Source organism: Flavobacterium sp. AED (genome assembly GCF_000812945.1).
Taxonomy (GTDB): Bacteria; Bacteroidota; Bacteroidia; order Flavobacteriales; family Flavobacteriaceae; genus Flavobacterium.
Genome location: NZ_JSYM01000004.1, coordinates 1 through 115,343, shown reverse-complemented (window position 1 = coordinate 115,343; position 115,343 = coordinate 1). Strand labels below are relative to the sequence as shown.

Genomic DNA, 115,343 nt, shown 5'->3' with positions numbered 1-115,343 from the left:
CTTTTCCTTCTGAGTAGCGCAACAAACGCTCGTCTGTAGGTAAAGCTGGCGCTGTTGTTTTTCCTAGATTTAAACTAACCCGATTGTAAAATTTTTGATAATCGGCGGTATGGGATTGTTTTAATTTATCGAATGATTTTATAAATGCTTTGTTCAAATTGGCTAATGCAATCGCTTTATCGTTTAGTCCTTCGGCAGTAGGATTCTTGTCAAAGCCATTAAAGCTCGTTGCAATTGATACATAAATTAAAGCTTCGGTACCGTTTTTTAATCCCAAACTCGTATCAGAACTTACAATTGTTCCATCCGTATTTTTAATTTTTATCAGAGTTGTAAATCGTGTTCCTCTGTCTTTTTCCAAAAGAAAAGATGGCACCACTTGATAACCTGGGTTTTCGTGAATAGGCGCAAAGCCATTCATTGTAAGTACATTATTTTTAGTTTCTGTTTTGAATTTCAATAAACTATTAGAATTGATATCAAAATTTAACGCTCCTTTTTGACTACTGGTCAATTTGATTACCATGATTTGGTCTGGAGCAGTAACAAAATATTCTCGTGTGAATTTTACGCCATTAATTTCATAACTAACTTTGGAAACGGCATTGGAAATATCCAATTCTCTATAATAATTCGAAGCTTTTCCAGAGTGATGATTATTAATTTCCATAGTGCCCAGCGGTGCATACGATTCGGAATTTTTACCTTGAATTTTTTTATTCAATTCGTCGGCAAGTTTGTAATTTTCGTTTTTTAATGCTTCCCGAATTGCGGGTATGTTTTTATACGCTTCAGGGTTCATGTTGGCATTTACAGGTTCTCCCGACCAAAGTGTGATGTCATTCAAATAAATTTTATCCAAATTTACCCCCCCAAAAACCGTTGCTCCCATTTTTCCATTTCCTAAAACCAGACTTTCTTCAAAAAAATCAGCTGGTTGGTTGTACCACAGAATATGATTGGATTGAGCTACAACTTTTCCACTGAAAAAGGAACAGATGAAAACTAGAAATAGTTTTTTTAAGAAGCTTAATTTCATATGTAGATAATTATTTGATTCAAACTTAAAAATTAATTGGTTGTTATTTAATAAGTCGGTTTATAAATAAAGTTTTTAAAAGTAACCTGACCTTCCCCAACAGCAGAAAGCCCTAATCGAAGACTCATAAAACCACTCAATACATTATGATTGAATGAGGATACTTCCGCAGAATTTTCAATTTTCATCCACTCTTTTCCATTAATGCTATAAAACATATTTACGAGTTGTTCTTTCTTTTCCAAGCGAAGAAATAGATGTGTTTTGTTGATCCCTTTTTGAGTAGGGAATTGCCATGATCTAAGTATAGCCAATACATTCTCTTTATCGGCAGCTATTCCTGTATAAAGTTTACTGTCATAAAAGAGAATTAACCCAGCCGTAGCATCACCTTCTATTTCGACTTCAATTTCAGCGGAATAAGAATGATCAGAAGGGGTACATAATAGAGGAGAACTTTCACCAATACCGTTTCCTTTGGCTTTAATTTGGATTCCATCTTTAGTGAGTTTAAATCTTTTGGCATCATATTCATTAAAGAATTGCCATTGTGGTTTAAGCTCTGTACCTGAAAAAGTATCGGAAAGTGAGAAATTATTTTTTATAGATTGACCTGCCGGTTTTTTAGTTGGCTCTTCCGTTTTTATTGCTTCAGGGCTTTTATACCAACCATCACTAGTCCATTCTATAGGTTGCAGAAGCGTCTGACGTCCCATGTTATAATAGCCATTTTCATAACCGTGAAAAACCATCCACCATTTTCCATTAACGTCGTCAATCAGTGTTGCATGACCTTTAGACCACCATTTTTCGAAACTGTCTTTTGTTCTGATAATCGGGTTATACGGTGAATTTTCCCAAGGTCCCAAAGGCGATTTGGATCTTGCTGATATCACCATATGACTTGTGGCTGGACCTGCAGTTCCACCTTCGGCAACAGTAAGATAATAATAATTCCCTCGCTTTAAAACTTTGGGACCCTCCATGCAAAAACACTCAATAGACCATTCCGTTGGTATTTTCCATCCATCATAAACATGTTTACCAGCACCAGCTACTGAAAGACCATCTTTGGCTAGCGGGACATAATTCCCATTACTGAAATAAAGGAATCGGTTCCCATTTTCATCGAGAAAATGTCCCGGATCAATATTACCGATTTTTAAGTCTATAGGATCACTCCAAGGGCCATTTATAGCATCTGCCCATACCACATAATTAGTTTCATTTGCCGGAAAGTAGATATAAAATTTGTTGTTGTATTTTACCAAATCAGGAGCCCATACTGAACCTACGCTTTTTTTGAGAGCGTGTGTAACAGGCTTCCAGTTCACTAAATCTTTGGAAGTCCAAATTAGTAATCCAGGATAATAATTGAATGAAGAATGTACAATATAGTAATCTTCTCCATCTCTAATTATTGACGGATCAGGATAATCTCCAGCAAATATGGGGTTTTGATAAAACTCATTACTAACTTTGATGCTTTGGCGCTGTGCATTAATTCCAATTGACATGGAAAATATAAATAATAGAATCGTTTTTTTCATAATTGATAATTCACAATTTCATTGTAAGATTATAATCTTAAATTACTTGCTAACTTTATATTTTTCATTCGCTGTAATCATTTCCCAATCATCTGTTCGGAAAGGCGATGCAGGAAATTTTTCTTTATTGAAAAGGTTTATCGCTGTATCATCATCTGCCCAACCGTAATGAATCGCAATTGGATTTGGTACCATTTCATTAGAAACTATTACTTTATTATCCTTGATAATCGCTTTTGAGGCATAGAAAATTTTATCAGCACCTGCTATTTCAAATCCTTTTAAATTTTCACTATTATCAAAAGTTGTCAATCCGCTACCGATATTATCAAAGGTTAGAATTATTTGGTTTCCTTTTATTTCTAAGGATTTGTAAGTTGGTCCGCTATAAATCATTTTTTTACCATAAACATTGTTCAGAGCAATCGCAGCCAATCGTTTTCCAACATCTTGTTTGTTTGTGGGATGAATGTCTTTGGCATTACCAACATCTGTTGTTACCGCCATTCCGGTGTTTGGCAATTGTAAGGTTTGCGATTGTGCTTCGCGCAGTTCTGCCCATTTACTACCGTTTTTACTATTGCCATTAAACTCATTGAAGGTGGATAATTGTACAAAATAAAAAGGGAAATCGCCTTGCTTCCATTTGGTTCTCCAATCAGTTATCATCAATGGAAATGCTTTTTTATATTGTTTGGCTCTCCACACATTGGCTTCACCCTGATACCATAAAACGCCTTGAAAAGCATACGGGATTAATGGATTGACCATCGCATTGTATAACAACGAAGGGTAACTATTGGGAGACAAAGCGGTTTTTACAACAATCACTTTATACTTCCATTTCCCTTCCAAAGGAATTATTTTGCTGCCCAGAGTCAGTTTCAAATCAGATGATTCTCCGTATATTCCACCGCCACCGCTGTTATCGACTACTCTTACAGCAATAAGATTTTTGCCTTCTTTCAATATATTTTCCGGGATTGTATAGACTCTTTTGGCATCCCAAAGGGTATTTCTTCCCACTTCAATTCCGTTTACATAAGTGATATCTTCATCATCAATTTTGGATAAACTTAAAGTCGTTCCGTTTTTAATATCTTCAGCCGAAAGGGTTATTGTTTTTCGCATCCAAACTACACCGTCCAAATCACCCAATGGCTGGTTTTCCCATAATCCAGGGACGTTAAGTTCTGCCCAACTGGCATCATTAAATGTTAATTCTTTAAAAGTGGTTTCGTTGGCGGTATTAACTTCGGTTCCTTGAATTTTTTCGACTCTCTCTCTCATTGTTTTTGCATACAATTTTGAAATAGAATCCATATTCAGCATTGGCACATCGGCAATCATATCTTTAAACTCAGCATTTTTTTCGAATGCTTGGCGGCTCGTCCAAGTTTCTACGCAAGTTCCGCCCCAAGAGGTGTTTATGATTCCGATTGGGATTTTTAATTCGGCATATAATTTTTTGGCAAAAAAGTAACCTACAGCCGTAAAATCACTCACCGTTTCTTTGCTACAAATGGCCCATTTTCCTGCTTTTAAATCTTCTTTTGGTGAACCGCTCAAATCTTGTGCTACACCAAAATGACGAATCATCGGATAATCAGAATCGGCCATTTCCTTTTCGGAATTCATCGTTTTATACATTTGAAATTCCATATTCGATTGTCCGCTGCAAATCCAAACTTCACCAACCAAAACATCTTTTATGATGATTTTGTTTTTTCCTGTAATGGTTAATTCAAAAGGACCTCCTGCTTTTTCAGAATCCAATCGAACCATCCATTTCCCGGTTGCATCGGCTTTGATGGTTTTGGTTTGTTTATTGAAATGGACTGCGATTTTTTCATTGGCATCAGCCCAACCCCAAACCGGAATTTCTTTGTTGCGTTGTAAAACCATTCCGTCAGAAAACAACAAAGGCATTCGAACATTGGCATTTGCCATTATGCTAGCAATCAGAAAAAGAAATACGATACTTTTTTTCATTTTTTATATTTTAAAAATTACGCTTAATTCTATAACAAACAGCATTATCAACTTACATCTCTTTCAAACAGGTAATAAAATAACAACCGCAGCTATGAAAAGGGTTGTCATATAAGTTTTGCTTTTTGCATTCTAACTTAAATGACCTTATTTTCTTAAGTGGTTAAATTTAATACTATTTGTTTTAGAATATAGCCATTAATTTACTTCAATCCATCAAGCAATCCAGTTAAAGCCTGAGTGTCAAATACGGTATTGTTGGTTCGGTCAAAGATAGCCGAGGCATTAACACCTGTATTTCCAGCATCCCAATAAAAAGGTAAAATCCCGTTTGCTTTGGCTTGTTTTACAACATATTTTAAAAAATAGGCTCTTGATGCCAAGTGCAAAGTCAATGCGTCACCTGTCAAATCACGTCGAATGGCGGCAAACTCTCCTAAGACAACAGGAATTCCTTTGTCTACAAATTGCGTTTTCATCGACAAGAAAAGTTTATCTAAATCGGCTTCTTCTCCCCAAGTTGCGTTTCTTTCGGTGTCAGTTGTGGAGTGATAATTCGCCCCCCAATAATAAAACATTTTGCCCCAAGATGCATCCTTGTCCATCAGACAAAATTGATAAGGGGTATAATAATGCACTTCAACCATCATGCGATTCGCTATTTTATCGGTTGGCAAAGTCACCATTAGTTTATTTGTTTTTTCAATATCCGTTGCTGGCCCTTGAACGACCAATGTACGATACGCATTTTTACCTCCTGTAGCACGAACCGCATCAATAAACGTTTGATGATACGATGTTAAGACCGCCATTTGAGTTGCGTTGTCCACATTTGGTTCATTGGCACTGGCAAAAAGTAAATGCTCATCAAAACCACGTAATTGAGTTGCAATTTGTTCCCAAAAGGCCTTTTGTTTGGCATTATTGGCTTCTTTTTGGGCTTCTGTACAATTATTTTCAAGCCATCCGCCATCCCAATGAATATTGACAATTACATACATGTCATTATCAACGCAGTATTGAACGACTTCTTTAACTCTATTTAGCCATTCTGTTTTTATTTGAGCAGTGCTGGTATTGGCCAAATTTTGATTCCAAGAACAAGGAATTCGAATCGCATTAAAACCATTTGCCTTAACCAAATCAATCAATGCTTTTGTAACCTTTGGATTTCCCCAAGCGGTTTCTCCGCCAGTTGCCTCAAGTGTATTTCCTATGTTCCAACCTAATTTTATTTTGGCAGCAAGCTGATCGGCAGTACTACTCATTCCAGACACATCGGCTGCAATAGGATTTGTGTTGTAGCTTGGATAAAGTTCGGTAGCGACAACAGGTGCAGCTCCAAGTTGCGTCAAATTAATTTGAACTGAGGGAGCTTGGCTTGATTTTATAGTTATAACTGCTGAGCGTACAGCGCTACTTGTATTTTCTGAGGCTGATATATTAACCAAAGTTGTACCTGAATTTCCCGAGACTTGGCTCAACGTTATCCAACTTGTATCTGAGCTACTAATGGTCCAAGCATCAACATTGCTTGTAATAGTCACACCAATACTATTTACTATGCTTTGAAACTCTATTTTGTTGGTGTCTACAGTAAGGGATTTAGCTAATACCACTTTAGCTGGAGTGTCTTTACTACAAGCACAAATTGCTAATAAGAATAAACTTAAAATAAAAGGGAATACGTGGTGACTTACTGTTTTTTTCATTTTAATAGATTTTCGAGTTTCAAATAAAGAAGAAATAATTAGTGTTAGAGTGATTCTTATTTGATAGTTACGACAACATCTTCTTTAATATCACGAGAAGAACTTCCTAATTTTAAAATGTAATTTCCTGGTTCCACAGTCCATTTTTTAGTGGCAACATTATAGTATGCCAATTCTTTTACTGGAACCTGAATTGTTATGGCTTGAGAATTTCCAGCTGCAACCAATACTTTTTGGAAGCCTTTTAATTCTTGGGCAGCACGCGTAATTTTCGAATCCGATTTAGAAGTATACAATTGTACTACTTCTTTACCATCCACTTTTCCGGTATTTTTAACGGTTAATGAAACTGTAATCGTTTCATTCACACTGTATACTTTTTTGTCTGTTTTAGCATTGTCGAAAGCAAAAGTGGTGTAAGACAATCCGTAGCCAAAAGGATAAAGAGGCTCTGTTTTTTTAGTGTCAAACCAACGGTATCCTACCAGAATTCCTTCGGCATAGTTAACCGTTTTGTCGCCAGGAAAACTGTTTGTCGCATGTGCTGGTGAATCCATAATGTTTTTAGGCATTGTCCAAGGCAATTTTCCAGAAGGATTTACTGTTCCTAACAATACATCTGCCAAGGCGTTTCCACCTTCGGAACCATTGAACCAACTCCAAACCAAAGCCGATGTTTTGTTTTTTATTTCTTCGATGTCAAAAGGAGCTCCGGCAATCAAAACCACAATGGTTTTGGGATTAACGGCAACTATTTTTTTAATCAATTCTTCTTGCCCGAAAGGGAGATTCAAGTTTCTACGATCCGAAGCTTCGGTTTCGTAATCACGGTTGGAACCTGCAAAAACAATAGCTACATCTGAATTTTTAGCAGCTTCAATAGCTTCCTCTAATTTAGCCGGATCCAATTGGTCAATAGTTACTGGACCATTCATGGTAATATCTCCTAAATTCCCTTTATTTTTTACTTCATAACGCTCTAAATATCCTTCGGCATAATTGATTTTGATGGAGCTTGGCAATCTATTTTTTAAACCTTCTAAAGGCGTAATCTCTCTTTTTGTTTTAACTCCTGCACCAAATCCGCCCAAAGCATTTTTCTTGGTTGCATTGTTTCCAATTACAGCGATAGATTTTACGCCATTCAATTTTAATGGCAAGGCATTATTTTCGTTTTTTAATAAAACTACAGCTTCTGATGCGATTTTGTAGGCGTCTTGATAATGTGCTTCGGTTGCAATGCTGCCTTTTGAACGGTCTTTAGCTCCCATAGCTTTTACTTGAAATAAGGCCCCTAGTATTCGTTTTACATGAATGTTGATTTCGGCTTCTGAAATTTCGCCAGCCTTAGTTGCTGCGATTAGTTTATCGGCCAAGAAAAAATCGTTGAAAGCTTTTGGAGTTCCCATTTCAATATCCAATCCGTTTTTCAACGTTTTTACGGTAGTATGAACGGCAGCCCAATCAGAAACAACAATTCCTTTAAATCCCCATTCGTCGCGCAAAATGGTATTGAGCATATAATTATTTTCACATAAATATTCGCCTCTAAACTTGTTATAAGCTCCCATGACACTGTAAGCGTGAGCCTCTTTTATAGACGCTTCGAATGCTGGTAGATAAATTTCACGAAGGGTGCGTTCGTCAATCTGTACATCAACAAAATCACGATTGGTTTCTTGGTTATTGGCAGCAAAGTGTTTTACGCAAGCCATAACGTCATTGTCTTGTAAACCAACAATTAATGGTACTGCAATTTTTTTGTTCAAAAACGGATCTTCGGACATATATTCATATGTTCTGCCTCCAAGTGGTGTTCTGACGATATTAATCGCAGGGGACAGTAACATATCTTTGTCTCTGGCGCGCAATTCCTGACCTAAACTATTCCCAAATGTATAAGCTAAATCAGTATTCCAAGTTGCTGCCAGACCTCCACCAGAAGGATAGTATGTAGCAAAATCGTTGTTCCAACCTGCTGCTGACCAGTTATCACGAGAAATTTCTTCCCGAACTCCTAATGGACCATCGGCCATTTTTAATTCTGGAATGCCCAAGCGTTTTACACCACCAGTTGAAAACATACTGTTACCATGTAGCATACCTATTTTTTCCTCAAGGGTCATTTTTGAAATCAACTTGTCAATTTCGGCATCGTATTTAGTGCTTAAAGATTTTGCTGGAAGCGTTTTTGTTTGTTTTTTATTTTTAACCGTTTGAGAATTCGCATTGAATCCAGCCAAAAGCATTACTGAGCATGTGATGGATAATGTGATTATTTTATATTTCATGTGTAGCTAATTTTATTTTTAAATTATTTTTTAGGCTATTGTTGTCTAAATTGTTTTTAAATCTGGAGGGTTACGCCCAAATTAAAAAGATTTCATTTTTTAGAATTTTACTTCATTGTTTTTACAAAATTCAGCAACAGTACATCGTTTTCATTAATCTTGAAATCTTTGCTATATATTCCTTTTCCATCAATTGTTACTGTTTCTGTTGCAATCGGCGAACCATTATTTTTTTCTTTAAGGATATCGACTTGTTGTTTAGTCAATTGATTTGGTTTATTTATCCCCAGATAATCCGTGTAAACGTCATTCACTTTATATCCTACTTTGCTTATCTCCAAATTATATTTTCCTTTTTGGAGCCCAGTAACTTCAATTTTTATAGTTCCTTTTGGTTTTGACGGTAAGTCTTTAATGTAGTATTGCTGATTGTTTATGGAAGTATCAGGAAGCGTGTGAGTAAAATCCCAAAAAAGCAACTGTACATCTCCTTTTGCATTTTTGGTTGCCCAAGACGATGTGTCCGTATTTTGAAGTTCTGTTTCCCCTAATTTGTTTAGCAGATAATAAGAGAAATAGGCTGGTTTCTTAATCCCTTGCGTATTCAATAATCCGAATCCACCATGAAAAGGCGTAAATCGAGGACCCGCTTCTTCGAAAATATCGGTAAAAACCCAATAAGACATGGAGTTCGCAGCGTTTCCTACTTGTTTCAATTTTTGAAGAATATACGCAGCAGAATGGTAGCTGTCATGGATTGGGTCAGCAGGAGTATAGGACGAACTCCATTCGGTGTAATGCAATTCCAGATTAGGTTTAGCTGAACTTGAAATTTGCTTACGGGAATTAATTATATCTCCGCTTATACTCGATTCCTCTTTATTCAACACGGTTCCTGCGGTTCCGAATTCATCTAAAAATCCTTGCTTTACTCCGTAAGTATGTGTTGAAATAAAATCCAACGGCACATTGTTTTTACTGCAAAATTCGATGGTTTCAGGAACCCAAGCGGCTCCAGCTGTGGCAGGACCTCCCACTTTGTAAGCTGGATTTACACTTTTGATGGCTCTTGCGGTATACTCATACAATTTGAAATATTCGGCCTGAGTGCCTGTCCAAAAACCCGGTGATAAATTGGGTTCGTTCCAAACCTCAAAATACCAAGTTTTCACTTCATCGGCTCCATACCGTTCTGTAAAATGTTGTGTCAAGTTGCGAATTAAGTCTTCCCATTTTTTATAATCTTTTGGTGGTGTTACATTTCCTTTCCACCAAAAAATGGTTTGATTTCCACTCGCCAATGCAGAAGGCATAAAGCCTAATTCAACGAAAGGCTTCATCTTGATGCTCAAAAGAAAATCGTACAAAGCGTCAATGTACTGGTAATTATATTCCGGATTTCCTTTATTGTCTTCTCGGTAAACGGCCATGTCATCTGTTAATAAACCATGCATTCGAATGTATTTAAAATCACATTCTTTTTTCACCATAGCCAATTGTTGTTGCCAATCGGCACGCAATCCTTCATTCGCTCTTCCTGCTCCAATGCACTCTTTGAACATGGTGTTCAATTCTCCCACTGATTTATTATAATTGATTTTTATGGTTCGGTAAACTGTTGATTTTGTGGCATTTGTATCTTGTCCAAATATCGAAATATGGGTTAAGAGGAATAAAAAAATAAGGGTAAATACATTTTTTTTCATTTGGAAATGTTTCTTTGTTTTAAAAAACTGGACTAAAGTCCAGCCCTACAAAATTGTCCGAGCCTACGGCTCTAACACACAATGTAGGAGTTCACTGCAGACGGGACATATTGTAGCAACGGATTTTAATCCGTTGCTGTTATCATAATTTATAATTTTTTGAATCGGATGGCTGTTCCTCCAGCACCACCTAAATGCAATTTCAATACATCCGAAGCTTTTACCGTTTTTTTAGAAATAGCTACTGCAGATGGATTGTGTGTTTCATCAGTACCTTCCGCATCAGCATAAATCTGTGCTTCGTAAGTGGCTTTAGCATCTAAAAAAGTCAAAGGAATAGCTAAATGTCTGGCTTTCTCATTGGTGATACTTCCTAAAAACCAATCGGCACTGTTTCTGTCTTTACGAGCGGTGGTGATGTATTGTCCAATTTCTCCATTCAAGACTTTAGTAGTTTCCCAATCTGTAGGGACGTCTTTTAAGAATTGTAAAGCTGGTTTACCTTCGTAATTTTCAGGAAGGTCTGCCATCATTTGAATTGGAGCATAAATAGTTACATACAATGCCAATTGTTGTGCCGTTGTACCGTGAACTCTTTTGCCCGGATACCCTTGTTTTACCTCTACATCAAAAATTCCTGGTGTATAATCCATAGGTCCGGAAAGTAATCTGGTAAAAGGAATAATAGTTAAGTGATTTGGTGGATTTCCTTCGCTCCAAGCATTGTATTCCTGTCCTCTCGCAGCTTCTCTTGAAACCATATTTGGATACGTGCGACGTTCTCCAGTATCTTTTATAGACTCATGATACAGTACAGCCAAATCATATTGGGCGGCTTTTTCCAAAACATATCGGAAATAATTTACTCCAAATTGCCCAAAATGCCATTGTTTCATATTCAATTTAGAACCTACATGACCAATCTTAACCGAATGCATTCCTAGTTTTTTGTATAAAGCAAAAGCGTCGTCGATTTCTTTTAAGTAATTAATCAAATTCGAACCAGTCTCGTGGTAGCCAATAAGCGCTACATCATTTTTCTTTCCATACTCCACTACTTTTTCCAGGTCGAAGTTATCGGCACTTTTTGTAAAACTAAACATGTGCATTTTATTTTCATACCAAGCAGGAGTCCAACCTTTGTTCCAACCTTCGATTAGTAGATGATGGAATCCTTCTTTGGCTGTAAAATCAATGTATTCTTCAGCATGTTTGGTAGTTGCTCCTTGCTTTTCACTTTCCCAAAAGGTGTATTTTCCAATGTGCATTCCCCACCAAATCCCAAAATATTTGTAGGGTTTAAAGTAACTGGTATTGGCTAGTTTATTTGGTTCGTTCAAATTCAAAATCAGATAAGAAGTAATCAAATCCGTAGGTTTCTCAGCAATTTGTAACGTTCTCCAAGAAGAGGTAAAAGTATCTTTCACCCGTACTTTTACACCATCAGCCCAAGGCACGAGATCCGATTTAAGTTGTGTTCCAGTAGTATTTACCAAAGTCATACTTGCAAAATTTACTAAATTTGCTTCGTGGAAACTCAATGCCAGTCCGCTTTTACTTTCAATAGTCAGCGGTGTAAGAACAGTATCAAGGGTACTTACGGGAGCATCTTTAAAAAGATATTCGTCACGGTTTTCTCTATTAGCTGGGATCCACCATGCTTTTCCATCTTGTTTCAGGTTGAAAGTCGTTTTCTCATCCATGATAAAAATACTGTCTTTTGTACCTTGTTTTGGATATACATAACGAAAGGCAATTCCATCATCGAAAGCACGGAACTGAATTTCCAGTTTGCGTTTTTGTTTGCTTTTTTGTTGCAATTGAACCACTAACTGATTGTAATGGTTTCTAATGTTTTTCTTTTCTCCCCAAACCTGTTCCCAAGTTTCATCGAAGGTTGATTTTTCTACTTTAGTGATTTCGAAATTAGAACTAAAATTTTCATTATTTTTTAATAAAAAACCCAGATCAGAAGGTGTGATAACTTCTGTTTTTCCATGAGATACCGCATATTTTGGAGCGCTATTTACTAGTTCAAATTTGATTTTATTTTGCCCTCCCGGAGAAGTCAATTCGTAGGATTTTGCCTTTTTGCCTTGAGCGTTACCTATAACTACTGAAAGTAATAGAACGGGGAGTATCAGTCTTTTTATCATCGTATTATTTCTTAATTGTCTTTTTTATAAATCAGGGAATTAAGGAACTGTTAACTCCCCGATTTAAAACTAACTCAACTTATTTATTTTACCCACTCGGTTTTGAAAGTGGTTTTTCCAGTTAATGGATTTGATGTCGTTTCGAAATTGTTTCCTTTTTTAGAAACTGTAATCGTTTGTACGGCATCAGTTTCTGGTAAGAATACTTTAGCAGTTGCAGTATTGGTAGCATCTGTAGCGTATACTTTTAAAGTTAATTTGCTCCAATCCATATCCTTTGTAGATTGAGCCAATCCAATGTGAGGAATCGCAGAACCATCTCTAACCAAAACTACGATTGGAATCGCACCCGCTTTGATTTTATGCCATCCGCCTTGATAGACTTGTTTGGTTTGGTAATCAATCCAAGTTCCTTCCGGAAGATAGACATCTCTTTCAGTAACTTCTTCGAATAAAGGAGCCACTAACATACTGGATCCAAATAAGTATTCATTATCAACCAACCAAGCACCCGGGTCATTTGGATATTCAAGAAATAAAGCACGCATCATCGGCAATCCTTTTTGAGAACTTTCTTTGGCTTGCGCATAGATATAAGGCATTAATTCGTAACGCATATTATCGGCGTTTCTGAATCCTTCCAAAAAGTCTTTGCTGTACAACCAAGGTTCGCGCGGAGGCTCACCGTGGCTTCTTACGTGAGATGTAAACATTCCGAACGGCGCCCATCTGCGGTATAAATTCTCAGGTGATTTGGTTGCAAATCCTCCCACATCATGACTCCAAAAACTGAATCCGCTTAATCCTAATGAAAGTCCGCCTCTTAATTCGGCTGACATTGCACCATTACTTGTTTCAGCATCGCCACCCCAGTGTAATGGATACCGTTGACTACCTGCCCATGTACTTCTGGCCCAGATTAAAGTATATCCTTTTTCTTTTTGAGTAATTTCGGCAACGGCTTTATTATAACGCAATGGGTATAAATTGTGCTCGTAGAAACCCGTACGACCTGAATGGTAAATTCCGTCTGGCGGAGCAGCTTCTCCAAAATCAACTTTGAATACAGAAACTCCTTGGTCAAACAAATGTTTTAATTTGGCCTGATACCAAGTCACAGTTGCAGGGTTCGAAAAATCCAACACTGCATCTTCATAAGGCAAGTTTCCTTTACGGTCTCTTACTGCTAGATTTTTGTCCATGATTTCATTGAACAAGGTATTTTTTGGTGAAAAATAAGGCAATTGCCATAAACACACATGGAAACCATCGTCTTTCATGTCCGACATCATTTTCACGGCATCTGGGAAACGGTCTTTAGAAAACTCATAATTGTTTCTCCAGTCTACATCAAACCAACCCGTGTCAAAGTGAATTACATCAGTTGGGATTTTATAAGCGCGTAAATCTTTAGCTACTTGACGTCCTTCTTTTTCAGAGAAATACGTGATGCGGCTCATCCAAAAACCAAATGACCAAAGTGGTGGCATCGCAGCTTTTCCGGTTAAATTAGTGTATTCATCCAGTATTTCTTTTGGTTCACCAATGAAGAAAAACAAATCGGCCTCATCGTCACCAATATACATTTCATTGGCACTGCCAAAATATTTTCCAAAATCAACAGTGATAGGAGTAGAGTGGTGCATGAAAACTCCATACCCACGGCTACTCATATAAAACGGAACCGGTTTGTACATTGTTTCGTTTTGAATACCATTGGCATCATCAGCCCATAAAACCACTTTTTGACCGCGTTTGTTAAATTGGGTAAATGATTCTCCGCAACCAAATATCTTTTCGTCTGGCTCTAAGCTAAATGCAGCTCCCATACTTCTGGAATAATCGCTGTTTCTACGCACAAACGAAAACGGAAGTGTTGGTGTATAGGTGTTTTTAAAATCAGAATCATGAAGAGTTCCTGTTAACAATTTTCCTTTTTCATCGTAAATTTTTACGTGCCAAGGTTTGGTTTGAATTTCAACCGACCCATGTTTACTGGTAAATTTATAACCGCCTTCAATTTTAGAATATTTCCATAATTCCGGGTGATTTGGAGCCACCCCATCAACTAGCATTAGAGACTCTTTTTCAGGACGAAATTGTGGTCCTGAAGTAGTTTTTATTCTCAACGTACGGTCTGAAACAAACTGAATTTGGAAAGGCAATTCAGGTGAAGCTGCATACTCGGTAGCAGGGAATTCATTGGCTACAACCGGACTAGGCTTCATCATCATATTGTTGAATGCCTGACGTGTTTGGTAATTGTATCTTAAATATTTTACTGTTCCTTTTCCTGTTTGAGGGTCAAAGTTAGTAAGCTCATCAGCAAAATAAAACGTGTTCAGGTAATTCTGAAAATCTTTGCTGATATCCATTGGTGCGTTAAGCACATCTGCATTTTGAATTTGTGCTGACGCTTTTGGCGAAATTAGCAAACTAAAACCCATGAATAGAGACAAGGAAGCTATCTGTATTTTTTTCATTGTGTTCTTTTTTAATATTATTTAATTGTGTTTTATTCTGCTGAAATTGTAATTGTAGCTGCTTTCAAACCATTTGCGGTAGCTGTTAATTCTAGTTTTTCGGCTTTATTTCCAGACTGAATCACCACTAAACATTTTCCGTTTAGTGCAGTATGTTTTGTTCCTTTATACGATTCATGACTTACTGGATCTCCACTGCAAACTCCTACTATTTTTCCGTTTCCTTTTAATGAGAAATGGATTTCGTTATTTGCATTTGGCGAAAGCACACCATTTGCATCGGTAATATCCACGGTTACGAAAGACAAATCATTTCCATCAGCGTTAATAGTTGCTCTGTCTGCTGAAAGTTTGAAAGTGGCAGGAGCTTCAGCCGTTTTGATTTCGGTTTCTAAAACTGTTTTTCCATTTTTACGAGAAACTGCTTTTAGTGTTCCTGCTTGAAAAGGAATTCTCCACATTACATGTAAATCGTCTCCTTTTTTGCTGCGGACACCAACTGATTTTCCGTTAAGGAACAATTCAACCTCATCGGCATTATTATAGTAAGCCCAAACATCAACAGTTTGTCCAGCTTTCCAGTTCCAATGTGGGAAAAGGTGTAAAACCGTTTTGTTAGTCCATTCGCTTTGATACATATAATAAACATCTTTGGGGAAACCCGCCAAATCTACTATTCCAAAATACGAACTAATCGATGGCCATTCATAAGGAGTTGGTTCGCCAATATAATCGAACCCTGTCCAGATGTACATTCCTGCAAGGAAATCGTATTTTTTTATCACTTTCCAAGTGGCTTCGTGGGTCGAACCCCAAGGCGCTCTTACTTGGTCAAATGCAGATACGGTATTGTTTGGATTTCCCGTTGTGAAAGGCAAATCCCAACGAACAGGCCATACTTTGACTGTATCGGAAGGAAATTCATAATACCCTCTGGTTTCCAATGCCGAAGTAGTTTCGGTGGCTATGAAAGGAACATTAGGGAAGTTTTTTTGATGGTATTCAAAAGTTTGATGAGCATAATTATAGCCTATAATATCCAAAGCCCCCGAAGTTGCGAGTGAATTGAAATAAGTTTTAGACTTTTCAAATTGCAAAGTTACCGCATCAATATTCATATTAACGGCAGGATTCATTGCGGCAGTCACTAATCGTGTGGTGTCTAATTTTTTTACGATTGCGGATAATTCTTTGGCAATTACTACACCTTCATCGCTCCATTGTTCTGGAATTTCGTTACCAATACTCCACATAAATATGCTGGGATGGTTGCGATCTCTAAGGATTTGATCCTGCAAATCTTTAGCGTGCCATTGATCCCAATTAAGACTATAGTCATATTTGGTTTTGGCTTTTTTCCACATATCAAATGCTTCGTCCATCACAATAAAACCCATTTTATCGCAAAGATCCAAAAGCTCTGGAGCAGGCGGATTGTGTGAAGTTCGGATGCCGTTTACACCCATGTTTTTCAAAATTTCCAATTGGCGTTCGATGGCTCTGGTGTTGATTGCCGATCCCAATGGCCCCAAATCATGATGCAAACAAACTCCTTTTATTTTGACTTGTTTTCCATTTAAAATAAATCCTTTATCAACATCGAATTTAAAACTTCTAATTCCAAAGTTGGTTTTGTATTGGTCAATAATCGTATTGTCTATGCTAATGATTGTAACCGCAGTGTACAGTTCTGGTTTTTCAATAGACCATAAAATTGGGTTGTTTATAAGAATATCTTGGTTTAGAACTTGATTTGTATTTGCAGCAATGCTTATATTTTGGGTAACCGAAATTACTTTAGTGTCGTTTTTAAAAATTGTAGTTATAATGGATGCGCTTTTTGAAGCCGTGTATTGATTTTTAATTGTGGTTTCCAAATGTACCGAAGCATTTTTGGCAGTTACTTTTGGAGTAGTAATATAAGTTCCCCATTGTTCAATATGTAATTTATCGGTTGTTTGTAACCATACGTTTCTAAATATTCCTGATCCGGAATACCAACGCGAATTGGGTTGTTTTGAATTGTCAACTTTGACAATAATTTCATTGTTTTTATCTCCGTAGTTCAAATAAGGAGAAAGGTCGTATTGAAAACCAATATACCCATTTGGGCGTTTGCCAAGATAATGTCCGTTAATCCAGACTTCGCTGTTTCTATAAACACCGTCAAAAATTATAGAAGTTGTTTTATTCTTATTTGCAGTGGCAACTTTAAATGTTTTTTTGTACCAGCCTAATCCACCATTAAGAGCGCCTCCACCATAACCTGCAGGACTTTTTTCATCAAACTTTCCTTCAATGCTCCAATCGTGCGGTAGGTTTAATGTTCTCCAAGTTGTAGTATTATTGATAGTATCCTTATCTTTTATACTATCGTTCAAATGAAAACTCCAACCCGAATTGAAAGCCACTTTTCTGGAATTGGAAATCTTATCCTTTTCTTTTCCAGTATATGACATCATTAGAATTGTAATTCCCAATAGTGTCAACGTTTGTATAAAATTGCTTAAGTTTTTCATTTTTCTTAAAATTATAATAGTGGTTAAAGTGGTATAAATGTATCGATAAGTGTTTAAATCACACCACCCATCGATGCATTATATTATAACTTTTTGTGTATCGTACTGTTTAAAAATATTTAAATGTTTGATGTATGCGAATAAAGTATTGAGGTCAGAAACTATTAGAAAACTGATTCTCAATACTTTTTTCTGTTTTATAACTAAACCAATTTAGTTTAATTACTAGTTTTTGGTATTAAATTCATAACCACTTGTACACCATCATTACGAATTGCGGCATACCTTAAAGAACTTGCCGTAAGCTCTATTAGTCTAACATTAGAAAATGAAAATCCTGATAGAGTTTCGTTATAATAAGCATTAAGATGTAGAATTTCTATTCCTCCATTTAATATGATTCTATCATTTGTAGAACCATTTGTAAGACTAAAATTGTACGTTCCGGATTGAGTGGTTTTTACAGTACTTCCTGTAGTCAATGAAGTTTGTTTGACTTTTACATTATAACCTCCGTTCAAGTCGAAAGTAACTTCTCCCCAATCTTTATTTTCTATACCTGACCAAGAAACGTCATTGATGCTGCCTGGATACCAAGCCCAATCTCCTTCTACGGTCTTGTTTATATATCCACCACCAACAAATGCAAATGGACTTTCAGTTACCATGTTAAATACCCATGTTTTTCCGGCTACACCGTTAGTTAGCATTGCCCATCTGGGATCACTAAATAAAGTTTGGTCATTTTTTAAAATGGTTACCGTTTTTGTAGCTGTTACTGAACCGCCTTTTGTATAAGCTGAAAAGTTAATGGTATAAGTACCGGCAAATGGCATGGCAATAGTTAATTCATTTAGGTTTGAATGTCCTAATTCATTCCCTTTTGAATCAACATAACTCCAATAGGGTATAATGTCTGGAGTTAGGTTTTTTAATTCGATGGTATTTCCATTTGCTACAGCCGTATAATTAAGGTCTGAGGACTTAAGAGTCATGGCAGGAAGGCTATTACGGTCTTCTACCGGTTCGCAAGAAAATAACGAACCGACTGCAATTATAGCTATTAATGTTAAAAATATATTTTTCATAATCATTATTTTTAAGGTTATTACCAACCTGGATTTTGTTTTATTGCTCCGTTTGAAAGTACGATTTGTGACTGAGGTAATGCAAATAAACCGAGTGTCTCTGTTCTAAATGTTACATTAAATTGAGAATCACTATTTACATTGTCAATGGCAGCTTTAGCTGCAGCTGGACTTTGTCTGATTAAATCAAAGTAGCGTTGCCCTTCTAATGCAAGTTCTAATTGACGCTCCTTCATGATATTTGGTAAAGTTGCTGCAACACGGTGAGTAGCATTTTGGAAAGCACGATCACGAACGTTATCAAGGCAAGTTTTTGCAAAACCAGCATTTGTACCAAGATTAAGTTCAGCAGCCATTAGCAATACATCTGAAAATCGTATTACTGCATAATCTTCGACATTGTCAATTTGGAAATTTCCACCGTTAGCAGTTACGTCTGCAACTCCAGCTTCATTGGTAACCGGACAATATTTTTTCCAAGCGTATCCTGTATATTGACGTTGGTCTCTTTTATTTGGTGCCGGATCAAAATTCAATCCTTCTCCTGCAAAATTGATGATTGTAGCATCTCTACGAGTATCTCCAACTTCGTATGCATTATAAAGACTAGGAGTTACAGTAAGTCCGCCCCAACCATAAGCATATCGTCCTATGTTTCCACCACGTGGTGCAATTAATACTGATAAACGGTTTCCTTCGTGAAGATTCCAGTCTCCTTTACCACTTCCGTTATAGCGAATAGCCCATACCATCTCTGTATTACCTTCACCTGCATAATTTGCGAGTGAGGCAGCAAGCCATAGACGAGAATAATCTGCTATCAAAGCATGGCCACTATTGTTTACAACATCATTGATGCTAGTTATCGCTTCTGCTTTAGTAATTATGCCAGCCAAATCAGTTTTGTCATAATAATCCGTGTAGAATAAAAATGCTTTAGCGATGTATGCTTCTGCAGCCCATTTAGTAATGCGCCCGTAATTTGGGTTTCCTACTTGAGAATAATTTTCGGCACCTAAATTAGCAGCGGCAAATTTTAAATCATTGGCAATTAAAGCATAAGTAACTTCAGGAGCTACTCTAGGGGAATTAAATTCACTTGTGCTAATAGTATGATCAAGTGGAACAATATCTCCAAAAATTCTTGCTAATTCAAAATGGAAATGAGCTCTTAAAAAACGAGCTTCTGCCTCATATTTTGTTTTAAGTGCAGTGTCAGTACCCCAATTTACTTTATCCAAGTTTTCTAATAAAATATTGGCTCTGTATATTCCTTTGTAACACGTTTGCCAAACAACATTATTCATTTCTGGATCAGAGCTGTTTTTAAAACGATCCCAGTCTAAAACACCTATTCCGTCAGCAGTTCCAAAACCTCCAAAGCAATCATCTGAAGCTTCTTCAGTAATCATTTGGAATCCAGCCCAGCCACCTTCTTGTTGCAATACATCATATATTGAAACGAGTCCTTCAAGAGCATCTTTCGGAGTTCTGTAAAAATTTTCTGAAACTTTTTCAGTTACAGGTGTAGTGTCTAAAAAATCATTCGAGCAAGAACTTAATATTAATAGGGTTGATGCGGTAAATAGTTTAATATAATTTTTCATTTTTTTGATAATTAGAAGTTAACATTAAGTCCTATCATGTAGGTTCTTGGCTGTGGGTAGTACCCTACATCAATCCCTTTTGCCCATGATTGGTTTGTGTTTCCAAACCCAATTTCTGGATCCATTCCTTGATACTTGGTAAAAGTGAATAGATTGTTTGCGGCAACATATAATCTAAATTTTGAAAAGAAATTTAACTTGTCCGTTAGTTTCGTTAAATCGCAACCTAATGTAGCAGACTTAATTCTAAAGAAGCTCGCGTCTTGAACATATAAATCTGACATTTTGGTGTAATTTCCGTTTGCATCTGAACCATATGTAACTCTTGGAATAGAATTAGAACTTCCTTCTGTTGTCCAGCGATTCAAGATAGTGGTCGTGAAATTAGAGTAAGGACGTTCGATACTGCGAACTCCAATAACATTTTGGTTTCCTGAAACGCCATAGGTATAAATAGATAAATCAAAAGCTTTGTAAGATAGCTCCATGTTTAATCCATAAGTGAAATCAGGATTAGGATCCCCAATTTTAGTTTTATCAGTAGCATCAATCTTTCCGTCACCATTTAAGTCCACAAAACGAACATCTCCAGCTTGAGCGTTAGGTTGAACTCCCGCTGCAACTTCGGTTGCGTTTTGAAAAATACCATTTGTTTTTAGTCCGTAAAAATAACCGATTGGTTGTCCTACTTGTACGCGATTCATTTCATCTAAACCTTGAAAAAGAAGGTTAGAATCACCGTGGATTATGCCTTCAGAATTGGCAACACGAAGCACTTCGTTTTTATTATGAGATATATTTGCGTTTATAGAAAATGACCAGTCTTTTCCAAAATTAGTTCTATATCCTAATCCTAATTCAATTCCTTTGTTATTAACATCTCCACCATTAGTATAGGGAGGTGTAGCTCCAGCAATTTCAGGAATAGATGCTTGTACTAACCAGTCCTTGGTCGTTTTGTTATAATAATCGAATGTCAAAGTAAGGTTTGAAAATAATGTAGCATCAAAACCAAAGTCAGTTTGCTCAGATGTTTCCCATTTTAAATCTGGATTTGAAAGTGCATCCGGACTTGAACCTGTGTAAAGTGTTTCATTAGCACCTGTCCCAAAATGATAGTTTTTGTCATACGAGTTTATGGTAGACATGTATGCAAATCGTTTTGAAAACTGATCATTACCGTTTTGTCCCCAACTGGCTCTTATTTTAAGGTTTTTTATGATACTTTCTTTTGGAAAGAAATTTTCACGATCTACATTCCATCCGGCTGATACCGCAGGGAAATAGGCGTATTTATTATTAGACCCAAATTCAGAAGAACCGTCTCTTCTTATTGTTGCAGTGAATAAGTATTTATTGTCATAATCGTATAATAATCTACCAAAATATGATTGAAGTCTATAATCATATCTTTCTCCATTTACGGTGTTTGATGTTTTATCAGTTGCATTGCTTAAATAGGCATGGGTGAAATCATTGAAAGTTAGATTTTTACCTGTAGCGCCCATACTTTCTGAAGTATTTGACTTAGCAGAAGTTCCTAACAATACATCAAAATGATGGATGTCATTGATAGAAGCTTTATATTGTAAGGTGTTTTCCCATAACCATCCTAAACTTTTATTAGAACTTTGTGTAACACTTGAGATAAGATTATTATCAAAAAGTGTTTCATTATACACGGGTTTAAAAGAACGATAAGAACTGTCCGACATATCCACTCCAAAGCTAGTTTTGAATGTGAAATTTTTCATGAATTTTGCTTCCGCAAAAACATTTCCTACATAACGATTTATTTTATCTTCTTTGAAATTGTTATGATATAAAGAAGCTACCGGATTGAAAACATCAGCAGCAATAATTGAAGTGGCAAAACTTCCATCAGCATTATAAGCAGCGTCTAATGGAGATGCGTTTAAAAAACTTCTTATGCTATTATTGTATATACCTTGGTCAGAAACACCATTACCTTTAATATTAGCGAAAGAGAAATTTTCTCCAATTTTTAAATGATTTTCTATAACATCAGATGTAGTGTTAACATTGAATGTTATACGGTCATACTGTGATTGACTGTTTTGACTTCCTATAAGACCTTCTTGTCCATAATAAGATAATCCTGTAGCGATAGTAGATTTTTTATCACCACCCGTAATCATTAAGGAGTGATTTTGTTTTGTAGCTCCATTATTGAATAAATCGTTTTGCCAATCGTGATTAGGAAGTGCCGCTATTTGCGATGCAGTATACAAAGGTGTAAAACCAGAATTTACTCTTGCTTCATTCATGATAACAGCATATTCATTGGAGTTTAGCATGTCTAATTTTTTGGCAATCTGCTGGTATCCAGTATAGCTGTTGAAAGACACGCTCATTTTACCATCTTTACCTTTTTTAGTAGTCACTAATATAACTCCGTTGGCAGCTCTGGCTCCATAAATTGATGCTGCTGAGGCATCTTTAAGAATGTCGACTCTTTCAATAGAGGAAGGATCTAAGTACCCAATACCATTATCCACGACAACTCCATCTACAACATAAAGTGGAGCACTGTTTCCTGCGGTTCCCACACCACGTATGTTTACTACCATACCTGCTCCCGGTTGTCCAGAAGTCGAAGTGATGGATACTCCAGAACTTTGTCCTTGTAAGGCATTAACGACATCAAGACTGGCAACTTGTTGAATGTCTTTTCCAGTTACCAAAGAAGTAGCTGCTGTAGATACTTTTTTCTTCTGAGAGCCATATCCTATTACAACAACTTCTTTAAGATCTGCTGATTCCACTTGCATGGCAACGTTCACTACGGTTTGGTTTTTTACCGATATTCGTTGTGTTTTAAAACCCATAAAGCTGATTTTTAACACAGCATCGGATTCTGTATTAATTTGATATTTACCGTCAAAGTCAGTTGTGGTGCCTTTATTAGTTCCTTCTACTACAACACTTGCTCCGGGAATGCCCATGCCGTCGTTACTAGATGTTATCTTTCCGCTTACGGTAAGAGATCGCTGTTGTGCAAAACCTGATTGCAGCATAAATACACTGAATAGTAGCGACATACAAAAGGGAAGCATTGTCGATGTACAATATTTTCTTTTCATAATAATTAAGAATTGATTAATTTGGTTAGTTAATGGTAATTTTAATAGACTAATATGCGTTGGCAATAATTTGTTCAAATAATTCTTGTTTTCCACTTATTTGTTGAGGTTCTCCATTTGCACGTGCTATTTCGCTAAGTGCTTCCAAAGAGAGTTCTCCTTTTTCATACTTGGCTCCATTGCCACTGTCAAATGATCCGTAACGCTGTTCGCGTAGTTTTTTATAATTCGTATTTTGTAAAATATGATCTGCGTAGATAAGACCTCGGGCAAAAACATCCATTCCAGCAATGTGTGCAATGAACTTATCTTCTAAATCGGTAGAGTTTCTTCGTACTTTTGCATCAAAGTTTATTCCTCCACCTTTAATTCCACCACCTTCTAAGATGACTAACATGGCTTGGGTAATTTCATAAACATTGACAGGAAATTGATCGGTATCCCAACCATTTTGATAATCACCACGATTCGCATCAATACTTCCTAACATTCCGGCATCTACCGCAACTTGTAACTCATGTTCGAAAGTATGGCCTGCAAGAGTAGCATGATTTACTTCCAAGTTCAATTTGAAATCATCTTGAAGTCCGTATTTATTAAGGAACCCTAAAGTAGTCGCTGCATCAAAATCATATTGATGTTTCATAGGCTCCATAGGTTTTGGTTCAATAAGGAAAGTCCCTTTGAAACCTTGCTTGCGTGCATAATCTCTGCAAATAGTCAAGAATTGTCCCATGTGGTCTAATTCTCTTTTCATGTCGGTATTCAAAAGACTCATGTATCCTTCTCGACCTCCCCAAAAAACATAATTCTCACCACCTAAAGCAATAGTAGCATCAATTGCAATTTTGGCTTGAGCCGCAGCATGAGCAACCACATCAAAATTAGGATTAGTAGAAGCGCCATTCATATAACGAGGATTACTGAATAGGTTTGAAGTTCCCCACAACAGTTTAATTCCTGTTTCTTGTTGCTTAATTTTAGCATAAGCTACCAATTCTTGTACTCGGCTTTCAAACTCTGCCAAAGTTGGTGCTTCATCTACGATGTCCAAATCATGAAAACAGTAATATGGCAATCCTAGTTTGCTCATGAATTCAAAAGCTGCGTCCATTTTGTCTTTGGCTCTTAGAATTGCATTTTCATTTTTATCCCAAGAAAGTGTTTCTGTATTTGCACCAAAAGGATCTCCTCCCTTGTTGCATAGGGTATGCCAGTACGCCATAGAGAAACGCAAATGTTCTTTTAATGTCTTTCCTGCAACCACACGGTTTTCATCATACCATTTGAAAGCAAGAGGATTATCACTTTCTCTACCTTCAAATTTTATGGTATCGATGTTTTTGAAATAAGATTGTTTAGTTGTATTCATTATAGTTCTAGTTTAATATGATTTTTCCATTCTTGATATAGGTCTTGATATTGTGAAGTCAGCGAATGATTGGGTTCAATTCTTTCGATGCATTTCAACCCTTTAAAAGCTTCATCAAGGGAAGCATAAAATCCAAAACCATAGGCTGCGCCACGTGCTGCACCTTCGGCTCCGGAAGTGTTGTAGAGTTCTAAAGTGGTTTGTGTTGTATTGGTAAAAATTTCTCTGAAAACAGGGCTTAAAAACAAGTTTGCATTTCCAGCTCTCACAACATCTCCAGATGCTCCTACGGATTTCATGACATCAAAACCGTAATTCATGGCAAACACAATTCCCTCACAAGCTGATCTAATGAGGTGCCCGGATTGATGGATGTTAAAGTTTAAATTCTGAATCCCTGAATTGGCATTCTTATTATTAAAAATACGTTCAACACCATTCCCGAAAGGGTAAAAGCGAAGGCCTTTGCTTCCTACTTCAACTTTTGCGGCTTCAGCATTAAGGGTATCGTAAGCAATTAGATTTGCTCTGTCAACGGACATGATTTTTCGTAACCATTGGTATAAAATACCCGAACCATTAATGCAAAGCATCACCCCGTTATTTTTTTGAGATTCGGTGTTATTTACATGCAGGAACGTATTGATGCGATTTTCTTTGTCATATATATCCTTGTCGCTTACAGCATAAATTACGGCTGAAGTTCCAGCTGTAGTAGCTATTTCTCCCGGTTTTAATACATTTAGTGATAATGCATTGTTAGGTTGATCACCGGCACGATACGTTATTTTAGTGTTTTCATCAAGACCTAATTCTAAAGCTATATCTGGATGAACTGTTGCTTGGTATCCAAAATTGGGTACAATTTCAGGAATCATTTTCTCTGGAAGCCCCATTTCTTGAAGTATTTCAGTAGCTAAACCTCCTTTTGAAAAATTCCATAAAGCGGCTTCTGATAATCCAGAAGTGCTGATTTGTGGAATCCCTGAAAGTTTTGCGGCTATAAAATCGCCTGGAAGCATCATGTAGGTCGCTTTTTCAAAGACTTCTGGTTCATTGGTTTGAACCCATTTTAATTTAGAAGCTGTAAAATTTCCTGGACTTCCTAAAATTTGTTCTTGGCAGCATTCCTGTCCCATACGGTTGTAGGTCTCGTTCCCTATAGTTGCAGCTCTGCTGTCACACCAAATAATCGAAGGACGTACAGGATTCAATTTTTCATCGGTTAAGACTAATCCATGCATTTGATAAGCTATGCCAATTCCTGCTATTTGTTTTAAATCAATATGCTGTTTTGTTCCTAAAATTTGTATGCCATTCTTAACATTTTGCCACCAAGAATTAGGATCTTGCTCCGCCCAGCCAAATTTAGGCGCAATAATATCCATCTCAAATTCCGGAACAGTTACTGAACCAACAGTAATTCCTTTTTCGGGATCAAATACCGATAATTTTATCGAAGAGCTTCCTAAATCTATTCCTAAAAAATACATATTACTTGTTTTTAAGGGGTTGTATTTGTTGTTTACGTTTGCTTTTTTTAAAACTTCTAGTCAAATTAACTATATGCTTATGGTAAATTTGACTACAAGTGTAAAACATTTTTTTTATATTAACAATATTTTATGTTTAAAAATTTGTAATTGATAATTAATTGAGGGTATTATTATACATTTGCATCAAATAAGGGCAGTGTTATCTGATAAAAATTATTTTTTTTAAATTTTAGCTGCAAATGAATTTTTTAAAAATAATGTGTCAATAATTCCGTTATTTTTTTAAATATTTACAAAAAAGCATTCAGATCTTAAAACACAGAAAGAAAATAAATCTCATTTTTTAATTTTTTTCTATATTTCATTCAAATTTCTAGACTATGGTTGAAAAAAATACCGATACCGATTCCTTAAAAATTGTAGAGCAATCAGCCATGAATGCAATAACGATTGACTGTGTAATATTTGGTTTTGACAACGGAATTTTAGAAGTTCTTTTGGTGCAACATGCTGAAGGTATCAGTAAAGGAAAATGGGGGCTTCCGGGAGGTTGGATAAAAAAGAAAGAAAGTATAGATAATGCTGCCCATCGATTGTTGGGGGAACTTACAGGATTAGATAATATATTCTTAGAGCAATTGAAAGCTTTTGGAGATCCGGATCGTTTCCCGTTAAGAAGGGTTATTACAATTGGTTATTATGCTTTGATTAAAAGAGCAGATTATAATGTAAAGGCTGGTTTTACTGCTTCTGATGCGAAATGGTATAAAATTAATGAAATACCGGATTTGATTTATGACCACAATGAAATTTTAGATTACAGCTTAAAACAATTACGCAATAGAGTGCGTCAGGCTCCCATAGGTTTTAATCTTTTACCTGAAAAATTTACATTATTGGAACTTATGCATCTTTATGAGGAGGTTTTGGGAGTAGAGATGGATAAATCTAATTTTCGTAGAAAAATTCTGCACATGAAGTTACTGCTTGCTTTGGATGAAAAGCAACAAGATGTTTCCCATAGAGCAGCAAAGTTGTATAAATTTGATGCCAAAATTTATGAAAAATTAACTCAAAAAGGGTTCAATTTCGAGTTTTGATATCGCTTATAAAATCAATAAATGACATTCCCATCTTCTAAAAACAATACCAAAACTAATAGTATTCAAGATATCGATGGAATCACGATTGATTGCGTAATATTTGGATTTAACAAAGAAAGTCTTGAAGTTCTTTTAGTACAACATGCCGAAGGAGAAAGCATAGGAAAATGGGGGCTTCTTGGGGGGTGGTTACGAAAAGAGGAAAGTGCCGATGACGCTGCTCAACGAATATTGTATGAACTAACTAGTCTTGACAACATCTATTTAGAGCAATTGAAAGCTTTTGGAGATCCAAATCGAGTACCCGAAAGAAGAGTTGTAACCATTGCCTACTACACATTGGTAAACCGAGAAGATTATAATATAAAAGCCAGTCTTACCTTAAAGGAAGCTAAATGGTATAAAATTAACGACATACCAAATTTAATTTTTGACCACAACGAAATTTTAGACTTTAGTTTGATGCAATTACGCAATAGAGTACGTCAAGCACCAATAGGTTTTAACTTATTGCCCGAAAAATTCACTTTATTGCAACTCATGCATCTTTACGAGGAAATATTAGGAATCACATTAGACAAATCCAATTTTCGCAGAAAGATTCTACAGATGAAATTACTAGTCCCATTGGATGAAAAGCAACAAGATGTTTCTCATCGAGCTGCACAGTTGTATAAATTCGACTCTGAAATTTATGAAAAATTAACTCAAAAAGGGTTCAATTTCGAGTTTTGATCTAATTTATTTCTTAAAATCCAATCTGTTTTACTTATTAACAAATCCGAAAATTAACTTTTGTTACTTACTCGCATAAAAGCATATTGAGTAATTTTGTAAAATGTATGCTTTAGTCGACTGTAACAATTTCTACGCTTCTTGCGAAAGGGTTTTTCAACCTCAATTCGCAGGAAAACCGATTGCAATATTGTCAAATAATGATGGTTGTGTAATTTCCAGAAGCAGTGAAGCTAAAGCAGCTGGAATTCCAATGGGTGCGCCGGCATTTAAAATCAAGGAGCTGGTAAAAGAGAAAGGGGTAACGTTATTTTCTTCGAATTATGCCCTTTATGGTGATTTGAGTAATCGGGTGATGTCAATTTTAGGCCAATTTACGCCTAATGTCGAAATTTACAGCATTGATGAAGCTTTTCTTAATTTTGATGGTTTACAGGTTTTAGATTACCATGATTATGGCATTCAAATGAAAACCCGCATACAAAAATGGGTGGGAATTCCCGTTTGCATAGGTTTTGCACCAACCAAAGCATTATCAAAAGTAGCCAATAAAATTGCCAAAAAATTTCAAGACAGAACGCATGGTGTTTATGTAATCGATAGTGATGAGAAACGCATCAAAGCTTTGAAATGGACTAAAATTGAAGATGTTTGGGGTATTGGTTATCGAATGAATAAAAAGATGAAAGCTCGAAATATTACCACCGCTTTAGACTTTATAGCACCACAACACGAAGCTTGGATTAAGAAAGAAATGGGAGTTGTTGGTCTTCGGTTAAAATATGAATTAGAAGGAAAATCAGTTTTAGAATTAGAACCTCTTGTTGATCAAAAGAAAAGTATCGCGATTACCAGAAGTTTTCCAAAACAAATCTCTGATTTTGATTTATTGCGGGAACGCATTGCCACTTTTGCATCGGTTTGTGCTGAGAAATTACGGAAACAAAATTCTTGTTGTCATACGATTATAGTACTGCTAGTCATCGATAAACATACGGTACAAACTTCCAAATATTATTTTAATATGGCTATTACATTGCCTTTTGCAACTAATTCTACTTTGACAATTTCGAATACGGCAATTGATATCTTTAAGAAATTGTACAAAGGAAACGAGAATATAAAATTTAAGAAAGCAGGCGTTATTGTTACGGAACTTATAGATGAAAACAGAAAACAATTGCAGCTATTTGAGGAGGAAAACCCAAAACATTTGGAGTTAATGAAAGTGATGGATCGTCTTAATAACAAAATTGGAGATAAAAAAGTAAAATTGGCTACGCAAAATTTAAGCCTGACGTGGAATATGAATCAGAAGCATTTATCGCCAAAATACACTACTAATTTTAAACACATTCTCGAAATAAAATGTCATTAAACAAAAATCAAAAACTCACCTTTTTTCTGCCTGATTTTGAAAGTGACTTGAAAATCCCTTTCATGTCCGAAGGCGTTTCGGCGGGATTTCCCTCTCCGGCAGCTGATTTTATGGAGACGAATATTGATTTAAACAAAGAGCTAAGCGAGAATCCTTTGGCCACTTTTTATATCAAAGTCAAAGGGAATTCAATGATTGATGCGGGCATAAATGACAAAGATGTTCTTGTGGTGGATCGAAGCTTAGAACCGCAAAACAATAAAGTTGCCATTTGTTTTATCGATGGAGAATTTACGGTGAAACGCATTCAACTTGAGAAAGATTGTTTGTATCTCATGCCTGAAAATTCTAATTATTCTCCTATAAAAGTTACCGAAGAAAATCAATTGATCATTTGGGGAATCGTGACCTATGTGATAAAGAAGGTTTAAAACCAGTTACACATCGTCTTAAAAAAACGAATTCGCAGAAAGCTGATTTTTAGAAACAAAAAAACCTGCCCAAACTAATGGACAGGTTCTAATCTAAAATATAATTAGGTATTAAAGCGTATGTTTTGGATTAAATCCATCTTCACTTAATTCAGCATGAACATAATCGGCAACCATTTCCGCTTCATAATCTGTTTTTTCACCTTTTGAGAATTTGTGAATGATTTTTTCCATAATTTCATAAATTACAGGAACGACAATCAAGGTTAAGAATAACGAAGAAATTAATCCTCCGATAATTACCCAAGCCAAACCATTTTTCCATTCAGCTCCGGCACCAGATGCTAATGCAATAGGGAACATACCAAAAACCATCGCAATAGTTGTCATCAAAATTGGGCGAAGTCTCGCATGATTGGCCTGAATTAATGCCGTTCTTATTGATTCTCCTGCAGCTCTTCGTTGATTGGTATAATCGACTAGCATAATCGCATTTTTACACACTAAACCAATAAGCATAATTACTCCAAGGATGGTGAAAATATTCAAAGTGTTATTAGTTAACGCCAATGCTAACATTGCTCCGATGAACGAAAGCGGAATGGCAAATAATACCACAAATGGATGTACAAAACTGTCATATAAAGAAACCATTACCAGATAAACTAATACAATTGCTGCTAATAATGCAATTCCTAATGTTCCGAAACCTTCACTTTGGTTTTCTTGATCTCCACCCCAAATGTAGTTTACACCAGTTGGTTTTTCTAACTTGTCAAGCTTTTCTTGCCATTGCGTTACAATGGTTCCAGAAGCCACACCTACATTTTGACCTTGCACCGTTACCGAAGCAGTTTTGTCTCTACGTTCTAACTGACTTGGTCCAGAACCTTCCTTGATTGTTGCAAATTGGGATAATTTAATTTGCTGACCAGAAGAGTTGATGAAAATTAGATTACTAACATCTTCAATACTTTTTCTGTCAAAACTGTTGTATTTTATATTGATGTCATATTCGTATTCTCCTGCTCTGAATTTTCCATCTGTATTTCCAGAATAAGCAGTTTGCATTGTTCCACCTACTGTTTGTAAAGTAAGTCCAAGCGCAGCCATTTTATCTCTGTCAACTTGCACATTAATTTCAGGATTTCCATCTTCAACAGTTAGTTTAATCTCTGTTGTTCCAGGAATTGTTCTTAATTCAGCTTCTGCTAATTTGGCAAATTTCATGGCACTTTCTACATTTGGTCCCGTTACAACTAAACCTAAAGTAGCATTTTCAGCTGTTCCTAAAATACCAACCGGAACCGTTTTTACTTTGGCACCGACCAAAACTTTTTCTAGTTTTCGTTTCATTTTTGCCGCATAAACATTTGCTCCGTCTGTTCGATCTTTTTGTTCAATCATTTTTACATCAATCTCAGCTTTATAAGCCGTTGCTTGAGAAGCTCCCATACCTTCACTGGTTTGACCAACCGTTGTAATTTGACTGTGAACATATTCTTGCGTTTTTAAAAATGCTTCTGCTTTTTGAGTCATAAAGTTAGTTTGTTCTAATGAAGCATCTTTTGGCATTTCTATTTGAACTAAAAACTCACCACTATCTGACGCTGCAAAGAATTCACCACCAATAAAACCTCCACCAACTAATCCGATGGTTGATCCGAAAAAGAGAACCAAAACAATTGCTAAGGTAGTTTTGTAATGATCCAAAGACCATGTTAATAAACGGGAAATCCAGTTGATGAAACGGGTTAAATAGCTTTCAAATCCAAGGATAATTCTTCCGAAAAGATTTTTACCTTCAATATGTTCTAATTTTCCATAGCGAGAAGACAACCAAGGAATAATGGTAAACGAAGCTAGTAATGACAATAATGTTGAGATAATAACGGTTACACAAAACTGTGTAATAATGTTAGAAACCAAACCTGAACTCATGGCGATTGGTAAAAACACAACCACAATAACTAAAGTAATTGATACTACAGTTCCACCAATTTCAGCAGTTCCGTCATAAGCAGCACGAACACGGTTTTTACCCATTTCCATGTGCCTGTAAATATTTTCGAGGACCACGATGGCATCATCGACCAGAATACCTACTACAAGAGATAATCCAAGCAAACTCATTAAGTTTAAAGTATACCCCATCAAATAAATTCCAATAAATGTAGCAATTAATGATGCTGGAATAGAAACCATTACAATAAGCGAGTTTCTAATGCTGTGTAAGAAAAACAACATTACAAAGGCAACTAAAAGTACTGCAATCAATAAATCATGCACAACAGAATCAGCAGCTTCAAGCGTAAAAATGGTACTGTCTTTAGCTATTTGAAGTTCTAATCCATTTTTTTTATAATCGGTTGTAAGTTTATTAATGGTTTTAACCAGCTCCTCACTTACAGCAACCGCATTAGCATCAGATTGTTTAATGATTTGTAAAACAATGGCACTTTTTTGATCGACACGCGATATTTTTTCAGCAATTTTTTGAGTATCTTGAACATCTGCAACATCACCAAGTCGAACTTGAATTCCGTTTTGGGACGAGACTACTAAGTTCCTTAACTCTTCAACATTTTTATATTTCCCGGCTAAACGAATTAATATTTTTTGATCACGGGTTTGAATATTTCCTGTTGGAAAATCTAAATTAGAACTCAAAATAGTTTGTTGCACCTGCGGAACAGAAAGTCCGTAACCTTGTAGTTTTACTGCATCAAGATTAACTTGAATTTCACGTTCTTGTCCTCCAATAATATTTACTTGCGCAACACCTGCAACTCTAGAAAGAACCGGAGCTATTTTTTTGTCTATTAAGTCATAAAAAGCGGCTTCATCCATTTTTCCGTTGGCACCAATAGTCATAATTGGTAAATCGCTCAAAGAGAATTTGGATAACGAAGGTGCCTTGGCATCATCGGGTAAATCACTGATGATGGCATTTATTTTTCGTTGCGCATCATTCATCGAAATGTCCACTTTGGCTGTTGAAGTCAAAGAAATCGATACGATAGATAAACTTTCGTAGGATTTAGAATCAATTTTTTTGATATTTTCTAAAGAAGCAACGGCATCTTCAATTTTTTTGGTTACTGTGTTTTCTACCTCACTTGGCGAAGCACCAGGGTAAACGGTAGAAATTGTAATTACATTTTGTTCAAATTTTGGAATTAATTCGTAGCCCAAATTGCTATAACTAAACAGTCCACCAAGTATTAGAATTGCAAACAATACAATGACTAATGAAGGACGTTTTATGGATATTTCTGCTAATTTCATATATTTTTACTTTTAAAGGTTTAGATTAAAACCTATTTGATGATTTCCACTTTGCTTCCGTCTTGCAAGTTGATTTGTCCTGTAACAATTACATTTTCGCCATCAGATAATCCATTTAAAATTTCCACTTTATCGCCCAGAATTCTTCCCGCTGTAACTGTTTTTAGTTTTGCGGCTCCATTTTCAATTACAAAAATTTGGTTGCTGCTTACACTTCCAACAAAAGCATTTCTAGGAACAACCATTAATGATTGTTTTTGTTGGTTTGAAGCAAATGCTGCAGTTCCATACATACCTGCTTTCAAATCATTTGATGCATTGTTTGTAATTTCAATTTCTACTGGAAAATTCAAACTTTCATTTGCTTTAGCAGCAATAAAAGTTATTTTTCCTGAAAAAGATTTGTCTGGATAAACACTTGCAGTAACGTTAACAGGAGTTCCAACTTTTAAGCTTGCAACTTGGTTTTCGTTAACATTAACTTTTAATTTAAGTTTAGAAACATTTACAATATCAAATAAAGATGTTGCTGGCATTCCACTTAAAATAGAACCTGGTTCAATGTATTTTTTATTGATAAAACCGCTAATTGGCGCTTTAATTCTGGTATCGCCAACGTTTATATTTGCTTGTGTTAATTGCGCTTTTGCATTAACCATTGTCAATCTTGCCTGGTCTAATTGTTGTTTGGTAACACCACCAGTTTTGAATGCATTTTCGTATCTGCTGTAATCTGCAGCTGCATTTTGATAAGATGAATTTGCTGTTTGAGCGTTAACATTGATAACATCGCTTCTTACAATAGCCAATGTTTGTCCAACAGAAACATAATCACCTTCTTTAGCCAAAACGCTTACTACTTTTCCTGATTTTTCAGCAGAAAAAGTTAATTCTTGAATAGGTTCGAAATTTCCGTTTGAGGCAAAATCTAACGAAACCTCCTCGGTTTTTACCGTTTCAATTTTTACAGAAACTGCTGCATTTTTCTGAGCAACAATATCTGTTTTTTCTTTATTTTCTTTTTTATTGTTTGTTAAGATTACTGCGATGATTGCTATTGCGCCTAAAATAATTATTCCGGTTATTATATTTTTTTTCATGTTGTTAGTTGTTTAATAAAGTTTTTAATTCTCCTTTTGATTTGATTAATTGAATTTCAGCCAGTTTGTAATCTAATATTGCAGAAGTGTAATTGTTTTGTGCCTCTGTCAATGAATTTTCTGCATCCAATAAATCAGTTAAAGAAGCCAATCCTTGCATGTAATTATTTCTGGTGTTGTTTAAAACGTCTTGTGCTAATTGTGCATTTTCCTTTTGGTTGTTTATAGTAACGATACTGTTGTTAATTTGAATGTTTGCGTTTTCATAAGCTAAATCAAGACTTAATTTGGTGTCTTTTATGTCTTCCTTCAAGGATCTTAAATTAACATCTGCTTGTCTTACTTTTGCTCTAGTTGAAAATCCTGTGAAAATGGGCACTTTCAAATTCAAACCAATTGAAGAGTAATCAGACCAGTATACCCCATCGGCTGGTTTTGCTCCCCAAGGCATTTTTGGACCTTGACCAATATAATTGTAGCCTGCTGAAAGGGAAAGTGTTGGGTAGTATGCCGCTTCATCCGCTTTCTTTTGAAACATTAATAGTTGTTCTTGTTTTTTCAAAAGCAAATATTCCGTTCTGTTTGCCGTATTTGGTGCTTCAGAGAATGCTTGTGGTGTCACTTGAAATTCAGTCTGTGGGATACTGATTTTAGTTTCAATTGGCATCCCAATGTAAAATTTCAATGCATTTTCCTGTAATTGAACCGCATTTAAAATTTGTTGACGTTGTGTATTGATGTTCGAAATTTTCACTAAAATTCTGTCTAAGTCAATTTTTTTGGCAAGACCATTATCAAATTGTCCTTTAATTATGTTTTTCACTTTGGTAGTGTTCACATAATTACTGTCCAGAACATTTAATTTTTGTCTTTGAACATAGACTTGATAGTAGTTGTTAGCCACTCTTTCAATTACTTGCTCTTCTGTCAATTGATCATTTATCTGATAAAATTCTCTAGTTGATCTTGCGGCTTTCAAACCTGTAAAAACAGATTGGTCAAAAAGAGTTTGTGTCAAAGAAACACCCGCTGTTGAATTCCATTTTTGTCCAAAATTAAGTTTAACTGTAGTTCCGGGTTCACCACCAAAAGACCCTCCGTCGAGGAAAGTAGTTTGTAAAATAGGGTTGTAAGTCAAACCACCATTTGCAGAGATTTGCGGTAAAGCTTTGGAACGAACTTCTTGAATTTGATATTCGCTGTTTTCTACTTTAAGTTTGGCTTTTTTAGCATCTGCTTTATTCTCTAAAGCATAGGTAATCGCATCTTTTAGCGTTAACGATTTAATCTCTTGTGATTTTACAGAGATTGCAAAAATCAAGAAACTGGTTAAAATTATATTCTTCATTATATATTAGGTTTTAGTATGTGTTTTTCAAGTTCAATAATTCCTTTTGGCGTTGCCAAAGCTCTGGTATGGTATTCTAAAATTTCAAGTTCTATTTTTTGAGCTTCTTTTTCAGAACTTGTGGTTTCTTTAATGCTAAAAACGAGAAGATAATAAAACCGTACATAGCTTTCAATATTTACGTTTTCTCGATATAATCCTTGTTTAATCCCTTTCTCAATATTTTGTTTGAAAATAGTGTTACACTCGTCAATTTCTCTACACATTACCTTTTCATATATTTCTGGGTAATGCTTTTTTAATTGATATACCGGAGAAGTATCTGATGATTTAAACATTTCTTTAAATAATTTTCTTATCTCGAAATTTTCTTGAATTGCATTGTAATTTTTTAAAATAACATCGTCAATTATCTGGTGTATTTCTTTATGGATTGTTGCTGTGCTTTCCTCAATGAGTATTTCCTTATTACAAAAATACTTGTAAATCGTTTTTTTAGAAATGCACATTTCACCGGCAATATCATCCATGGTGATGCTCTTAAAACCTAGTTTTAAAAACATTTCACTTGCTTTTGATATAATTTTCTCTTTCATTTTGTTTATTCTTAACCTGTTACGGTTTGTTTTAATTTATAGAAATATGTTAAATTTCGAGTGCAAATGTAAGCAGGAAACTTTGAACACCAAAATAGTTTCCAATTATTTTGTAATTATTTAACATTTACATAAAAGGGTCTTAAACCGTGAATTCTAAATTTGCAATAAGTTTAATGTCTTGCCCTGTAGTTATGCCGCCAGTTTGAGTAAATGCATTTGATGTTAATCCAAAATCTTTGCGATTGATGTCTCCGGTTATTTCAAATGCAGCTTTTTGATCGCCATTATAAGCATTGATTCCTATAAATTCTGCATCCAGCTCAACAACCTTTGTGATGTTTTTGATGGTTAAATTTCCTTTCAAAAAATTAATGTTTTTGTTCACTTTTTGGAAAGAAGTAGACTTAAAGCTTATGATAGGATACTCATTTATATCAAAAAAATCATTCAGTTTTAAGTGCGAATCAATTTGTTCCAGTTTTGTATCGGTGTTGTTTACATCTAATGAAAATTCGATTGAAGCGTCTTCAATTTCATTATCTTGAATGTCTATATGCCCTTTAAATTTGTTAATAGTTCCAGCTAAATAGGCAATTATGGAATGTCTTATTTTAATCAAAACATCAGATTGTGTTGAATCAATTGTCCAGGTTGTTGTCATAATATTTTGGGTTTTATTTAGGTTTGTTTTTCATTTCGTAATGTTTTGAAATGATTGTAATTGAAATGTTAAATTTCGATGCAAATGTAGATAGGAAACTTTGAATACCAAAATAGTTTCCAATGTATTTATGATTATTTAACATTTCATTAAGAAACGTAGTTTGGAATAAAGAGTGAATACTGTAAATTAGCCAAAAATTAATTTATGCATACCATTTATCAGTATCAGGAGTTCATTTCGGAATATTTGCAATCGCAATATGAAACCAAAGAGCCCAAAAATTTGTATGATCCCATACATTATATTTTAGATCTTGGAGGAAAAAGAATCCGCCCGGTACTGACTTTAATGAGTGCTGAAGTTTTTGATGCAGATTATAAAAAAGCGTTGCCAGCGGCTTTGGCTGTTGAGGTCTTTCATAATTTTTCATTGGTTCATGATGATATTATGGATGACGCCCCTTTGCGAAGAGGGAAGCAAACGGTACATGAGAAATGGAATATAAATACCGGAATTTTATCTGGGGATGCAATGCTGATTTTGGCGTATCAATATTTTGAGAAATACCAACCTAAAATATTTCGTAAACTGGCTAAATTGTTCAGTAAAACCGCTCTTGAAGTTTGTGAAGGACAGCAGTGGGATGTGGATTTTGAAGTTAGAGATGATGTTACTATTCCGGAATATCTTAAAATGATTGAATATAAAACGGCCGTTTTAGTTGCTGCAGCTATGAAAATGGGTGCGATTATTGCTAAAGCATCAAAGGAAAATGCAAATCTAATTTATGATTTTGGACTAAATTTAGGATTGGCTTTTCAATTGCAGGATGATTATCTGGATGCTTTTGGTGATCCGGAAACTTTTGGAAAACAAGTGGGCGGTGATATTATTGAAAACAAAAAAACGTATTTATATCTAAAAGCCGTTGCTTTTTCAGAAAAGGAACAGCAACAACAATTGATGGATTTGTTTTCTGTTCAGCCAGAAGATAATTCAGATAAAATTAAGGCAGTAAAAGAAATTTTTAATAATTCAGGTGCTTCAAAAGCAACACAAGACGCCATTCAAGATTTTACATTTAAAGCTTTCCAAACATTAGACAAAATGAATATCAGTGCTGATAAAAAAGCAATGTTAAGAGCTTTTGGTGAAAATTTAATGGGAAGGGCTGTGTAGTGTTCAGTCCGGACGCTTCGGGATTAGTATTCATTCTCAATGTTTAGTTGTCACCTCGAACGCAATCGAAACAATGTTTAGTTATTAGTTTCTTAAAAACCTAAATCTGAATTCGTTAATCTAAAATCTAAAATCAAATGTTTATAGCTCCAAAAAATGCCGATTTACTACTTGCCGAAGCGGAGGGAGAAAACTTATATTTGAAATTAATTGAGCAGATGAATAAGGATTTCAATCTTGCGAATGAAGGAATTGATTTTCCGTTGAGTATTTCTCCCAATGAATTGAAGATACAATTACATGAAAAAATCTACAGGCTAATTCAATATAAATTTGCCGAATATCTTAATCTACTTTATATTATTGATGTTTCTGAAGAACAAATAAAAAAACTGGATGGTTCGGATTTAGTAATCCTTGCTGAACAAGTTTCTTTTTTGATTCTAAAAAGAGAATGGCAAAAAGTGTGGTTTAGAAACAAATATCGCTAATCGCTTTTTCTAGGGTTTAGACTCCTTCCCTTTTGGAGAGTCCCGAAATTTCGGTAGGGGTACCATTAAAAATAAACCCTGACAAAAGGCATGAAGGCAGTACCATAAACATTGTTGTTGTCATTTAATACATTATAACGTGCGCCAATAGTTACATTTCCAGTTCTATAGCCAGCTCCGAGAAACAACCCGGTATTCCAGTAATCTTGAGAATTACTATTGGAACCAATTAAATTAACATTGACTCTTAATTCCTCTAACTCAGCCGAAAGTTGAATTTCCTTTATAGGATTAAGAAGCGCTACAATACTTCCACCGTATAAATGGGAAGCGTAATAATTTTTTTGCTTTATGTAAGTGTATTGTGCGCCAAGACCCAAAGCTACATATTCATTGAAGTTGTAAATAGCACTTGGAGCCAGTGATATATCAGTATATTGAGAGCCAAAACTTAATCCTATACCGCCTCCAAATTGTACTTTTTTCCAGAAATCACTTTGTGAATGGTGTGCAATTGTTTGCTGTTGAGCTGATAAAAAACAGGAAGAGAATAAGGTTGTCAAAATCAAAAAAGATCTTAAAATGGCTAATTGATGAGTTTTTTTCATGTTTTGAGGGTTTTTTTAACAAATTTTTACGTAAAAGTACGTAAAAAATAGATTTAGATATACTGGATTATTGTACTTTTGTCAAACTATTTAACAAAAAGTATATTCACTAGCATTATGGATAGGTTTTCATTTTTAAACGCAGCACACACCGAATTTTTCGCACAATTATACGATCAATATTTAGTAAATCCAGATAGCGTAGAGCCAAGTTGGAGAAGTTTTTTTCAAGGTTTTGACTTTGGGATGACTACTTATAATGAGGAGAATCCAGTAACCTACATTGCAAATGTAGCTTCTGGGAATATGGAGAGTACTCACGTATCAGAAAAACTTCAAAAAGAATTCAACGTACTAAAATTAATTGACGGGTACCGTTCTCGTGGACATTTGTTTACAAAAACAAATCCAGTAAGAGAGAGAAGAGCGACTTTACCTACACTTGATATCGCAAATTTTTCGCTTTCTGCGGCCGATTTAAATACGGTTTTTGATGCGGCAAAAGTTATCGGTATTCAGCCTTGTACACTTCAAGAAATTATAGGACATCTCGAAGCAATATACTGTCAACACATTGGAGTGGAGTATATGTATATTCGTAAGCCTGAAATGATTACTTGGATTCAAGATAAATTAGGTATAAACGATAATCAGCCTAATTTTTCTGCTGATGAAAAGAAATCGATTCTTAATAAATTAAATCAAGCAGTTTCTTTTGAAAATTTCTTGCATACAAAATATGTTGGTCAAAAACGATTTTCACTTGAAGGAGGGGAATCTGTAATTCCTGCTTTGGATGCCTTAATTGAAAAAGCTGCAGAAAAAGGAGTTGAACAATTTGTAATGGGAATGGCACACAGAGGTCGTTTGAATGTTTTAGCCAATATTTTTGGTAAATCAACCCAAGACATTTTTGGTGAGTTTGACGGTAAAGATTACGATCAGGAATATTTTGATGGTGACGTAAAATACCATTTAGGTCTTACCGCTGACAAAGTTACCAGTACAGGTAAAAAAATAAATATTAATTTAGCTCCAAATCCTTCTCACCTTGAAACTGTAGGTGCAGTAATCGAAGGAATTACAAGAGCAAAACAAGATAAATATTTTCCTAATGATTTCTCTAAAGTATTGCCAATTGCCGTTCACGGGGATGCCGCAATTGCTGGTCAGGGAATTCTTTATGAAATAGTGCAAATGGCACAATTAGATGGATATAAAACGGGAGGTACAATTCACATTGTAATCAACAATCAGGTAGGTTTTACAACTAATTATCTGGATGCTCGTTCATCAACCTATTGTACAGATGTTGCCAAAGTAACACTTTCGCCTGTATTACACGTAAATGCAGATGATGCAGAGGCCGTTGTACACGCTATGTCATTTGCTTTGGATTTCAGAATGCAATTTGGTCGTGATGTATTCATCGATTTATTAGGATATAGAAAATACGGACATAATGAAGGTGATGAACCTCGTTTCACGCAGCCAGTTTTGTATAAAATCATTGCAAAACATCAAAATCCTAGAGATATTTATGCTGAAAAGCTATTGTCAGAAGGAGTTATTGATGCTACTTATGTAAACGGATTAGAAAAAGAATACAAATCTAATCTTGAAGTAAATCTTGAAGCTTCCCGTAAAAAAGACCTGACAATAATTACTCCATTTATGAAAAATGAATGGAAAGGTTTTGAGCAAGTTACTGACAAGCAAATGCTTTTAAATGTAGATACTTCGTATTCTAAAGACGGATTAGATTCTATCATAAAAACAATCTCAAGCTTACCGTCAGATAAGAAGTTCATCAATAAAATAACTAAAATTGTTACTGATAGAAAAACGGGTTACGACAATAACACTATAGATTGGGGAACTGCTGAGGCATTAGCTTATGGTTCGCTTTTGACAGAAGGTTTTGATATTCGTATTTCAGGTCAAGACGTAGAGCGTGGTACATTCTCTCACCGTCACGCTGTTGTTAAAGTAGAAGATTCTGAAGAAGAAGTAATCTTATTGAATGCTATCGAAAACAAAAAAGGGAAATTCAATATTTTCAATTCTCTTTTATCTGAATATGGTGTTTTAGGTTTTGATTATGGCTATGCTTTAGCAAACCCAAATACACTTACAATATGGGAAGCACAGTTTGGAGATTTCAGTAATGGAGCCCAAATTATGATTGACCAATATATTTCTTGTGGAGAAGATAAATGGAACAATCAAAACGGTATCGTTTTATTATTGCCTCACGGTTACGAAGGACAAGGAGCAGAGCATTCATCTGCAAGAATGGAACGTTATTTACAATTGTGTGCCAGACAAAACATGTATGTTGCTGATTGTACAACGCCAGCCAACTTTTTCCACTTGTTGAGAAGACAAATGAAAACTACTTTCCGTAAGCCACTTATTGTGTTCACACCAAAAAGTTTATTGCGTGATCCAAGAGTTGTTTCTTCTGTTGAAGAATTTGCAAATGGTAGTTTCCAAGAAACATTTGATGATGTAACAGTAAATAAAGCGGATGTGAAAACATTAGTTTTCTGTACCGGTAAATTCTATTATGACATCACTGCCGAAAGAGAAAATAACGGTCGTAATGATGTTGCTGTAGTTAGAATCGAACAATTGTTCCCATTACCGGTAGAACAATTAAAAGCGATTATCGCTAAATATCCAAACGCGGATGATTATGTTTGGGCACAAGAAGAGCCTAAAAACATGGGAGCTTACAGCTATATGTTGATGAATTTCGATTTAGTAAAATGGAGATTGGCTTCACTAAAAGCGTATGCAGCACCGGCAGCAGGAAGTTATACAAGAGCAAAACGCCGTCAGGCCGATGCAATACGAATGGTATTCGATAAAAATTTATTTAGATAATAAGGAGCTATTTCCCGCTATTCGTTGCAATCTTTTTATTTTTAAAGAAAAAATAAAAAGGATTTTCACTACTATCGGGGCTAAAATGGTACATATAATAAGCATAGGTTGTTTTAGAACAATTTAAAATTTAAAATTCATAATTTAAAATAATAGAACATGATTTTAGAAATGAAAGTCCCATCACCAGGGGAATCTATAAAAGAAGTTGAAATTGCAACTTGGTTGGTAAAAGACGGAGACTATGTAGAGAAAGACCAAGCAATTGCTGAGGTTGATTCTGATAAAGCAACATTAGAATTGCCTGCAGAAGCAAGTGGAATCATTACATTAAAAGCAGAAGAAGGCGATGCTGTAGCAGTAGGAGCAGTAGTTTGTTTAATTGACACTAGTGCTGCAAAACCATCTGGTGCTGCACCAGCGGCAGCAGTTGAAGCACCAAAAGCTGAAGTTAAAGCAGAAGCACCAAAAGCGGCACCGGTAGCGGCAGCTCCCGCAGCGACTTACGCTTCAGGAACTCCATCTCCAGCTGCGAGAAAAATATTAGACGAAAAAAATATAGCACCAGCTTCAGTAACAGGAACTGGAAAAGACGGAAGAATCACTAAAGATGATGCCGTAAATGCAGTGCCATCTATGGGAACACCTACAGGTGGATCTCGTGGAACAGAGCGTACTAAATTATCTATGTTACGTAGAAAAGTGGCGGAGAGATTAGTTGCCGCTAAAAACGAAACAGCGATGTTGACTACTTTCAACGAAGTAAACATGACGCCAATCAACTTGATTCGTAATGAATACAAAGATGCGTTCAAAGCAAAACATGGTGGAATTGGTTTAGGATACATGTCTTTCTTTACCAAAGCAGTAACCAGAGCATTAAAATTATTCCCAGATGTAAATTCAATGATGGATGGTGATCATAAGATTGCTTTCGATTTTTGCGATATTTCAATTGCGGTTTCAGGACCAAAAGGATTAATGGTTCCTGTAGTTCGTAATGCTGAAAACTTAACTTTCCGTGGAGTTGAAGCTGATATTAAAAGATTAGCATTAAAAGCGCGTGACGGACAAATCACAGTTGATGATATGACTGGTGGAACGTTCACAATTACTAATGGTGGTGTTTTTGGAAGTATGTTGAGTACGCCAATTATCAATCCTCCACAATCCGGAATACTTGGAATGCACAACATTATCGAGCGTCCAATTGCCGTAAACGGTAAAGTGGAAATTCACCCAATGATGTACGTTGCTTTATCTTATGACCATAGAATTATTGATGGACGTGAGTCTGTTGGTTTCTTGGTAGCAGTAAAAGAAGCTTTAGAAAATCCATTAGAATTATTGTTGGATAACAATCCTAAAAAAGCATTAGAATTGTAATTCAACAAATTCATAAATAACAAAAATCCGTTTAGAAAATTTTCTAAACGGATTTTTTGTTTATTTGCCTTTTTAACGAATACTATTTTATGGCATCAAATAAAAAACAGGCCGCTATCAGCTTTATCTTCATCACAATGCTAATTGATATAACTGGTTGGGGAATTATCATTCCAGTTATTCCAAAATTGATTAAAGAATTAATACATGGTGATGTTAGTGATGCAGCAAAATATGGCGGTTGGTTAACATTTGCTTATGCGATAACTCAATTTATGTTTGCACCTTTAATTGGTAATTTGAGTGATAAATTTGGGCGAAGACCCATAATTTTAATTTCGCTTTTTGCCTTTTCATTGGATTATATATTGTTGGCGTTTGCCCCAACAATTACATGGCTATTTGTAGGAAGAATAATTGCAGGATTAACAGGTGCGAGTATTTCAACCGCTTCGGCATATATAGCTGATGTGAGTACGCCAGAGAATAGAGCCAAAAACTTCGGAATGATTGGTGTGGCTTTTGGGCTAGGATTTATAATTGGACCCGTTATAGGCGGTGTTTTGGGGCATTACGGATCTAGGATTCCGTTTTATGCAGCGGCAGTTTTGTGCTTGCTGAATTTCTTGTACGGTTATTTTATTTTACCGGAATCATTATCAAAAGAAAATAGAAGACCCGTTAATTTAAAAAGAGCCAATCCAATTGGTGCTTTTTTGAATTTAAAGAAATACCCTTCACTATATGGATTATTATTCGCCCTGTTTTTGATTTATGTTGCGGGACATGCGGTAGAAAGTAACTGGAGTTATTTTACGATGTACAAATTTAGTTGGGACGAAAAAATGGTCGGAATTTCGTTGGGCGTTGTTGGGGTTTTAGTAAGTCTTGTTCAAGGAGGATTGATACGATGGACTAGTCGAAAACTAGGAAATGAAAAAAGTATTTATGTTGGAATGACATTATATACTATTGGAATGTTTTTGTTTGCTTTTGTTTCAGAAAGCTGGATGATGTTTCTCTTTTTGATTCCATATTGTCTTGCAGGAATTGCCGGTCCATCATTGCGGGCTATCATTACGAATCATGTTTTGCCATCAGAACAAGGCGAAATTCAAGGAACAATTGCGAGTTTAACGAGTGCCGCAACTATTATTGGACCACCAGTAATGTCGAGTCTTTTTTATTATTTTACACATAAAGGGGCACCATTTGAATTTGCAGGAATGCCATTTATTCTTGGTGGTTTATTGATGATGATTAGTGGTATTGTTGCTTATTTTTCGTTGAAAAAGTATAGTGCTTCAAATACAAGTAATGATTAAAGTAATCGATTATCCCTTTCCCTTTCATCAAAACATCAGCACCTATGATTCCATGAACAGGTTTTGATTTGTGTTGCATCAGTGCTTCATTCACGTGAGATAAATCGAAAATTACAAGATCAAACTCTAAATCTTTCCAGTTGCCCAGTTGAAGAACGTTAGTTGTGGCAATTTGTGTATGCATTCCGGTTGCGCCAGCTCCCGATGCTTTGGTCTTCGATTTTTCAGCATTCAATAAAAACAAATCGATACTTTCAAATCCCACACAACTGTTTGAAGCTCCCGTATCCAGAATGAAGTTTCCTATGACACCATTGATTTTTGCCTTTATTAAAAGATGCTGTGTTTTGGTAATCTTAAATTTTACTTTTTTGTAGTTTTCTTTCTTAAGAATATCGTGGAGGTTTTTCATTTTCGGTTGCGATTGAAAACCAAAAATAATCCAATTAGAATCAAAAAACCAATACTGTAAAAAATATAATTTATAGGATTACTTTTTGTTTCAATTCCGCCATAATAAACAAATGCACTCCAGTAATAAGGTGATTTTTTGGCATTAGGAATACTTTTATTATTCAAGAAATTAAGTTTTGTATTGGCATTGGCTTCAAAGTAAGATGGATTGTTTTTTATGTTTTTATAAAAATCATCCATGAAAACGGATGTTGTATAGTCGTTTACTTTCCACAGAGAAAATAATAAATTTTGTGCTCCTGCAAACTGAAAACCTCTGGCAATACTCATTGCTCCTTCGGATTTGTATAGTTTTCCAATTCCGGTTTCACAGGCACTCAGTACTACTAAATCAGGATTGATTTTTAGGTTGTATAATTCCGAATATAAAATCTCCTGATCATAAAATTTGATGCTGGCCGGTGTTTCGATATCGCCAGAAGAAGCGTGTGTAGACAAATGCAGAATCGAATAATTAGGAGCGTTGGTTTTAAAATTATTGAATGTTGCGGCTGCATTTTCAAAAAACCGGCCTTCAAAATTATTTTTTATGGATTGCATTTCGTCTTTCGAAAAAGCTAATTCGTAAGCTGTTTTTTCAAAAACAGGAAATATCCCTAGAACTGTTTGTTGCTCCGTCGAAAATGGTTTTGTATTCAAATAAAATGTAGCCGAATTGTTGTAGGCAATCTGGAAATCATTCAATAAATAATGCATTTTGGCAAAATTACTCGTTGTGGTTTCTTTAGTGATTAAAGCTTCAAACGGAAGAAAATTAAGAATACCATCAGGAATAATAATGAGGTTTTTATGGATTGTGTTTTTGGGTAATTTCAGTAAATCAAAAGCAATTTTACCCTTTTTATTGTAGCCTTTTATATCATTTGTAATGGTATTTGCATCACTAAAATAGTCTAAGAATTGCCAGATTCTAGCAATGGAATGTGCTTCGTTACTAAAGGAGTTTAGTTTTATTTGTTGGTTTTCCAAAGTAAAAGAATATACTTTTTCATAGCCTGAGAAATAATAGACGATAACGGCTTTGTCTTTTTCCAGCTTCGAAAATAAAGCGGTTAGATTTAAATTTTCAGGAACAGAATAAGCATTTTTGATGCGAATATTTTTTAGTGAAAGCATTAATGAATTTTGCTTTTTGATGGCTTCATTTATTTTTGAAATATTGGCTAAAGATCCTTTTTGCTGTTCTTTGATGATGGCATTACTCCAGTTTTGCAATTGCTCTAAATGCAATTTTTCGGACTTAGAAATAGTTTTGTTTTGAGTAAGATAATTTTTTAAAACACCTGATTTTGTTCGTTCAGCTAATTGGAAAGCACTTTCTATATAGCTGCTTTTTTTCTCCTTTTGATAGAGAAAATCATAGATGGCGATGCATTTTTCGGTGCGGTTTCTAACGCGGGTTTGGTTGATGATTTTCGAGTTCTCATAAACTAAAAGATTGGCAAATAAATCTTCGATATGGAATGAAAGCGCATAGTCTTCCAATGCTTTTTTTGGTTGATTTTGTTTTTGAAAAACAGCTGCCTGTAAATCTAGCGCGTCCAGTAAAACGGTTTCGGAATAAAGGGAACTTTGGTTGGGCAGAATGTTTTTTTTATTGGAGTAATTAGGAATTAAAATTTTGAAAACATTCGAAATGAATACAGTTGCTTCGGTATATTTTTTCTGTTCAAATAGCAGTAAAGCATTTTCATAATCAAGTTTGGCTATTTTTCTGGGTTCTTTGTTGTTGGTTTCCAAAAATAGTTTTCTTGCCTTTTCAAAATACGAATTGGCACGTTCAAAGTTTTGTTGCTGACTATAAATCGAAACTAAGTTTCGGTAAACATTAGATAGTGTTTCGGATTGGCTTTTTTCTTTTTCTAATAATTTTTTAGACATTTCGAATGCGTTTTGAGCTTTTCGATATTCATCTGAATTTATACTTGTTGCGTGACTGCTAATAATATAATTAGCGCCCAAATTATTGAGTAAAATCCCTTTTTGGGCGTTTGAGAGTTGCTCTGTTTTAATGGTTTTTTCTAACAATTCTATAGCTAATACACTCTTTCCTGAGCTTTGATACACGTTCGATAAATTGAGAATGGCAGCTATTTTTTGCGATTGGTTTTTCTCGGCATTGGCAATGAAATAATACTGTTTGATGGTGTTTTCGGCATTGTCGTAATCACCTAAAATCGTGTATAAATTTCCTAGCGGTTTCAGACAATATTCGATAATGTCATAATCCTTGAGTTTGTTCTTTTGATAAAGTTGCCATGCTTTTTCGTAGCTTGAAATCGCTTGATTGGTTTGGCCAAATTGGGTTTGGTAGAAAGCGATATTGCAATTTAATACGACTAGGGCAAGTAGTTCATTTTTGGATTTTGGTTTTGGACTTTTGTAAAATTCCTTTTCGGTTGCAGTGAGATTTTGTAAGTTTTCAGCGGATGGATTTGCTACAAAAACATCAATTGTATGGTATATTTTATCTTCTTGGATAAGTGCTTTCTGTCCGAATATGGTCAGAGTTGTAAAGAGTAAAAGGAAGAAAATAGGTCTTGTCATTAAAAATGTTTTTAAACACAAAAGTCATAAAAGAAAAGCAAAAGGCGCAAAAGTTTTGTTAGCTACTAAAAGCTTTTTTTAATCTTCCAGTGCGCTAAAGTATTCATTTACGAATGTCTTTTGACCTTCGTTGTATAAGTTAATGCAATGAAAATTATAGAGTATTCCTTTTGGTTTCTTTAAGAGTTTCATGTACGTTAATATTTGCGCTTGATGAATTGGGGGGAGATTTTCTTGTGCTTTTAATTCTACGACAATACAATCTTCTACTAATAAATCACATCTGTAATCAGTTTCAAGTTCATTTTCTTTGAAGTTTATTCTCACTTTCAATTCTGATTTGAATGAAATTCCTCTTAGCGTTAATTCTGTTTTTATGCATTTATGATAAACACTTTCTAACAATCCAGGACCTAATTCTTTGTGGACTTCTATTGCAGCTCCATTTATTTTGTATGTTAAATCTTTTAAAAACGTTTTCGTTATTTGCATCATTTTTTCTTTTGTGACTTTTGCTTTTCTTTTATGACTTTTGTGTTTAAACTCAAAACTTCCATATTCCATAAAATTGAAAATAATTAAAATTCTCCTTGAAATTCATCACATATCGAGCTCCTAAACTTGGACCAATTCTGGCTGCGCCTATCGTTAAATCAAAAAGTAAACCTGTTTTTAAATTTGTAAATGAATTGGAAACCGAATTGGATGCTTTGGTTGTGTTGATCAAAATTTTATCGGTTATCCCTTCATAGGTTTCGACTTTTTGTCTTTGTTCCTGCTGCTCCGAAATATTGATGTTGGCTTGCAATCCTGCTCCAATACCAATATAATTATTAATATTGTAACGAATCAATACCGGAATTTCGCAGTTGATGTTGCTATTATTTGATGCTGTTGTGGTACGTTGTAGTTGCCGACCGCCATTGGGACTGGTTATAAATGTATCTGTAACTGAACTTGAATTGTCAAAGGTATGAATACTGTTTACGAATTCAGCCTGCCAATAATAGCGATAGGATTTGAAGGGAGAAATGGTTGCACCAACAAAATAGCTTTTGGAATTTTCCAAATTGGGATACAAATTATAACCCGCTTTAGCGCCAATAGAAATTCCGGGTAAGAATCGGGTAGTGGCATAATTGGTAATAATAGGTTCGTTTTTGTCGAAAATTATTGCAGTTCTGCTTTTGGTCTTTGTTTTGTGAAAGTCTTTATTGAATTTCATGGAGTATTTTACAAAGCCCTTGGTACTGTCAATTTCTTTTATATTTTTTTGATTGCTTCCGGGTAAATAAATGTTTTTGAAGGTGAAGAATATTTGATTTTGTTTGATAATCGTGTCTAAACAACTTGTTGTAGGTACTTCGCCTTTCGGGCAAATAGGACATTTGGGGTACATATCTTCAATTTGAAATGTTTTTTTGTCGAACATTTCCGGAATATCAGTTTCCAGACGAATCATTCTTGCCGGACCTTCGCCATTGTTTTGGAAGCGGGTTTTGAAGTTGACTCTCTTGAATCGCACCAACCTATAATTCATGAAACTTCCGTTAGAACCCATTTTGTTAGGGTCATGTGAAGTGACGATTTCCATCTCCAGATTTTTTATTTTGTGGTTTTTGAAACTTCGATTGGGAACAAATATACCGCGCATGGTTATGGTTGCGCTTGTGTCTTTGATCATTTCGGGTGTAGTTTTGAACGTATAGAAAACATTGTGGGTTTCTTTTGGATTAGTGTCGTCAAATTCCAAAATGGAAACGTTTTTGTACGTTTTATGGGCTTCTACTAAAGTGGCGTCTAAATCTTCCTCGGTGGTGGTGGTTTTGAATTTTTTGGCTGGAGCTAGAGTTTCATTGGACGCCAAATATGAATTAGAATCGTCCAGGTCATTTATGGATACAATGGTGTTTTCTTTGATTTCGCGTTCTCCGGCATGCGTTCTAAAATCAACCAATTCGAAGTTGTTGTTTTTGAATTGTTTTTCGTTGTAAAAAAGATATAATTTACCACTGCTCACATAGTTTTCCAGATTTTGATAACTTAAAATAACAACTATTTCTTGTTCCGGAATGGGGTCACAATTTTTTTGGATAGCGAATCCGTTTTGTTCTTCGATGGAAGCAATGTCTTTGTAAACTTCTTCTGAAACTTCATTTACGACTACTTTTTTTGGTCTTGTTGCGGGTGGTTTTCCATTATCATAATTATTGGTTACGGTAAGTCGGGCGGTATAGGTTCCTTTGGTTTTGTAAACGTGTTTGGGTTCCGCTTCTTTGCTGTAATGTCCGTCGCCCATTTCCCATAAGTAGGAATAACTGGGTTTTGGTGCGCCGGCTATTGGGATAAGTGGAGGTGTTTCTGGCTTGAAAGTGACTAGATTCCCTTTTTGATTGTAACCAATGTTTGCTCTTCGGGTGATGGTGTCTTTTACTTTTGTTTGGGAATAAAGTAGAAAAGAGGTTAGAAATAAGAGGAAAAATAAAGTTGGTTTCATAATCGGGGTGGTTTTAGCCCTGATGGAAACGGCATCCTTTCTTGTCCTTAATTTAGTTCAGGATCCAGAAGCAAGTTCTGGACAAGAAAGATACAGTGTACAGCAGGATTAGCTCCTGAAAAGCATCAGGATAAATTCGAAAATATTTTTAAATGTAAAAAAAAGTGATGAGCAAATCACCACTTTTTTATTAAATTTATTTTGTAAACTACTGAATAGCATTGATTGCGGCTACTAATTGGGCTTCGGTACCTAGCGTAGTTTCGGCTAAGGTAAAAGTATACACATCGTTTGCCTGAACGGTAACGGCTTTGATGGCGTATCTCCATTGCCCATTATCTTCGGTTGCAAAAATCACGTGACATGCTAATCCTATTGGAATTTGACCGTAATGTTCGCTGAATAATCCGGCTGCAGTGTAGGTATCTAATTTTGCAAGTGCATTTTGTCCTTCGCCATCGTAAGATAAATAAATCGCACTATTGGTGTTGTCATAACCGTCAGGAGCATCAGCAAGAATGGTCGTTTTAGGCCTTGGGTCGCTATAAAATTTATCTACATTTGTCCATCCAAAGTTTCCAAAAGAAACGTAATAATTATTTTGTTCCGCTTGCACGCCGCCTTTACCGCCATTTGTTCCAGCTGCATCTCTAGCATCTTTCCAAGCTAAGTCTCCATTATCATCTACAATTCCTGTCCAAAATGTCATTGCTGTATCTACACCGTCAGTTAAACTTGCGGGAACCTTTAGATTAATGTTGCATGTAGTTGCAAGATCAACTCCACCTTGTGTCGCTTTGATAAAGAATTCTCCGCCAGAAATCAATAAATTTCTATTTCCATCTCCCATTATTCCCATGGTAGGTTTGTTGGTTACCAACATATTTCCTTTGTCAAAAAGTTCCACAAATTCAATATCGACTGTTCCAGTTACAGGATTTCCGCCTTTGGTAAGACAATCTCCATTGATGTATAATTTAACTCCTTTGGCTGATGTTAGCGTGATTACGCCAGTTCCTGCGGTCATGGTAAATTTTTGTGTTTGTCCGTCTAAAGCTACTTTTTTGACAGCTGCAAATTCTGCTGCCGATGCTGGTGAAATAGCGGTGTCGTTGCTATCATTGTTACAGCTTACTAATGAAATTGTTGCTAAGAATAATAATCCGATGTTTTTAAAATTTGTTTTACTTACAAGTTTCAAATTGTTTTTTTGGTGTGCGTGAATCGTTGATTTCATGATTTCTAATTTTTTAAATTGTTTTTTTTAAATAGATACTTTTTGTTTTGTAATTGTTACCCCTTTAATCTGAATTTATTTTAGATTCTTATGGCTTCATTCTTATATCAACTCTTTTATTATTTTGTTACCCCTTAATCTTATTTTTTTTAAAGTCAGGATAATTTCAAGTTGTTTAAAGAACGTTTACATAGCTATATCAAATTGGTTTTATAATTGTTACCCCTTTTTTTACTATTTTCGATAAAAAGTTTTTTTATGGCTAACAATGTGATTCATCCCGACCAAATCTATATAGAGGGACTTGCCAATAATAATTCGGCAATTATCCAATCTATTTATAAGAAGTTTGTTCCCAAAGTGGTTTCCTATATAAGGAATAATTCCGGTGATGAAGATCAGGCTCAAGATGTGGTTCAGGAAATTATGATTTTGCTTTTTAATCAGGCTAAAGCCAATAAATTGCAACTCACCTGCCCGTTTGATGCCTACTTTTTTTTATTGTGTAAAAGGAAATGGTTGAATGAATTGAAAAAAGCATCGAATAAAGGGGTAACAATTGATGAAGATTTTACATCTAATAATGAACCCACAGCCGATATGGTTACAGAAACCGAAGCATTCGAGGAAAAACAACAGCTTTTTGATGCGATGTTTCAAAAACTGGGCGACAAATGCCAAGAGTTATTAAAATTGAGTTTTACTATTAAGTCAATGGAAGAAGTGGCGGAAAAACTCAATGTGACTTATGGTTATGTCCGGAAGAAAAAATCGTTGTGTACGGGGCAATTAACCCAGTGGATTCAAGAAACGAATCGCTTTAAATCTTTAAAAATCACTTAGCCATGAACGAGGACCATTATATAGTATTCGACCAATATTTTCAAGACGAATTGTCTGCCGAGGATAAAGTAAAGTTCGAGAACCAATTGGCTGAAGATCCGGAATTGGCTTCGGCATTTGACACTTTCAAGGAATTAAATCTTCACTTGGAAAATAAATTTGGCAATGCCGATGCATTTGATGCTTTCAAAGAAAACTTACAATCGATTTCTAATAATCATTTCAAAGCTTATAAGCCGAAAGCAAAAGTGATTGCATTCAAGCCTTGGATGTATTTAGTTGCCGCATCAATTGCTATTTTATTTGGGTTATTTCTTTTTAATCCAAATCCAAATTTTGAAGATTTTAACCAACAGGAGAATGCTTATTTCACCGAAAGAGGCACTGTTGATGCTAATTTGAAACAGGCAGAAGAGGCTTTCAATGCTAAAAATTATAAAGCGGCTATCCCGTTTTTTGAAACTGTTTTAAAAGAGAAAAAAAATCCTGAAATTCAATATTTTTATGGGATTTCATTATTGGAAACTAACAAAATTAAAGAAGCTGAAGCTGTTTTTAATGAACTGAAAGCAGGAACTTCCATTTATAAAAATAAAGCGATTTGGAGTCTTGCCTTGTCTAAATTAAAACAGAAAGAGTATAAATCATGTAAGGAAATCTTGTTGACGATTCCTTCAGATTACGAGGATTATGATCAAGTTCAGGAATTGTTGAAGAAATTGGATTAGGTTTTTTAAATACAAAAGTCACAAAAAAGAGCCTTTTATTACTGCATCAAATAGACACAAAAGAATTTTCTGGAGTGTCTTTTTTCTTTTGTGACTTTTGTGGTTAAATTTTAAAAAACTTCGCAACTTTGTACTCTTAAACTTTACACTTGGAAACAACAACAATAATAACCGATACACACACTCATTTATATTCTGAGGAATTTGACCAAGACCGTAGTGAAATGATCCAAAGAGCAATTGATGCTGGCGTTTCTCGTTTTTTTATTCCTGCAATCGATTCTTCTTGTACGGAATCCATGTATGAATTAGAAAGAAATTATCCCGATAATGTGTTCTTGATGATGGGTTTGCATCCTACTTATGTAAAAGATAATTATCTGGAAGAGTTGCAACATGTAGAAGCGGAGTTGGCTAAAAGAAAATTCTATGCCGTTGGTGAAATTGGGATTGATTTGTATTGGGACAAAACGCATTTGCCTCAGCAACAAATTGCTTTCAGAAGACAAATTCAACTGGCAAAAAAATATAGATTACCTATAGTGATTCATTGTCGCGAAGCTTTTGAGGAGATATTCGAAATTCTGGAAGAAGAAAATTCTGATGATTTGTTTGGGATTTTTCATTGTTTTTCGGGGACTTACGAGCAAGCATTACAGGCAATTTCGTATAATATGAAACTTGGAATAGGCGGTGTAGTGACTTTTAAAAACGGTAAAATCGACCAATTCCTGAATCAAATAGAATTGAAACACATCGTTTTAGAGACAGATTCACCTTATTTAGCACCCATTCCTTATAGAGGAAAAAGGAATGAAAGCAGCTATCTGGTAAATGTTTTAAACAAGTTATCCGAAATTTATGGTCTGACGCCAAATGAAATTGCAGCGACAACAACTGAAAATTCTAAAGCAATTTTTGGGATTTAAAACAAATTTATTTTATTTTAACTTTTTTTTTGTTCATTTGCCCACACAAACATAGAAAACTAACAATGCAGAAATTTGACGCCATTCGGCCATTTTACGACTCCGAAATAAACGAGGCTCTTCAAAATGTGATTCATCACCCTATGATGAAGGCATTAATGAATTTTTCTTTTCCGGATGTTGCTGACGAAGTTTGGAAAGAACAACTCCGAAAAACGCATTCTATTCGTGATTTTCAATGTAATTTTATTTACCAATCCGTTCAGAAAGTATTGGAAAAAAGTTCCGAAGGATTAACTACTTCTGGCTTCGAAAATTTAGAACCTAATACGTCTTACCTATTTATTTCAAATCATCGTGATATCCTTTTAGATACCACTTTGTTGAATGCTGCTTTGTTTGAGCACGGATTAGTGATGACGGCTTCAGCAATTGGAGATAATTTGGTTAAAAAATCTTTTTTGAAGACATTAGCAAAATTAAACCGTAATTTTTTGGTACAACGTGGCTTAACGCCAAGAGAAATGTTGCAGAGTTCGAAGTTATTGTCAGAATATATAGGTCACTTGTTGCTTCATGAAAACCGTTCGGTTTGGATTGCACAACGCGAAGGAAGAACCAAAGATGGAAATGATGCTACAAACCCGGGTGTTTTAAAAATGCTGGGAATGGCTTCAGATGAAAAGAATTTGATGGATTATTTCAAAAAAATTAAAATCGTCCCAGTTTCTATTTCCTATGAATACGATCCAACTGATGCTTTGAAAATGCCTCAATTAATGGCTGAAGCAAATAATGAGATTTACATCAAAGAAAAAAATGAAGACTTCATGACAATCCTTAGCGGCGCTTTGGGACAGAAGAAAAGAATTCATATTCATATTGGAAAAGTTTTAGATACAGAAATAGATACAATCGTTGCTGAAAATGATAATTGTAACAAGCAAATACTAGCATTGGCACAAGTTATTGATGACTCTATATTGTCCAATTATAAGCTATGGCCTACCAATTATATCGCGTATGATATAGTAAATAAAATCAATACCCATTCCCATCTTTATACAGAAAATGAGAAATCACTTTTCGAACGTAGGTTAGAGATGCGTATTGACGAAACGAATCCCATTGCATTACAAGGATTTTTAGCTATGTACTCTAATCCTGTAGTTAATAAATCAAAATACCATAATGTTATCTAAAGCCAAAATACTTCTAATTTATACTGGTGGGACCATTGGTATGAGGAAAGATTTTGAAACGGGTGCGCTCAAGGCTTTTAATTTTAGTAAATTATTGCAGCGAATTCCTGAATTGAAACAATTAGACTGCGAGATAGAGACTATTTCTTTCGAAAACCCTATCGATTCCTCCAATATGAATCCTCAAGAATGGGCTAAAATTGCTTCGATTATCGAAGAAAATTATGCTGAATTTGATGGATTTGTGGTGCTTCATGGTTCGGATACCATGTCGTATTCCGCATCGGCATTGAGTTTTATGCTCGAAAATTTATCAAAACCTGTAATTTTTACCGGATCGCAGTTGCCTATTGGAGATTTACGTACCGATGCCAAAGAGAATCTAATTACGGCTATCCAAATCGCGTCTTTACGTGAAAATGGAAAACCCGTTATAAGAGAAGTTTGTCTTTATTTTGAATACAAATTATATCGTGGTAACAGAACGACAAAAATGAATGCAGAACATTTCAAAGCATTTACATCCCCAAATTATCCCGCTTTGGTAGAATCCGGTGTTCATTTAAATACGAATCCCGAATTATTTTTACCAATACCAAGAGTTAGAAAATTAAAGGTCCATAAGAATTTAGATAATAATGTGGTCATCATAAAAATGTTTCCTGGAATAAACGAAACAGTTCTTTCGGCCATTTTTAATATTCAAAATCTTAAAGGAATTGTTTTAGAAACCTATGGATCTGGAAATGCTCCAACCGAAGATTGGTTTATAGCTCTTTTGAGTAAAGCGATTGAAAAAGGATTGTACATCATTAATGTTACCCAATGTTCCGGAGGAAGTGTCAGTATGGGACATTATGAAACTAGTACAGGAATGAAAAAAATTGGAGTGATTTCAGGTAAAGACATCACTACCGAAGCAGCAATTACAAAATTAATGTACTTATTGAACCAAAAAATTGCTCCAAAAGACTTCAAAACTATCTTTGAAACACCTTTACGTGGAGAAATGGTATAATATTCAGATTTTACTTTTCTAAGTCAGTTTTTTTTGTGTTCTTTGCAACCTTGAATAAAAATAGAGAGGTGTCCGAGTGGTTGAAGGAGCTAGCCTGGAAAGCTAGTATGTGGGTAACTGCATCGTGGGTTCGAATCCCATCCTCTCTGCAATGAAATTAATGCTTCCTGAAAGGGAAGCATTTTTTGTTTTATAGCGTGACAAACTTTTTTGTTTGTCTAAGCGTATAAAACAAAAAAGGATCAGGCATGAAATGCCAAGCATTGATTTCTTTGTGAGACGCCCCCTCCTGGGATCACCGAAGGTAATCTATATCTATAGCGTGACAAACTTTTTATAGCAGACATTAGAATTAACTTAAAAAGCTCGTTTTAAATATCTTTCAACAAAGGATAAACCCGTTTGAATTTCTCAAAACCCTGTTCGTAAATTTCTTTGTGATCTTTATTTGGTAAAAAGGTTTTTCCAATTTGGGTATGATTTGAAATAGTAATCCCAGTAGCTTTAAAACCAATTAAAACAGCTCCCCAAGCAGAAGCTTCGATTGTTTCGGCCACAATTACTTTCATTTGAAAAATATCAGCGACCATTTGCAGCCAAAGTTCGCTTTTTCCAAAACCTCCGCTAGCCATGATGGTGGTTTCATGTCTTTTTTCCGGATCAGGAAGTAAAATTTCTGTAATACTCAATAGTCCAAATAAGATGCCTTCCAGTGTTGCTCGAATCAAGTGTGCTTTGGTATGGATAATTCGGATACCCAAAAGTGTTCCCTGAGCGGAAGCATCCCAAATAGGAGCTCTTTCTCCCAATAAATAAGGGACAAAAAGCAAGCCTTCGGATCCCGCAGGAATTGTTTCAGCTTGTACAAACAATTCTTCAAAAGATTCGTTCGTTTTTAAAATAGACTCTTTTAGCCATTGCAAAACAATTGCACCATTATTAACCGCTCCTAATTTTAAGTATTGATTGTCCATCAAATGATAACATTGCGTTCGCATTTGGGAATCAATATAAGGTTTGTCAACTGGCAAACGCACTGCTCCACTGGTTCCAATGGATAATGCCATACGTCCAGTTTCCATTGCTTCGGTTCCTAAATTTGCCAATACTCCGTCACCGCCACCAAGAATATAATGGAAACCATCGGATAGCCCTTTGCTTTGATGCGTTGGACTAACAATAGTAGAAAGTTGTAATTCTTCTATTTTTAAAAATTCAAGAATTTCCGATTCCCATTTTATCGTATGAATATTCATTAACCCAGTACCCGATGCCATGGAGGAATCAATTACATATTCGCCTGTAAGATGATGCCAAATGTATTCTTTAATGCTAATAAATTTATGCGCTTTAGAAAAGTGTGTTGCATCATTTTCTTTCAACCAAGCAATTTTAGTCATGGGAGAAAAAGTATGAATAGGAATTCCTGTTTTTTGATAGAAGTTTTTACCTTGCTCGGACTCTTTTAACGCTTCGGCTAGTGAATGCGCTCTATTATCTGCCCACAGAATCGCATCGGTAATGGGTTTTCCAGTATTGTCTATAGCTATGATGCTTTGCATAGCCGAACTAAAACTGATAAATTCAGGCTCGATTCCTTTTGTGATTTCGGCAATGCATTCTAAAACAGCCATTAAAATTTCATTGGGTTTTTGTATACTCCAATCAGGCTTTGGGTGATACATAGGGTAGGACTGGGTAAATTGACGAATCACTTTCCCTGCCTTGTCAAAACACACTGCTTTAGTTGCTGTAGTGCCGATATCTATTCCTATGTAAAACTGTTTCATTTAATTTTTTTTATTCTAAAGCTTACTATTCCTATCCCACAAATAAATTCAGTAACAATACACCTGCTAATCCCATAACTCCGATTATGGTTTCCATGACGGTCCATGTTTTAAACGTATCTGAAATACTGATTCCAAAATACTCTTTAAACATCCAGAAACCCGTGTCATTTACATGCGAACACATTAAACTTCCGGCTCCTATAGACAATACCATCAATTCTGGACTGATTCCGGAACTAACCACTAAAGGTTGTACAATTCCTGCCGCGGTTAATCCTGCTACGGTTGCCGAACCTAAGGCAATACGAATAATCGTTGCGATTAACCAGCCTAAAAGTAAAGGAGAGAGTGTTGATTGTTCGAAAGAAGCAGCTAAATCAGTGCCGATACCGCTGTCAATTAATACTTGTTTGAAAGCACCACCAGCTGCAATAATCATAATAATCATGGTGGCAGAACTCAGTGCCGAACTGGATTTATCCATAAGGTCCTGCATCTTTCGACCGCGATTGATACCTAAAAATACAATTGCAAACAATACCGCAATAAGCATTGAAGTGGTGGGATTTCCAATGAATCCAAGGATATGACGTAAGGATGATGTTTCGGGCAGGGTTAATTCGCTTGTTGTTGCCAATGCCATTAAAATGACAGGAATTAGCGCGGTCAAAAAACTGATACCGAAAGATGGCATTTCGTTTTCGTCGAATGTTTTGCTTTCGAATAATCCTTTCGGTGGATTGGCGATAATTTTCTTAATGAATTCTGGAAAAACAATCCCAGCAATCACTAAAGTGGGAATAGCAATCACTAATCCGTAAAGTAATGTTTTGCCAATATCTGCTTTAAAAATCACGGCAATGGCTGTTGGTCCAGGATGAGGTGGTAAAAAACCGTGGGTCACAGAAAGTGCCGAGGCCATCGCAATTCCAAGATAAATAATGGGTTGCTTAGTACTTTTTGCGACAGCGAAAACCATTGGAATCAAAATCACAAAACCGGCATTGTAAAACATCGAAATTCCTACTGCAAAAGCCGTAAGCATCATCGCCCATTTGATGTGTTTAACACCAAAAGACCGAATCATTACAGCACTTATTCGTTGCGCCGCGCCACTATCCGAAAGGATATTTCCTAAAATAACTCCCAAAGCGATAATCAAAATCAAAGAGCCCAATGTGCTCCCGATTCCTTGCTGAAGCGAGTTAATGATATCAGGAAAGCCCATGCCCTTAGCAATTCCAACAAAAAGAGAAGCAATAATCAATGAAATGAAAGCATTCAGTTTTATTGCGGATATCAAAACAAGCAATAAAAGAATACTTGCAATTAAAATTAATATGGACATAGACTGGAATGTGATAAATTAAGAATCAGATAAATGGGTGTTAAATCGAGCGCAGTCGAGACTGTTTTTGAACTTTTAAATGCAGTAAAGATTTTCTATTACTCATTTTTTTCGACCGCATGACCGCCAAATTCATTGCGAAGTGCTGCTACTACCTTTCCGGAGAAAGTATCTTGCATTTGGGAACGGTAGCGCATCATGATTGAAAGGGCGATAACCGGAGTAGGAACGCCTAAATCCAAGGCTGTTTCTAATGTCCATTTTCCTTCGCCTGAAGAATGCATAATTCCTTTAATACCATCTAATTTAGGGTCTTTCGAAAACGCATTTTCTGTCAATTCCATTAACCAACTGCGAACTACGGAGCCATGATTGAATAGTTTAGCCGTTTTTTCGAAATCAATATCAAATTCGGAATGTTCAAAAACTTCAAAACCTTCAGCGATGGATTGCATCATACCATATTCTATTCCGTTGTGAACCATTTTGGTAAAATGACCGCTTCCGGCTGCACCGGTATATAAATGACCATTTTCAACAGAAATAGCCTTGAAAACTTGCGCAACATATTCAAATACTGGAGCATCTCCGCCAATCATCGTACAAGCACCATTCAAAGCTCCTGAAGTTCCACCTGAAGTTCCACAATCTAAAAAGTCAATACCAAGTTCCTTCAGTTGGGAATAGCGACGTTTGGAATCTTTATAGTTAGAGTTTCCTCCGTCAATGATAATGTCATTTTTTTCTAAAAAAGGAATTAGGGAAGTGATAACTCCGTCTACAATTTCACCGGCAGGAACCATTAACCAAATCACTTTTCTGTCGATTAATTTATTGCATAATTCTTTTACTGAAAGTGCAGTTGTGATTCCTTCCTGACCAATTTTTGTTACAAAGTCTGTATTTACATCTTGGGCTACTACTTCGTAACCATTTCGCTGTAAGTTAAGGGCAAGGTTGAAGCCCATTTTTCCTAATCCTATAATTCCAATTTGCATGACTTTTTTGTTTTAAGTATAATTTGAAAATGCTTTTGCAAAAGCGTTTAAAATTTTTTTCTAGTAAAAATATTGGTTTTAATTTTTTAACAAGCAATTTATTCAAGAAATATTTAAACTAGCTTAAATCAATATGTTAATTAATTGTTTTTTGATGGAGCAGATTTGAATTGCCACACAATTTTTTAAATAAACTTATGTTTATTACAGGGTTTATGTTTCTCAACATATAAGAGAAATATAAGTTGATTTAAGTTTTTGTGTGTTTAGTTATAATCAACTTTATTTGTCAGCAATACGCATTAGAAAAGTATCAAAATCCTATATTTGTAAAGTCATAATGAGAAATAAAAACCTATGAATAGGTGTGGAACAATCATTAAGTAATTTTAAACCAAAAGCAATATGCGATTATTTCTGAGTTCTTTTCTTTTCTTATCCGTTCTTTCTGTTTTTTCGCAAGAAATTGTGAAACAAGAAAATACGCCAAAAGCAAAAATTGATTCATTGTATAGAGAAGATCAGTTTTATTTTGGATTTACATATAATACGTTATTGAACAAACCTGTAGGGTTATCACAAAGTAAATTATCAACTGGCTTTTCGGCTGGTTTTCTTAGGGATATGCCTATAAATAAAAATAGAACTGTTGCAATCGCGTCCGGTATTGGTTTTTCTTATAATAATTACAATCAAAATCTTGCCATTTCTAATACAGATCAAACGCCCGCCTATTCAATTATTGATGCCGAAACAACCTTTAGCAAAAATAAATTTTCACAACTATTAGTTGAGGTTCCTCTTGAGTTCAGATGGAGAACATCAACCTATGAAAGCTACAAGTTTTGGAGAATTTACGGAGGATTTAAATTTAGTTATTTAATTTATGACCGTTCTATTTACAGTGATGATAAAAGTAAAATAGTTGTTTCGGGTAATAAAGATTTCAATAAGTTTCTATACGGAGCTTATATTTCATCGGGGTACAATACAATAAACGTATATGCGTATTATGGTTTGAATTCTCTGTTCAAAACCGCAAAAATTGACGGCAAACCTATCGATATGACTTCTCTGAATATTGGAATTATTTTCTATATTTTATAGCCATAAATACAGCAAAAGCAGTTGCGAAACACTTCCTAGGAGAAACCCAATAATCAGTTCAGTAGTCGTATGCGCCTTCATTTCTAAACGGGAGGAAGCCACGAGACCATTCATAAGTATTAAAAAAGCAATCAAAAAAGTGCTTTGAACCTGGTAATGCATACTTATTCCAATAACAAATACCGTTAAGGAGCTGATGCCCATCATGTGCAAACTGGCTTTTGTCTTAAAAAAGGATAATATTAAAGCTTGCAAAGTACTCATTAATGCTCCCAAAAAGAAGAAATGCAATTCGGGATATCGGTCTATAGTAATGCTTTTTCGAACCAATAAAATAAGGAGAAAAGAATGAAGGAGCAACGGAATTTTACGTTGTGAGACTTCGGCAACCATTATGGAATCAATTTTTCCGGCAGCACGTAGTAAAAAAAATAGCAGGACAGGAACGATTACCGTAATAATTAAGATTTGTAAAAAAATGACTAACTTTTCCTGATTTATAATAAAGGAAGCATTATAAAAAAGGTAAACCAGCGTTGCCATTACCGAAATGAATATCGGATGAAAAATGTAGGAGAATATTGGAAGGATTTTTTTCAAGATTTCTAATGGTATTTATACCAACAAATATAGCGATAATGATAAAATAGTTGGTTGGTATTTATGGCGTTTTTAACGTATTTCTAACTATAGAAGGTATTTTTATTTGAGTTTTAATAAACCGAAATAGCTGTAAATTGTAGCGTTTCGAAGTCTTCATTTTGAAAAGAAGTGTTATTTTTGAGGAAGTTTTAGAAAGAAAATTAGTAATTGCTGCGCTTTCGCAAAAGTGCCGCTCCTTTCCTTTCGATATAATAATTTGTATCAATCAGTAAAATCGGCGTCAGTCGTATTGCAAATCAATGAGTCTAAAAATCCAAAATATTATTCCTCAAATTCAGGCCGAGTTTGTAGGCAACAACAATGCCGTTTCAATTGATACTATTTCTATCGACAGTCGCTCGTTGCAAAATGGTTCGCAAACCTTATTTTTTGCTTTGGTTGGAACCAATAATGATGCGCACATTTACATTAAAGATTTAATTGAAAAAGGCGTTCAAAACTTTGTAGTTACCCATATTCCTGATGATTGTGAAACCAAAGCTAATTTTCTGGTTGTCAAAAATACATTGGAAGCTTTGCAACAATTTGCGGCGTATTATCGCGGTCTTTTTCACTTTCCTATTATCGGATTGACGGGAAGTAACGGTAAGACGATAGTAAAGGAATGGCTCAATTTTCTATTAAGTCCGGATTATAATATTATTCGAAGCCCCAAAAGTTACAACTCACAGGTTGGAGTTCCCTTGTCCGTTTTGGCAATTAATGAACAACACAATCTTGGGATTTTTGAAGCGGGGATTTCCACCGGTTCAGAAATGGAAAAACTGAAACCCATTATCAAACCCACGATTGGGATTTTAACGAATATTGGTTCAGCACACGACGAAGGTTTTACGAGTTTAGAAGAAAAAATAAAAGAGAAAATGCTGCTTTTTGAAGATTCGGAAGTGGTTATTTATCAAAAGAATGGATTAGTAGATTCCTTTATTTCTAAAAAAACAAAAGCATTTACATGGAGTTTTGATTCGAAAGATGCTGATGTTTTTGTCTTTCATACAGCAATTAAAAACGACAGCACAACCATTCAATACCAATACAAAGGAAATGCATTCGAATTGATCATTCCGTTTCAGGATAAAGCATCCATTGAAAATGCGATTTCATGTTTGATGGTCTTGCTGCATTTTAAATATGACGAAAAGACGATTCAAAACCGAATGGAATTGTTGTATCCGGTCGAAATGCGTTTGAAAGTTAAAAACGGAATCAATAATTGCAGTATTATTGATGACAGTTATAGTTCCGATTTTCAATCGCTGAAAATAGCGTTGGATTTTCTTGAAAGCCAAAATAAACGTCAAAAAAAGACGGTAATATTATCGGATATTTTTCAAAGTGGTTTGTCCAATGAGGAGTTATATTCCAAAGTTGCGCAGTTGATAGTTTCGAACAAAATTACCAGAGTTATTGGGATTGGCGAAACCATTTCGGCATTCGAAAATAAATTTACCAATTGTGTTACGTTCAAAAATACGGAAGCATTTATTGCTGGTTTTGAAAATTTGGATTTCAACAATGAAACGATTTTGATTAAAGGAGCGCGTACATTTCATTTTGAAGAAATCGCGGCTTTATTAGAAGAGAAAACACACGAAACCGTTCTGGAAATTAACTTGAATGCCATTAGCCACAACCTGAATTTCTTTAAATCAAAGTTGAAACCAAAAACTAAAATAATGGTGATGGTAAAAGCTTTTGGTTATGGAAGCGGTGGTCTTGAAATTGCCAAATTGCTGGAACATCATAAAGTAGATTACTTGGGCGTGGCTTTCGCCGATGAAGGAATCTCGTTAAAAAATGGCGGAATTAATTTGCCAATTATGGTATTGAATCCGGAAACTACCAGTTTTGCGGCAATTATTCAACATCAATTAGAGCCTGAAATTTATAGCTTGAAAGGATTGCGTGCGTTTCTGAAAATTGCAGAGCAAAAGAAATTAAAACATTTTCCTATTCATATAAAGCTCGATACCGGAATGCATCGTTTGGGTTTTGAGAATAATACGATTGATGATTTGATAGCGACTTTAAAAGGGAATCAAACCGTTAAAGTGAAAAGTATTTTGTCTCACATGGCTACGAGTGATGATTTAAAATACAAAGATTTTGCACATTCGCAAATTGATTTGTTTGAGAAATTATCCTCAAAATTAATGACCGAATTACAAATAAAACCCATTCGTCATATTTTAAATACTTCGGGAATCAGTAATTATCCGGATTCACAATTTGATATGGTTCGCCTTGGAATTGGTCTTTACGGCGTTTCAAATGACAGTGAAGAACAGAAGTATTTAGAAAATGTAGGAACACTAAAATCAGTAATTTCTCAAATCAGGACTATTCCTGCCGGTGAAAGTGTGGGTTATGGCAGACGTTTTATGGCGGAGAAACCAACAAAAATCGCCACAATTCCTATAGGTTACGCGGATGGGATTTCAAGAGGTTGGGGAAATGGAGTAGGTTTTGTGAACATTAAAAATGAAAAAGCGACTATTCTGGGCAGTATTTGTATGGATATGCTGATGGTAGATGTCAGCGAAATTGATTGTAAAGAAGGGGATGAGGCAATTATTTTTGGCGAAAGCCCAACCGTAAATTACATAGCCCAAAAATTAAATACCATACCGTATGAAATTCTTACGAGTATATCGCAACGGGTAAAACGGGTGTTTTATAGAGAATAATTAAATATTAGGGAAAAGACTGTTAATTGTTTTGAAATTTTAATTAAATTCGTAATACAAAATAAATTTTAACCTTAAAAAATAAATTATGGGATTTTTCAGTGATTTTAAAGCATCTTTAATGAAAGGTGACGTATTGAGTTTAGCCACAGCTGTTGTTATAGGTGGTGCTTTTGGTAAAATTGTAGGATCTGCCGTAGATGACGTTATTATGCCAATTGTAGGTTTGATAACTGGTGGAATTGATTTCACACAAAAATTTGTCACACTGGACGGAAAGAGCTATGAAACTCTAGCTGCTGCAAAAACTGCCGGTGCCGCTGTAATTACTTATGGAAATTTGGTGCAAGCCATCATTAATTTTGTCATTATTGCTTTCTTTATTTTTGTTGTTTTAAGAGCTGCTGAAAAAGCTAAAAAGAAAGAAGAAGTTGCTCCTGCTGCTCCAGCTGGACCTACACAGGAAGAATTGCTTACTCAAATTAGAGATTTATTGAAAAAATAATACCGCTATACTATATATTCTAATTTATCCTGAATTAATTTCAGGACTAAACCGCTTCGTAATGGAGGCGGTTTTTCTTTTTGTTTTAGATAGGAAGCAATGAATTGTTATATTTATAACATTTTGTTATTTTTTGTGAACACGCTTGTTTTAATTTGAATATTACTTACTTTTGCCATTCAAATTTAGTACTCAATAATAAAAATATACTATGAGAATAGCAGTTGTAGGCGCTACTGGAATGGTTGGCGAAGTAATGTTAAAAGTATTGGCAGAAAGAAATTTCCCTGTAACAGAATTAATTCCGGTTGCTTCTGAAAGATCAGTGGGAAAAGAAATAGAATATAAAGGTAAAAAATATAAAGTGGTTGGTATGCAAACTGCTGTAGACATGAAAGCGGATATTGCTTTGTTTTCTGCAGGAGGTGATACTTCACTGGAATGGGCTCCAAAATTTGCAGCAGCGGGAACAACCGTTATCGATAATTCATCGGCTTGGAGAATGGATCCAACCAAAAAATTAATCGTTCCTGAAATCAATGCGTCTGAATTGACTGCAGCCGATAAAATCATTGCAAATCCAAACTGTTCTACGATACAAATGGTATTGGTTTTGGCTCCATTACATAGAAAGTACAATATCAAACGTGTTATTGTTTCTACGTACCAATCCATTACTGGAACGGGTGTAAAAGCAGTACAACAGTTAGAAAATGAATACGCAGGAGTTCAAGGTGAAATGGCCTACAAATATCCAATTCACAGAAATGCAATTCCACAATGTGATTCATTTGAAGACAACGGGTACACTAAAGAAGAAATGAAATTAGTTCGTGAAACTAAAAAAATCTTAAGTGATAATTCAATTGCAGTTACGGCTACTGCTGTTCGTGTGCCAATCGTAGGTGGACACAGTGAAGCGGTAAATGTGGAATTCACGAATGATTTTGATATTAGCGAAGTACAAAATATTTTACATCATACGGATGGTGTTGTGGTTCAAGATAACAATGATACTTATACTTACCCAATGCCAATGTATGCACAAGGTAAAGATGATGTCTTTGTAGGAAGAATTCGTCGTGACGAAAGCCAAGAAAACACCTTGAATATGTGGATTGTTGCTGATAACCTTAGAAAAGGAGCTGCTACTAACACCATACAAATTGCAGAATATTTGATTGCTGCTAAATTGGTGTAATACTTAATTTTTAGTTCAAATTAAAACCATTTGTTTTGTCAAATTAAATTTTGTCAGAACAAATGGTTTTCTTTTTTGCAGTTTTTCATAACCAATAAAAACAGTTTATTTATGAAACATATAAGGAATATAAGTTCATTTAAGAGAGTGATTTTTATTTGGGTTTAAAACTTATGTTTCCTTAAATATCTTATATGCTAAAAGACCGTGTTACTTTTTCTAAATTGTTTTGTTACCTTTGTCAAGGATGAAAAAGAATAAACTCTTAATAAGTCTTTCTTTGGCGATTGCGGTATTGTTCTCAATACTGTTTCAATCCTTCCATACCTATGAACATTTAGAGCAACAGCTTTCCGAAAAGCAGTGCCATCATAAATACAATGTTACCAATAAAGAGATAACGCATCAACACCACAGTTTTGATCATTGTTATGTCTGTGATTTTACTTTTGGCAGTTATATTTCTCCAAAAGATTTCTCCTATCAATTACATTCCTGTTACAAAGAAATTCCTTATTTTATTACGACTAAGGAAGTTGTTCTTTCTTTTTCCGGAAGTTTATATTCCCATCGCGGACCACCTGTAAATAACTTAAGCTGAATTTTTTTCAACTTCTGTTGATTTTTTCAGTACTTATCATTTCTATTTTATTTACTAAATAATTCCGGACTCGACTCCCTCTTCTTTGGAGAAGGTTGGGGTGAGGAACAATACCATCATTTTCAATGAAAAATTTTATTATAGCCCTATTCTTGGGGTTTTCGGCAATGCTTCAAGCGCAAAATACCCTTTCGGGAATCGTAATGGATAAGAATAACCAACCCATAAAAGGCGTTTCGGTGTATGCATCAGAATTACACAAGGGAACAGCAACAGACGAAAACGGAAAATATACCTTTATCAATCTGCCTAGTGGAAACTTAAAATTGACTTTTACATTCGTAGGGTTCGGGACACAAAATAAAGCCATAACTGCTTTACAAAAAGAAAATACACTGAATGTAATCCTTGAAGAAACGATATTCCAAATGGATGAAGTGATTGTTTCGACCGCTTTCAATAAAATACAATCGCAAAATGTGATGAAAGTGGAACATCAAAGCATGAAAGAATTACAACGAAAAGGAACTGCCACTTTAATCGAAGGACTGGCAACGATTCCGGGAGTTTCACAGGTTTCTACCGGAACATCCATTGGGAAACCAGTAATTCGCGGACTAAGCGGCAATCGGGTTTTGGTGTATTCACAAGGCGTTCGAATGGAAAATCAACAGTTTGGTGACGAACATGGTTTGGGATTAAACGACTCGGGAATAGAAAGTGTTGAGGTTATCAAAGGACCGGCTTCATTGTTGTATGGTTCAGATGCTTTGGGTGGTGTTTTGTATTTTAATCCCGAAAAATTTGCTGATGCCAATACTTTCAAAGCTAATTTCAGCCAAAAATTATTCTCGAATACCTTGGGTAGTAATTCTTCTTTGGGGCTGAAAACGTCTACCGATAATTGGAAATTCCTAGCTCGCGGAAGTTACAATACACACTCTGATTATAAAATTGCTAATGGCGACCGAGTAACGAATACCCGTTACAATGAAACCGATTTCAAAACAGGGATTGGCTATAGTAATGCTAAATTTTCAAGTGTGCTGCGTTACAATTACAACAAGCTGGATTTAGGAATCCCGGAAGATGGCATTGCTGAACAAACCACCAGTAAGGAAACAGGATTTCCAAGACAAGGCGTTTTCAATCATTTGCTGAGTTTGAACAATGTTTTCTTTTTCCAAAAATCAAAACTGGATGTTGATTTGGGTTATGTTGCCAATGACCGAAGTGAGTTCGTAGACAGCAATGTCGCTGGTTTACACATGAAACTGAAAACATTCAATTACGATGCGAAATACCATTTGCCAAAAATAGGCAAAGTGGAATCTATTTTTGGAATACAGGGAATGCACCAAACTAACACAAATTCTGGTGAAGAATATTTGATTCCAGATGCGACGACCAATGATTTTGGTGTTTTTGGAACCGCTAATTATGAGTGGAAAAAAAATGTTTTCCAAGCCGGATTGCGTTTCGATAATAGACAAATTATTACTGTAGAACATGGAATTGCAGGTTCCGAAGGCTATTTTAAAGCCGTCGATAAATCATTCGACAGTTTCAATGCTTCCTTGGGTTATAAAACGAATCTTGCTGATGATTTGACATTGCGGTTGAATCTTGCTTCTGGATTTAGAGCACCAAACCTAGCCGAATTAACGTCCAATGGTGTTCATGAGGGAACGAATCGTTATGAAGTAGGAAACAGCGATTTGAAAACGGAACAAAATGTACAAACCGATGTAAATTTGGAATATAAAAACAGCCATTTTGAGTTTTTTGCCAATGGATTTTACAACCACATCAATAATTATATCTACACCTCACCAACAGGAGCAGTGATTGACAATAATGCTGTTTTTGATTATATTCAGAATAATGCCAAGTTGTACGGAGGCGAAATAGGACTGCATTTTCACCCGCATCCTTTGGATTGGTTGCATTATGAAACCAGTTTTGAAACCGTAACCGGTAAGAAAGAAAATGGCGATTTTCTGCCTTTAATTCCTGCAAACAATTGGAACAACACGATTAGAACCGAATTCAATATCAAAAATTGGCTCGAAGATGGTTTTGCGACTTTGAATCTTTCCACGACTTTCAATCAAAATAACGTGAGTGGTTTTGAAACCAAATCCAATGGATATTCCTTGGTAAATCTGGGTTTTGGTGGAAAAGTAAAATTGGGTAAAACGGTTTTTGACATGAATTTAAACGGGAATAATCTTTTGAACAAAAGATACATCGCGCACCTTTCCCGCTTGAAAACCGATGGAATTCCTAACATAGGAAGAAACGTGGTTTTGGGTGTGAATTTTAATTTGTAACTCATTTGCTTCAGCAAAAAACAAAAACGCTATTCGAAAGGGTAGCGTTTTTTATTTAAGAAAAGGTTTTAATTTGCGATTTTCACACAACTGTAATAAAAACGGCATTCGTGCGACTAACTCTTTTTAAGAATTCCTTACATAAGGAACAGGAACTATTTGTCTATTTTTGTAACGATTTAAATCAGAATTTAATGAAAAAAACTTTTTTAATAATGGCAGTTTCAACTACAATAGCCTCTTTTGGACAAAACCAAAATCCTATAAAATATCCCATTACCCATAAAGGGGAAACTGTGGATGTGTATTTCGACACCAAAGTTGCCGATCCATACCGCTGGCTCGAAGATGATAAATCTGCCGAAACGGGCGCTTGGGTAAAAGCCCAAAACGAAGTGACGTACGGGTATTTATCCAAAATTCCGTTTCGGGATGCATTAAAAGCAAGACTCGAAAAACTGTGGAATTATGAAAAAATAGGCGCTCCTTTTATCGAGGGAAATTATACGTATTACTATAAAAACAACGGCTTGCAAAACCAATCGGTGTTGTACAGAAAAGACGCCAAAGGAACCGAAACGGTGTTCCTGGATCCCAACACGTTTTCTAAAGACGGAACCACATCGCTTGGCGGACTGGATTTCTCCAAAGACGGTTCAAAAGTAGCGTATGCCATTTCAGAAGGTGGAAGCGACTGGAGAAAAGTTATTATATTAGATGCCATTACTAAAAAAGTATTGGAAGACACGATAGTCGATGTAAAATTCAGCGGTGTGTCTTGGAGAGGAAACGAAGGGTTCTATTATTCCAGTTATGACAAACCAAAAGGAAGCGAATTATCCGCAAAGACGGACCAACACAAACTGTATTTCCACAAGTTAGGAACACCACAAAAGCAAGATAAAGTAATTTTTGGCGCCGATAAAAAACGACGTTATGTAGGCGGTGGTGTTACAGAGGACAACCATTATTTGGTCATCACGGCATCGACTTCCACCTATGGAAATGAATTGTACATCCAAGACTTAACAAAACCAAATAGTCCTATTGTGACTATTGTGGATAATTTTAAGAGCGACAACAACATTATTGATAATGAAGGTACGAAATTGTTCATTGAAACCGACTTAAATGCACCCAACAAACGCATCGTTACCGTGGATGTTAAAAATCCAAAATCAGAAAATTGGAAAGATTTCATTCCGGAAACCGAGAATGTTTTGACACCAACAACCGGCGGCGGTTATTTCTTTGCCAATTACATGAAAGATGCCGTTTCGGTGGTGAAACAATACGATTATTCCGGAAAACTGGTTCGTGAAATTCAGTTGCCGGGGGTAGGAACTGCCGGTGGTTTTGGCGGAAAGAAAAAAGAAAAAACACTCTATTATTCATTCACGAATTACATCACTCCGGGTTCTATCTATTCATTTGAACCAAAATCAGGAACTTCTGCGGTGTATCAAAAACCAAAAGTAGATTTCAACAGCGAAGATTATGAGTCCAAACAAGTGTTTTACACTTCCAAAGACGGAACCAAAATCCCAATGATTATCACTCATAAAAAAGGATTGAAACTCGATGGTAAAAATCCAACGATGTTGTATGGTTATGGTGGATTCAACGTAAGTTTGACACCAGCTTTCAGTATTTCCAATGCCGTTTGGATGGAAAACGGAGGCATTTTGGCCGTACCAAACTTACGTGGCGGTGGTGAATACGGGAAAAAATGGCACGATGCGGGAACCAAAATGCAAAAGCAAAATGTCTTTGATGATTTCATCGCAGCTGCCGAATATTTGATTGCCGGCAACTACACATCTTCACAGTTTCTGGCCATTCGTGGCGGGTCAAACGGAGGATTGCTTGTGGGTGCTGCCATGACGCAACGCCCGGACTTGATGAAAGTCGCTTTGCCGGCCGTAGGCGTGATGGACATGTTGCGCTACCACACCTTTACCTCAGGCGCGGGTTGGGCTTATGATTACGGAACCGCGCAGGACAGCAAGGAAATGTTTGCCTACATCAAGGGCTATTCTCCCGTACACAACGTAAAAACGGGAACGCACTATCCGGCCACGATGGTCACCACGGGCGATCACGATGATAGAGTAGTGCCGGCACACAGTTTTAAATTTGCTGCCGAATTACAGGAAAAACAAACCGGAACCAATCCTACTTTAATTAGAATTGACATCAATGCAGGACACGGCGCAGGAAAATCCGTGGCGGCAACCATTCAGGAAAATGTCGATATTCAGGCCTTTACGTTGTACAATATGGGTATCACGGAATTGCAAAAGTTAGCTGATTAGTATTTATCCTGTCCCGAGGCTTCGGGATATTTTCAGGATTTATTCTGAATTTATTTCAGAAGCTATTTCCTGCTGTACGCTATATCTTTTCCTTGCTAAAGAAGCAAGAAAAAGGATGCCGCTTCCATCAGGGCTAGGGTATTAGATTTCATAAGAACTTTTATTTTTCAAAAAACGCTATTCGAAAGAGTAGCGTTTTTTTGTTTTAACAGATCAAGTTGAAAACTAAAAATTAATGAGGTCAATTGTAGGCGGGTCAATTGTAGGCGTAAAACTAATTTTATCAAATATGGAGATTAAAGAAAAATTCGGTCAAAAAGTAAAAGAATTAAGAGAGAGAAAAAATTTCTCTATTGAGCAACTGGCTAATATTTCGAATGTTGACAGGAATTATATTTCTGATATAGAAAAAGGAAAAAGAAATGTTTCAATAACAATAATTGAAAAAATCATACTCGCACTCGATACTGATTTTGCAAGCTTCTTTAATGATAATAGTTTTAAAAAATGATAATGAAAGAGAATATATCAATTGAAGAATTCGATAACAAGAAATTCAAAATGCGTTTTGTTGAACAAGAAGATAATAAAAAAGCTGTGTTGACACATTATCTTCATAATTATGATAATGGTGTAAAAAAGCATTTTGAAAAAGAAGCGAAAGAATATTTAAAAGAAATAATTGAATATAAAAATGATGAAGAGAAATTAAATCTCGTTTCTGATGTAGCATTACAACAATTATTATTTGAAGTTAGAGAAGTTCCTTTTCCAACTCCGGAAAATTATACTTTTAAATTTATTGATCTTTTTGCAGGGATTGGAGGATTTAGAATGGCAATGCAAAATCTTGGCGGTAAATGTGTATTTACATCTGAATGGGATGAAAATGCAAAGAAAACCTATAGAGCTAATTATGGAGAGACACCATTCGGCGACATAACTAAAGAAAGAACAAAAAATTATATACCAGACGATTTTGATGTTTTGTGTGCAGGATTTCCTTGTCAAGCTTTTTCAATTGCAGGTAAAAGAGGAGGTTTTGAAGACACAAGAGGAACACTTTTTTTTGACGTTGCAGAGATAATAAAAAACAGAAAACCAAAAGCAATTTTCTTAGAAAATGTAAAAGGTTTAAGAAATCATAATGGAGGGAAAACGTTAGCAACAATCCTAAATGTTTTACGTAATGACTTGGGTTATTTTGTCCCAGAACCTCAAATAGTTAATGCTAAAAATTTCGGAGTGCCACAAAATCGTGAGCGTATATATATAGTTGGTTTTAGAAATGATTTAAATATAGATTCATTTTCATATCCTGAACCTTTAGAAGAAAAAGTCTTTTTCAGAAAAGTAAAAGAAGAAAACGTAGTTCCTACAAAATATTATTTATCAACTCAATATTTGCGTACTCTAATTAGTCATAAAGAAAGACACGCAAGTAAAGGAAATGGATTTGGATATGAAATTATTAAAGATGATGAGGTATCAAATGCAATTGTAGTTGGTGGAATGGGTAGAGAAAGAAATTTAGTTATTGATAATCGAATAACAGATTATACGCCAACAACTCATATCAAAGGAGAAGTCAATCGTGAAGGAATTAGAAAAATGACCCCGCGAGAATGGGCGAGATTACAAGGCTTTCCAGATAATTTTTTAATTCCTGTCGCAGATGCTTCTGCTTACAAACAATTTGGGAATTCCGTTGCGGTTCCAGCCATTCAAGCAACAGCAGAAAAAATTATTGATCTGATAAAAGCTAAATTATGCTAACAGGAAACATTGGAGAATGGAGTGAGCCATATGCTTTATTAAAATTAATTGTAGATAAAAAACTACATTTAGGAGAAGAAAATTTCAAAAAAGTAGAAGATGTTTTTTACCCAATTCTGAAAATTATTAGAAATGAAAAAGATAGAAATGTTAGTTTTTCATATGAAGATGAATTAATTATAATTACAGACGGTAAACTTCTACTCAAAATACCTATTTATGAATTTATTGAAAATACAAAGTTGTGTTTAAACGAAATTAAGGCAAAAAAGAAATCTAAAGGAGCTTTTTCTATACCTCAAATAGAAATTTTTTTAAATTCTTTTTCAATTAATACTTTAAAAGCGAAGTCAAAATTAAAAAACGATATCACAATACAAATCGAAGATCCTAATTCATTTTTAATGCCAACTCTTGGATTTAGCGTTAAGTCTCAGTTAGGAAGACCTGCGACACTTGTTAATGCCAGTGGTGCAACCAATTTTACTTTCTTAATAAAAGGCAATTATTTAGATGAAAGTATAATTTTAAAAATAAATGATGCTAAAGAGTTTTCAGAAAAAATAGAAATCATAAAAAACTCAGGTGCTTCACTTGAATTTGAAAAAGTTGATAACGAAGTTTTTGTTACTAATCTACAAACAGTAGATTTTAATTTCAGTAAAATTCTAGCAGAAGTTATTTTAATGTTTTACACAAATAATATAAGTTCTGAAAATACAATTCCAAAGTTCATAACCAAAATAGAAGAAATAAATCCGATTGGTTACAATCTTTCGATTAATTCGAAAATGTATGAAATGATGATGAAAAAGTTTTTAACCGACTATGCTTTAGGAATGAGAGCGGCGGAAGTTTGGACAAGAGATTATCAAGCTACAGGGGGGTATTTAATAGTAAAAGATGATGGAGAATTAATTTGTTACCATTTTTACTTTACCAAAAACTTTGAAAATTATCTTTACCAAAACACAAAATTAGAAACTGGAGATCCAAAGAAGCATAATTTCGGTAAAATATATGAGGAGAATGGAAAACAAAAAATTAAACTAAACTTACAAATACGATTTATAAAATGAGTGATGAATTAAAATTTAGAGTAAGTTCAGAACTGAAAAATATTATTGGTCGTGATTTAATTACTGACGATTACATTGCAGTATTTGAGTTGGTTAAGAACTCATTTGATTCCCACGCTACTGAAGTAGAAATAATTTTCGAAAATATTTATACTTCTGAAGGTAAGATTATCATTATTGATAATGGTAAGGGAATGAATTATGATGACCTTATAAACAAATGGTTATTTGTGGCTTACTCAGCAAAAAAAGACGGTACTGAGGATATAGACTATAGAGATAAAATTAATAATCGTTTTTACTATGCAGGAGCTAAGGGTATTGGAAGATTTTCCTGTGACAAACTAGGTACAAGTTTGCGCTTAGTGTCAAAAAAAGATGAACCTAACTCAAGAATAGAGGAAATAATCGTTGATTGGACAAAGTTTGAGGAAAACTCTAGAGCTGAGTTTGTAAATATTCCTGTTGACCATCAAATACTTGAAGACAACCCTTCGAAATTTCAAACAGGAACGTTTCTTGAAATTACTGGGTTAAGAGTAGATTCAAATTGGGATTCAAACAAAATAATCAAACTGAAGCATTCATTATCTAAATTAATTAACCCATTTGAAGACAATAACAATAGAAAATTTAAAATTAATGTAACAGCAAGAGATTTTGTTGAATATGACAATGATAAATTGAGTTCGTATTGGAAAGTAAATGGTCCAGTTGAAAATAATTTACTTTCAATTCTAAAGAACAAAACAGTTCATTTATTATCAAGGATTTCAACTGATGGACATACGATTACAACTGAATTATCAGATAATGGACGAACATTATACAAAATTGTTGAAAAAAATAATGAATATCATTTACTCCAGGATATTCTGGTTGAACTTTATCATCTTGATAGAAAAGCGAGAACAAATTTCACAAGATTAATGGGAATAAAAGCCGTCGATTATGGATCACTTTTTCTTTACAAAAACAATATAAGGATATATCCATATGGAGAACCTGGTGAAGATTCTTTTTCATTAGATATAAGACAGCAAAAGAAAATTGGTAATCATGTTGGGACAACAGAATTAATTGGAAGAATTGAAATCTCAGGAGAAAATGAAGAATTTAAAGAGACTACGAGCAGAGGAGACGGTTTAATTAAAAATCGTAGTTATTATCAACTCCAAGACTTCTTTATTAATAATGTCATCTCTAAACTTGAGAACTATGTAATGAAGTTTTTAAAATATGGAATAGATATTAAAAAATATGATAGTTCAAGAAATAATTTAGAAGGTATAGTTAAATATATATCTGGCTTTAATAATAAAGATATTCTTTCTATTGAATTCCATCCTGACTTGTTGGGTATAATTGGTAATAATCAAATTCAAAGTAATAGTGCTATTACAGTTTTAAGTTCAATTGAAAATATTGCCAGAGAATTTGATAATTTAGAATTATTAGAAAAAGTTAATACTATTAAATCTACTCTTGAAGATGCAATAGCCACTGCTGAAATCGCTGAGGAAGAAATAAAACAAAAAGATAAATTAATTTCTGAAAAAAATTCAGAAAATCTATTTCTTAAATCTGTAAAATCTCAAGATCTAGATGAAATTGTGAGTTTTATGCATAGTGTTGGAATTTCATCTGACATTGTTAATAACTACGTGAATGGTCTATACAAAAGAGTAAACAGAGGTGAAAAAATTAGCAATGAAGAACTTGCGAAAAAGTTAAGAGAAATAAGTTTAGAGAACCGAAAAATTTTGGCAGTTTCACAATTTGCCACAAAAGCAAACTTTAAATTGTTTTCTGAGGAAATAGAAACTGATATTATTGAATTTATTCATGAATATACACTTAACATACTAACACAAATTAGATCTGAAGACATAAAAATAAATTCGATTAATTCTGAAAAATTAAAATTTATTTGCAAATTCAGACCTATTGAAATAACAATTATCATTGATAATTTAGTGAGTAATTCAATTAGAGCAAAAGCAAAATACTTTGATATCAACTATGAAATCAACAATAACGAATTAATGATTAAGTTTAAAGATGATGGTAAAGGTATTCCAGATAGCTCTTTGAAGAATATTTTTGATATCGGCTTTACAACTACTTCAGGATCAGGGCTAGGTCTTTTTCACGTGAATAGTATAATTTCAAAAACAGAAAATTTGAGTATTGAAGTAGACAACCAAAACGAAAAAGGAGTAATATTTATTTTAAAATTTAATAAACATGGCAGGAAAGTACAAAAAAGTAATTGATATTGTTTGGGTGGAAGATAACAGACAATATCTACCATCTATTGGTGATGAGTTAAATGAAATACAACACGATTGTGATGTTAATCTTGATATAACTGAAGAAAATGATTCAAATAAATTTAAAAACATAGCTTATGACATACCAAGTGCTCTTGTTTTTTGCATTGATTATAATTTGAGTAACAATGGTGATGGAATTGATGGAAATCAAGTGATAAAAAACATTCGTTCTGTTAACAAAACTTGCACGATAATTTTTTATAGTTTTAATTTGGATCAAGAAGGACTAAGAAAATTAGTTGATAAAGGTGATACATATACCTATTGTGTACATAGACCAAATCTAATGTATAAACTTAGAGATCTTATTGAGGAAGGTGTAATTTAATTCATGGACCGCCTAACTCCATCCCAACGCTCAAAAAACATGAGTGCCATTAAAAACAAAGACACTAAGAGTGAAGTTAGGCTTGCTAAAGCTTTGTGGTTTTTTGGCTATCGCTACCGTAAAAACAACAGAACGATTTTCGGCACACCGGATTTAACCTTCAAAAATTTGAAGATTGCCATATTTGTTGACAGCGAATTCTTTCACGGAAAAGATTGGGAAACCCAAAAAGACAAAGTGAAAACCAATACAGAGTTTTGGCAAAAGAAAATAGAACGAAATATGCAACGAGACGTTGAAGTCAACAACTATCTGGAGTCACAAAACTGGAAAGTGCTCCGTTTCTGGAGTGCAGAAATAGAGAAACATCTGGAGGATTGTATCGCTAAAATCCAGTCAGAAATTATTTCGAGACAAAATCAAAAAAGCTAGGTTGTAAATTACAAATCACGATTCAATTCCTTCCTTGAAATTCCCTTCCTCTCTTTTTTATTTTCACAATGTTTTACTAATGGACTCGGTTTTTCATAAAGGGTTCGGTAAATTTGAAAGACAACATTAAATAAATAATACTATGACAATACAAATCAACACCGACAACAATGTAGAAGGACACGCACGTTTGAAAGCGTATATTGCAGAGGAACTAGAAAAAGCGTTAACGCGTTTTGAAGAAAAAGTTACCCGTTTAGAAGTACATCTTGGAGACGAGAACAGTGATAAAACCGGAATCAATGACAAACGATGTCTTATTGAGGCACGGCCAATAAACATGCAGCCAGTTGCGGTTACGCATCATGCAGATTCTACGGAGAAAGCATTTCACGGGGCATTGGATAAAATTAAAAAAGTGTTGGATACAACTTTCGAAAAACAGAAAACGTATTAAATAGTTGCCTTTGGGCAAATAGCAATAAAAAATAAAAAATGACACAATCTTTTAAATAAGAAAGTGTCATTTTTTTTGGGTGTGATTTTTTAGGAAACTAACAAAATTTATCTGTTAAACAGCAATCGCTCTAATGTTTCATCCCTGTCATAAACATCTTCATAGAAATGTACCACTCCGTCAGCATCTACCCAAGCGGTAAAATAGCCAATGTAAACCGGAATTTTATTTTTGAGGGTGTACCAGTATTCTTCTCCGCTGTTCATCGCTGTTTCTATTTTTTCAAGATTCCAGTTTTTGTCATCTTTCATGATCATGGCGGCAAGCTCTTTTGGCTTGGCCACACGAATGCATCCGTGACTGAAAGCGCGGTCTTCTTGACTGAATAAGCTTTTTGCAGGTGTATCATGCAAATAAATAGCATTCGAATTAGGGAATAAAAATTTCACTAGTCCTAATGAATTTTCAGGTCCTGGTTTTTGTCTTACGTAATCGTCTTTCCACTCCATATCGTGTTCCGCCAAGTAATTTGGATTCTTCTCGATTGCGGGAAGAATTTCTTTCTTTAAAATACTCGCTGGGACATTCCAATACGGTCTGAATACAATATATTTCATTGGAGCGCTGAAAATAACCGTTTTGTTCAAGGCTTTTCCCACTACGACTTTAGACTTTAATACTGATTTTCCATCTCTAAGAAACGTTAATTCGTAGGCGGGAATATTGATGACAATTAATTCTCTGGCTTTGGTAATGTCATTTGAAATCCAGCGACAGCGTTCCATATTGACCATGATGGTTTTGATACGTTCGGCTACGGTCACATTCATGTCTTTGATGTGTTCGGGTAAAATAGTTTTATTGAGGGTATTGCCGCTTCTCTTTTTGTATTTCAAAATTCCTGCGGCCAATGCACTATCATATACAGCGCTCTTTGAATCAGTTGTAATATCGCCAGTGACGAATAACCGTTGTCTGATTTGAGCAATTGCTGTAGCGCTGTCTCCAGGTTTGTACGACTTCACTTCTGGGTCAACAGTTATGGCTTTCCATCCGCCTTTTTGCTCTATTTGGCGGTATTTTTGCAAGACGTCTTTCAATAAGTAATATTGGCCTAATACTCCTTTTTCGTCTTTGTTGATTAAGGAAGGATTGATTAACAGTGAATCTAAATAACTGACATAGGATTGTTTTTTTCGTGGCAAATACCATCCCATATCTTTTGTTTTTTGTGCGTCTAAACCATGATATACTTTATCGGCATAAAAAAAGTATAATGCAGAGTTTAACAGTTCGATATCAATGTTTGGTTTTTGATTGTCATCAGCATCATCGTAAATTTCGTCTAATTTTTCTTTGTAGGGAATAGCAGTCTGAACGCCTTCTTGTGCTAGATTATTGATTTTGTTGTGTAGCAAATTTCCAAATTCATTGATTCCGTTTTTATCAAACCATACATAATGAAATTGGTGTTTGCGGTATAACGATTCTACTTCGGGTTTGTATTTTTCCAGTTTTGGATACTTCCCGAAAAACGTTTCGACATGAGTGCTGTCAAAAGTCATGTCTTCTGGACTGCTTATGTTTTCCTTATTTTCTGCAGGGATATTTTCGCTTTTCTTTTTGCAGGAAACGGTGGTGAATACTATTGTAAAAACAATAATTATAATTGGGAATAGTAACTTTCTCATAGGTTGAACTTTAATGCGTAATAATTCATTTGAAGGCATTACAAAAATACGTCAAATCGAGTGTTGTAATACGGGTTCTAAAAGGGGGTGTTTTTTAAGTTTTAAATTCTATCTTTACTTTTAGTGTTTGAATTAAACAAAATAATTTGTTAATATGTTGGTTATTAGTATTTTATATATTTAATTTAATTTTTAAATCAATTTTTTTTATCAAATCAATTTATGTAAATCCAAAAATTATGAAAAAAATAATCCTGTTTTCTTTAAGTTTTTTGCTGTTTTCAGCTTTTATCCCAAAGAATCAAGACGCTGAAAACGAGAAAGAAAGCATCAATACGACACTTGATGCGTGGCATAAAGCTGCCGCCGAAGCAAACTATAATGCGTATTTTAATGTCATGACGGAAGATGCTATTTTCATTGGCACGGATGCCACGGAAAATTGGAATAAAACCGCCTTCAAAGTTTGGGCGAAACCTTTTTTTGACCAAGGCAAAGCTTGGAATTTTACCGCATTGGAGCGCCACATTTATTTTGATAAAACGGGAAAAACGGCCTGGTTTGATGAGTTGTTAAATACGCAAATGAAAATTTGTCGAGGCTCTGGAGTACTTGTAAAAATAGGTAAGGAGTGGAAAATAAAACACTATGTTTTGTCCATGACTATTCCTAACGATAATGTTAATGAGGTTGTCAAAATAAAAGCATCCATTGAAGACACGCTGCTCAAAAACCTGCAAAATAAGTAGTACTTATATTCCATTTTTAATTTGACTGAAAAATTCATTATAATATATTCCTCAATAAACACCTGAAATCATAGGTGCTAAATCGAATAAATTTAAAAAAATGCCTTTATAATTGCTAATTCAGCGATAATTGTTTTATCGACCCCTATTTTAAATTGTTTTATGGCTCGAAATCAATTTTTTTTTAACTTTGCCCCCTAATAAATCGGGGTTAAGTAAAGAAAATGAAAATAGAGAAACGCTGGATCATATCCTTTGTCATTATAAGTATGGTTTGTATCACTGGTGTATTATGGCCAGCGGTGTCAGGAACTAGTCCTGTTCTTTCACAATTTGCAACAACAGATCACATTATTCCTGCTGATGTTGCCTGGATGCTAACTTCTTGTTGTTTGGTGTTAATTATGACGCCAGGCTTGTCTTTCTTCTACGGTGGAATGGTAGGAAAGAAAAATGTAATCTCTACCATGTTGCAAAGTTTTATTTGTTTGGGTGTCGTAACATTATTATGGGTAGTTGTAGGTTTTAGTTTGGCTTTTGGCGAACCGATGGGAATTCATATAGGTTCCGGTTTTTATAGTTTTGTGGGTAATCCGGGGACGTTTGCGTTTATGGATTATGTTGGGATGTTGCCACATAAAAGTATAGCGAGTACCGTTCCGTTTATGTTGTATGCTTTGTTCCAAATGAAATTTGCCGTTATTGCGCCAGCGATTATCACAGGATCTTTTGCGGAACGCGTTCGTTTTATTTCCTATTTACTTTTTATTTGTTTGTTTACGTTGTTCATATATGCTCCTTTATGCCACGCTGTTTGGTATCCTACAGGGATTTTAGGTTCTTACTTTGGGGTTAAAGATTTTGCAGGTGGAACCGTGGTACACATGAGTGCCGGGTTTGCCGCTTTGGCAGGAGTTATTGTTTTGGGAAAAAGAAAAAATAGCCGTCACGTACCTACTAATATCCCTTTTGTTTTATTAGGAACGGGAATGCTTTGGTTTGGTTGGATCGGTTTTAATGCTGGTTCTTCTTTGGAGGCCAATGGCGTTGCGGCGATGGCTTTTGCTACGACAACAACCGCATCGGCAGCAGCTATGTTAACTTGGATTTTCTTCGATCGTATAAATGGCAGAAAAGTTTCGGCACTTGGAGCTTGTATCGGTGCTGTAGTAGGGCTGGTTTCAATCACTCCGGCAGCAGGATATGTATCCGTTCCTGAAAGTATGTTTTTTGGCTTTATTGCTGCCCTTGTTTCAAATACGGTTGTTAATGCTAAATTTTTAGAAGGGATTGATGATACCTTAGATGTTTTTGCTTGTCATGGCGTTGGTGGAATTATGGGAATGATTCTAACGGCAATTTTTGCGCATGGTGAAGATGCGAGTTTGCTTCATGGTGGCTGGAACGTTTTTGGACATCACATGATGGCATTGGTTTTGGTTTCTATTTATACTTTTTTTGGGGCTTATATTTTATTCAAAATAACCAATAGAATTATTCCGATGCGCGTTACCGAAGAATCCGAGATTATGGGATTGGACCTTTCGCAGCATGACGAAACACTTTATCCAATTGAGTGTTCAGATCTGGTTATTGACGAAGAATAGAGCGGTGTTTTGTATGAAATTATTTATTTGGAATCATCCGAAAACAGCAATTCGGCTAAGCGGTCGTCTCTTTCGTACACATCATTATAGAAATTAATTTCACCAGAATCGTTTACCCACGTTGTGAAATAGCCTATATGGATAGGAATTTTCTTTTTTAGGATACAAATGGTTTCCTTTCCCCCTTTCATGGCGTCATTAATGCGCTCTATAGGCCAGTCAGGATCATCTTTTAAAAGCAATAAAGCCAGCTCTTTGGCTTTGCTCATATTGATGCAGCCGTGACTGTAGGCTCGGTATTCCGATTCAAATAAGCTTTTAGAAGGAGTGTCGTGTAAGTAGATGTCATTTGCATTCGGAAAAATAAACTTCACGAGTCCCAATGCGTTTTTTTCTCCGGGTTTCTGTCTGATTTTACCGTTATTCCATTCCATATTATGGGCTTCCAGATAATTTTTTTCACGAGACATCGCTGGAACTAGCTCATTTTCTATGATGCTGTTGGGAACGTTCCAGTACGGGCTGAATACAATTTGTGTCACATTGCTGCTGATAATAACCGTTTCATTCATGGTTTCGCCTACAAATACAGCTGACTCTAATTCCTTTTTACCATTTTTTTTAAAAATCAGTTTGAAGGATGGAATATTTATAATGATATATTCATCTGCTTTAGTCATTTCTGGAGCAATCCATCTGCAGCGTTCCATGTTAACGATAATGGCTTTGATGTATTTCTCAATTGGGGTGTTCATGCGCTGAATAAGCATCGAAGTTATTGAATAATCCATTTTCATGCTGTTTCTTTTTTTATAATTCAATACACCCTCCATTAATTCTTTGTCGTACAAATTGCTTTTGGAATTCTGTTTTAAATCTCCTGTAATTGCCAGGCGTTGCCTAATTTGACCGATGGTCTTTGAGCTGTCACCAAGGTTGTATTCTTTTGGCAAGAAATCAGTTGTTATTGGGTTCCAATCTCCATTTTTTTCTATCTGACGGTATTTTTTTAAAGCTTCACGCAGTTTATAATATTGTCCAAATAGTTGTTTTTCGTTTTTACTCAGCAATTTAGGATCGACTAACAGCGAATCCAATAAATTTTCATACGAGAGATTTTTTAGAGGTAAAAACCATCCTATTTCCCTGATTTTTTTAGTGTCAATTCCTTGGAATACTTTTTTGGCATAGAAAACATAAAGAGAGGATAATAATAGTTCAGTATCGACAGGAGATAGGTCGTCTGTGCGTTTTTCTTTGAAAATCCCGTCAATTTTATCTTTGTAGGCTAAATTGGATGCTACCCCTTCTTCATCAAGCAGATTTACTTTCGAATATAACAAATTAGCAAACTCAATGACTCCTTTGCGATCATACCAAATAGATTTATAGTTTCGTTTTTTGTATAAAGCACTAACATCTGATTTATATTTTTTTAAATCAGGATATTTCTTAAAAAAATCCGCTATAATAGCGCTGTTGATGAGAATTACAGATTTTGCATCCGATGATTTTTGAAGGGATAAGGCAATAGCAATTGCTTTTACCATCTCGTTTTCTTTGTTATTGCGGTAAACGATGGCAAGCGTAAAGCCGAAAAATATAATTACAAACGATACTACAAAGTTTCTCATAGCGTAATTATTTATATAAAGATAATGAAATATTTTCTTGGTAAAAAACGAATGACAATCGAGTTTATGTTCAAAGAATCTTGCCGGTTTAATTAATACAAGAATTAGAAATCGTTTCGTAAAAACGATTCAAAACACAAATACTTTTGCAATAGCAAAGGTTCTCGAAATGATTTTCTTCATTTTTTCTTCAGCAAACCATTCGGTCTTATATATTTCCTTAATTTTGCCGAAATATTTTGAAAAAGTGGGAAGCAAAAATAAATTAAAAAGGTTCAAGGAAAACGAAACATTCAATAACGTTTTTCAACCAACAAGAGAAGAAGTAGTAGGGGATTTATTTCCGCTTAAAGGGAAATGGAACTCGGAGTTCTTCAAAAATGAAAATCCATTGGTACTGGAATTAGGCTGTGGAAAAGGAGAATATTCAGTAGGTCTTGCCGAAAGATACCCAAATAAAAACTTTATAGGTATCGATATCAAAGGAGCCCGTTTCTGGCGTGGTGCCAAAACTGCTGTTGATACAGGACTTCATAATGTGGCTTTTATTAGAACTCAAATCGAGTTAATCAATCATATTTTTGCTGAAAATGAAGTGGACGAAATTTGGATTACTTTTCCAGATCCGCAAATAAAATACAAACGCACAAAACACAGAATGACGAATTCGGAGTTTTTGCAGTTGTATAAAAAAATCCTCAAAAAAGACGGAGTCGTAAACTTAAAAACCGATAGTGAGTTCATGCACGGATATACGCTGGGATTGCTGCATGGAGAGGGTCATGAAGTTTTGTATGCCAATCATAATGTGTATGTAAACGAAGGAAGTCCGGAGGAAGTGACTGCTTTTCAAACTTTTTACGAAAAACAATATTTGGAGATTAATAAAGCAATTACGTATATTAGATTCAAAATTAAAGAATAGTCTCGCATTTAGAATTTGAATAGTCTTGCTTTTTTACTACTGACTTATTGCCTATGAATCTAATTATATCTTTGCTTTTGGGTTTCGTTACTGCTTTTATTGGTATTACACCACCAGGTTTAATCAATATGACAGCGGCTAAAGTAAATCTTAAAGAAGGAAAAAGAAGTGCAACCTGGTTTGTTTTAGGAGCTGTCATTATAATATTTTTTCAAGCTTATCTTGCCATACTATTTGCCCATTATATTGATGAACGTCCTGATGTATTAATCTTATTGCGTGAAGCCGGATTTGGTGTTTTTGCCACTCTGACGGTCTATTTTCTTTGGATTGCAAAAAAACCAAAGAAAAAAAAGGGTAAGATAAAAAAGTACAGCAGTACAAAAAGGTTTTTTCTTGGGATGCTGCTTTCTGCACTTAATTTTTTTCCTATTCCATATTATGTTTTTGTAAGCATCACTTTGTCTTCTTATAATTTGTTTTTTTATGATATGGGCTATGTTTTTGTTTTTGTGACTGGTGTGGTGCTGGGTTCTTCTTTGGTTTTTTACTGTTATATCACATTCTTTCAAAAAATACAAAACAAGACGGATTATATCATGAGGAATATGAATACGATTATTGGAACGATAACCGGATTGATTGCTGCAATTACGTTATTCAATATTATACGATATTATTTGAGTTAGTTTTTTTGCTTTGCGCAAAATAGAAAACATTTTTCATCAGATTCATAACCATGTCAAACGACAATTTTTTCGAACGGGTATACGCCATCGCCAGACAAATTCCTTATGGAAAAGTCACTTCTTATGGTGCTATTGCAAAAGCTTTAGGAACTGCGCGCTCTGCTCGAATGGTAGGCTGGGCGATGAATGCTTCGCATAATATGGAAGATGTTCCGGCACATCGTGTGGTCAATAGAAAAGGTTTGCTTACCGGAAAACTTCATTTTAACGGAACAAATCTTATGCAACAATTATTGGAAAACGAAGGAATAGAAGTTGTGGACAATCAAATTGTGGATTTTGAAAAACATTTTTGGCAGCCAGAGGTTAGGCAAGAGTAATTTTTACAGTTTTGGAAGTTCACTTTCGTTGTCGTTTTTATCCTTCATTAGTGTCGTTCTTTTTATTGTTCATTTCGGCAATTCGAATTAAATAGGCTTCGATGGTTTCGTTTTCTCCAATTGGGATGTTGTTTAATAAACTATCAAATCCATTAATTAAATTGGTGTATTTCTCAAATGTATCCTGGAGTAATTGGTCATTTTTTGTTTCCCAATAATTTCCTTCATCGCTAAGATCAAAATTTTCTAAATATTTCTTGTTTATATAATCGAAGATGACCATCAATTGTTTGTGGATTTCAGGTCCGGCAAATTGGGTTTTTACCGATAAATAGTTTTCGTCTAACTCATTTACGGAAACCTTCGTAGATTCGAAATTATAGAAAGTACACATTTTTCCGTTGGATAGAAAAGTCAAGCAAACAACTTCGCAATTGGGAGGACTAAAGCAAATGCCGTAAATGGAATCATTATAGGAATCAAGAGTAAAAATAGGACTTGGAAATACTTCTTCAAAAACATGAAATTTCCATTGGTTGGCCTGCGCGATGTCAGTCACCTCTTCAATTAATTTTTTTAAAAGTGTAGGGTTTCTCAGTGCTCCCTTATAATGAAAACTTAATCCCATATTTTTTCTTATAAATTTAAATTATAAATTTTAGTTTATTGGATTTAATGATGTTGTTTTTTAATTAAATCAGGAAAGAGAATAGCTCCCTTTAGATGGATTGGTGTTGGGAAATTATAACGTTGAAATTGGCTAATAAATACCATCAATTTCCACATCAATAAATGCAATACAAATCCTTTATAATAAGAACTTTTCATAGTATCTTTGTAATCTGAAATCAGTTTAAATAAAGATAATATTCTGGTACTAAAATGCCAATAGAAAACAATAAACTAAAAATGAAATTAGATAGGAAAGACATTCTTAAAGCTTTAGAAACGATTACTATAGCTGGAGAAGGAAAAAACATGGTTGAAAGTGGTGCAATAGCAAATGTAATTACTTTTGGCGATGAGGTTGTAGTAGATTTAGTATTGCACACACCGGCAATGCACATTAAAAAACGTGCTGAAGACGATATCAAAAAAACAATTCTTGAATTAGTATCTCCGGATGCTAAAATCAAAATCAATAGTAAAGTTGAGGTTCCGGACAAGCCAGAAGTGAAAGGGAAATCAATACCTGGAATAAAAAATATTATCGGAGTTGCCTCTGGTAAAGGTGGGGTAGGAAAGTCTACCGTTACTGCAAATCTAGCGGTATCATTGGCTAAAATGGGTTTCTCAGTAGGAATCCTTGATGCTGATATTTACGGACCGTCTATGCCAATCATGTTTGATGTAGAAAGTGAAAAACCAGTCTCCGTAATGGTGGATGGGAAATCAAAAATGAAACCAGTTGAAAGCTACGAAGTAAAAATTCTTTCTATAGGTTTTTTCACAGCGCCAAGTCAAGCGGTAATTTGGAGAGGACCAATGGCTTCCAAAGCATTAAACCAAATGATTTTTGATGCTGATTGGGGAGAATTAGATTTCATGTTAGTTGATTTACCACCGGGAACAGGTGATATCCACCTTTCAATCGTGCAATCATTACCTATCACAGGCGTTGTAATTGTAAGTACACCTCAAGCAGTAGCTTTGGCCGATGCTAAAAAAGGAGTTTCTATGTTTATGTCTGAAGCAATAAATGTTCCTGTATTGGGAATTATTGAAAACATGGCTTATTTCACACCGGAAGAATTACCTGAAAATAAATATTATATCTTTGGAAAAGAAGGAGCCAGAAATCTTGCAGAAGATTTAGACGTTCCATTCCTTGGAGAAGTGCCAATTGTACAATCAATCCGTGAAGCTGGAGATTACGGTCGCCCTGCAGCGATGCAAACCGGTTCAATTATCGAAACTGTTTTTGAAGAAATCACGAGAAATGTAGTGCGGGAAGTAGTAAGCAGAAACGAAAGTTTACCCGCTACCGAAGCGGTGAAAATTACAACTATGGCAGGTTGTTCAGCAGTAAATAAAAAATAGACTACTTAGACAATTTAGATAGTTAGACTTTGAGAAAAAACCTAACTATCTGAAAATCTAACTATCTAAAAATCTAAATTATGACAACAGAAGAATTAACACTAGAAGTTCAAAAAGCACTTGAAGAAATCAGACCTTTTTTGAACTCTGATGGCGGAGACATTACCCTTATTTCCATCGAGGACGACAAACATGTAAAAGTGCGTCTCGAAGGAGCGTGTACCAGTTGCAGTGTAAACCAAATGACATTGAGAGCCGGTGTGGAAACCACCATCAAAAAGTTTGCTCCCCAAATAGAAACTGTTGTAAATATCCTATAAATGATTAGGGCGTGCCCCTTTTAATAAAAAAGGCTACTCGATAAATGGGTAACAGCCTTTTTTATTAAAATGGTCGGGCTATACGCGCTACTTCGGTAGCTAGCTTTTATCCCTCACGCAAAAAATCTGGATACCAAAAAGAAGCTATTGATTAACCAACCAATTCCAAATAGTAAAAAATGGATGTATTAATAAAAATTAAAGACAGAGAAGGAGTAGTGCATGAATTACAGGCTCCTACAGATATGGCCATGAATATCATGGAATTATGTAAAGCATATGAACTTCCTGTAGAAGGGACCTGTGGCGGAATGGCCATGTGCGCTTCTTGTCAATGTTATGTTCTGAATGATGTTGCATTACCTGAAATGGGAGACGATGAAGAAGCGATGCTCTCTGAAGCATTCTACGTAAAAGCTAACAGTCGTTTGGGCTGTCAAATCCCAATCACCGAAAGCCTCGAAGGTTTAGAACTGGAGTTGGCTCCGGAAAATTAATTGAAAAGCGTTCATCTTAGTGAACGCTTTTTTTATTTTTGTATGGCTATGGCCGCTTTTGGCAAAATCCGTTCTACAAATAAAGAATACGCTAATTCCGAAGGATGCAATCCATCTTGAGCGACAAGATTAGTGTTAGTTAAACCTTGTCTGGTGATATCAGTAATGTTTATAAATTCAATAGCGTTATCGGTGCAATATTTTTTTGCAAAAGCGTTATACTCATCAATTTCCATAGAAATCTTCGATTGAATTCCTGATCCTTGTCCATAAGGTGTATAGGCATAATCTGGAATAGAAACTACAATCACATTCGCCTTATCCCCTTTTGCAAGAGCAACAGCTTTAATTACTAATTCAGGAAACTCTTTCTCGTATAACGAAAAAGATCTGTTTTGATATTGATTATTTACGCCAATTAATAACGTGACTAAATCATAATCTGATGTCGGATTTTGTAAATCAATTGCCGAAATTAAGTTTGTGGTTGTCCAGCCAGTTTGTGCAATAAGTCGCAAAGGATAGGTGTTGTTTGGATTTAAATTACTCAGGCTTTTCTTGAGTTGTTCCGGAAATCTACAGGTTTCACATACGCTCTGTCCAATTGTATAACTGTCCCCAAGGGCCAAATAACTAAAGGTTTGATTTTGTGTTTGTGGGACCGTTATCACTACCGGATTAGTTGTGGTTGTGGGGTTTGAAACTATTGGTGCAGAAGCTGTTCTAGGGACTGGATTTTCACTGCTGCAGCCCACTATAAAAAGTAGTAAAAAGAACGCAACTATTATTTTGAATTGGTTTTTCATTATTTTGAAATTTGGTATAAGTCATTTCTAAATAATAGTTACGTTTATTTGATGGTATTGGTTTTGCATTTAAGCTAATTCCACATTCATCATTATGTTTTCTTCGATGGCATCCCAAAGGCCGATGCGTTTTTCTAAAGCTAAAATCGAAATTTCTTCTACATCTGACCATTTTTGTGCGTCAGTTCCGCAAAGTTCCGTTATCATTTTCATCGCCATAGGACCATGATCATCAGCGTCTAATTCGATATGTCGTTCAAAATAATAAATTAGCTTACTCAAATTTTTTTGAGGAAAATTAGCTTGAAAGTTTTTTAAAATTGCGGTAAACATACTCGGAATCAGATCTTCTCTTCCAAAAGTAAAAGCAGCAGCTATTTCATGCGATTTTCCTTCTTCAATAACTCTGAAAGTAAAATCTAAAAATGCTTTGATATTAGGGTGTAAATTGCTTTTTTTGATAGCAACAAATATGTTTTTAAGCGAATTTACTTCTGATAAAAATTGTTCAATTCCCGCTGTGTTTGCTCCACAGTCTTTCATTGCTTCAATGTACATTTCATAATGACTTTGGCGGCGACCGTCAATGGTCAAATCTGATTCTTCAGCAAGAACTATTTCGTTAATGAGATATCTGGTTTCTGGATTTTCTGTGGCGAACCAAGGGGTTGTTGTACAAGTTAACTTGGATTGTAATGCTTTTAATAATGACATAAAATCCCAAACCGCATACACGTGACTCTCTAGAAAACACTGTAAGTCTTCAATAGTTTTTACTTTTTTGTATAAAGGATGTTGTAACAATAGTTCTTTTTGGGGCCGTATCCTATTGTTGATTGTTTCAATATTCATTGGTGGTGTTTTTGTGTAAATATAAAAAAGCTTCTTGTTTCCAAGAAGCTTTTACTATCAATTTTATAAATACTTTAATAGTCGTTTATTACTATTTAAAAGCTGGAATTCCAGTAATGTCCATTCCTGTAATTAGTAAGTGAATGTCGTGTGTTCCTTCATATGTAATTACTGATTCCAGATTCATCATATGACGCATAATAGAATATTCTCCTGTAATTCCCATTCCGCCTAGCATTTGTCTAGCTTCGCGAGCAATATGAATAGCCATATCCACATTATTTCTTTTGGCCATAGAGATTTGAGCTGTTGTTGCTCTGCCCTCATTTCTCAAAACACCTAATCTCCAAGTCAATAGTTGTGCTTTAGTGATTTCAGTAATCATTTCGGCTAATTTCTTTTGCTGCAATTGAGTTCCTGCAATAGGTTTGTCAAACTGGATTCTTTCTTTGGCATAACGCAGCGCCGTATCGTAACAATCCATTGCTGCACCAATAGCACCCCAGGCAATTCCGTAACGTGCTGAATCAAGACAGCCTAGCGGAGCTCCTAATCCTGATTTATTTGGCAATAAATTTTCTTTTGGGACTTTAACATTATCAAAAATCAACTCTCCTGTAGAAGAGGCACGAAGGGACCATTTGTTATGTGTTTCAGGAGTGGTGAAACCATCCATTCCTCTTTCAACAATTAAACCGTGAATTCTTCCTTCTTCATTTTTTGCCCAAACTATGGCAATATCTGCAAAAGGAGCATTCGAAATCCACATTTTGGCACCATTCAGTAAATAATGATCGCCCATATCTTTAAAGTTCGTAATCATACTTCCTGGGTCTGAACCATAATTAGGCTCAGTCAGTCCAAAGCAGCCCATGAATTCACCAGTAGCTAGTTTTGGTAAGTATTTCATGCGTTGCTCTTCGTTTCCATATTTCCAAATTGGATACATTACTAAAGAAGATTGTACGGATGAAGTAGAACGAACACCAGAATCTCCACGTTCAATTTCTTGCATGATTAAACCATACGAAATTTGGTCTAGACCTGCGCCACCATATTCTTCAGGTATGTAAGGGCCAAAACCACCAATTTCACCCAAACCTTTTATAATTTGTTTTGGGAATTCAGCTTTTTGAGCATATTCTTCTATAATAGGAGATACTTCACGTTTTACCCATGCACGGGCAGAATCACGAACTAATTTGTGTTCTTCGGTTAGTAAATCGTCTAAGTTATAATAATCTGGGGCTTGAAATAAGTCTGGTTTCATGGTTTGGTAATTTTTATGCGACAAATTTACATAAAGAAATATAACAAAAGCATTAATAAATGTTATATTTTTTTAATTTTATTGAAAATAACAAAATTTTACAATCAAATAAGGTGTTTGTTAAAGCATGATTTTAGTAAAAAAATCATTGTCTACTAATTTACAATAAAATAGCTAATTGCCGTTCGAAATTTATTTTAAATGAGGGAGTTGACGGATTTGGATAAAATTCCAAATTACATTTTCAAGTAAAAATCTTTTGTCAATTCGATATATTCGGGTGTGTATTGATGTCTTGAAGTTTCAATAATTAATTCATCAATAGAAATGATAGTATTTTCACTTCGGCTAAAAGCCAATAAACTTCGCTTGATTTCAGTAGTTGGAGTTCCTTTTACGCGAGTGATTTTCAAAGGATGTAATTCGTATTCTTTAGCTAGAGCCAAAAAAAGTGCTTCTTCTTTAAAAGGAATTATGACGGAGAAAATACCGTTTTCAGAAAGTAGCAAAGCGGCCGCTTCAATTAAATCTTCAAAAGGCATCGCGTCAGTAAAACGAGCTAAATCGCGTTGTTCGTTTTCGGATTTGTAATCGTCAGTGTAAAATGGAGGATTGGAAACAATTAAATCATATTCATCTTCTGGTTCTTCTACAAATTCATCTAGACCGGCATGAAAACAAAATAAGCGATCACTCCAAGGGGAGTTTTCAAAATTATCGACAGATTGTTCGTAGGCTTCTTCGTCGATTTCCAAAGCGTCAATTTGTTCTGCATTGCTTCTTTGCGCAAGCATTAAAGCGATAATTCCTGTTCCGGCTCCAATATCTAAAATGCTAAAGGGATTGTTATCAATTGGTGTCCAAGCTCCAAGTAAAACACCGTCTGTCCCAATTTTCATGGCACAACGGTCCTGCTCTACAACAAATTTTTTAAATGAAAACATAATTTAGGATTTAATGAGATAATGAAAATTCCAAATTTTTTAAATTCCAAATTCCAACAAAAGAGAGAATTTCAATTTTGGAATTTCTATTTTGTTGTTTTTGTTATTATTGCCGATAAAATCTTTCTTAATTCTTCGACTTCAAACAGTAAATTTTCTGAATTTTCTTTTAATTCTGGATTTAATTCTTGTAATAACCGAAGCCAATATTTAGATTCTTTAGCTTCTTTTCTGGCTATTTTCAAACGAAATGATAAATCCTTTTCTCCTAGTTTTTCGTTGGCTTCAATGTAATTTGCGCCAACAGAGCCTGAAGATCTTACTAATTGTTTACCATCTTCAATATTTGAAATAGTTTTCGGCAGCTTTTGAACATAGATTCTACATTCTCTAGCAAACAAAAAAGTTCTTTCTTCTAAATCGTATGGTTTTTCCATAATAATATCAAATTCCAATACTCTAACAAGAAGATAGATTCTTCTAGTTGATTTTGAATTTCAAATTTAGATTAAAATATTTGAATTTCCATTCCTATTATTGGAATTTGGAATTTAAAAATTTGGAATTTATTTTTCGGTTGGAATTTCCCCTAAAGGTACATTTCAATAAGTCCTTCTGGTAAATCCATGATGACTTTTTTATTTTCTCGGTCAATTTTTACAAGAAAATGGTCAATCATAGGAATGAGGATTTCTACATCACCGTTTAAAACTTCAAAAAGAGGTTGGGTGCTAGTATCATTTACGGATTGAATTTTTCCAACAACGCCTAAGCGTTTGTCTTCAACTTCAAAACCAATTACTTCATGAAAGTAGAATTTATTGCCGGTAAGTTTTGGCAACATATTTAAAGGAAGATAAATGGCGTTGCCTATGATAGCATCAGCATCTTCTTCGGTGTTCATATCTTCAAAACGAATTCTAAGGAAGTCGTTTTTGTGTAGTGAACTATTTTCAATAAAAAATGGAACCAAGTGTTTGTTGCATTCAACAAACACTGATTCCAGGTTTTCGTATAACTCAGGTTCGTCCGTATCTAAATAGGCAAGAACTTCCCCTTTGAAACTAAATTTTTTAGCGATTTTACCTAAATAGAAACAATCTTCTTTACGCATGTTCGCCTTCTAAAATTATGCTTCAGTTGTTTCGTTATTTTCTTCTGCAGCAGGAGCTTCTTCAGCTTCAACTTCAGTAACTTCTTCTTCAACAGCTGGAGTTGCAGCAGCGATAGCGTCAGCTTCTGCTTGAGCAGCTGCAGCTAAACGTTTAGCATTAACATCTTGTTCTGCTTTGAAAGCTTTAGCTTTAACATCAGCTTGTGCTTTTGTTAAACCTTCTTTTTTAGCATCAACTTTTCCAGATTTAGCTTCTAACCAAGTAGCTAATTTTGCATCAGCTTGTTCTTGAGTTAAAGCTCCTTTACGGATACCACCATCAAGGTGATGTTTCAATAAAGCTCCTTTGTAAGAAAGAATTGCTTTAGCAGTATCAGTTGGTTGAGCACCATTGTGTAGCCATTTTACTGCGCTATCAAGGTTCAAGTCGATAGTTGCTGGGTTTGTGTTTGGATTGTAAGTGCCGATTTTTTCTAAGTATTTACCATCTCTTTTTGAGCGAGCATCTGCTGCTACAACCCAGTAAAAAGGTTTTCCTTTTTTACCGTGTCTTTGTAATCTAATTTTTACTGACATAATCTTGTGATTAAATTTTGAGGTACTCGACCTCGATTAATTAAGGGTGCAAAGATACATTTTTTATTTATAAATGCTAATTCGAATAGTATTTTAATGAATGGTAATGTGTTAGTGAGGATTTGATCGGTATTTTTTGTGTCTACTTTATTTTTTTTAGCTATAATATCATACTTTTGTTTGTTTAAAAGATGCATTTATGAAAAAATACTTTCTATTTATTGTCGTGCTTTTTTCTTTAATTTCTTGTCAGGAAGATGTTAGGTTTAATAATCCTTCACTGCAAGGTCTAAAGGACAATGTATTTTGGAGAGCAGTAGAATCTAAAGCAACTATCGCTGCAGATGGGTCTTTGCTTATTCAAGCCTATACCAGTAATGAGACTTTGTCCTTGAAAACTACTGCTACAAAAGCTCAAACCTATTTTTTAGGAACCAGTGAATCAAAAAAAGTGACGTATACTATTACGGATGCTACGGGTAGTTTGATTACTTTTTCTACGGGTTTTGGCATTGGAGATGGTCAAATTGTAATAACCGAATATGATGTTGCCAATAAAACGGTTACGGGTACTTTTAAATTTAATGCAGAAAACACTTACAATAATCCTTTGGCTGGCCCTTTAGTAAATTTCCAACAAGGCGTTTTTTATAAAGTTCCTGTAAGTTCACCTGTTCAATAAACTAGGGTGTGTTGTGTTCTTAAGAGACTTTACTTAGGTGCTTTATGATAGTGTTGTTCTTTCTGGGATTAAAATAAAAATCATAAATAAGCTAATATATAGTAGATTAGAATAAAATAAGAGTACATTTGTTCTATTATTTAAATAAGTACATATGAATATTTTTGTTGGAAGTCTTCCATTCAGTATTGAGGAAGCAGATTTAAGAGAGTCTTTCGAGGCTTACGGAGCAGTTGATTCAGTTAAAATCATCACTGATAAATTTACTGGAAGAAGTAAAGGATTCGGTTTTGTTGAAATGACAAATGATGACGAAGCTCAAAAAGCAATTGATGAATTGAACGGAGCTACTGTTCAAGGACGTGCAATTGTAGTAAACAAATCTGAGCCAAAACCAGAAGGTGAAAGAAGAAGTTTTAACAATAACAGTCGTGGTGGAGATTCACGCGGTGGTTATGGTGGTGGAAACAGCCGTGGTGGAGATAACCGTGGTGGTGGAAACAGAGGAGGATATTAATATTTTTTTCTACAATATAAAAAAAGGTGTCAATTTATTGACACCTTTTTTGTTTGGTATATATTCTGTAGAAATGCAATACATTGCATTTCTACAGAATTATAATTGTTTTACAAATTTGCAACTAACCAGTCACCAACTTCGCTAGTTTTATACGCTTTAGCACCTTTTCCGGCTAAATCTTCTGTTACAATTCCTTGCTCCAATGATTTGTTCACTACTGCTCTAATCGCTTCTGCTTCTTCTTTTAATCCAAAAGCATCTTCAAACATCATTGCCGCAGATAAAACTGTTGCTAATGGATTGGCAATATTCAATCCTGTTGCTTGTGGATAAGAACCATGAATAGGTTCGTACAATGAAGTATGTTCTCCTACTGATGCTGATGGCATTAATCCCATAGAACCTGAAATTACGGAAGCTTCATCCGTTAATATATCTCCAAATAAGTTTTCAGTAATCAGGACATCATAAGAGTTTGGCCATTGCACTAAACGCATCGCTACAGCATCCACAAATTCATAACTTACCGTTACTTCAGGATATTCTTTTTCCATAGCTTGTACTGTTTCTCTCCATAAACGGGAAGTTTCCAATACATTTGCCTTATCAACACAACATAATTTTTTTGAACGTGTCATGGCAAGTTCAAAACCTTTTTTTGCTAAACGTTTTACTTCAGCTCTGGTGTATGTACAAGTATCAAAAGCAGTTTCGCCATCATCTTTTCTTCCTTTTTCACCAAAATAAATTCCTCCAGTAAGTTCTCTAAGGAAAATTAAGTCAGTTCCTTCGATGCGTTCTCTTTTTAAAGGAGAGTTGTCAATCAAAGAAGGGAAAGTAAATGTAGGACGTACATTAGCAAACAAACCTAATTTTTTACGCATTAACAATAAACCTTGTTCTGGTCTAACAGGAGCACTTGGGTCGTTATCGTATTTTGGGTGCCCAATAGCTCCGAATAGAACGGCATCAGCAGCCATACAAATTTCATGCGTTTCATCAGGATAAGGAACTCCAACGGCATCAATAGCACAAGCTCCCGTAAGAGCTGGGGTCCAATTGATTTCGTGGTTAAATTTTTTTGCAATAGCATCAGAAACTTTTACAGCTTCATTAATTACTTCTGGTCCAATTCCGTCACCGGCTAAAAGGGCTATGTTAAATTTCATTAGGTAAGTTTTATATTAGTATCGTTTTTTATTTATTTTTATTGGGCAGTAACCACATTCAACATCTTTTGCGTTGCAATGATTGCAGCAACTGTTTGATCTGAATCTAATCCTCTCGTTTTAAATTCTTTTCCATGATTAGTCCATGTAATTATGGTTTCACATAATGCGTCGGAGCTACTTCCTGGCGGAATTCGCACAGCATAGTCAATTAATTTAGGCAGTTCCATTTTTTTACTTTTATAAATTTTTGCTAGAGCATTCATAAAAGCATCAAATTGTCCATCACCTTGAGCATGTTCTTCGATTACTTCACCATCTATTTTTAAACAGAGTGTTGTAGAAGGTCGCATTCCTTTGGCATGAACCAATACATAGGATTCCACTACAATTTTCTCTTCATAAGTTTGGCTGTCTAGAACATCAGAAATAATATAAGGTAAGTCTTCTTTGGTAACAGTCTCTTTTTTGTCGCCCAATTCAATGATGCGTTGGGTAACTAATTTTAGATCTTCGGGGTTTAATTTTAGCCCTAATTCCTGAAGGTTTTTTTCAATATTGGCTTTGCCAGATGTTTTTCCTAATGCATATTTTCGTTTTCTTCCAAAACGTTCCGGAAGTAAATCATTAAAATATAAATTATTTTTGTTGTCTCCATCGGCATGAATACCTGCAGTTTGAGTAAAAACGTTGTCACCAACAATTGGTTTGTTAGCAGGAATTCTATATCCTGTGAAAGTTTCTACCAATTTACTCACAGAATACAATGAAGATTCTTTTACATTGATTTTTATTTCTGGTAAAAAGTCATTGATTACAGCAACAGTGCTTTCAAGCGGTGCGTTTCCAGCACGTTCTCCCATTCCGTTTACCGTTACGTGAAGTCCTTGAATACCGGCTTTTACAGCTTCCATTACATTGGCAATACTTAAATCGTAGTCGTTGTGTGCATGAAAATCAAAATGAGTATTTGGGTATCTCGCTATAATTTTCGAAATGAATTCAAAAGTTTCAGAAGGGATTAAAACTCCTAAAGTGTCCGGTAGTAAAACTCTTTTGATCGGTTGTTTCGTCAAAAAGTCTAAATATTGAAATACATATTCAGGTGAATTACGCATCCCGTTACTCCAGTCTTCTAAATACACATTGGTCTCAATATTATTTTCTTGAGCTAATGCAATGGCTTGAGCAATTTCGGTAAAATGTTGCTCGGGCGTTTTCTTTAGTTGGTGGGTTAAATGGTTGAGGGATCCTTTGGTTAGTAAATTCTGGACTTTAGCTCCAGTTTTTTTCATCCAGTCTATTGAAAGTCCACCGTCAACAAATGTTAAAACTTCTATTCGGTTAGAGTACTCTTTCTCATTAGCCCAAGTCATTATGCCTTTTACTCCTTGAAATTCACCTTCGCTTACGCGTGCCGAAGCGATTTCAATTCTATCAATATTTAATTCTTCCAGTAACAATTGTGCAATGGTTAGTTTTTCTGCAGCAGAAAATGATACTCCCGAGGTTTGTTCACCATCACGGAGCGTCGTATCCATTATTTCAATTTTTCTTTTTGTCATATCGATTAAAATAAGTTGTAACAGTTTAAACTGTTGGTATTATTAAAAAAACAAATTACAAATACTAATTCAGGTATTGGAAATGTTTTATTTTTACTATTTGTAAATGTCTGTATGGGAAGGAATGTGATTATATTTTCCCTCGTACTTCATTTAATTTCATTGTCATGGAAATTGCTAAAGTTCCAATCCAATTATCGTATTCTTCAATTGCTTTTAATCGCAATTCGTTATTTAAATAACCTTCCTCAACCATTTGTTTTGAACCAGCTACTTTTGACCAAATTCCCATTTTAGATTTATAATCAGGTATTTCTTGATTATAGTGTTCATCTGAATTTATTTTTTCAATAGAATGGAATCCTACTTCTTCTAATAAATTAGGTAGGTCATCTGCAATTTCATTATTCATTCCAGCATCTTGTCTCCATTTCAAAAAGGTTTTGTAAAACTCTTGCATACTTTCTGGCGGCAACGGATTCCAATTTAGATTGGTATGATTGTAATCAAGAATTGAAATTTGACCATCAGGTTTTAACATTGATTTCATTTTAATCAAAGCCTCTTTTGGATTACTCAACCATTGTAAAGTTCTTGCTGAAACAATTAAATCATATTTTTCTTCTGAATTATATTCGAATAAATCAACTGAGATTAGTTCTAAATTGACAACGGACCGATACGTTTCTTGACCACTTAAAATAAAATTTTCAGAATTGTCAATTCCGGTAACTTTTCCGTTTTCTCCAACAATATTGGCAATATCTTTCGAGATAGCACCCGTTCCACAACCAACATCCAAAACATTCATTCCGGGCTTCAATATTTGAGTCAAATGTCTGTAGTCATTTGCCAGGCTTCTATTGTCAAATATCTTTGAGGCTTGTTGTCCGTCTCTTTGAATGTGTTTGTTAATTGCCATTATATAAATTGTGTTACTTGGAAATTATTATTTTTTATTTTCCAAAATCATCTCAAAATGTTCTACAACCGGGAAAGGGTCATAATAATGGTGAAGTAATTTTTTCCATTCTAAATATTGCTCAGATTCTCTGAAACCAATTGTGTGATCTTCTATTTTTTCCCAATCAACAAGCAGGATATATTTATTTTCCAGTTCGATACATTTTCTTAAACTATGGCCAACATATCCATTTATTGAGCTTATATGTTGTCCTGCAATTCCGAAATCTTTCTCAAACAGTAATTCTTCTCCTTTTTTTACATAAAGAATGGCAACTTCTAAAATCATATCTAATTTTTATTTATAGACCCGACAGGTTTTTTAAAATCTGTCGGGTCTCTTAACTAAATGTGATTTGTTTTTTAGTAAGGAAGCTTATTGGCAAACCCAACAATTTCTTCTTTGATGTTTTGTAAATAATCAATATCATCAAAACCGTTGACCATATTGTCTTTTTTGTATCCAGAGATATCAAAAGATTCTTTTTGACCAGTTGCTTTTAGCGTAATGGTTTGTTCCGGAAGATTGATTTCCAATTCTGTTTTTGGATCAGCTTCAATTGCATTGAAGATTGTTTCAGCAAATTCTGGACTAACTTGTACTGGTAAAACACCAATGTTTAAGCAGTTTCCTTTGAAAATGTCTGCAAAGAAACTAGAAACAACTGCACGAAATCCGTAATCGTAAACTGCCCAAGCTGCGTGCTCTCTTGAAGAACCAGAACCAAAGTTTTTTCCACCTACTAATATTTTTCCACTGTAAGTTGCGTCATTCAATACGAAATCTGCTTTTGGAGTATTATCTCCATTGTATCTCCAGTCTCTAAAAAGATTGTCTCCAAAAGCTTCACGTTTGGTAGCTTTCAAGAAACGTGCTGGGATAATTTGATCGGTATCCACATTTTCTATTGGTAGTGGCACTGCACTACTCGTAAGGATATTAAATTTATCGTATGCCATTGTGATTTATGATTTATGATTAACGATTTCTGATTTTTGATTTACCGCAAGGAAAATGTAATCGTAAACGTTAATATTATTTTGTATAATCTAAATTGTATATTGTAAACTGAATGCTGTAAAAGACATCTGTGATTTGAAGATTAACGAAATCCGAATTCAGAAATCGTTAATCTTCAATCTGAAATCTTTTAGAACAAATCTCTAGGATCTGTTAGTTTTCCAGTAACTGCTGCTGCAGCGGCCATAATTGGACTTGCCAATAATGTTCTTGAACCTGGACCTTGACGACCTTCGAAGTTTCTGTTTGAAGTACTTACTGCATATTTTCCTGCAGGTACTTTATCATCATTCATCGCTAAACAAGCGGAACAACCTGGCTGACGCAATACAAAACCAGCTTCAGTAAGAATGTCTAAAAGACCCTCTTCTTTAATCTGAGCTTCTACCACGTGAGAACCTGGAACTAACCAAGCCGTAACATTATCTGCTTTTTTTCTTCCTTTTACAATTTCTGTAAAAGCTCTAAAATCTTCAATTCTACCATTGGTACAACTTCCCAAGAAAACAAAATCAATTGGTTTGCCAATCATCACGTCATTTTCTTCAAAGCCCATGTAAGCTAAAGATTTTTTATATGTTTCCTCGCCACCTTCTACTTGGTTAGCGTTTGGAATATTTTTTGAGATACCAATTCCCATTCCAGGATTTGTACCATAAGTAATCATTGGTTCAATATCTGCAGCATTGATGTTTAATTCTGCATCAAAAATAGCATCAGCATCAGTTTTTAATGTTTTCCAATATTCAACTGCTTTTGTCCAAGCTTCGCCTTTTGGAGCGTATAATCTTCCTTCTAAGAAATCGAATGTTTTTTGGTCAGGAGCAATCATGCCACCACGAGCACCCATTTCGATACTTAAGTTACAAACAGTCATACGACCTTCCATAGACATGTTTTCAAAAACATCTCCTGCATATTCTGCGAAATATCCTGTACCTCCAGAAGTAGTTAATTGAGAAATAATATAAAGGGCAACGTCTTTTGGTCCCACACCTTTGCTTAACTCACCATTCACGTTGATGCGCATTTTCTTTGGTTTTGGTTGCATGATACATTGAGTAGCCATAACCATTTCTACCTCAGAAGTTCCGATACCAAAAGCAATAGCACCAAAAGCACCATGTGTAGAAGTGTGTGAATCTCCACAAACAATAGTTGCACCAGGTAAAGTAATTCCGTTTTCAGGACCTACTACGTGTACGATTCCATTTTTTTGGTGACCTAATCCCCAGTGAGAAATACCATATTCTGCTGCGTTGTCTTCTAATGCTTTTAATTGATTGGCAGATAAAGCATCAGCAACAGGCAAGTGTTGGTTTATTGTTGGTGTATTGTGATCGGCAGTTGCAAAAGTGCGTTCTGGGTATAAAACCGAAATCCCTCTTTCTTTTAAACCTAAAAAAGCTACAGGACTAGTAACTTCATGGATGAAATGACGGTCAATAAAAAACACATCTGGTCCATCTTCAATTTTACGCACAACATGCGAATCCCATACTTTGTCAAATAATGTAGTACTCATTTTAAATATTTTTTAAGTGTATTTCTTTTTTTACAACCAAATTATTTACATAAAGTTGTAACAATGGGAACAAATTTAAAAAAAGAAATAAGGTTGTCAATTTTAATATTTCATTATATACGATACCCAAACTGTTTTTACAACACCTTACCTCTTCTGTTATAGGTTTATAGTTTGAATGCCTTCTTTTTATTTTGATATTAAATTTCTTTTTAAAGCTATTTTTATTTTAAATATGTCCAATTTGATAATTTGCAAATTTATCGCTATTTTGGTGTAAACGAGGGTTTTTTGATTCAAAAAATATAACAAAACGAGTTAAAATAGTAATAATTAACAAAATTAGCATCGTGTTTTATTTTCTATAGAGTGCCTTTTTAGGGCTTTTTATATAACTAAAGCAGTATTTTTTTTGGGCTTTTATTTCAATTTGTTTTGGTGAAATACTACGACATCCAAAAAACACACAATGCGTTTATTTTTCTTTTTAATGGGGTGTTATTAAGTGATTTTATCCTAAAAGATGAAGTAATTCGTAGGGTGATTCTTAACGATTATTTTGAATTTTTTTGTTCGGATTTAGGTGTTATTCTATCTAAAAAAATCCTAAATTTGAAATTCATTTTTTGTGATTTTACAGAATTACAAACACTTCAATTCCAGCTATGTACTTAATATTCGATACCGAAACTACAGGATTACCAAAGCGTTGGGGCGCTCCCATTTCAGATACGGATAACTGGCCGCGTTGTATTCAAATCGCTTGGCAGTTACACGACGATATGGGTAAACTAGTCGAGCATCAGGATTATTTGGTGAAGCCCGAAGGGTTTAATATTCCGTATGACGCGGAACGAATTCACGGTATTTCTACGGAATTGGCGGAAGCCGACGGAATTTCGTTGGCAGAAGTTTTAGAAAAATTCAATATCGCTTTAGGCAAAGCCAAATTTATTGTCGGTCAGAATTTAGGTTTTGATATCAATATCATGGGTTGTGAATTTTATAGAATGGGGGTCGAAAGCCAAATGAGTTCCATGCCTATTCTGGATACGTGTACTGAAGTTACTGCTTCTTTATTGCGATTACCAGGTGGCCGAGGAGGTAAATTTAAATTGCCGACTTTAACTGAATTACACTCTTATCTTTTTAATAAACCCTTCGGTGAAGCCCATAATGCTACTGCCGATGTGGAGGCAACTACGCGTTGTTTCTTGGAATTAATTCGTCGAGATGTTTTCACTAAAGAAGAACTCGATGTAGAAATTGGTTATTTTAAAGATTTCCAAAATAAGAATCCACATGAGATTCAGCTTATAGGATTAAAGCATATCAATCTTAAGGAGGCCTCCGAAAAAATTCGCCAGCAGTTTGGAGAGAAACAAGCTCCGGCCGTTTCAAGAGAAGAACTTTCTGAGAATAAAAAGGTACTTATTGATACTGATTTTGTGCATTTGCACAATCACACCCAATTTTCGGTGTTGCAGTCTACTATTAGTATTGCAGCATTAGTAAAAGCGGCGGCACAACAAAAAATGCCTGCGGTTGCCATGACGGATCATGCGAATTTGATGGGTGCTTTTCATTTTGTTCGCGATATTTTATACCATAATAAAGCCGCTGAAGCCAAGAATAAAGCCGCTGTCGCAAATGGTGAAGAACCGACAGAAGTCCAGATGAAACCGATTGTAGGTTGCGAATTTTTTGTATGTGAAGACCATAACAATAAGTCGGTTAAAGACAATGGGTATCAAATAGTACTTTTGGCGAAGACTAAAAAAGGCTATCATAATTTGGCTAAAATGTCTTCCATCGCGTATACCGAAGGTTTTTATTATGTGCCAAGAATAGACAGGAAAGTTATTCAGGAATTCAAAGAAGATATTATTGTTTTGTCTGGAAACCTTTATGGCGAAATCCCAAACAAGATTTTAAATATTGGTGAAAACCAAGCCGAAGAAGCCTTGATTTGGTGGAAAAATGAGTTCAAGGAAGATTTTTATATTGAGGTGATGCGTCACAATCAGGAAGATGAGAATCGAGTGAATGCATCTTTGATTTCATTGGCAAGAAAGCATGATGTCAAGATTATAGCGACGAACAATACTTTTTATATAGACAAAGAAAATTCGAATGCACACGATATTTTGCTTTGTGTGCGTGACGGTGAAAAACAGACAACGCCTATAGGTCGTGGTCGTGGGTATCGTTATGGATTGCCCAATCAGGAATACTATTTCAAGTCGGGAGACGAAATGAAACAGCTTTTTGCAAATTTACCAGAAGCGATTTCTAATATTTCGGAGATTGTTGATAAAATTGAAATTTTCGATTTGGCTCGTGAAGTTTTATTGCCAAAATTTGAAATTCCGGTTGAATTTAATAATCCTGAAGATGCAGTTGATGGCGGAGTACGAGGTGAAAATGCGTATTTAAGGCATTTGACTTTTGAAGGAGCCAATCGCCGTTACAAGGAAATTACACCTGAAATTCAGGAACGACTGGATTTTGAATTATTAACGATATCCAATTCCGGTTATCCGGGATATTTCCTGATTGTACAGGATTTAATTGCTGAAGCGAGAAGTATGGGCGTTTCAGTAGGACCTGGTCGGGGCTCTGCTGCGGGCTCGGTGGTGGCGTATTGTTTGAAAATCACCAATATTGACCCGTTAATGTACAATCTGCTTTTTGAGCGTTTCCTAAACCCCGATCGTGTGTCACTACCCGATATTGATATCGATTTTGATGATGAGGGAAGAAGCAGCGTTATGGATTATGTGATCAGAAAATACGGCTCGAAACAAGTGGCGCAAATTATTACCTATGGTAAAATGGCAACGAAATCGGCTATTCGAGATACCGCCCGTGTTTTGGATTTACCTTTATTCGAAGCCGATAAAATTGCAAAATTGATTCCAGGTATGATGCCTTCCAAGTGGAATTTAGCGCGATTTTTGAATGAAAAAGAAGATATAATCAAGAAGGCCGTTCGTCCGGAAGAATACGATAAAATAAAAGAATTAATAGGTCTTGCTAATGAAAGCGATTTGGGTGGGGAAACCATTCAGCAGGCCAAAGTTTTAGAAGGGAATCTAAGAAATACAGGAATCCACGCTTGTGGGGTGATTATTACACCAAGCGATATTACGAATTTTGTTCCTGTGGCTACCGCCAAAGATTCCGATTTGTATGTGACTCAATTTGATAACTCGGTCGTAGAAAGTGCCGGTTTGTTGAAGATGGACTTCTTGGGTTTGAAAACCCTAACGTTGATAAAAGATACCGTTAAATTAGTAAAATACAGAACTGGAATCGACCTCAATCCCGATGAATTCCCGATTGATGATTTGAAAACATATGAGCTTTTTCAACGAGGAGAAACGGTAGGGATTTTCCAATATGAGAGTCCCGGAATGCAGAAATACATGAAGGAATTAAAACCGACGGTATTTCCCGATTTGATTGCCATGAATGCGTTGTATCGTCCAGGACCGATTGCCTATATCCCGAGTTTTATTAAACGGAAAAATGGGGAAGAGCCTATCGAATATGATTTGGATGACTGCGAAGAATTACTGAAAGACACCTACGGAATTACCGTTTACCAAGAACAAGTAATGCTTTTGTCCCAGAAACTGGCAGATTTCTCCAAAGGTGATGCCGACGTTTTGCGTAAAGCGATGGGGAAAAAGATGATTGATGTTTTGGCAAAAATGGAGCCAAAATTCATCTCGCAAGCCATGGCAAAAGGACATGCTAAAGATAAATTAGAGAAAATTTGGAATGACTGGAAAGCTTTTGCGGAATACGCGTTTAATAAATCGCACTCGACTTGTTATGCATGGATTGCCTACCAAACGGCATTTTTGAAAGCCAATTATCCAGCCGAATATATGGCTGCGGTTTTGTCTAATAATATGAGTGATATCAAGCAGGTTTCTTTCTTTATGGAGGAATGCAAGCGTATGGGATTACAGGTTTTAGGTCCTGATGTGAATGAGTCGTTTTATAAATTTACCGTAAATGATAATTATGCGGTGCGTTTTGGAATGGGGGCCGTAAAAGGTGTTGGATCTGGAGCTGTGGCTACGATTGTTGAGAATAGAAAAGATGGAAGATACAAGTCGATTTTTGATTTGACCAAACGTATTGATTTGCGTGCAGCGAATAAAAAAGCATTGGAGAATCTGGTTTTGGCTGGAGGATTCGATTCGTTTTTAGGGACAACGAGAGCGCAATATTTTCATGATGATGGTGATGGAATTACCTTTTATGAAAAAGCGATTCGGTATGGAGCTAAATTTCAGGAAAATGAAAATTCATCGCAAGTGAGTTTGTTTGGGGATACCAGCGAAGTGCAAATTGCGGAACCGGTTGTGCCGCCTTGCGAGGATTGGAGTACGATGGAAAAACTTGCCAAAGAGAAAGAGGTTGTTGGGATCTACATCTCGGGGCATCCTTTAGACGATTTTAAATTTGAAATGAAGTATTTCTGCAATTCGAAATTGGAAATGCTTAAAAACATGGAGCTTTACGTGGGTAAAACCCTTGCTTTTGGAGGTATTGTTTCTAATGTACAAAGACGGATAGCCAAAAACGGTAAGGAATGGGCGATTTTTAACTTAGAAGGTTTTGACGAAAGTTTTGAATTTAAAATATTTAATGAAGAGTACCTGAATTTTCATCGATACTTGCTGCCTAATAATTTTGTTTATTTTAAAATCCTGATTAAAGACGGATGGGTTAATAGAGAAACTGGAAAAAAATCCGAACCAAGAATGCAGTTTACTGATGCAAAACAATTACAGGATGTATTGGATATTTACGCTAAGAAATTAATCTTGCTTTTGAACATATCAGATTTAGAAAATGATTTTATCCATAAATTAAGCCACCTCTTTCAAGAAAATAAAGGAGACAATACGGTTTCTTTTGAAATTATGGAACTGGAGAAAATAAAACGACTAGTTACCGTAGCTCCTGTTGAAATAGAAAATGAGGAAGAAGTTTTTGTCGATGAAAATGAAGATTCTGAAATGGAAGCTCTCGAAATTCCAGAGATAAATACTGAAGCAAAAGTGGAAGAAGTCGAAGAAATTAAGGTTGTAACCAAGTTGACGATGCCGAGCAGAAAATTGAAAATCAAAATTTCGAATGAATTGTTGGTAGAGCTGGAGAAAATGCAGATTAACTTTAAGTTGAATTAGAGCACAATGCCCTAGCCCTGATGGAAGCGACATCCTTTCCTTGCCTTCTTTAGGCAAGGAAAGGATGTCGCTTCCATCAGGATATAGCTCCTGAATTTACTGAAAATAGCAATTGACAATACACTTATAATCAAAACTAATTTATGAATGGCGTTTGATTAGTTTTTAATTTCTAAATTTGTACTCAGGTTTGAAACCTTAAACATTTAAATAAAAAAATATGGCATTAGCAATAACAGACGCTACTTTTGATGAAGTAGTTTTGAAATCAGACAAACCGGTAATGGTGGATTTTTGGGCAGCATGGTGTGGACCTTGTAGAATGGTTGGACCAATCATTGACGAAATCAGCGAAGAATACGCAGGAAAAGTAGTAGTGGGAAAAGTTGACGTTGACGCAAACCAAGAATTTGCTGCAAAATACGGAGTGAGAAATATTCCAACTGTGTTGGTTTTTCATAACGGAGAAGTAGTAGGAAAACAAGTAGGAGTTGCTCCGAAACAAACCTACGCAGATAGTTTAGACGCTTTGTTGTAATCGATAGATTATGATTTACATAGAATCTGTACGGATTCAGATAAAAGGTTTGGCGAAAGTCAGGCCTTTTTTTTGTTTAAGCTGAATTTATTTAAGCTTCCCGATTTAGTTTTATTTCTCTAATATTTTAATTTTTAAATCATTCCATCTTTTACTACATTTGAGATATGAAGATTGAATCGCAAATAGAGAAAATTTCCAGTTTTCAGCATCTTGAATTGCTGGCCAATCAGGTTGTGGAGGGTTTTATTTCGGGCATGCATAAAAGTCCGTTTCATGGATTTTCGGCAGAATTTGCGGAGCATAAGGTCTATAATGTGGGTGAAAGCACTAAACACATCGATTGGAAGTTATTTGCCAAAACGGATCGTTTGTATACGAAACGATTTGAGGAAGAGACGAATTTACGTTGCCACATCATCATCGATAATTCCTCTTCGATGCATTATCCTAAATTAAAAGACAGTCAGCAATTCTATGAAAACAAAATTGGCTTCTCGGTTTTGGCTTCGGCAGTTTTAATGAATCTTTTAAAGAAGCAACGCGATGCTGTGGGACTAAGTGTGTTTTCGGACAAATATGAGTATTACGCGCCTGAAAAAGGCAGCGATCGCCATCACAGAATGATTTTGAACGCACTTGAAGGACTGCTGGAAAAACCTACAGTCAAAAAAAGTACTGATACTATTACATTCTTACACCAAATAGCCGAGAAAATCCACCGTCGTTCGATGATTATCCTATTTACGGATATGTTTCAGTCCGGTTCTGATACATCTGGAGAAGAAGCACTATTTAATGCCCTGCAACATTTGAAACACAACAAGCATAAAGTGGTTTTATTTCATGTTGTGGATAACAAAACGGAGCTGAATTTTGACTTTGACAATGCGCCAAGAAAGTTTATTGATGTAGAATCGGGTGAAGAAGTAGCAGTTTTTGCAGATAATGTAAAAGAAGAATACGAAAAACAGGCAGAAAGTTACTTCAAGAAGCTGGCGTTAACCTGCGCGCAAAACCGAATAAAGTACATTCCGGTAAGTGTAGGTGAAAGTTTTGAAAAAATTTTAATGGCATACTTAGTTGAAAAACAAAACTTTGGGTGATACGGCGAATTTTTATCAAATATTTTTTCAAAAAACGCTTGCGTAAACGGAAATCTATTGTATCTTTGCCACCGCAATAAAGCAGCAGGTTTGGTAGTTCAGTTGGTTAGAATACATGCCTGTCACGCATGGGGTCGCGGGTTCGAGTCCCGTCCAGACCGCTAATATTGGGGAAAGCCTTTCGTAACTGAAAGGCTTTTTTGCCCCAATAAGGTATCTAAAGCTAGTTGTGTTGTTTGCTGCGAATTTGTAACTCGTAGCGGGTTTAGTAGTTAGACCAATGAAAAGCTTTCCACTTTTGTGGATAGCTTTTTTGATTAAAAATAAAGCAGGTTTGGTAGTTCAGTTGGTTAGAATACATGCCTGTCACGCATGGGGTCGCGGGTTCGAGTCCCGTCCAGACCGCTAGATTTAAGAAAGCCTTTCGTAACTGAAAGGCTTTTTTGATTTCAGGAAGTTTGTAGGTTAAAGCGAATTAATTAGGAGTAATCCTAAAATCTGTGGAGTGATGGAAATTTAGTACGTGTTATTAGTCTAAAAGGTTTAAATTCTATAGGATTGTTTGTTATAAGGTTTTTTGGATTTAATTCATAATCCTTATATTGATTCACGGGAATCCAAAGCAATACGTTTCGATTAAAATAGTTATTTGGGCGCTCCCCATTATAAAAAAGAGGCAACTATCATTATGGGTAGTTGCTTCTTTTGTTATAATGGGTCGGGCTATTCGCTGCAAGTCCTCGAAAAATTCCATTTCATTTCATTTTTCTGTGGGCTTTTCGCTGCTATCCCTAGCGCGGGTACTGTTTCAATCGAGTTTATTATTTCGCCGAAGGAGAAATCTTCATGACCAATATTAATATTGTGTCCTTATATATAGGAGCGAAGTATCAACTATTCTGAGTCCCTATATATAATGATAGCTATTAATCCTATCTATTTCGTCACCCTCTCCTTCGGAGAGGGCCGGGGAGAGGAAAAAAAGTTTAGTTTCAAGATTCATGTTTTCAGCGAGTTAAATCCAAGATTAAAGAAACATTAAAAAAAGTGTTTAAAAAAGCTTGTAAAAGGGAATAAAGGAGCTACTTTTGCACCCGCAATGACGCAGAGGTTCTTTAATATACTGGCAAGTAAAACGAATTAAACAAGAAAATTTATTTTCTAAAAAAGATTCAGAAAAGCTTGTGAGATTAGAAAACGCTTACTACATTTGCACCCCGCAAAACAAGCGAAGTTCCTTGAAAGACTGATAAGAAAACGAGAAGAAATTGGGAATAAAAATTTCCAAAAAAAACTTCAAAAATTTCTTGCCAGTTAAGAAAAGAAGTTGCACTTTTGCACCCGCTTTGAGAAACACTTTAAGGAGAGTTAACAAGGTAAATAAACTGAAATAAGATTCAGTTTAAAATAAAGCAGAACACGTTCCTAGACATATTGAATTGACAGCCGTTTTGAAAGAGATTTCAAAACAAAAGAATAAGAGTAATAGAATCGATAGATTTGAAAAAACCACTAGAATTTAGTCGAATATAAAAAAGAGTTCAAATTTATTTGGATTCGCACAATATACGATGAAGAGTTTGATCCTGGCTCAGGATGAACGCTAGCGGCAGGCTTAACACATGCAAGTCGAGGGGTATAGTTCTTCGGAACTAGAGACCGGCGCACGGGTGCGTAACGCGTATGCAATCTACCTTTCACAAAGGGATAGCCCAGAGAAATTTGGATTAATACCTTATAGTATAACCCAACCGCATGGTTGAGTTATTAAAGATTTATCGGTGAAAGATGAGCATGCGTCCCATTAGCTAGTTGGTAAGGTAACGGCTTACCAAGGCAACGATGGGTAGGGGTCCTGAGAGGGAGATCCCCCACACTGGTACTGAGACACGGACCAGACTCCTACGGGAGGCAGCAGTGAGGAATATTGGACAATGGGCGCAAGCCTGATCCAGCCATGCCGCGTGCAGGATGACGGTCCTATGGATTGTAAACTGCTTTTGTACAGGAAGAAACAGTTCTACGTGTAGAACCTTGACGGTACTGTAAGAATAAGGATCGGCTAACTCCGTGCCAGCAGCCGCGGTAATACGGAGGATCCAAGCGTTATCCGGAATCATTGGGTTTAAAGGGTCCGTAGGCGGTTTAGTAAGTCAGTGGTGAAAGCCCATCGCTCAACGGTGGAACGGCCATTGATACTGCTAAACTTGAATTATTAGGAAGTAACTAGAATATGTAGTGTAGCGGTGAAATGCTTAGAGATTACATGGAATACCAATTGCGAAGGCAGGTTACTACTAATGGATTGACGCTGATGGACGAAAGCGTGGGTAGCGAACAGGATTAGATACCCTGGTAGTCCACGCCGTAAACGATGGATACTAGCTGTTGGAAGCAATTTCAGTGGCTAAGCGAAAGTGATAAGTATCCCACCTGGGGAGTACGTTCGCAAGAATGAAACTCAAAGGAATTGACGGGGGCCCGCACAAGCGGTGGAGCATGTGGTTTAATTCGATGATACGCGAGGAACCTTACCAAGGCTTAAATGTAGATTGACCGGTTTGGAAACAGACTTTTCGCAAGACAATTTACAAGGTGCTGCATGGTTGTCGTCAGCTCGTGCCGTGAGGTGTCAGGTTAAGTCCTATAACGAGCGCAACCCCTGTTGTTAGTTGCCAGCGAGTCATGTCGGGAACTCTAACAAGACTGCCAGTGCAAACTGCGAGGAAGGTGGGGATGACGTCAAATCATCACGGCCCTTACGCCTTGGGCTACACACGTGCTACAATGGCCGGTACAGAGAGCAGCCACTGGGCGACCAGGAGCGAATCTATAAAACCGGTCACAGTTCGGATCGGAGTCTGCAACTCGACTCCGTGAAGCTGGAATCGCTAGTAATCGGATATCAGCCATGATCCGGTGAATACGTTCCCGGGCCTTGTACACACCGCCCGTCAAGCCATGGAAGCTGGGGGTGCCTGAAGTCGGTGACCGCAAGGAGCTGCCTAGGGTAAAACTGGTAACTAGGGCTAAGTCGTAACAAGGTAGCCGTACCGGAAGGTGCGGCTGGAACACCTCCTTTCTAGAGCCTAAATGTTAGTTAAGGATTAAGTTTTAAGGATTAAGTTTTAAGTTGAAAATGCTTACTACTTCCTACTTATTACTTATGAATAGCACTTTTAGGAAAGAAGACGAAAGTTCGAATTGGAAACAAATGTTGAAATTTTATTACTCTTGCTGTTAGTTCAAATAATACCATTTAAGAATAAGAGTGTCTCGTAGCTCAGCTGGTTAGAGTACTACACTGATAATGTAGGGGTCGACAGTTCGAGTCTGTCCGAGACAACTATTTAAACTTAAAAAATCCTGAAATAAATTCAGGATAAAAAGAAGAAATTCTAGAGTTGAGGCGTTATGAAAGTATTTCATAATTCATAATTCACAATTCATAATTAAAAAAGATTGGGGGATTAGCTCAGCTGGCTAGAGCGCCTGCCTTGCACGCAGGAGGTCAACGGTTCGACTCCGTTATTCTCCACGAAAAGAGTGATCAGCTTACAGTGGTCAGTACTCAGTTTCGACTGAATACTAAAAACTGAACACTGAACACTTGTTTTAAAGTTCATTGACATATTGAGATAAGAAAATAATAAAAAGTAGAAAGCATTTTCTGTAGATGCGTTGCATTGCAACGCATCTACAGAAGAAACGGTCCTAATTAATTTTAGGATTGGTACAATAAGCAAAATAAGGGCGTATGGGGGATGCCTTGGCTCTCAGAGGCGATGAAGGGCGTGATAAGCTGCGAAAAGCTACGGGGATTGGCACACACGATATGATCCGTAGATACCCGAATGGGGCAACCCACTATGTTGAAGACATAGTACACCGATAGGTGGGCAAACCCGCTGAACTGAAACATCTAAGTAGGCGGAGGAGAAGAAAACAAAAGTGATTCCGTAAGTAGTGGCGAGCGAACGCGGATTAGCCCAAACCAAAGTTGTTACGGCAATTTTGGGGTTGTAGGACCACGACATTTGTTGCGGATAGAATTAGAATCTACTGGAAAGTAGAGCCAAAGAAGGTGATAGCCCTGTATAAGTAATAGAAGATAACGATAGTGGTATCCTGAGTAGGGCGGGACACGAGAAATCCTGTCTGAATTTGGCGGGACCATCCGCTAAGGCTAAATACTCCTGAGAGACCGATAGTGAACCAGTACCGTGAGGGAAAGGTGAAAAGAACCGTGAATAACGGAGTGAAATAGATCCTGAAACCATACGCTTACAAGCGGTCGGAGCCCTTTCGTGGGGTGACGGCGTGCCTTTTGCATAATGAGCCTACGAGTTAACGTTGCTGGCAAGGATAAGTGGTTAAGCCACGGATCCGTAGCGAAAGCGAGTCTGAATAGGGCGCTTTAGTCAGTAGTGTTAGACGCGAAACCGTGTGATCTACCCATGGGCAGGATGAAGCGCTGGTAACACAGTGTGGAGGTCCGAACCGGTTGACGTTGAAAAGTCTTCGGATGACCTGTGGGTAGGGGTGAAAGGCCAATCAAACTCGGAAATAGCTCGTACTCCCCGAAATGCATTTAGGTGCAGCGTTATGCGTAAAGTTATATAGAGGTAGAGCTACTGATTGGATGCGGGGGCTTCACCGCCTACCAATTCCTGACAAACTCCGAATGCTATATAATGTTTCATAACAGTGAGGGCTTGGGTGCTAAGGTCCAAGTCCGAGAGGGAAAGAACCCAGACCATCAGCTAAGGTCCCCAAATATACGCTAAGTTGAAAGAACGAGGTTTGTCTGCCCAGACAGCTAGGATGTTGGCTTGGAAGCAGCCATTCATTTAAAGAGTGCGTAACAGCTCACTAGTCGAGCGGACGAGCATGGATAATAATCGGGCATAAGCGTATTACCGAAGCTATGGATTTGTAATTTATTACAAGTGGTAGGGGAGCATTCTAACAGGGTAGAAGGTGTGTCGTAAGGCATGCTGGACTGGTTAGAAAAGAAAATGTAGGCATAAGTAACGATAATGCGGGCGAGAAACCCGCACACCGAAAGACTAAGGTTTCCACAGCTATGCTAATCAGCTGTGGGTTAGTCGGGACCTAAGGCGAACCCGAAAGGGACAGTCGATGGACAACGGGTTAATATTCCCGTACTAGTTATTACTGTGATGGGGTGACGGAGTGATGAAAGCGCCGCGAACTGACGGAATAGTTCGTTGAAGTACCTACCTATAAGCTGCGCAGGCAAATCCACGCGGCTTGGGGAAATACGATAGTACTCGGAGTCTTCGGACAAAGAGATAGTGCGCCTAAGGGCTTCCAAGAAAAACCTCTAAACTTCAGGTAATAAGTACCCGTACCGCAAACCGACACAGGTAGTCGAGGAGAGAATCCTAAGGTGCTCGAGAGATGCATGGCTAAGGAATTAGGCAAAATAGACCCGTAACTTCGGGAGAAGGGTCGCCAGCAGCAATGCTGGCCGCAGTGAAGAGGTCCAGGCGACTGTTTATCAAAAACACAGGGCTCTGCAAAATCGTAAGATGAAGTATAGGGCCTGACACCTGCCCGGTGCTGGAAGGTTAAGAGGAGATGTTATCTTCGGAGAAGCATTGAATTGAAGCCCCAGTAAACGGCGGCCGTAACTATAACGGTCCTAAGGTAGCGAAATTCCTTGTCGGGTAAGTTCCGACCTGCACGAATGGTGTAACGATCTGGACACTGTCTCAGCCATGAGCTCGGTGAAATTGTAGTAGCGGTGAAGATGCCGCTTACCCGCAGTGGGACGAAAAGACCCTGTGCACCTTTACTATAGCTTAGTATTGACCTTGGATAAATGATGTGTAGGATAGGTTGGAGACTGTGAAGTGGCGTCGCTAGGCGTTGTGGAGTCATTGTTGAAATACAACCCTTTGTTTATCTGAGGCCTAACCCCGTAATGCGGGGGACATTGCTTGGTGGGTAGTTTGACTGGGGTGGTCGCCTCCAAAAGAGTAACGGAGGCTTCTAAAGGTTCCCTCAGTACGCTTGGTAACCGTGCGTAGAGTGCAATGGCATAAGGGAGCTTGACTGAGAGACATACAGGTCGATCAGGTACGAAAGTAGAGCATAGTGATCCGGTGGTTCCGCATGGAAGGGCCATCGCTCAAAGGATAAAAGGTACGCCGGGGATAACAGGCTGATCTCCCCCAAGAGCTCATATCGACGGGGGGGTTTGGCACCTCGATGTCGGCTCGTCACATCCTGGGGCTGGAGAAGGTCCCAAGGGTTGGGCTGTTCGCCCATTAAAGTGGCACGCGAGCTGGGTTCAGAACGTCGTGAGACAGTTCGGTCTCTATCTACTGTGGGCGCAAGAAATTTGAGTGGATCTGATTCTAGTACGAGAGGACCGAATTGGACAAACCTCTAGTGTATCTGTTGTCACGCCAGTGGCATCGCAGAGTAGCTACGTTTGGAAGGGATAAGCGCTGAAAGCATATAAGCGCGAAACCCACCACAAGATGAGATTTCTTTTAAGGGTCGTAGGAGATGACTACGTTGATAGGCTATAGATGTAAAGGCAGTAATGTCATAGTCGAGTAGTACTAATAACCCGTAAGCTTATGTACGCTTTTCCCCGGGGCAACCCGGGGAAGAAACTTTCTAATACTTTTTGTTTTCTTTATCTCAGTATGTTAAGATATTATGTAATTGATGTTTATTTTACAATATAAACAACATTACAGTAATTGCCCAAAGCAATTATAACCTCTTAAGGTGGTTATTGCGGCGGGGCTCACCTCTTCCCATCCCGAACAGAGTAGTTAAGCCCGCCTGCGCAGATGGTACTGCAGTTATGTGGGAGAGTATGTCGTCGCCTTTCTTT

86 protein-coding genes, 5 tRNA genes and 3 rRNA genes (1 of these 94 running past the window's edge) are annotated in these 115,343 nt (G+C 35.8%); 49 read left to right on the top strand and 45 right to left on the bottom strand.

The window, feature by feature from the left end:
* The 14 genes from OA85_RS14055 to OA85_RS13990 form a co-directional block, all read right to left on the bottom strand.
* Positions 1 to 1,039, bottom strand: the 5' end (the start) of a protein-coding gene (locus OA85_RS14055) for a glycoside hydrolase N-terminal domain-containing protein (RefSeq protein WP_039110418.1). Its footprint begins 1,367 nt before the window's first position; only the first 1,039 of its 2,406 coding nucleotides appear in the window; the start codon lies at positions 1,037 to 1,039; its stop codon lies off the left edge, out of view.
* A 47-nt stretch (positions 1,040 to 1,086) separates the two neighbouring features.
* The gene (locus tag OA85_RS14050; RefSeq protein ID WP_231557110.1) at positions 1,087 to 2,589 is read right to left on the bottom strand and encodes a family 43 glycosylhydrolase; all 1,503 of its coding nucleotides are present in this window, start codon (positions 2,587 to 2,589) and stop codon (positions 1,087 to 1,089) included.
* Between the two features lie 42 nt (positions 2,590 to 2,631).
* Complete coding sequence (locus OA85_RS14045) at positions 2,632 to 4,581, bottom strand: sialate O-acetylesterase (RefSeq protein WP_039110416.1); 1,950 nt, start codon at positions 4,579 to 4,581, stop codon at positions 2,632 to 2,634.
* A 203-nt stretch (positions 4,582 to 4,784) separates the two neighbouring features.
* The gene (locus tag OA85_RS14040) at positions 4,785 to 6,293 is read right to left on the bottom strand and encodes a cellulase family glycosylhydrolase (RefSeq protein WP_156129469.1); all 1,509 of its coding nucleotides are present in this window, start codon (positions 6,291 to 6,293) and stop codon (positions 4,785 to 4,787) included.
* A 56-nt stretch (positions 6,294 to 6,349) separates the two neighbouring features.
* Positions 6,350 to 8,584, bottom strand: coding sequence for a glycoside hydrolase family 3 C-terminal domain-containing protein (locus tag OA85_RS14035; RefSeq protein WP_039110415.1), 2,235 nt, complete (start codon positions 8,582 to 8,584; stop codon positions 6,350 to 6,352).
* 107 nt (positions 8,585 to 8,691) lie between these two features.
* A complete protein-coding gene (locus OA85_RS14030; RefSeq protein WP_039110414.1) occupies positions 8,692 to 10,290 on the bottom strand; it encodes a glycoside hydrolase in 1,599 nt (532 codons plus the stop codon).
* Positions 10,291 to 10,439: 149 nt separating this feature from the next.
* On the bottom strand, positions 10,440 to 12,446 hold the full coding sequence (locus tag OA85_RS14025) for a glycoside hydrolase family 97 protein (protein WP_039110412.1): 2,007 nt from the start codon (positions 12,444 to 12,446) through the stop codon (positions 10,440 to 10,442).
* A gap of 83 nt (positions 12,447 to 12,529) precedes the next feature.
* The gene (locus OA85_RS14020) at positions 12,530 to 14,929 is read right to left on the bottom strand and encodes an alpha-xylosidase (RefSeq protein ID WP_039110411.1); all 2,400 of its coding nucleotides are present in this window, start codon (positions 14,927 to 14,929) and stop codon (positions 12,530 to 12,532) included.
* Between the two features lie 32 nt (positions 14,930 to 14,961).
* The gene (locus tag OA85_RS14015; protein ID WP_369699890.1) at positions 14,962 to 17,391 is read right to left on the bottom strand and encodes a glycoside hydrolase family 2 TIM barrel-domain containing protein; all 2,430 of its coding nucleotides are present in this window, start codon (positions 17,389 to 17,391) and stop codon (positions 14,962 to 14,964) included.
* Between the two features lie 275 nt (positions 17,392 to 17,666).
* Positions 17,667 to 18,536, bottom strand: a complete 870-nt coding sequence (locus OA85_RS14010; protein ID WP_231557109.1) for a hypothetical protein — start codon at positions 18,534 to 18,536, stop codon at positions 17,667 to 17,669.
* A gap of 20 nt (positions 18,537 to 18,556) precedes the next feature.
* A complete protein-coding gene (locus tag OA85_RS14005; protein WP_039110408.1) occupies positions 18,557 to 20,143 on the bottom strand; it encodes a RagB/SusD family nutrient uptake outer membrane protein in 1,587 nt (528 codons plus the stop codon).
* A gap of 11 nt (positions 20,144 to 20,154) precedes the next feature.
* Entirely contained in the window at positions 20,155 to 23,247 is a 3,093-nt protein-coding gene (locus tag OA85_RS14000; RefSeq protein ID WP_039110489.1) for a TonB-dependent receptor, read from the bottom strand.
* Between the two features lie 49 nt (positions 23,248 to 23,296).
* Positions 23,297 to 24,619, bottom strand: a complete 1,323-nt coding sequence (xylA, locus tag OA85_RS13995; protein WP_039110407.1) for a xylose isomerase — start codon at positions 24,617 to 24,619, stop codon at positions 23,297 to 23,299.
* Positions 24,619 to 26,112, bottom strand: coding sequence for a xylulokinase (locus OA85_RS13990; RefSeq protein ID WP_039110406.1), 1,494 nt, complete (start codon positions 26,110 to 26,112; stop codon positions 24,619 to 24,621). The genes xylA and OA85_RS13990 overlap by 1 nt, the downstream gene beginning before the upstream one ends.
* Before the next feature lie 383 nt (positions 26,113 to 26,495).
* Between OA85_RS13990 and OA85_RS13985 the strand changes: the two genes are divergently transcribed.
* From OA85_RS13985 to OA85_RS13970, 4 genes are all read left to right on the top strand, one after another.
* Positions 26,496 to 27,215, top strand: a complete 720-nt coding sequence (locus tag OA85_RS13985; RefSeq protein WP_039110405.1) for an NUDIX domain-containing protein — start codon at positions 26,496 to 26,498, stop codon at positions 27,213 to 27,215.
* Between the two features lie 21 nt (positions 27,216 to 27,236).
* Complete coding sequence (locus OA85_RS13980; RefSeq protein WP_039110404.1) at positions 27,237 to 27,953, top strand: NUDIX domain-containing protein; 717 nt, start codon at positions 27,237 to 27,239, stop codon at positions 27,951 to 27,953.
* A gap of 103 nt (positions 27,954 to 28,056) precedes the next feature.
* Positions 28,057 to 29,331: a Y-family DNA polymerase gene (locus OA85_RS13975; protein ID WP_039110403.1), complete on the top strand. Its 1,275-nt coding sequence runs from the start codon at positions 28,057 to 28,059 to the stop codon at positions 29,329 to 29,331.
* A complete protein-coding gene (locus OA85_RS13970; RefSeq protein ID WP_039110402.1) occupies positions 29,322 to 29,762 on the top strand; it encodes a LexA family transcriptional regulator in 441 nt (146 codons plus the stop codon). The genes OA85_RS13975 and OA85_RS13970 overlap by 10 nt, the downstream gene beginning before the upstream one ends.
* Before the next feature lie 111 nt (positions 29,763 to 29,873).
* Here the strand turns inward: OA85_RS13970 and OA85_RS13965 are convergent, their stop codons facing one another.
* The 5 genes from OA85_RS13965 to OA85_RS13945 all read right to left on the bottom strand — a co-directional run bounded on the left by OA85_RS13965 (position 29,874) and on the right by OA85_RS13945 (position 36,758).
* Positions 29,874 to 33,050, bottom strand: coding sequence for an efflux RND transporter permease subunit (locus OA85_RS13965; RefSeq protein WP_039110401.1), 3,177 nt, complete (start codon positions 33,048 to 33,050; stop codon positions 29,874 to 29,876).
* Between the two features lie 32 nt (positions 33,051 to 33,082).
* Positions 33,083 to 34,150, bottom strand: a complete 1,068-nt coding sequence (locus tag OA85_RS13960) for an efflux RND transporter periplasmic adaptor subunit (RefSeq protein ID WP_039110400.1) — start codon at positions 34,148 to 34,150, stop codon at positions 33,083 to 33,085.
* Between the two features lie 4 nt (positions 34,151 to 34,154).
* Positions 34,155 to 35,498 carry a TolC family protein gene (locus OA85_RS13955; protein WP_039110399.1) on the bottom strand — a complete coding sequence of 448 codons (1,344 nt, stop codon included), beginning with the start codon at positions 35,496 to 35,498 and terminating at the stop codon, positions 34,155 to 34,157.
* Positions 35,498 to 36,094, bottom strand: a complete 597-nt coding sequence (locus OA85_RS13950; RefSeq protein ID WP_039110398.1) for a TetR/AcrR family transcriptional regulator — start codon at positions 36,092 to 36,094, stop codon at positions 35,498 to 35,500. The genes OA85_RS13955 and OA85_RS13950 overlap by 1 nt, the downstream gene beginning before the upstream one ends.
* 142 nt (positions 36,095 to 36,236) lie before the next feature.
* Positions 36,237 to 36,758 carry a YceI family protein gene (locus OA85_RS13945; RefSeq protein WP_039110397.1) on the bottom strand — a complete coding sequence of 174 codons (522 nt, stop codon included), beginning with the start codon at positions 36,756 to 36,758 and terminating at the stop codon, positions 36,237 to 36,239.
* Between the two features lie 207 nt (positions 36,759 to 36,965).
* Between OA85_RS13945 and OA85_RS13940 the strand changes: the two genes are divergently transcribed.
* Both OA85_RS13940 and OA85_RS13935 read left to right on the top strand, forming a co-directional pair.
* The gene (locus OA85_RS13940) at positions 36,966 to 37,940 is read left to right on the top strand and encodes a polyprenyl synthetase family protein (RefSeq protein ID WP_039110396.1); all 975 of its coding nucleotides are present in this window, start codon (positions 36,966 to 36,968) and stop codon (positions 37,938 to 37,940) included.
* A gap of 137 nt (positions 37,941 to 38,077) precedes the next feature.
* Positions 38,078 to 38,431, top strand: a complete 354-nt coding sequence (locus tag OA85_RS13935) for a hypothetical protein (RefSeq protein ID WP_039110395.1) — start codon at positions 38,078 to 38,080, stop codon at positions 38,429 to 38,431.
* A gap of 65 nt (positions 38,432 to 38,496) precedes the next feature.
* Here OA85_RS13935 and OA85_RS13930 read toward each other — a convergent pair whose 3' ends face one another.
* On the bottom strand, positions 38,497 to 39,039 hold the full coding sequence (locus OA85_RS13930; RefSeq protein ID WP_039110394.1) for a hypothetical protein: 543 nt from the start codon (positions 39,037 to 39,039) through the stop codon (positions 38,497 to 38,499).
* A 117-nt stretch (positions 39,040 to 39,156) separates the two neighbouring features.
* Between OA85_RS13930 and OA85_RS13925 the strand changes: the two genes are divergently transcribed.
* The 3 genes from OA85_RS13925 (at position 39,157) to OA85_RS13915 (ending at position 44,639) form a co-directional block, all read left to right on the top strand.
* Positions 39,157 to 41,928 (top strand): 2-oxoglutarate dehydrogenase E1 component, encoded by a 2,772-nt coding sequence (locus OA85_RS13925; protein WP_039110393.1) that lies wholly within the window; start codon positions 39,157 to 39,159, stop codon positions 41,926 to 41,928.
* A gap of 159 nt (positions 41,929 to 42,087) precedes the next feature.
* Positions 42,088 to 43,314, top strand: a complete 1,227-nt coding sequence (gene odhB / locus OA85_RS13920) for a 2-oxoglutarate dehydrogenase complex dihydrolipoyllysine-residue succinyltransferase (protein WP_039110391.1) — start codon at positions 42,088 to 42,090, stop codon at positions 43,312 to 43,314.
* An 89-nt stretch (positions 43,315 to 43,403) separates the two neighbouring features.
* Complete coding sequence (locus tag OA85_RS13915) at positions 43,404 to 44,639, top strand: tetracycline resistance MFS efflux pump (protein ID WP_039110390.1); 1,236 nt, start codon at positions 43,404 to 43,406, stop codon at positions 44,637 to 44,639.
* On the opposite strand, the gene OA85_RS13910 is transcribed toward OA85_RS13915, so the two are convergent.
* From OA85_RS13910 to OA85_RS13890, 5 genes are all read right to left on the bottom strand, one after another.
* Positions 44,575 to 45,051 carry a retropepsin-like aspartic protease gene (locus OA85_RS13910; RefSeq protein WP_052257264.1) on the bottom strand — a complete coding sequence of 159 codons (477 nt, stop codon included), beginning with the start codon at positions 45,049 to 45,051 and terminating at the stop codon, positions 44,575 to 44,577. The two genes, OA85_RS13915 and OA85_RS13910, sit on opposite strands and share 65 nt — an antisense overlap.
* On the bottom strand, positions 45,048 to 47,660 hold the full coding sequence (locus OA85_RS13905) for a CHAT domain-containing protein (RefSeq protein WP_039110389.1): 2,613 nt from the start codon (positions 47,658 to 47,660) through the stop codon (positions 45,048 to 45,050). The genes OA85_RS13910 and OA85_RS13905 overlap by 4 nt, the downstream gene beginning before the upstream one ends.
* A gap of 78 nt (positions 47,661 to 47,738) precedes the next feature.
* Entirely contained in the window at positions 47,739 to 48,155 is a 417-nt protein-coding gene (locus OA85_RS13900) for a GxxExxY protein (RefSeq protein WP_369699889.1), read from the bottom strand.
* Positions 48,156 to 48,204: 49 nt separating this feature from the next.
* Positions 48,205 to 50,157 carry a PKD domain-containing protein gene (locus OA85_RS17740; RefSeq protein WP_039110388.1) on the bottom strand — a complete coding sequence of 651 codons (1,953 nt, stop codon included), beginning with the start codon at positions 50,155 to 50,157 and terminating at the stop codon, positions 48,205 to 48,207.
* A gap of 208 nt (positions 50,158 to 50,365) precedes the next feature.
* Positions 50,366 to 51,394, bottom strand: a complete 1,029-nt coding sequence (locus tag OA85_RS13890; RefSeq protein WP_052257263.1) for a hypothetical protein — start codon at positions 51,392 to 51,394, stop codon at positions 50,366 to 50,368.
* Between the two features lie 258 nt (positions 51,395 to 51,652).
* Here OA85_RS13890 and OA85_RS13885 point away from each other — a divergent pair, with 258 nt between their 5' ends.
* The 6 genes from OA85_RS13885 to OA85_RS13860 all read left to right on the top strand — a co-directional run bounded on the left by OA85_RS13885 (position 51,653) and on the right by OA85_RS13860 (position 56,263).
* Positions 51,653 to 52,237, top strand: coding sequence for an RNA polymerase sigma factor (locus tag OA85_RS13885; RefSeq protein ID WP_039110387.1), 585 nt, complete (start codon positions 51,653 to 51,655; stop codon positions 52,235 to 52,237).
* Positions 52,238 to 52,239: 2 nt separating this feature from the next.
* Complete coding sequence (locus tag OA85_RS13880) at positions 52,240 to 52,965, top strand: tol-pal system YbgF family protein (RefSeq protein ID WP_039110386.1); 726 nt, start codon at positions 52,240 to 52,242, stop codon at positions 52,963 to 52,965.
* A gap of 149 nt (positions 52,966 to 53,114) precedes the next feature.
* Entirely contained in the window at positions 53,115 to 53,894 is a 780-nt protein-coding gene (locus tag OA85_RS13875; RefSeq protein ID WP_039110385.1) for a TatD family hydrolase, read from the top strand.
* A 65-nt stretch (positions 53,895 to 53,959) separates the two neighbouring features.
* Positions 53,960 to 55,096 carry a 1-acyl-sn-glycerol-3-phosphate acyltransferase gene (locus OA85_RS13870; RefSeq protein ID WP_039110384.1) on the top strand — a complete coding sequence of 379 codons (1,137 nt, stop codon included), beginning with the start codon at positions 53,960 to 53,962 and terminating at the stop codon, positions 55,094 to 55,096.
* Positions 55,086 to 56,114, top strand: a complete 1,029-nt coding sequence (locus OA85_RS13865; protein ID WP_039110383.1) for an asparaginase — start codon at positions 55,086 to 55,088, stop codon at positions 56,112 to 56,114. Before OA85_RS13870 ends, OA85_RS13865 begins: the two co-directional genes overlap by 11 nt.
* A 62-nt stretch (positions 56,115 to 56,176) precedes the next feature.
* Positions 56,177 to 56,263: transfer RNA gene (locus tag OA85_RS13860), tRNA-Ser, on the top strand.
* A gap of 222 nt (positions 56,264 to 56,485) precedes the next feature.
* Here the strand turns inward: OA85_RS13860 and OA85_RS13855 are convergent.
* From OA85_RS13855 to gnd, 3 genes are all read right to left on the bottom strand, one after another.
* A complete protein-coding gene (locus OA85_RS13855) occupies positions 56,486 to 57,904 on the bottom strand; it encodes a gluconokinase (protein WP_039110382.1) in 1,419 nt (472 codons plus the stop codon).
* A gap of 31 nt (positions 57,905 to 57,935) precedes the next feature.
* The gene (locus OA85_RS13850; RefSeq protein ID WP_039110381.1) at positions 57,936 to 59,255 is read right to left on the bottom strand and encodes a gluconate:H+ symporter; all 1,320 of its coding nucleotides are present in this window, start codon (positions 59,253 to 59,255) and stop codon (positions 57,936 to 57,938) included.
* A gap of 98 nt (positions 59,256 to 59,353) precedes the next feature.
* A complete protein-coding gene (gnd, locus tag OA85_RS13845; RefSeq protein ID WP_039110380.1) occupies positions 59,354 to 60,253 on the bottom strand; it encodes a phosphogluconate dehydrogenase (NAD(+)-dependent, decarboxylating) in 900 nt (299 codons plus the stop codon).
* A gap of 405 nt (positions 60,254 to 60,658) precedes the next feature.
* Here gnd and OA85_RS13840 point away from each other — a divergent pair, with 405 nt between their 5' ends.
* The gene (locus OA85_RS13840; RefSeq protein WP_039110379.1) at positions 60,659 to 61,360 is read left to right on the top strand and encodes a porin family protein; all 702 of its coding nucleotides are present in this window, start codon (positions 60,659 to 60,661) and stop codon (positions 61,358 to 61,360) included.
* Here OA85_RS13840 and OA85_RS13835 read toward each other — a convergent pair.
* Positions 61,355 to 61,960 (bottom strand): hypothetical protein, encoded by a 606-nt coding sequence (locus OA85_RS13835; RefSeq protein WP_039110378.1) that lies wholly within the window; start codon positions 61,958 to 61,960, stop codon positions 61,355 to 61,357. The two genes, OA85_RS13840 and OA85_RS13835, sit on opposite strands and share 6 nt — an antisense overlap.
* 302 nt (positions 61,961 to 62,262) lie before the next feature.
* Here OA85_RS13835 and OA85_RS13830 point away from each other — a divergent pair, with 302 nt between their 5' ends.
* From OA85_RS13830 to OA85_RS13775, 13 genes are all read left to right on the top strand, one after another.
* The gene (locus OA85_RS13830) at positions 62,263 to 64,710 is read left to right on the top strand and encodes a bifunctional UDP-N-acetylmuramoyl-tripeptide:D-alanyl-D-alanine ligase/alanine racemase (protein WP_039110377.1); all 2,448 of its coding nucleotides are present in this window, start codon (positions 62,263 to 62,265) and stop codon (positions 64,708 to 64,710) included.
* Between the two features lie 88 nt (positions 64,711 to 64,798).
* Positions 64,799 to 65,215, top strand: a complete 417-nt coding sequence (gene mscL / locus OA85_RS13825) for a large conductance mechanosensitive channel protein MscL (RefSeq protein ID WP_039110376.1) — start codon at positions 64,799 to 64,801, stop codon at positions 65,213 to 65,215.
* 211 nt (positions 65,216 to 65,426) lie between these two features.
* Positions 65,427 to 66,416 carry an aspartate-semialdehyde dehydrogenase gene (locus tag OA85_RS13820; protein ID WP_039110375.1) on the top strand — a complete coding sequence of 330 codons (990 nt, stop codon included), beginning with the start codon at positions 65,427 to 65,429 and terminating at the stop codon, positions 66,414 to 66,416.
* A gap of 247 nt (positions 66,417 to 66,663) precedes the next feature.
* On the top strand, positions 66,664 to 67,017 hold the full coding sequence (locus OA85_RS17245; protein ID WP_082014177.1) for a hypothetical protein: 354 nt from the start codon (positions 66,664 to 66,666) through the stop codon (positions 67,015 to 67,017).
* A 125-nt stretch (positions 67,018 to 67,142) separates the two neighbouring features.
* Positions 67,143 to 69,350 (top strand): TonB-dependent receptor, encoded by a 2,208-nt coding sequence (locus OA85_RS13815; RefSeq protein ID WP_039110374.1) that lies wholly within the window; start codon positions 67,143 to 67,145, stop codon positions 69,348 to 69,350.
* 194 nt (positions 69,351 to 69,544) lie between these two features.
* The gene (locus tag OA85_RS13810) at positions 69,545 to 71,665 is read left to right on the top strand and encodes a prolyl oligopeptidase family protein (RefSeq protein WP_039110373.1); all 2,121 of its coding nucleotides are present in this window, start codon (positions 69,545 to 69,547) and stop codon (positions 71,663 to 71,665) included.
* Between the two features lie 235 nt (positions 71,666 to 71,900).
* Positions 71,901 to 72,176 (top strand): helix-turn-helix domain-containing protein, encoded by a 276-nt coding sequence (locus OA85_RS13805; protein WP_231557108.1) that lies wholly within the window; start codon positions 71,901 to 71,903, stop codon positions 72,174 to 72,176.
* Positions 72,177 to 72,178: 2 nt separating this feature from the next.
* Positions 72,179 to 73,441 (top strand): DNA cytosine methyltransferase, encoded by a 1,263-nt coding sequence (locus OA85_RS13800; protein ID WP_231557107.1) that lies wholly within the window; start codon positions 72,179 to 72,181, stop codon positions 73,439 to 73,441.
* Entirely contained in the window at positions 73,435 to 74,520 is a 1,086-nt protein-coding gene (locus tag OA85_RS13795) for an HpaII family restriction endonuclease (RefSeq protein ID WP_039110371.1), read from the top strand. Before OA85_RS13800 ends, OA85_RS13795 begins: the two co-directional genes overlap by 7 nt.
* On the top strand, positions 74,517 to 76,796 hold the full coding sequence (locus OA85_RS17080) for a sensor histidine kinase (protein ID WP_052257262.1): 2,280 nt from the start codon (positions 74,517 to 74,519) through the stop codon (positions 76,794 to 76,796). Before OA85_RS13795 ends, OA85_RS17080 begins: the two co-directional genes overlap by 4 nt.
* Complete coding sequence (locus tag OA85_RS13785; protein WP_039110370.1) at positions 76,768 to 77,184, top strand: hypothetical protein; 417 nt, start codon at positions 76,768 to 76,770, stop codon at positions 77,182 to 77,184. Before OA85_RS17080 ends, OA85_RS13785 begins: the two co-directional genes overlap by 29 nt.
* Before the next feature lie 3 nt (positions 77,185 to 77,187).
* The gene (locus OA85_RS13780) at positions 77,188 to 77,616 is read left to right on the top strand and encodes a very short patch repair endonuclease (protein WP_039110369.1); all 429 of its coding nucleotides are present in this window, start codon (positions 77,188 to 77,190) and stop codon (positions 77,614 to 77,616) included.
* A gap of 142 nt (positions 77,617 to 77,758) precedes the next feature.
* Positions 77,759 to 78,073 carry an HPF/RaiA family ribosome-associated protein gene (locus OA85_RS13775; RefSeq protein WP_039110368.1) on the top strand — a complete coding sequence of 105 codons (315 nt, stop codon included), beginning with the start codon at positions 77,759 to 77,761 and terminating at the stop codon, positions 78,071 to 78,073.
* 107 nt (positions 78,074 to 78,180) lie between these two features.
* Here OA85_RS13775 and OA85_RS13770 read toward each other — a convergent pair whose 3' ends face one another.
* Complete coding sequence (locus OA85_RS13770; protein ID WP_039110483.1) at positions 78,181 to 79,764, bottom strand: murein L,D-transpeptidase; 1,584 nt, start codon at positions 79,762 to 79,764, stop codon at positions 78,181 to 78,183.
* Positions 79,765 to 80,003: 239 nt separating this feature from the next.
* On the opposite strand from OA85_RS13770, the gene OA85_RS13765 reads away from it, so the two are divergent.
* Both OA85_RS13765 and OA85_RS13760 read left to right on the top strand, forming a co-directional pair.
* Positions 80,004 to 80,513, top strand: a complete 510-nt coding sequence (locus OA85_RS13765) for a nuclear transport factor 2 family protein (protein ID WP_039110482.1) — start codon at positions 80,004 to 80,006, stop codon at positions 80,511 to 80,513.
* Between the two features lie 224 nt (positions 80,514 to 80,737).
* On the top strand, positions 80,738 to 82,120 hold the full coding sequence (locus tag OA85_RS13760) for an ammonium transporter (RefSeq protein ID WP_052257261.1): 1,383 nt from the start codon (positions 80,738 to 80,740) through the stop codon (positions 82,118 to 82,120).
* Positions 82,121 to 82,143: 23 nt separating this feature from the next.
* On the opposite strand, the gene OA85_RS13755 is transcribed toward OA85_RS13760, so the two are convergent.
* A complete protein-coding gene (locus tag OA85_RS13755) occupies positions 82,144 to 83,754 on the bottom strand; it encodes a murein L,D-transpeptidase (RefSeq protein ID WP_039110367.1) in 1,611 nt (536 codons plus the stop codon).
* Between the two features lie 247 nt (positions 83,755 to 84,001).
* Here OA85_RS13755 and trmB point away from each other — a divergent pair, with 247 nt between their 5' ends.
* From trmB to OA85_RS13740, 3 genes are read left to right on the top strand one after another with little or no spacing between them, the layout of a single operon-like run.
* The gene (gene trmB / locus OA85_RS13750; RefSeq protein ID WP_039110480.1) at positions 84,002 to 84,679 is read left to right on the top strand and encodes a tRNA (guanosine(46)-N7)-methyltransferase TrmB; all 678 of its coding nucleotides are present in this window, start codon (positions 84,002 to 84,004) and stop codon (positions 84,677 to 84,679) included.
* A 53-nt stretch (positions 84,680 to 84,732) separates the two neighbouring features.
* The gene (locus tag OA85_RS13745; protein ID WP_039110366.1) at positions 84,733 to 85,368 is read left to right on the top strand and encodes a LysE family transporter; all 636 of its coding nucleotides are present in this window, start codon (positions 84,733 to 84,735) and stop codon (positions 85,366 to 85,368) included.
* Positions 85,369 to 85,418: 50 nt separating this feature from the next.
* Positions 85,419 to 85,748, top strand: coding sequence for an MGMT family protein (locus tag OA85_RS13740; RefSeq protein WP_039110365.1), 330 nt, complete (start codon positions 85,419 to 85,421; stop codon positions 85,746 to 85,748).
* Positions 85,749 to 85,785: 37 nt separating this feature from the next.
* On the opposite strand, the gene OA85_RS13735 is transcribed toward OA85_RS13740, so the two are convergent.
* Entirely contained in the window at positions 85,786 to 86,376 is a 591-nt protein-coding gene (locus tag OA85_RS13735) for a hypothetical protein (protein ID WP_039110364.1), read from the bottom strand.
* A gap of 281 nt (positions 86,377 to 86,657) precedes the next feature.
* Between OA85_RS13735 and OA85_RS13730 the strand changes: the two genes are divergently transcribed.
* From OA85_RS13730 to OA85_RS13720, 3 genes are all read left to right on the top strand, one after another.
* The gene (locus OA85_RS13730; RefSeq protein WP_039110479.1) at positions 86,658 to 87,788 is read left to right on the top strand and encodes an Mrp/NBP35 family ATP-binding protein; all 1,131 of its coding nucleotides are present in this window, start codon (positions 86,658 to 86,660) and stop codon (positions 87,786 to 87,788) included.
* Between the two features lie 80 nt (positions 87,789 to 87,868).
* Positions 87,869 to 88,108 (top strand): NifU family protein, encoded by a 240-nt coding sequence (locus tag OA85_RS13725; RefSeq protein WP_035668624.1) that lies wholly within the window; start codon positions 87,869 to 87,871, stop codon positions 88,106 to 88,108.
* A gap of 179 nt (positions 88,109 to 88,287) precedes the next feature.
* Positions 88,288 to 88,605, top strand: a complete 318-nt coding sequence (locus OA85_RS13720; protein ID WP_039110363.1) for a 2Fe-2S iron-sulfur cluster-binding protein — start codon at positions 88,288 to 88,290, stop codon at positions 88,603 to 88,605.
* A gap of 32 nt (positions 88,606 to 88,637) precedes the next feature.
* Here the strand turns inward: OA85_RS13720 and OA85_RS13715 are convergent, their stop codons facing one another.
* The 7 genes from OA85_RS13715 to OA85_RS13685 all read right to left on the bottom strand — a co-directional run bounded on the left by OA85_RS13715 (position 88,638) and on the right by OA85_RS13685 (position 94,167).
* Entirely contained in the window at positions 88,638 to 89,411 is a 774-nt protein-coding gene (locus tag OA85_RS13715) for an SGNH/GDSL hydrolase family protein (protein WP_039110362.1), read from the bottom strand.
* 69 nt (positions 89,412 to 89,480) lie between these two features.
* Positions 89,481 to 90,263 (bottom strand): DUF3050 domain-containing protein, encoded by a 783-nt coding sequence (locus OA85_RS13710; RefSeq protein WP_039110361.1) that lies wholly within the window; start codon positions 90,261 to 90,263, stop codon positions 89,481 to 89,483.
* A 91-nt stretch (positions 90,264 to 90,354) separates the two neighbouring features.
* Complete coding sequence (locus OA85_RS13705; protein WP_039110360.1) at positions 90,355 to 91,533, bottom strand: acyl-CoA dehydrogenase family protein; 1,179 nt, start codon at positions 91,531 to 91,533, stop codon at positions 90,355 to 90,357.
* 236 nt (positions 91,534 to 91,769) lie between these two features.
* Positions 91,770 to 92,477 carry a tRNA1(Val) (adenine(37)-N6)-methyltransferase gene (locus tag OA85_RS13700; protein ID WP_039110359.1) on the bottom strand — a complete coding sequence of 236 codons (708 nt, stop codon included), beginning with the start codon at positions 92,475 to 92,477 and terminating at the stop codon, positions 91,770 to 91,772.
* An 86-nt stretch (positions 92,478 to 92,563) separates the two neighbouring features.
* Complete coding sequence (locus tag OA85_RS13695) at positions 92,564 to 92,914, bottom strand: four helix bundle protein (RefSeq protein WP_039110358.1); 351 nt, start codon at positions 92,912 to 92,914, stop codon at positions 92,564 to 92,566.
* Positions 92,915 to 93,066: 152 nt separating this feature from the next.
* Positions 93,067 to 93,591, bottom strand: a complete 525-nt coding sequence (gene rimM, locus OA85_RS13690; protein ID WP_039110357.1) for a ribosome maturation factor RimM — start codon at positions 93,589 to 93,591, stop codon at positions 93,067 to 93,069.
* Positions 93,592 to 93,606: 15 nt separating this feature from the next.
* Complete coding sequence (locus OA85_RS13685) at positions 93,607 to 94,167, bottom strand: 30S ribosomal protein S16 (RefSeq protein ID WP_039110356.1); 561 nt, start codon at positions 94,165 to 94,167, stop codon at positions 93,607 to 93,609.
* A gap of 199 nt (positions 94,168 to 94,366) precedes the next feature.
* On the opposite strand from OA85_RS13685, the gene OA85_RS13675 reads away from it, so the two are divergent.
* Both OA85_RS13675 and OA85_RS13670 read left to right on the top strand, forming a co-directional pair.
* Positions 94,367 to 94,849 (top strand): DUF6252 family protein, encoded by a 483-nt coding sequence (locus OA85_RS13675; protein ID WP_039110354.1) that lies wholly within the window; start codon positions 94,367 to 94,369, stop codon positions 94,847 to 94,849.
* 154 nt (positions 94,850 to 95,003) lie between these two features.
* Entirely contained in the window at positions 95,004 to 95,366 is a 363-nt protein-coding gene (locus OA85_RS13670) for an RNA-binding protein (RefSeq protein WP_035668600.1), read from the top strand.
* A 110-nt stretch (positions 95,367 to 95,476) separates the two neighbouring features.
* Here OA85_RS13670 and leuB read toward each other — a convergent pair whose 3' ends face one another.
* The 6 genes from leuB to leuC all read right to left on the bottom strand — a co-directional run bounded on the left by leuB (position 95,477) and on the right by leuC (position 101,612).
* Complete coding sequence (gene leuB, locus OA85_RS13665; protein WP_039110353.1) at positions 95,477 to 96,538, bottom strand: 3-isopropylmalate dehydrogenase; 1,062 nt, start codon at positions 96,536 to 96,538, stop codon at positions 95,477 to 95,479.
* A 38-nt stretch (positions 96,539 to 96,576) separates the two neighbouring features.
* Positions 96,577 to 98,103 (bottom strand): alpha-isopropylmalate synthase regulatory domain-containing protein, encoded by a 1,527-nt coding sequence (locus OA85_RS13660; RefSeq protein ID WP_039110352.1) that lies wholly within the window; start codon positions 98,101 to 98,103, stop codon positions 96,577 to 96,579.
* Between the two features lie 130 nt (positions 98,104 to 98,233).
* Complete coding sequence (locus OA85_RS13655; RefSeq protein WP_039110351.1) at positions 98,234 to 99,025, bottom strand: methyltransferase domain-containing protein; 792 nt, start codon at positions 99,023 to 99,025, stop codon at positions 98,234 to 98,236.
* A gap of 27 nt (positions 99,026 to 99,052) precedes the next feature.
* Complete coding sequence (locus OA85_RS13650) at positions 99,053 to 99,355, bottom strand: antibiotic biosynthesis monooxygenase (RefSeq protein WP_039110350.1); 303 nt, start codon at positions 99,353 to 99,355, stop codon at positions 99,053 to 99,055.
* 74 nt (positions 99,356 to 99,429) lie between these two features.
* Positions 99,430 to 100,026, bottom strand: a complete 597-nt coding sequence (gene leuD, locus OA85_RS13645; RefSeq protein WP_039110349.1) for a 3-isopropylmalate dehydratase small subunit — start codon at positions 100,024 to 100,026, stop codon at positions 99,430 to 99,432.
* Positions 100,027 to 100,217: 191 nt separating this feature from the next.
* Complete coding sequence (gene leuC, locus OA85_RS13640) at positions 100,218 to 101,612, bottom strand: 3-isopropylmalate dehydratase large subunit (RefSeq protein WP_039110348.1); 1,395 nt, start codon at positions 101,610 to 101,612, stop codon at positions 100,218 to 100,220.
* Positions 101,613 to 102,277: 665 nt separating this feature from the next.
* Here leuC and dnaE point away from each other — a divergent pair.
* The 10 genes from dnaE to rrf all read left to right on the top strand — a co-directional run bounded on the left by dnaE (position 102,278) and on the right by rrf (position 115,340).
* The gene (gene dnaE / locus OA85_RS13630) at positions 102,278 to 106,822 is read left to right on the top strand and encodes a DNA polymerase III subunit alpha (protein WP_039110346.1); all 4,545 of its coding nucleotides are present in this window, start codon (positions 102,278 to 102,280) and stop codon (positions 106,820 to 106,822) included.
* Between the two features lie 220 nt (positions 106,823 to 107,042).
* Positions 107,043 to 107,360, top strand: a complete 318-nt coding sequence (gene trxA / locus OA85_RS13625; protein WP_035668578.1) for a thioredoxin — start codon at positions 107,043 to 107,045, stop codon at positions 107,358 to 107,360.
* A 167-nt stretch (positions 107,361 to 107,527) separates the two neighbouring features.
* Complete coding sequence (locus tag OA85_RS13620) at positions 107,528 to 108,466, top strand: DUF58 domain-containing protein (RefSeq protein WP_039110345.1); 939 nt, start codon at positions 107,528 to 107,530, stop codon at positions 108,464 to 108,466.
* A gap of 87 nt (positions 108,467 to 108,553) precedes the next feature.
* Positions 108,554 to 108,627 (top strand) — tRNA-Asp (locus tag OA85_RS13615).
* 170 nt (positions 108,628 to 108,797) lie between these two features.
* Positions 108,798 to 108,871, top strand: a tRNA-Asp gene (locus OA85_RS13610).
* A gap of 1,163 nt (positions 108,872 to 110,034) precedes the next feature.
* Positions 110,035 to 111,548: ribosomal RNA gene (locus tag OA85_RS13605) — 16S ribosomal RNA — on the top strand.
* Positions 111,549 to 111,738: 190 nt separating this feature from the next.
* Positions 111,739 to 111,812 (top strand) — tRNA-Ile (locus OA85_RS13600).
* 118 nt (positions 111,813 to 111,930) lie between these two features.
* Positions 111,931 to 112,004: transfer RNA gene (locus OA85_RS13595), tRNA-Ala, on the top strand.
* A gap of 198 nt (positions 112,005 to 112,202) precedes the next feature.
* Positions 112,203 to 115,086 (top strand): 23S ribosomal RNA (locus OA85_RS13590).
* Between the two features lie 144 nt (positions 115,087 to 115,230).
* Positions 115,231 to 115,340, top strand: a 5S ribosomal RNA gene (rrf, locus tag OA85_RS13585).
* The 16S, 23S and 5S rRNA genes sit together here with 2 tRNA genes alongside, the layout of an rRNA operon.
* The last annotated feature ends 3 nt before the right edge of the window (positions 115,341 to 115,343 follow it).

What these genes read in the sequence shown, in the direction of transcription:
- OA85_RS13870 (WP_039110384.1), top strand. Translation starts at nt 53,960, where the DNA reads ATGCAGAAATTTGACGCCATTCGGCCATTTTACGACTCCGAAATAAAC.
- mscL (WP_039110376.1), top strand. Translation starts at nt 64,799, where the DNA reads ATGGGATTTTTCAGTGATTTTAAAGCATCTTTAATGAAAGGTGACGTA.
- OA85_RS17080 (WP_052257262.1), top strand. Translation starts at nt 74,517, where the DNA reads ATGAGTGATGAATTAAAATTTAGAGTAAGTTCAGAACTGAAAAATATT.
- OA85_RS13905 (WP_039110389.1), bottom strand. Translation starts at nt 47,660, where the DNA reads ATGACAAGACCTATTTTCTTCCTTTTACTCTTTACAACTCTGACCATA.
- OA85_RS13925 (WP_039110393.1), top strand. Translation starts at nt 39,157, where the DNA reads ATGGATAGGTTTTCATTTTTAAACGCAGCACACACCGAATTTTTCGCA.
- OA85_RS13820 (WP_039110375.1), top strand. Translation starts at nt 65,427, where the DNA reads ATGAGAATAGCAGTTGTAGGCGCTACTGGAATGGTTGGCGAAGTAATG.
- OA85_RS13980 (WP_039110404.1), top strand. Translation starts at nt 27,237, where the DNA reads ATGACATTCCCATCTTCTAAAAACAATACCAAAACTAATAGTATTCAA.
- OA85_RS13795 (WP_039110371.1), top strand. Translation starts at nt 73,435, where the DNA reads ATGCTAACAGGAAACATTGGAGAATGGAGTGAGCCATATGCTTTATTA.
- leuD (WP_039110349.1), bottom strand. Translation starts at nt 100,026, where the DNA reads ATGGCATACGATAAATTTAATATCCTTACGAGTAGTGCAGTGCCACTA.
- OA85_RS13985 (WP_039110405.1), top strand. Translation starts at nt 26,496, where the DNA reads ATGGTTGAAAAAAATACCGATACCGATTCCTTAAAAATTGTAGAGCAA.
- trxA (WP_035668578.1), top strand. Translation starts at nt 107,043, where the DNA reads ATGGCATTAGCAATAACAGACGCTACTTTTGATGAAGTAGTTTTGAAA.
- rimM (WP_039110357.1), bottom strand. Translation starts at nt 93,591, where the DNA reads ATGCGTAAAGAAGATTGTTTCTATTTAGGTAAAATCGCTAAAAAATTT.
- OA85_RS14015 (WP_369699890.1), bottom strand. Translation starts at nt 17,391, where the DNA reads ATGATGTCATATACTGGAAAAGAAAAGGATAAGATTTCCAATTCCAGA.
- OA85_RS13850 (WP_039110381.1), bottom strand. Translation starts at nt 59,255, where the DNA reads ATGTCCATATTAATTTTAATTGCAAGTATTCTTTTATTGCTTGTTTTG.
- OA85_RS13955 (WP_039110399.1), bottom strand. Translation starts at nt 35,498, where the DNA reads ATGAAGAATATAATTTTAACCAGTTTCTTGATTTTTGCAATCTCTGTA.
- OA85_RS13815 (WP_039110374.1), top strand. Translation starts at nt 67,143, where the DNA reads ATGAAAAATTTTATTATAGCCCTATTCTTGGGGTTTTCGGCAATGCTT.
- OA85_RS13855 (WP_039110382.1), bottom strand. Translation starts at nt 57,904, where the DNA reads ATGAAACAGTTTTACATAGGAATAGATATCGGCACTACAGCAACTAAA.
- OA85_RS13755 (WP_039110367.1), bottom strand. Translation starts at nt 83,754, where the DNA reads ATGAGAAACTTTGTAGTATCGTTTGTAATTATATTTTTCGGCTTTACG.
- OA85_RS13775 (WP_039110368.1), top strand. Translation starts at nt 77,759, where the DNA reads ATGACAATACAAATCAACACCGACAACAATGTAGAAGGACACGCACGT.
- OA85_RS14050 (WP_231557110.1), bottom strand. Translation starts at nt 2,589, where the DNA reads ATGAAAAAAACGATTCTATTATTTATATTTTCCATGTCAATTGGAATT.
- OA85_RS13800 (WP_231557107.1), top strand. Translation starts at nt 72,179, where the DNA reads ATGAAAGAGAATATATCAATTGAAGAATTCGATAACAAGAAATTCAAA.
- leuB (WP_039110353.1), bottom strand. Translation starts at nt 96,538, where the DNA reads ATGAAATTTAACATAGCCCTTTTAGCCGGTGACGGAATTGGACCAGAA.
- OA85_RS13725 (WP_035668624.1), top strand. Translation starts at nt 87,869, where the DNA reads ATGACAACAGAAGAATTAACACTAGAAGTTCAAAAAGCACTTGAAGAA.
- OA85_RS13745 (WP_039110366.1), top strand. Translation starts at nt 84,733, where the DNA reads ATGAATCTAATTATATCTTTGCTTTTGGGTTTCGTTACTGCTTTTATT.
- OA85_RS13715 (WP_039110362.1), bottom strand. Translation starts at nt 89,411, where the DNA reads ATGAAAAACCAATTCAAAATAATAGTTGCGTTCTTTTTACTACTTTTT.
- OA85_RS13810 (WP_039110373.1), top strand. Translation starts at nt 69,545, where the DNA reads ATGAAAAAAACTTTTTTAATAATGGCAGTTTCAACTACAATAGCCTCT.
- OA85_RS13910 (WP_052257264.1), bottom strand. Translation starts at nt 45,051, where the DNA reads ATGAAAAACCTCCACGATATTCTTAAGAAAGAAAACTACAAAAAAGTA.
- OA85_RS14000 (WP_039110489.1), bottom strand. Translation starts at nt 23,247, where the DNA reads ATGAAAAGAAAATATTGTACATCGACAATGCTTCCCTTTTGTATGTCG.
- OA85_RS17740 (WP_039110388.1), bottom strand. Translation starts at nt 50,157, where the DNA reads ATGAAACCAACTTTATTTTTCCTCTTATTTCTAACCTCTTTTCTACTT.
- odhB (WP_039110391.1), top strand. Translation starts at nt 42,088, where the DNA reads ATGATTTTAGAAATGAAAGTCCCATCACCAGGGGAATCTATAAAAGAA.
- OA85_RS14040 (WP_156129469.1), bottom strand. Translation starts at nt 6,293, where the DNA reads ATGAAAAAAACAGTAAGTCACCACGTATTCCCTTTTATTTTAAGTTTA.
- OA85_RS13675 (WP_039110354.1), top strand. Translation starts at nt 94,367, where the DNA reads ATGAAAAAATACTTTCTATTTATTGTCGTGCTTTTTTCTTTAATTTCT.
- OA85_RS13770 (WP_039110483.1), bottom strand. Translation starts at nt 79,764, where the DNA reads ATGAGAAAGTTACTATTCCCAATTATAATTATTGTTTTTACAATAGTA.
- OA85_RS13780 (WP_039110369.1), top strand. Translation starts at nt 77,188, where the DNA reads ATGGACCGCCTAACTCCATCCCAACGCTCAAAAAACATGAGTGCCATT.
- OA85_RS13620 (WP_039110345.1), top strand. Translation starts at nt 107,528, where the DNA reads ATGAAGATTGAATCGCAAATAGAGAAAATTTCCAGTTTTCAGCATCTT.
- OA85_RS13960 (WP_039110400.1), bottom strand. Translation starts at nt 34,150, where the DNA reads ATGAAAAAAAATATAATAACCGGAATAATTATTTTAGGCGCAATAGCA.
- OA85_RS13915 (WP_039110390.1), top strand. Translation starts at nt 43,404, where the DNA reads ATGGCATCAAATAAAAAACAGGCCGCTATCAGCTTTATCTTCATCACA.
- OA85_RS13900 (WP_369699889.1), bottom strand. Translation starts at nt 48,155, where the DNA reads ATGATGCAAATAACGAAAACGTTTTTAAAAGATTTAACATACAAAATA.
- OA85_RS13865 (WP_039110383.1), top strand. Translation starts at nt 55,086, where the DNA reads ATGTTATCTAAAGCCAAAATACTTCTAATTTATACTGGTGGGACCATT.
- OA85_RS13730 (WP_039110479.1), top strand. Translation starts at nt 86,658, where the DNA reads ATGAAATTAGATAGGAAAGACATTCTTAAAGCTTTAGAAACGATTACT.
- gnd (WP_039110380.1), bottom strand. Translation starts at nt 60,253, where the DNA reads ATGCAAATTGGAATTATAGGATTAGGAAAAATGGGCTTCAACCTTGCC.
- OA85_RS13930 (WP_039110394.1), bottom strand. Translation starts at nt 39,039, where the DNA reads ATGAAAAAAACTCATCAATTAGCCATTTTAAGATCTTTTTTGATTTTG.
- OA85_RS13890 (WP_052257263.1), bottom strand. Translation starts at nt 51,394, where the DNA reads ATGAAATCAACGATTCACGCACACCAAAAAAACAATTTGAAACTTGTA.
- dnaE (WP_039110346.1), top strand. Translation starts at nt 102,278, where the DNA reads ATGTACTTAATATTCGATACCGAAACTACAGGATTACCAAAGCGTTGG.
- OA85_RS13935 (WP_039110395.1), top strand. Translation starts at nt 38,078, where the DNA reads ATGTTTATAGCTCCAAAAAATGCCGATTTACTACTTGCCGAAGCGGAG.
- OA85_RS13975 (WP_039110403.1), top strand. Translation starts at nt 28,057, where the DNA reads ATGTATGCTTTAGTCGACTGTAACAATTTCTACGCTTCTTGCGAAAGG.
- OA85_RS13650 (WP_039110350.1), bottom strand. Translation starts at nt 99,355, where the DNA reads ATGATTTTAGAAGTTGCCATTCTTTATGTAAAAAAAGGAGAAGAATTA.
- OA85_RS14005 (WP_039110408.1), bottom strand. Translation starts at nt 20,143, where the DNA reads ATGAAAAATTATATTAAACTATTTACCGCATCAACCCTATTAATATTA.
- OA85_RS13785 (WP_039110370.1), top strand. Translation starts at nt 76,768, where the DNA reads ATGGCAGGAAAGTACAAAAAAGTAATTGATATTGTTTGGGTGGAAGAT.
- OA85_RS13965 (WP_039110401.1), bottom strand. Translation starts at nt 33,050, where the DNA reads ATGAAATTAGCAGAAATATCCATAAAACGTCCTTCATTAGTCATTGTA.
- OA85_RS13880 (WP_039110386.1), top strand. Translation starts at nt 52,240, where the DNA reads ATGAACGAGGACCATTATATAGTATTCGACCAATATTTTCAAGACGAA.
- OA85_RS13885 (WP_039110387.1), top strand. Translation starts at nt 51,653, where the DNA reads ATGGCTAACAATGTGATTCATCCCGACCAAATCTATATAGAGGGACTT.
- leuC (WP_039110348.1), bottom strand. Translation starts at nt 101,612, where the DNA reads ATGAGTACTACATTATTTGACAAAGTATGGGATTCGCATGTTGTGCGT.
- OA85_RS13970 (WP_039110402.1), top strand. Translation starts at nt 29,322, where the DNA reads ATGTCATTAAACAAAAATCAAAAACTCACCTTTTTTCTGCCTGATTTT.
- OA85_RS13760 (WP_052257261.1), top strand. Translation starts at nt 80,738, where the DNA reads ATGAAAATAGAGAAACGCTGGATCATATCCTTTGTCATTATAAGTATG.
- OA85_RS13940 (WP_039110396.1), top strand. Translation starts at nt 36,966, where the DNA reads ATGCATACCATTTATCAGTATCAGGAGTTCATTTCGGAATATTTGCAA.
- OA85_RS13735 (WP_039110364.1), bottom strand. Translation starts at nt 86,376, where the DNA reads ATGGGATTAAGTTTTCATTATAAGGGAGCACTGAGAAACCCTACACTT.
- OA85_RS13765 (WP_039110482.1), top strand. Translation starts at nt 80,004, where the DNA reads ATGAAAAAAATAATCCTGTTTTCTTTAAGTTTTTTGCTGTTTTCAGCT.
- OA85_RS13740 (WP_039110365.1), top strand. Translation starts at nt 85,419, where the DNA reads ATGTCAAACGACAATTTTTTCGAACGGGTATACGCCATCGCCAGACAA.
- OA85_RS13660 (WP_039110352.1), bottom strand. Translation starts at nt 98,103, where the DNA reads ATGACAAAAAGAAAAATTGAAATAATGGATACGACGCTCCGTGATGGT.
- OA85_RS13720 (WP_039110363.1), top strand. Translation starts at nt 88,288, where the DNA reads ATGGATGTATTAATAAAAATTAAAGACAGAGAAGGAGTAGTGCATGAA.
- OA85_RS13670 (WP_035668600.1), top strand. Translation starts at nt 95,004, where the DNA reads ATGAATATTTTTGTTGGAAGTCTTCCATTCAGTATTGAGGAAGCAGAT.
- OA85_RS13830 (WP_039110377.1), top strand. Translation starts at nt 62,263, where the DNA reads ATGAGTCTAAAAATCCAAAATATTATTCCTCAAATTCAGGCCGAGTTT.
- OA85_RS13805 (WP_231557108.1), top strand. Translation starts at nt 71,901, where the DNA reads ATGAGGTCAATTGTAGGCGGGTCAATTGTAGGCGTAAAACTAATTTTA.
- OA85_RS13695 (WP_039110358.1), bottom strand. Translation starts at nt 92,914, where the DNA reads ATGGAAAAACCATACGATTTAGAAGAAAGAACTTTTTTGTTTGCTAGA.
- OA85_RS14030 (WP_039110414.1), bottom strand. Translation starts at nt 10,290, where the DNA reads ATGAAAAAAAATGTATTTACCCTTATTTTTTTATTCCTCTTAACCCAT.
- OA85_RS13705 (WP_039110360.1), bottom strand. Translation starts at nt 91,533, where the DNA reads ATGAAACCAGACTTATTTCAAGCCCCAGATTATTATAACTTAGACGAT.
- OA85_RS13685 (WP_039110356.1), bottom strand. Translation starts at nt 94,167, where the DNA reads ATGTCAGTAAAAATTAGATTACAAAGACACGGTAAAAAAGGAAAACCT.
- OA85_RS17245 (WP_082014177.1), top strand. Translation starts at nt 66,664, where the DNA reads ATGAAAAAGAATAAACTCTTAATAAGTCTTTCTTTGGCGATTGCGGTA.
- OA85_RS14045 (WP_039110416.1), bottom strand. Translation starts at nt 4,581, where the DNA reads ATGAAAAAAAGTATCGTATTTCTTTTTCTGATTGCTAGCATAATGGCA.
- OA85_RS13710 (WP_039110361.1), bottom strand. Translation starts at nt 90,263, where the DNA reads ATGAATATTGAAACAATCAACAATAGGATACGGCCCCAAAAAGAACTA.
- OA85_RS13655 (WP_039110351.1), bottom strand. Translation starts at nt 99,025, where the DNA reads ATGGCAATTAACAAACACATTCAAAGAGACGGACAACAAGCCTCAAAG.
- OA85_RS14035 (WP_039110415.1), bottom strand. Translation starts at nt 8,584, where the DNA reads ATGAAATATAAAATAATCACATTATCCATCACATGCTCAGTAATGCTT.
- OA85_RS13950 (WP_039110398.1), bottom strand. Translation starts at nt 36,094, where the DNA reads ATGAAAGAGAAAATTATATCAAAAGCAAGTGAAATGTTTTTAAAACTA.
- OA85_RS14020 (WP_039110411.1), bottom strand. Translation starts at nt 14,929, where the DNA reads ATGAAAAAAATACAGATAGCTTCCTTGTCTCTATTCATGGGTTTTAGT.
- xylA (WP_039110407.1), bottom strand. Translation starts at nt 24,619, where the DNA reads ATGAATACAACTAAACAATCTTATTTCAAAAACATCGATACCATAAAA.
- OA85_RS13990 (WP_039110406.1), bottom strand. Translation starts at nt 26,112, where the DNA reads ATGTATTTTTTAGGAATAGATTTAGGAAGCTCTTCGATAAAATTATCG.
- OA85_RS14010 (WP_231557109.1), bottom strand. Translation starts at nt 18,536, where the DNA reads ATGAAAAATATATTTTTAACATTAATAGCTATAATTGCAGTCGGTTCG.
- OA85_RS13840 (WP_039110379.1), top strand. Translation starts at nt 60,659, where the DNA reads ATGCGATTATTTCTGAGTTCTTTTCTTTTCTTATCCGTTCTTTCTGTT.
- OA85_RS13945 (WP_039110397.1), bottom strand. Translation starts at nt 36,758, where the DNA reads ATGACAACAACCTGGACAATTGATTCAACACAATCTGATGTTTTGATT.
- OA85_RS13700 (WP_039110359.1), bottom strand. Translation starts at nt 92,477, where the DNA reads ATGTTTTCATTTAAAAAATTTGTTGTAGAGCAGGACCGTTGTGCCATG.
- OA85_RS14025 (WP_039110412.1), bottom strand. Translation starts at nt 12,446, where the DNA reads ATGATAAAAAGACTGATACTCCCCGTTCTATTACTTTCAGTAGTTATA.